Here is a 115,343-nt window from a genome sequence, read left to right as displayed (position 1 = left end):
GGGTACCTCGGTGGTGAGCACCGGGTACGGTACGGGACGCGATGTGGTCGCCGGATTGGGCGTCCTCGGACCGACCCGCATGGACTATCCCACGACGATGGCCTGTGTCCGGAGCGTGGCGACCTATGTCAGCAAGATCCTCGCGTCCTGAGCGGACGTCACCCATGAACGACATCTTCGATATCGGTGGTCGGCCCGGCCCCTTGCCCGGTCCGTCGCCACAAGCCTTCAGGAAGGCCCTTTCGTGAACGACTACTACGCCGATCTGGGCGTCGGGCGGGACGCCAGCCCGGAGGAGATCAAGCGCGCCTACCGTCGCCTGGCTCGCAAGCTCCACCCCGACGTCAATCCCGGAGCCGAGGCAGAGGCGCAGTTCAAGAAGATCAGCCAGGCCTACGACGTCCTGGGCGACGCGGAGAAGAAGCGTGCCTACGACATGGGCTCCGATCCTTACGGCGGGGCCGCCGGGGGTTTCGGCCAGGGGTTCAGCTTCAGCGACATCATGGACGCCTTCTTCGGCGGGGCCGCCACTGCCCAGCGTGGACCCCGGCCACGTCGTCAACGTGGGCAGGACGCCCTGGTCCCTCTCGAGGTCGATCTGCGGACGGCGGTCTTCGGCGGGGAGAAAGACCTCACCGTGGACACCGCCGTCGAATGCACCACCTGCCACGGCGAAGGCACACAGACCGGCACCTCGGTACGCCAGTGCGACGTCTGCCAGGGCCGTGGAGAGGTCCAGCAGGTGCAGCGGAGCTTCCTCGGCCAGGTCATGACCAGCCGACCCTGCACCGCCTGCCAGGGGTATGGCACGGTCATCCCCAGCCCCTGTTTCGAGTGCTCGGGTCACGGCCGGGTCCGCACCCGCCGTACGTTGACCCTGCGGGTTCCGGCCGGGGTCGACTCCGGGACCCGGATCCAGCTGTCCGGAGAGGGCGAGGTCGGCCCAGGAGCCGGTCCTTCCGGTGACCTCTACGTCGAGGTGAGAGTCGCGGCACATGACGTCTTCACCCGACGGGGCGACGACCTGCACTGCACGGCCGAGCTGCCGATGACGGCGGCGGCGCTGGGCACCACGGTCACCCTGGAGACCTTCGACGGTCCCCAGGACATCAGCATCCAGGCAGGCGCTCAACCGGCCGAGGTGCTGACCCTCAAGGGCAAGGGCGTCACCCACCTGCGAGGCACCGGACGCGGGGACCTGCTCATCCACCTGGACGTGCGCACCCCCACCCGGCTGAACAGCGAGCAGGAGGAGCTCCTGCGCCAGCTGGCCCGCCTGCGAGGAGAAGAGAAGCCCGAGGGACGCCTGGGCGTGGTCAACAAGGACGACGGCGGATTCTTCGGGCGGGTCAGGGACGCCTTCCTGGGCAAATGACCGCCGCACTGTTCCGGTTGTCCGAGGGAAGCCTGGACGGATGCTCCGCGGGCGCCGTCCTGGAGCTGGACGGCGCCGAAGCCCATCATGCCGTGGTCCGTCGTATCCGGATCGACGAGCAGATCCTGCTTGCCGACGGTTCCGGTCTGGTCGCCGAGTCCACGGTGATCGAGATCGGGCAGGGACGGCTCAGCGCTCGGGTGGACCTGATCCGCGACGCAGGGCCGCAGCCGCCTCGTCTGGTCCTGGCGCAGGCCCTGGCGAAGAACGACCGGGATGAGGCGGCGATCGAGGCGGCGACCGAGCTGGGGGTCGACGAGGTCCTGGCCTGGCAGGCCGGGCGCAGCGTCGTCGTCTGGCGGGGAGAACGCGGTCAACGGTCACTACGTAAATGGGGATCCGTGGTCGCCGCCGCGGCGAAACAGGCCCGCAGATCGACCGTCCCTCAGGTCGAGGGTCCGGTCACCACGGCTCGACTGGTCGAACGGATCTCCGCGGCCGATGCCGCTTTCGTCCTGCACGAACGCGCCGAGCAGCCGCTCGCTGCCACTGAGATCCCCGCGCAGGGCGAGGTGTTGCTCGTGGTCGGCCCCGAAGGGGGCATCAGCGACGAGGAGCTGGGGGCTTTTGTCGAGGCCGGTGCGTGTCCGGTGGTGCTCGGGGACACGGTGCTCAGATCTTCCAGCGCAGGCCCTGCGGGGTTGGCCGTCGTCCTGGCGGCGACCCGGTGGCGTCGCACGTAGACTGGACATCCTCATGAGTGATCAGTCCCGTGCACCCGGCCAGGCCGGGGAGTCCTCTCTCGATCCGTCATCCTCTGTCGGCGCAGGGCGGGTGATCGCCGTCCCGCCGGGCATCTCCATGGTCTCCCTGCTCGGCCCGCACGATCAGTTGCTGACCACGATGGAGCGGCAACTCCCCGCACTGGAGATTTTCGTCCGTGGCAACGAGATCCACTTGCAGGGGCCTGAAGAGGAGCTGGACCTGGCGCAGAATCTCGTCGACGAACTGTTGGTGATCGCAGGTACCGGGCAGCCGCTCAACCGGGATGCCGTCGAACGTTCCCTGCGGATGCTCCGGGACCAGGTCCGTGAACGTCCGGCCGACGTCCTGACCGCGAATATCGTCTCCAGCCGGGGACGCACCATCCGACCCAAGACCTTGAACCAGAAGAGGTACGTCGACGCCATCGACGAACACACCGTCGTCTTCGGGATCGGCCCGGCCGGTACCGGTAAGACCTATCTGGCGATGGCCAAGGCGGTGGCTGCGCTCCAGTCCAAAGAGGTCACCCGGATCATCCTGACCAGGCCCGCGGTCGAGGCCGGAGAACGTCTGGGTTTCCTGCCCGGCACGCTCAACGACAAGATCGACCCTTATCTGCGACCGCTCTACGACGCCCTGCACGACATGATCGACCCCGAGTCGATCCCGCGGCTGATGGCGGCAGGCACCATCGAGGTCGCGCCGCTGGCCTATATGCGAGGTCGGACTCTCAACGACGCCTTCATCATTCTCGACGAGGCACAGAACACCTCGCCGGAACAGATGAAGATGTTCCTGACCCGGCTGGGTTTCGGGTCGAAGATCGTGGTCACCGGGGATGTCACCCAGGTCGACCTGCCCGGCGGGACCCAGTCGGGTCTTCGGGTGGTGCGGGAGATCCTCGCCGGGGTCGAGGACATCCATTTCTCCGAGCTGACCCCGCTGGATGTGGTCCGGCACCGACTCGTCGGGGACATCGTCGACGCCTACGGGCGTTGGGACGACAGCCGACGTGCGCCGAGATCCCGCAGACCGGTCACCCGGAACCGTCGCCCGTCGACCGCAGGGCGGGCGAAGCCCGTCGAAGAATCCCCCGCGGAGTCCACCCGCGCAGAAGATCCCGCCCGCAACGCATCGACACCGGGAGCCGAACGATGAGCATCGAGGTCCTCAACGAGACCGAACACCAGGTCGACGTCGACGAACTCGTGGAACTGGCCAAGTACGTCCTCGAGCAGATGCATGTACACCCCCGGGCTGAACTGTGTATCACCTGCGTGGACGTCGAGGCGATGACGAATCTGCACGTCCAGTGGATGGATCTGCCCGGGCCCACCGATGTCATGAGTTTCCCGATGGACGAACTGCGTCCCGGGCGGGACGGGGAGACCAGCCCGGAGGGTGTGCTCGGAGACATCGTCATCTGCCCGGAGGTCGCCGAGAAACAGGCCGCCGAAGCCGGCCACACCCCGGCCGAGGAGGAGCTCCTGTTGGTGACCCACGGCATCCTGCATCTGCTCGGTTACGATCACGCCGAGCCGGAGGAGGAGAAGGAGATGTTCGAGTTGCAGCGCACTCTGCTGCTCACCTACCTGGCAGGACGCGGGAAGCGGTAGGCCCCGACCGTCATGACGGCCCAGCTGTTGGCCGCCTGTCTCGGCTGTCTCGTACTGACCTTCGTGTTGGTCGCGGCGGAGGCGGCCTTGCAACGGGTGAGTCGTCACCGTGCGGACGAACTCGTCACCGCCGGTCGGAGAGGCGCGCAGTCCTTGGCCGCCGTGCTCTCAGACAGCGCGGGTTACCTGTCGACCTTGGCCTTCGTGCGGATCCTCACCGAGACGACCGCAGCCGTGCTGGCGACTTTGGCGATGAGTGAGCTGCTGGACGAGGTCTGGTCGATCATGCTCACCTCGATCCTGGTGATGAGCGTGGCATCCTTCGTGATCGTCGGAGTGAGCCCGCGCACCTTGGGCCGACAGCACGCGGACACGGTCTCGCTCGTGGCGGCCCCGCTGGTGGTCTGGCTCCGGCGGTTGTTGGGTCCGCTCTCCCGGTTGCTGATCACTGTAGGTAATGCGGTGACTCCGGGCCGTGGCTACCGGGACGGACCTTTCGAGAACGAGGCCGAATTCCGTGACCTGGTGGACCTCGCAGGGGATACCCAGTTGATCGAGGCCGAGGAGCGGCAGATGATCCACTCGGTCTTCGAGCTGGGGGACACGCTGGTGCGCGAGGTGATGGTGCCGCGGACGGACATGATCGTCATCGAGTCGTCGAAGAATCTGCGTCAGGCGACGTCGCTCTTCCTGCGCTCGGGATTCAGCAGGGTCCCCGTGATCGGTGAGGACGCCGACGACCCGGTCGGTCTGCTCTATTTCAAGGATGTGTCCCGGCGCACCTACGATGTGGCGGGGTCGACGACGCAGTCGGTCACCGAGGTGATGCGTCCGGCCGTCTTCGTCCCGGAGAGCAAGGCGGTGGACGTCCTGCTTCGGGAGATGCAACGCGATCAGATTCACATGGCGATCGTGGTCGACGAATACGGTGGTACCGCCGGCCTGGTCACCATCGAGGACATCCTCGAGGAGATCGTGGGGGAGATCGCCGACGAATACGACCGGGAGGGGCCATCCGTCGAACGGATCGAGGACGGGGTGATGCGGGTGCCTGCGACCATGCACATCGACGACATGGCTGCGCTCTTCGACGTCGAGCTCGACGACGATGACGTGGACACTGTCGCAGGCCTGTTGGCGAAGGTGATCGGCCGGGTGCCGATCTTGGGCTCGACCGGGCAGATCGCCGGGCTGGAACTGGTGGCGGACCGGATGTCGGGGCGGCGGCATCGGATCGCCACCGTGGTGGTTCGCAAGTTGGCGGCCACCGAGTTGGAGGAGGAGACATGAACGAGGACGCGACGGGCTACCGGGCCGGTTTCGCCTGCCTGATCGGACGGCCCAATGCCGGGAAGTCGACGCTGACCAATGCCCTGGTGGGGCAGAAGGTCGCGATCACCTCGAGTAAGCCGCAGACGACGAGGCACACGATCCGAGGCATCTCCACCACGGAGGAGAGCCAGCTCGTCCTGGTCGACACGCCGGGGCTCCACCGGCCGCGCACCTTGCTGGGCGAGCGGTTGAACGATTTGGTCCGGGAGACTTTGTTGGATGTCGACGTGGTCGGCTTCTGTCTGCCGGCCGATTCACGTCCGGGGCCGGGTGATCAGTACATCGCCCGTGAGCTGGCGGAGTTGCAGCGGGCTCGACGCACTCCGGTGGTGGCCATCGTCACCAAGGTCGACCTGGTCGATCGGGAACGTCTGGCGACCCATCTGATAGCCGTGGATCAGCTCGGCTCGTGGGATGCGATCGTTCCCTGCTCTGCCGTGCAGAGTACCCAGGTCGACGTGGTGCGCGCCGAGCTGGTGGCTCGGCTTCCGCTGAGTCCTCAGTTGTATCCGGAGGACGTCCTGACCGACGAACCCCATGTGGTGATGATCGCCGAACTGGTGCGTGAGGCTGCACTGGAGGGCGTCCGTGACGAATTGCCGCACAGCCTGGCCGTGGTCGTCGAGGAGGTGCTGCCTCGGGAAGGGCGTTCACCGAACGACCCGTTGACGGACGTGCGGGTCAATGTCTTCGTGGAGCGGTCCAGTCAGAAGGCGATCATCATCGGACGGGGCGGTTCGCGGCTGAAACAGGTCGGCACCGAGGCCCGGGCCGGTATCGAGGAGCTCCTGGGACATCGGGTGCACCTGGACCTGCACGTGAAGATCGCCAAGGACTGGCAGCGCGATCCTCGGCAACTGCGTAGGCTCGGTTTCTGACCGAGCCGGTGGGCCCTGCCCCGGGGTGAGGGAATCTGTTCTGGTCGGGGCAGGGCGGTCTCGGGTCAGACCGGGATGGCCAGGACCTGTCCGACGTAGATCATGTCGGGATTCGCGATCTGATTGCTCTCGGCGATGCGCAGGTACTGGCTGCCGTCGCCGTAGTAACGCTCGGCGATATCCCACAGGGTGTCGCCTTCGCTGACGACGTACTGCTCTGCGGAGATGGCGTCACCGATGTCTTCGCCTGGCTGTTCCATGTTGTCCTCTTCGTCGGAGTCTTCGATGGGGATTTCGTCGACCGGTGAGAAGTAGTCCGTGGAGGAGTCTGTCCTCGCTGCCGGGACATCGTCGGTCGCCGATCCCCAGATGGAGCCGTCGCGCTCGTTCATCACGCGATGTCCTTCTCGTGGAGCCGCACATCCTCGTATCCGGTTCGGGTCTGCTCGCGTCCGTCGAGACGCGCTTCCTCGCCACCACCCCATGCGTACATCTGGGTCTCCCTGGAGATTCAAGGGCCGGAATTCGCCGCCGAGAGAGAAGAATCGACAAGAGCACCGCTGCGCGGCACATGGCCCGCACGGAACTTAACACCCGTCCAGCTACCTTGACGAGTTTTCAGCGCCCTTTCGGACGGGGTCGGGCCGGAATCGGGACAGACGCCGAGGTTGCCTCCGAAGTCGCGTGTGACACAGACCTTCTCCTCATCGGCCGGATGGCGAGACGGGTGATCGAACCGTGGACGTACGGCCTCCTCTCTGGTTACCCTGGCGGACATGACCTCCCCCGACACGCCGGGTATCGCACCCGGTCGGCGTCTTCTTCCTCGCCGCGACGAGGCCTGACCGGCCAGGCCGTCCTCGTCGCGGAGATGCCGCTGCCCGCCAGCAGGCCTGGACACCTTCGACGAGGAAGAGAACGCCATGCGCCACCCACAACGTCCTTCGGGGATGCCGATCACGAAGTACCGACCGTTCGACGACGTCATCGCGACGAAACTCCCAGATCGAACCTGGCCCACCCGCACCATCACCCGAGCGCCACGCTGGTGCGCCGTCGACCTGCGTGACGGAAACCAGGCACTCATCGACCCGATGAACGCCGAACGCAAGCTGCGGATGTTCCAACTCCTGGTGCGGATGGGATACAAGGAGATCGAGATCGGTTTCCCCAGCGCCAGCCAGACCGACTTCGACTTCGCCCGCCTGCTCATCGACGAGGGACATATCCCCGAGGACGTCACCATCCAAGTCCTCACCCAGGCACGGGACCATCTCGTCGAACGCACCTACGACGCCATCGCCGGAGCACACTCCGCCGTCGTGCACTTCTACAACTCGACCTCCATCCTCCAACGGCAGGTCGTCTTCCACACCGATGTCGACGGAGTGACCGACATCGCGGTCCAAGCGGCGCGGCTGTGCCGCAAGCTCGAACAGCAGATCCCCGAGACGACGATCACCTACGAGTACAGCCCGGAATCCTTCACCGGCACCGAACTCGACACCGCGGTCCGTGTCTGCAATGCCGTCATCGAGGAGATCGACCCCGGGCCCGACCGCCCGATGATCATCAACCTGCCGGCCACCGTCGAAATGGCCACCCCGAATGTGTACGCCGACTCGATCGAATACATGCACCGTCACCTGACCCGCAGGGACAGCATCATCCTCTCGCTGCACCCGCACAACGACCGGGGCACCGGGGTCGCCGCCGCTGAACTCGGCTACCTGGCCGGAGCCGACCGCATCGAGGGCTGTCTCTTCGGCAACGGTGAACGCACCGGGAACGTCTGCCTGGTCACTCTCGGTCTGAACCTGTTCAGCCAGGGCATCGACCCCCAGATCGACTTCTCCGATATCGATGAGATCCGACGTACCGTCGAACATTGCAACCAGCTTCCCGTCCACGAACGGCACCCCTACGGAGGCGACCTGGTCTACACGGCGTTCTCCGGCTCCCACCAGGACGCCATCAAGAAGGGCTTCGAGGAGATGGCCCGGCAGGCCAAGGCCGAGGGCAAGAGCATCGACGAACTTGTCTGGGCTGTGCCCTATCTGCCGATCGATCCGCATGACGTCGGCCGTTCCTACGAAGCGGTCGTCCGGGTCAACAGCCAGTCGGGGAAGGGCGGGGTCGCCTACCTGCTCAAATCCGAGTACGGCCTGGACCTGCCTCGACGGCTGCAGATCGAGATGAGCGCCGTCGTACAACGCAAGACCGACGTCGAGGGCGGCGAGGTCGGCGCCGCTCAGCTGTGGGAGATCTTCTCCGACGAATATCTGCCCGGGACAGGGGAAGGGGAACGCGCATGGGGACGATTCGCCCCGGTCTCCTCCCGGACCACCTCCGAGGAGGACGGCCGCGACCACGTCAAGGCCGTGGTCGCCGACCGGGGGCGCAAGGTCACCCTGGACGGGCATGGCAACGGGCCGATCGCCGCCTTCATCGACGGTCTGCGTGGTTACGGGATCGACGTCCGTGTCCTGGATTACTCCGAGCATGCCCTGAGCTCAGGTGGGGACGCCCGCGCGGCATCCTATGTCGAATGTGCCGTCGGCGACCGGGTGCTCTGGGGGGTGGGGTTGCACAACTCCATCGTCAATGCTTCTTTCATGGCGATCCTGTCCGCGGTGAACCGGGCGCAGCGGGAGATGAACGGCACCGGGCGAGGAGCCGCCGGCGTCGGGCAGGAAGGGACGGCGATCAGTCGCCCGGGTGGCGGGCCCTGAGGACGAGATCCGTCGGAGAAGGCGACCGGCTGGGTCACAGAGGCGTCGGAGTCCGTGACCCAGCGGTCTGCCTGGTCGTCGTCGAAGAGCGGATCTTCCGGGGAAGAGGCCGCATCCGCCGGCCATCGACCGTGTAGCGACCGACGAAGAGGGCCACGATCAAGGTGACATCGACCAGGTCACCCCCGTAGTACATCAGCTGCGCGCCCACGTGGCCGTCGTGGACGCCGACCCCGGCCGGTGGATGGGCGTAGAGCCATTTGGCCAGGATCGAATGTGCGGCGACGAAGACGACCAAGGTGGTCGCGCACAGACGGAAAGACGGCCGATGGGGCATCGGATCCACGCCGACGAGGGAGGCGGTGAAGACATATCCGGCGACGAGGACATGACCGTGGACCACGGCGTGGACGACTATCGAGGTGTGCATCACCAGGTACAGGTCGGTGACGTACAGGATCCACAGGCCTCCGCCGTTGAGCACCGCCGCTGTCACGGGGTGAGTGAGAACGCGGACAGGAGGTGACCGGAGGAAGTGGGTGAACAGCCGTGCGCCGGATGCCGGTAACGAACGCAGTAGGAGAGTGACCGGAGCACCCCACACCAGGAACACCGGCCCGATCATGCCCAACAGCAGGTGGGTGAGCATATGGGCGGTGAACCCGCCGTGAGCGGCCGTCGCGAGCGGCCCCGTCGTGGACGCAGTGACGCAGAACAGCCCCAGGTACCAGCAGCAGATGCGCCGGACTGGCCATGGCAGACGACGACGGGACGCCCTCACCGCCACCGCGTAGCCGACGCCGATCTCGATCACGACGAAAAGAACGAGGTAGCCGAAGAAGTCCCAGGGTGCAGAACCCCCGCCGTCGCCGAGGGCGTGCAGGGCGAATCGAGTACTCACCCGACAGCTGTCACCGGGCGGCTGCGCCAGAGCATCGTGACGCCGCCCAATAGCAACAGCAGTGCCGAACCAATCCAGACGATGTCGTACGGCAACAGTTCCACGTCATAGCGGATCTGATGGATCCGCAGCAGTTTGTGGTCGACCACCCCGTCGAACAGCTGGAAGAAACCGACTCCGCAGATCACCGCACCGACCCAGCGGAACCAGGGGAATGAGCCACGACGGCGGGCGTCGAACAGCAGGAAGGCTCCCCAGACGGTGATGAACCATCCGAAGGCATGGAAGAAACCGTCGGCCGTCAGTGCGACCTCGGTGGTGGACAGATCGTAGAAGTGATGCCATTGCAGGCCGAGATGGAAGACGAACAGGTCGATCAGCGACGCGGCGATACCGCATCCGAAGAGGAAACCGGACAGGAGGACGCGCCGGTCCGGGACGTGCGTCGCTGTGTCGTCGAGATTCTGGATGGGACGAGTTCCGGGGGCAGGCATCCGCTTTCTCCTTGAGGGGCGGCGTCCTGGGATCGTCACGTGCTGGGATCTGGCAGGCGGACAGACGGGGGTGGAAGATCCCTGCTTCTTCTTGTGATACACACTGCCACAACATTTTTCGTTGGTCGAGGTGCTTTCCTGGGCGAGTTGGCAGAGGCGGGCCGGTACGGTCGGAGACACCGGGTCGACCACCCGCGCGGTTCCTCCGCACCCGTCTGAAGGACGTTGGAGAACAGCATGGCCGAGAAAGAACACGCCACCACCGAAGCCCACGACATCCCCACATCGCAGCTGACGAGCAACGGCCCTACCGGCGGCGACCTCCTCGTCTCGATGATGCGGGACGCGGGCGTCGACGTCGCCTTCGGTGTCATCAGCATCCACAACATCCCTCTCGTCGAGGCCGTAGACCGGGAACTACGTTTCGTCCCCGTCCGGCACGAAGCGGCAGCGGTCAACGCCGCAGACGGTTACGCACGGGCCACCGGTCGCATCGGAGTCGCCCTGACCTCGACCGGAACCGGGGCAGGCAATGCCGCCGGTGCCATGTTGGAAGCCCTGACCGCGCAGAGCCGGGTGCTGCACATCACCGGGAACGTCGACTCCGCCGTCCTGGGCGACGACCGTGGCGTCTACCACGAGGTCCCCCGTCAACTGGACATGCTCAAAGCCGTCTCAGGATCGGCGCTGCGGATCGAACAGGCCGGACACGCCCGGCGGGTACTCGCCGAAGCCGTCCGACGTCTGTCCACCCCACCCCACCTCCCGGTCAGCATCGACTGGCCCATCGACCTGCAGTACACCGCCGATCCTGCCGAACAGGAACCGATCCAGGAGAGGACCGCTCGCCCTGCAACACCCGTGGCGCAAGAGATCACCGAAGCCGCGGCACTGCTCCGGACAGCCAGCCGCCCACTGATCTGGGCCGGAGGCGGCGCCCGACGGGTAGGCCCCGCACTGGCCGAACTGGCCCGCGTCTGGAACGCAGGCATCCTCACCGGCGCCAACGGTCGAGGATCGGTCCCGGAGGATCACCCCCTGTGCATCGGGAACTTCGCCACCACCGAAGAGGTGCGCACCCTGATCGAACAGGCCGACTGCCTGCTCACCGTCGGCAGCCACCTGCGCGGCCACGAGACCAACAACTTCGAGCTCCCCCTGCCGTCCACCCACGTCCAGATCGACCTCGACCCCGACGCGATCGGCCGGAACTACCCGACCACGCTGGGCATCACCGCTGACGCGACAGGTGTCGTCCCCGCTCTGCTGAGCGAGCTGGGCGCCCCGAACACCCAAAACCACTGGGCCGAACAGGTCCGTGCCGCAGCCGTATCGGCACGGAACAGCCACCGCGCGGATATCGGCGCCTATGCCGCCGTCTGCGACGCGATGCACTCCCGGCTACCCCGCGAATCGCCTCGGGTGCGTGATGTCACGATCCCGGGCAGCACCTGGGGAAACCGACTGCTGCCCGTCTACGACCCCACCACCAACATCTTCGCCGCCGGAGGCGGGATCGGACAGGGCCTGGCCATGGCGATCGGTGCCGCAGTGGCCTGCCCCGACCTCCCGGTCCTGGCGATGGTCGGCGACGGCGGGCTCGCCGTCCACCTGGGAGAACTGTGCACCCTGGCCGGGGAAAGGCCCCATGTCGTCCTCGTCCTGTTCAACGACTCCGGATACGGCGTACTGCGCCATATGCAGACCGAACAGGGAGCCCCGCCCCGAGGCGTGGACCTGTGCACCCCCGACTTCGCCACACTGTCCGACTCGCTCGACCTGCCGCACACCAAGGTCGGAGACCCACAGGCCTTCGACGCAGCTCTCGCCGTCGCCCTGGCCCACCCCGGACCGTCGGTCATCGAGATCGAGGTCCCGGCGCTGCGTCCGCAACCGAAACCGTTCGTCCCACCGGTCGACGTGCCCTGAACCGGGGAGGATCAAGGCTTCAGCGTGAAGAGCATGCTCCGGCCTGCCCGACCGGACACATCCACCGTCAGGACGGTCTGACCACCGTCCCTGCGCAACCGGATCCGATCCGCATCGGGCCCTGCCACCGAGGCCGTCGTCGTGTCGGCCACCGTCAAGGTCACGCTGCGGGCCTTCTGCGTCGGATCGCTCACCGACAGGTCGACCGAGCGGTCCGACCTGCGGGATACCAGACACAGCGGAGCCGACGCGGAGTAACCAGCCACGGTGCCCGCCTTCCAGAAGTTCACGGCCAGGAGACCACCACGAATCTTGAGCGCCTGGGCCGTCCCGGAATTGGCCAGGATCTCGACACCCGGGTCCTCGCGCCGTGCTCGGGTCGTCGCCTCGTCCGCTCCCGGGAGCAGGACGTAGGCATAACTCGCACCTGAGATCGGACCGGAGCCGTGGACGAAAGCCAGGGTCGCGAACCTACGGGAGCGGGGACCCTCCGACCCCGGCATCCGCCCGGTGTTGTTCCGCTGCCACTCCCCGGTGCGCGCAGCGACCTCGGCGGACAATGCCGGCACCGCGCCGAGGAAGAGATAACCGCCTACTTTCTCCAGATGGGCCCACCTGGCACCGGACAGACTGCGTCTCTGGGTCACCGCGGTCCCGTCGACCTGGAGCCTGCCGGCAGCATCACCCAGGTTGCGATGTTCGACGACGGTGCGCACCTCGTGCCCGGCCGAGGAGGAGATGTCACTGCCCAGCGCCACCACCTGGCCGGGGAGCATCAGCCAGGTCTTGCGGGCGGTCAGGCCGGTTCCTCCGGGAGCGAGGAGGTGCATCCCTGCCAGGGCGACATCGCCGAGGACCGTGCCGCCGGTCCATTCGTTCTGTGGAGTCCGACTGCCCCATTCCCCTTCGGGATTACGGCCCAAGGGTGCCAGGTCGACGGTCGTTCCCGGTGGCGCATCCAGATCGAAGGTGGCCCAGTAGTCGTCGTCGAAATGCCGGTCGTCCGAGGGCAGGTAGAGATAGGTCATGCCCTGGCTGGTCCGCGCGCCGGCGAAATTCTCCGCAGGGCTGCCCTCGTGCCAGGCGATCCGTCGGGAACACATGGCCAGGCACAACGCCCAGTTGTTGTCCGTGCCTCGGTAGACCATCCGGTCCATCGCCGGGAAGAAGACCGGTCCAGTCCGGTCCCTGACCTGCGCGACATCGGAGGCCATCAGCTCGGTGACCAACGCGAGCCGTTCCACGTCGGTCGAAGAGCGGATCTTCGACGCCGAACCCTCGATCCACTGCCGACACAGTCCCCGCCACCGTGCGGCAGTGGCCGGATCGGCGGACCTGGCCAGACGGAGCACCGTCTCGACGAGTTGGTCCCCGTTGTCGATGCTCCGCTCCTGCGCCCGGGAGACGGCTCGGCCCCGGACGGCGTCCATCATCTGCCCGCGGTACATCAGCGGCGCGAACGAATGATCCACCGCTGCCCAGACATTCTTCCGGGACGGGTCGGTGACCTCGTACGGTGTCCCGGCCAGGAGCGCGAACAACCTCGACAGCCCGCCGAGGAGCACCAACCCGTAGGTGCCGGTGTAGCCGATCGTCGAATGCTGGACGAACGAACCGTCCTCGAAGAAACCGTTCCCCGAGGAGACGTACTGCCAGGTCGGGGAGAGCGCCGCCACGCAGGCCCGGAGCAGATCCACGTCTCCTCCGACGGCGGCGCGCACGATGAGGGCCTGACAGATGTCGACCCGGTTGGCGCCCTCCGAACGTTGCGGGCCGTTCGGGTGGATCTGCATCGTCGGATCGCGGCGGGGCACGAAATGATCGATGGCGGTGCAGTAGCGGGTGATCTGCGCAGACGTCAGCTCGCTGCGCAGGATCGCCATGATGTCGCTCAACGGCCGCGCAGCCCCGATGGCCCAGGACCACCAGTTCCCGGTCCACTGTGCCTGCGCGTGGTAGACGTTTTTGTCCATGTGCTCCAGGCCGGCGAGTACGGCGGCCAGTGTCGCTCCGGACCCGGAATACTTCGACCCCGGAGTTGCCCAGGCCCGGGCCATCAAGGCCAGGTCGACATAGGTCGCCCGCATCGACTCGGAGTTCTCGGACGGGTTCTTCCCCACGGACCAGTCGTGGTGGGAGAAGTAGCGGGTGCCTGTCGGGGCGATCTTCGAGGATCGGTCCGAGACGGCTTTGTCCAGTTTGCCGATCGCAGCGGCGAAGGCCCCAGGTGCCGCCCGGATCATGGCGCGACCGGTCAGCGAGTCCACCCACCGTTCTCGTAGAAGACGCAGTTCAGGAGGATCCGCGGCCGGAGCTGCCCCCGGTGCCGAGGCCGAACCTGCGGAGGGGAGCATCCCCATCGCGGTCAGACCCGACAGCCCTTTCAAGACCGAACGCCGGGGGATCTTCGTCATCACAGCTCCTGACCTCGGCGGAGAAGCGCCGGTGCGCGCTGCGATGGTATGCCCGTACCGGTGGGTTCCCGGCGCCGGCCCCGGACTCGTGGGTACGTCCGGAAGGTCTGTCGGACGTGTCGCGCCGGACGAGGTGGGTGTCTTCCCGAAGAGGGGCGGTCCGTCCGAGCGGGCAGAATGGCCATGTGCCCTTGTACCGTGACGCCGCGATTGTCCTGCGGACCCACAAGTTGGGGGAGGCTGATCGGATCGTCACCCTCCTCGCTCGTGAGCGTGGGCAGATCCGTGTCGTGGCGAAGGGGGTTCGGAAGACGAAGTCCCGGTTCGGTGCGCGTCTGGAGCCGGGGATGGTCGTCGACGTGCAATGTCATGAGGGCCGAAGCCTGGACACGGTGACCCAGGTCGAGATGGTCGCTTCCTACGGTGAGGTGATCTCCCGGGACTATGCGGCGTGGACGGCGGCGGCGGCGATGCTGGAGACGGCGCAGCGAATCACCGATGATCACGAGCCCAGCCCGCAGCAGTTCCGTTTGTTGGCGGGTGCCTTGGCAAGTCTGGCGGGTCGTGAGCACGAACCGGGGTTGATCTTGGACGCCTATCTGTTGCGGGCGGTGGCGGTGGCCGGTTGGGCGCCGAGTTTCCGGGACTGTGCCCGTTGCGGGGCGCACGGGCCGCATCGGGCTTTCCATCTGGCTTCCGGGGGATGTCTGTGTCCGAGTTGTCGTCTGCCGGGGTCCAGCGCTCCGGCGGTGGAGACCTTGGCCTTGCTGGGTGCTTTGTTGGAGGGTGACTGGGGGCGGGCCGACGCGAGTTCGCCGGTGCACCGTCGGGAGGGCAGCGGTCTGGTGTCTGCTTTCCTGCAGTGGCACCTGGAACGAGGTGTGCGTTCGCTGCGCCTCGTGGAAAGATCCTGACGTCCGTTCGAGGGAGAGGCCTTGCGATGCCTGTAGTACCGCCGTTTCCGCATCCGTCCGGGGTACGTCCGCCGGAGATTCCCCGGGAGTTGGTGCCGAACCATGTGGCGATCGTCATGGATGGCAACGGGCGGTGGGCCAATCAGCGGGGTCTGCCGCGGACCGAGGGGCACAAGGCGGGTGAGGCCGCGTTGATGGACGTCCTGGCGGGGTGCATCGAGATCGGGGTGAAACATATCTCGGCGTATGCCTTCTCCACGGAGAACTGGAACCGTTCGGCGGACGAGGTCCGTTTCTTGATGGGTTTCAATCGTGAGGTCATCCGGCGCCGACGGGACGAGATGGCGGCGATGGGTGTGCGGGTCAAGTGGGTGGGGCGGCGTCCGCGTCTGTGGCAGTCGGTGATCGACGAGCTGACGGCGGCGGAGAAGCTGAGTCACCACAACACCACGTTGACCTTGCATTTCTGTGTGAACTACGGCGGTCGCGCGGAGATCGTCGATGCGGTGCGTCGGATCGTCGAGGAGTCGCGGAAGGGCAGGTTGAAGAGACGCAAGGTCGACGAGGCCGAGCTGGTGCGGCATCTGTACGACCCGGAGATGCCTGATGTGGATCTGTTCGTGCGGAGTTCAGGGGAGCAGCGGACGAGCAACTTCCTGTTGTGGCAGAGCGCTTATGCGGAGATGGTCTTCCTGGACACGCTCTGGCCGGATTTCGATCGGCGTCATCTGTGGGAGGCGATCGAGATCTATGCCAGACGTGACCGTCGTTACGGGGGCGCGGTCGACAAGGTCACGGAGGCCGACGACGGTGGGGGGCGGAGCTGATGCGTCGGGTGGGACGGATGGTGGTGGGATTCCTTGCGGTGGTCGGGGCATTGTCGTTGGTGACGGTGGTCGGTGGGGTCATCTGGTTGCAGACGGTGGGGGTTCCGGTCCGGGCAGGGGAGCCGCGGAAGCCTGCGTCGGGGTCGACGAAGATGGAGAAGGTGTCGGTGGACGCCTTGTTGTCCTTCGCGTCCTTGGAGGCTCGTGCAGGTCGGGAGTTGAAGTTGTCCCATGCGGGGGAGGGGCGTATCGCGGTGTCGACGCCGGTGGCGGTGTTGGGACGCAAGGTGGATGTGCGCGTGGTGGGGGAGTTGGCGCCGGGTGGGTCGTCGGTGTCGGTGAAGCCGTCGTCGGTGGAGGTTCCGGGTTCGTCGATCGCGAGTGGGCTGGTGTCGGCGGCGGCGCGTTCGGCGGCGTCGGTCCGTATTCCGTTGGAGGGGCTTCCGCAGGGGTTGTCGTTGACCGGGGTTCGGGTGACCGATGAGGGCGTTCAGGCTCACCTGGAGGGGAGCGGGGTCGCGGTGCCGCGGTGACTCCCCGGGGGGGAGGGTCTGATTGGGCGACAACCTGGGTTGCATATTCATGCAAGCGCCTGAATAATCATTAGCATGTCCAAGGTCCTCACCGCGCTCCCCGTCGGCGACAAAGTCGGCATCGCCTTCTCCGGCGGACTCGACACCTCGGTGGCCGTCGCCTGGATGCGGGAGAAGGGCGCCATCCCCTTCACCTACACCGCCGACATCGGTCAGTACGACGAGCCCGACATCGCCTCCGTCCCCGGCCGGGCCCTCACCTACGGAGCCGAGGCCAGCCGCCTCGTCGACTGCAGACACGCCCTCGTCGAAGAAGGGCTCGTCGCTCTCTCCTGCGGGGCCTTCCACATCCGATCCGGCGGTCGGAGCTACTTCAACACCACACCCCTGGGCCGAGCCGTCACCGGCACCCTGCTCATCCGCGCCATGATGGAGGACGACGTCCAGATCTGGGGTGACGGCTCCACCTTCAAAGGCAACGACATCGAACGGTTCTACCGTTACGGACTGCTCGCCAACCCACACCTGCGCATCTACAAACCCTGGCTCGACACGGATTTCGTTCACGAACTCGGCGGCCGCCACGAGATGAGCCAATGGCTCTCCCAACGCGAACTGCCCTACCGCGACAGCCAGGAGAAGGCCTATTCCACCGACGCCAACATCTGGGGCGCCACCCACGAGGCCAAACGCCTCGAACACCTCGACATCAGCCTCGAAGACGTCGTCGAACCGATCATGGGCGTGGCCTTCTGGCGGGAAGACGTCGACATCGCCACCGAAGAAGTCACCCTCGGTTTCGAACAAGGACGCCCGACCACCATCAACGGCGCGCGATACGACGACCCCGTCGCCCTCGTCACCGAAGCCAATGCGATCGGTGGAAGGCACGGCCTGGGGATGTCCGACCAGATCGAGAACCGCATCATCGAGGCGAAATCCCGCGGCATCTACGAAGCACCCGGGATGGCACTGCTCTTCATCGCCTACGAACGGCTCGTCAACGCGATCCACAACGAGGACACCATCGCCACCTACCACGCCGAAGGGCGCCGACTCGGCCGCCTCATGTACGAAGGACGTTGGCTCGACCCTCAATCCCTCATGCTGCGGGAATCACTGCAGCGATGGGTCGGATCAGCGGTCACCGGCACCGTGACCCTCCGGCTGCGCCGCGGAGAGGACTACTCCATCGTCGACACCAGCGGACCGGCCTTCAGCTACCACCCTGACAAACTGTCCATGGAACGGACCGAAGGCGCAGCCTTCGGCCCCACCGACCGCATCGGACAACTCACCATGCGCAACCTGGACATCGCCGACAGCCGGTCCCGCTTGGAGCAGTACGTCGGCCTCGGCCTGCTCGGCGTGTCCGGCGTCGGCACGAAAGCCCTCGGCCTGGCCACCACCGACCTCGTCGGACAACTGGAACCCGGCGGTGGGGACGCAATCGCCTCACCGGCAGTCGACGGATCCCAGGAGGACGAAGCACTCGACGACGCCGCCATGGAATTCGGCGCGGACTGACCCACTGCCGCGGCGGGTCAACGAGGGACGGCCCGCACCACGGCCAAGGCCGTCAACAGGACGATCACCGCGATGCGGATCAACTTGTTGTTCAGCCCGAGCCACCGCCACGAATGCACCAGGTGGAGGACGATCCCGGCGACGAACAGCCCCACGACCACCGCACCGGGCCAACCACCCACCACCAGGCCCAGCAGCACCACCACCAGACCCGACGCGCCCGCCAGCGCCACCAGACGCTGCGTCCGGGCGCGTCGCCGGTCGCTCTCCGAAGGGTCGCTGCAACAGGAAACCTGCTCGGCAGGGGACGAATCAGTCATGGTGACCTCAGCGTAGGCGCTCCCCGACACCGGCGGCGCCCCTGCGCGTCGACGAACTTGCCCCGCCCCGGAACGGGACCGACCCGTCCTGTCACGTCTGCCAGACTTGGGACACCATGACTCTGCCCACACCCATGCCTGCCCTCCGGATCGGCCCGCTGACCATCCCCACCCCGGTCGTCCTCGCCCCCATGGCCGGAATCACCAACCGGGCCTTCCGAAGGCTGTGCCGGGAAGCCGTGTCCGCCGTGCCCGGGCTGGACGCGGCAGGCTGCCTGTACGTCAGCGAGATGATCACCTCGCGCGCGCTGGTGGAGCGGACTCCGATGTCCTTGCGGATGATCACCCACGACCCGGACGAATCGCCACGGTCGGTGCAGCTCTACGGGGTCGACCCGGCGACCGTGCGAGCCGCGGTACGGATGTTGGTCGAGGAGGACCGCGCCGATCACGTCGACCTGAACTTCGGTTGCCCGGTCCCGAAAGTGACCCGTAAGGGCGGAGGGTCGGCCCTGCCGTGGAAGACGAACCTGTTCCGTCAGATCGTGTCGGCGGCGGTCGAGGAGGCCACTCAGGGTGGGATCCCGGTGACGGTGAAGATGCGCAAAGGCATCGACGCCGACCATCTGACCTATCTGGAGGCCGCCCGGGTCGCCGAGGACGAGGGGGTCGCCGCGATCGCTCTGCACGGTCGCACGGCTGCGGAGCTCTATTCGGGGCGGGCCGACTGGTCGGCGATCGCCAGGTTGAAGGAGACGGTGAAGAGCATCCCGGTGCTCGGCAACGGTGACATCTGGTCGGCGGAGGACGCCGTGGAGATGATCGCCAGCACCGGATGCGACGGTGTGGTCGTGGGGCGTGGTTGCCTGGGAAGGCCTTGGCTCTTCGCCGATCTGGCCGCGGCGTTGTCCGGCTCGGCGGTGCGGACCCGGCCCTCCCTGGGCCAGGTGGGGCAGACCCTCCGGCGGCACGCCCACTACCTGGTCGACTTCCATGAGGGCGACGAACGCCGTGCCTGTAGGGATATCCGTAAGCACATCGCGTGGTATCTGAAGGGTTTCCCCGCCGGCCATGACGTCCGGCACCGGTTGGCCTTGGTGGAGGACCTCATGGCACTGGATGATCTGATCGCGATCCTGGATGCCGATCAGCCGTGGCCGGGGGCAGATGCGGAGGGTCAACGGGGTCGGGCCGGTTCGGCGAAACAGGTGGCTCTGCCGGATGGTTGGCTGGTCAGCCAGGAGCTCTCCGAGGAACATCGGAGTACCTTGGCGCAGGCCGAGTTGTCGATCTCAGGAGGGTGATTCGTCCACGGCGAGTTCGGATCGTCCTTCTCGATCCGTACGACAGCAGTCCTGGATGAAGTCCTCCTCTCGATTTTCCCGCGGCGGTGTGGACCGCACCGCTTCTCGTCGGTGCGGCCTTCGTGACGACATCGTGTGCTGTGTGAGAGGGGGAGATGAGTGAGATCGGGTAGGAGGAGTGTCGGCTCAATCGCCGGTGGCGACCGGTCTGTCCCGGTCGCTGATCCAGTCGGACCAACTGCCGATGTAGAGCGCAGGCTCGTCGTCGACCCCTGCGACGGCCAGGGCCAGGGCCACCAGACCGCTGGAGATCCCTGAGCCGCAGTAGACCGCTACCGGGCAGGAGCCGTCGACTCCGGCTTCGGTGAAGACCTGGCGCAGGTCATCGGCAGGTAGCAGCATGCCTTCACCGGTGATCAAGGAACGCCCCGGCACGTTCACCGCACCCGGAATATGTCCCAGAACGGCGTCCATCGGGTCGCTCTCTCCCCGGAAACGTTCGGGAGAACGAGCGTCGATCAGGACGCCTTCGGAGGCGTAGAGCGCGGCCTGGTCCGCCTCCAGGACCAGACCCATGCCTCGACCCAGGGAGAGGTCTCCCTCCTCGATGTCTCTTTCCCCGGATTCCACCGGGAGACGATGCGCTCGCCAGGCCTGAAATCCCCCGTCGAGGACACAGACGTCTGTCTTCCCGAAATGTCTCAGCAGCCACCAGCAGCGGGCAGCGGCCAGCCCGGACTGGTCGTCGTAGACGACAACTCGACGGCCGTCGTCCACTCCGCATCCGGCCAGGTCGAGTTCGAAGTCGTCCGGGGCAGGCATCGGATGTCGGCCGCCTCGGCCGCTCTCATCCGGGACACCGGCGAGGTCGTGTTCGAGGTCGACGTAGATGGCTCCGGGCAGATGTCCTTGCAGATAGTCCTCCCAGCCGCTGTCGGAATCGGCCGACCAGCGGACGTCGAGGATCAGCGGGGCTGATCCTGGTCCGCCGTGCATCAGTTCGGCGAGCTCACCGGGCGAGATGAGCGGGCTTTGGTCCATACGGCCACAGTAGACGCAGGCTCTCTCCCGCTGGCGTAGCCAGGGGAGGGAATCGGAGTGTCGTGGGGTGCATCGGCACTGGTTATCCGTTCATGACGGGCGTTCACTCCCCGGGGGGCGAGCGCATGGAGGGGGTGCCTCAGATCGTCCAGAAAAGGATGATCCGGGCAGGAGTCAGCCTGCTCCGGAGACCTTTCTGGAAGTGCGGTCAGAGCTGGGCGTAAGCGCTGCGCGAGGGGCCTTAGCTCTTGTTTCCCGGGCCCTTCCCGTCGGGAGAGCCTGTGTCCTTGGGCGTGTGGGGCGGTGGAGGCAGGCTCCGAGGAGGATCAGGCTCGGCGGCAACAGCGCATGTATCGATTCGGTGAAGTGCGCAGGGCTCTGCCATTCCCAGGAGACAGCAAAGAGAAGAGAAAGGGCTAAGGCAAAAATATTGAAGCAGGATCCGATCTTGTCTGGCCATCCTTCGACACTGAAAGCCATGCCTGCTGAAAACCACATGACGAGGCTGAAGGATCCCAGAAGGATCCACTCTTGCTGTAGGCCGTCCATGCCTGATATGAAGTCGGCGAGCCCGATGAGGAAGGCGGCTATCGGAATCAGCTTCATTCGTCTTCCACGAGGGAAGTTCTGGCGTGAAGTTCTGAGCTTTGTCAGCGATTTTCTCGCGCGCCTGCCGGTCTCGTCCTTCAGGGAGAGCATGCTCCTACTCTAGGGAGACCCGCTGTTGTCGGGTGCATTTCTGGTTCGGTGTTTTCCTGCCGATCGTGGCTTGTTCAACGGGGGGTCAGGGCCGTGAGGGGCCGTGCTGGAATCGTAATTTCGCGTAGCGATGGATCAGATGGCAGTGACCTCGTTGGCGGCCGGTGGTGTGACGGGTCGAGCGTTGTTCCAGTCCGAGAAGTTCAGGGTTCTTCCGTCCCTTTCGAGGGCGAGGAGCTGATCCTTGCCGTCCGCCGAGATGATGGCAGCTACCTTTTCGACTGCGGTCGGCCGGGTGATTTTCCATGCCTTCTTCTCTTTGTGGGTGACTGTCTCGACGGCCAGTCTGTTTCTCTGGGTTTCCTGGGCAGGAAAGGATGAGACCGCTGCACTGAGGATGGTCTTCGTACTGAAATGAAGCGATTTTTCCGCCCAACTGTTCGGGCTTTTAATCCACTTGCCGACGTTCTCTTGAGGTATATCTAAGGTTAAAATCGCGCTGAAATCTACGGGTTTTACCCAGGTTGAACCCGAGATGCTGATGACATGGAATTCACCTTGTCTTGCGGATTCGAGTTTGGTGTCGAACTGATTGTTGTCGAGCGTTCCTCGACTATCGACCAAGCTGCTGGAGGCCGTCATGGATTGATCGCCGACGATATGGACATACTTTGCCGCCTGCGCCTTGGAGAAGGCGGAGGCGAGCAGGTCGACTGCTTTGGGTGTCGGAGTCGCGGTGGGGCTGCTCGAGGCGATATCAGGTGGTGGCGTAATAATGCTGGCCGGAATGCAGCCGGCGAGGCTGAGGCTCGCCGTGATTATCGCGACGGCGGAAACTATTGAACGACGCACGGTCGTCTCCTTGTCTGAAATCATCGAAAGGCTTTTGTCAGGTCAGAAGCAGGATTCTATCCACGCCAGTTTTCCGATTGCGTATTCTGCTGCAGTCGAGCCGAATTCGCTGAATCGGCGGGTGGGCCGATTCGCGCCCCTCCTGGTCGGTGAATTTTCGATCGTTGATCGAATGGGTATGGGGTGGCAGGCATCGCTTGCTCATGACCTCTTCGCTGGCCTGCTTCCAGGCAGGTATTGGCTCAAAATCGATGCGCCCCCCATTCCGGTGGCCCCTTTTTCTTTCTCGGCACCGGTTTCGGGTTTCGAATGCTGTTTGATTCCCAGCCGGGAGCGAGCCGACGGATCGGTCGTCTCGGGTGACGAAACGGGCGCCGCTCTCCTTGACTCGGGGAGTAGGGAGACAAGAGGAGGTGCTGCCGGAACTGATCTCGATGACGTGGACCTCGTCCCTCTGTTACCTGTCGATACAGAGGGTGTGGTCCTTATTCGCCACCATGACATCGAATCACCTTTTTCGGGCGCCCCGAACAGGCTGTATGGCTGCCGAAGCAGGAATGGCGACGTCAAGCTTCCCCGAGAGGTCATCGTCGTGAGCTGCCTTATCTCCGTTGCATTCCCAGATTTTGGAAGTGAAGTCCACCGACGTCCCTCATGTGACGAGCCGGGCAGTCCCGTGAGGAACCTCGCAGGGCCACGGAGGGGGTGTCGGACAGAGGCGGAGGCGGCTCACTCCCCTACGATAAACGCCGTTTGGACACCCGTCTTACTTCGTGAGCGACCTAGCAATCAGATCGTGATCGACCTGCACCGCATCACGCAGATCGGCTGCGCCGACAGCATCTCCCACCGAAGACACCTAGAGTGCATGAGGTGACCTTCCACGACACCTACGACACCGCAGACCGCGAACGTTGGGTGGCTGAGGACCCTGCGCAGAAACGTTCAGACCGTGATGATTTCGCACGGGATCGGGCTCGTCTGGTGCACTCGGCGGCATTGCGCAGACTCGGCGCGAAAACCCAGGTCATGCGGCCTGACTCCGATGACTTCATCCGTAACCGGTTGACCCACTCCCTGGAAGTCGCGCAGATCGGCAGAGAATTCGGCGCCGTACTGGGGTGTTCCGCCGATGTCGTCGACACCGCCTGCCTCGCCCACGACCTGGGACACCCGCCCTTCGGCCATCACGGTGAACAGATCCTCGACGGCCTGTGCGCGGACATCGGGGGTTTCGAAGGAAACGCCCAGACCCTTCGCCTGCTCACCCGTCTCGAGGCCAAACGTTTTCACGCCGACGGAACATCAGCCGGCCTCAACCTCACCCGGGCCAGCCTGGACGCCGCCACCAAATACCCCTGGTCGCGAGGGCACCATCCCACGGGGGGACGCAAGTACGGCGTCTACCAGGACGACGAGCCCGTCTTCACCTGGCTGCGACGAGACGCGCCCCGTGGTGTGGACGGCGTACCTCGAAGCTGCCTGGAAGCCCAGGTGATGGACTGGTCGGACGATGTGGCCTACTCGGTCCACGACGTCGAGGACGGCGTCGCCGCCGGGTTGATCGACCTGAGAGTGCTCACCTCGGTCGACGAGATGCAGCCGGTCTACCAGGCAGCCCGCTCCTGGTACGCCGCTGATCTCGACGAGGACACCCTGGCCGCAGCCACCGCCCGCCTTCGCGACTCCGAAGCGGTCCCGGCACAGGCCTACGACGGCTCACGACGTGCGCTGTCCGCGCTGAAAGACATGACCAGTCGGTTCATCGGGCATTTCGTCGCCGAGGTCGAACAGGCCACGCTCGAGGTGCACGGCCCCGGCCCACACGTCCGTTATGACGCCGATCTCGTCATCCCCCGGGAGATCCGCGCCGAGTGCATCGTCCTCAAAGCGTTGGCCGTGCACTTCGTCATGCTCACGCCGGAAAGACACCGGATCATGGATGAACAACGCACGATCATCGAAGAACTCCATGCCGCGTACACCTCCGCACCGGAAGAACGTCTGGACCCGGATTTCCGGGACGACTTCCACGCAGCCCCGGACGAGGCCGCACGCCGACGGGTCGTGATCGACCAGATCGCGTCGTTGACCGACATGCGGGCAACCGCCCTGGCCGAGGCCTGGCGACCTGCACAGGCCTAGACTCGGCGCACATCGGCACGGGAGGTGGGAGAGAGATGGCTGGGCTCATCAAGGACGAGGACGTCCAAGCCGTCAAGGAACGCGCGAACCTCGAGGAGGTCGTCGGGGAGTACGTCACCCTGCGGCGCGCAGGGATCGGCTCCCTGAAGGGGCTGTGCCCTTTCCACGACGAGAAGACGCCCTCGTTCACCGTGCGCCCCTCCGTCGGCTCCTGGCACTGCTTCGGATGCGGAGAAGGCGGCGATGTCATCACTTTCGTGCAGAAGATCGACCACCTGTCCTTCGTGGAAGCGGTGGAACGGCTCGCCGAGAAGAGCGGGATCGTCCTGCGCTACGAGGACGGCGAACGCCCCCGGGAGGAAGCACCCGGTCGGCGTACCCGACTGGTGGAAGCCCACCGGGTGGCCGAGGAGTTCTACGCGGCGGCCCTGCTGAACAGCAAGGAGGCCCGGACCGGACGAGATTTCCTCCGTGGCCGCGATTTCGACTCCCAAGCAGCCACCCGCTTCGGAGTCGGCTACGCCCCCAGACAGGGTGAGGCCCTGGTCGCGCACCTGCGGGGAAAAGGTTTCACCGAGGAGGAGCTGGTCCTCTCCGGCCTGGTCGGGCGTGGCTCCCGAGGACTGTACGACCGCTTCCGCGGACGACTGGTGTGGCCCATCCGGGAGATCACCGGTGACACGGTCGGCTTCGGAGCCCGCAGACTCTTCGACGACGACCGTATCCAGGCGAAATACCTGAACACCTCGGAGACGCCGATCTACAAGAAGACCTCTGTGTTGTACGGCCTGGACCTGGCGAAGAAGGCCATCTCCCGGGAGCGCACGGCTGTCATCGTCGAGGGCTACACCGATGTGATGGCCTGCCACCTCGCCGGCGTGGAGACCGCGGTGGCGACCTGCGGCACCTCCTTCGGCGTCGATCACATCAAGATGCTGCGGCGGATCATGCGCGACGAAGCCGGGGGAGTCCCCGCCCGGGCCGTGTTCACCTTCGACGGTGACGAGGCCGGGCAGAAAGCCGCGATGCGGGCTTTCGACGAAGACCAACGGTGGACCAGCCAGTGCTATGTGGCCGTCGCCGACGCAGGCCAGGACCCGTGCGAGTTACGCCTGAGCGGTGGTGAACTGGCAGTACGAGGGCTGATCGAGGATGCCGTGCCGATGTTCGAGTTCGCCATCCGTACCGTGCTGGCCCGTCACGACCTGAGCACTGTCGAAGGCCGGGTCGCAGGGATGAGAGCGGTCGCGCCGGTGATCGCCGGAATCCGTGACCGCTCTCTGCATCACGAGTACGTCCGCACGGTCTCCGGCCGGATCGGTGTCGACATCGAGCAGCTCGCGAGGGAAGTCGCCCGGGCCGACCGGCAACGCTCCGCCGGGACACGGGAACGCATCCCTCCCGGCGCGGCCCCTCTCACACCGCAGCCCCCTTCCGGACCTACCGGGCCTGACGCCGCAGCAGAGGTCGCCATCCCCCCGCCGGACATGAGCCTGCCCGCAGTCTTCCTTGCCGCGCAGTTCCTGCAGCTGCTCCTGCAGTATCCGAGACTGTTGCCCGCCGACGAGGTCGCCAGGATCGAAGAGAGCTCCTTCGCGGCTCCCGCCCACCGGGTGATCTTCGAATCGGCCTCCCGGGCAGGGCTGGCCACGGCGGAGAGGGAATCGGCGGCAGCCTGGGTGGACCGTCTCGCAGCTGGCTGCCCCCCGGAGGCGCGCCAACTCGTCGTCACTCTCTCGGTGGCGGAGATCCACGCCCGACGGGATCCAGGCTCGGGCGAACCGGACCAGAGATATGTCGACGAAATCGTCTTCCGCATGCGTGAACTGGGGCTACGGCGAGCGATCGACGATGCCACGGTGGCCCTGCGCCGCCAGGAGAGCACCGACCCCGAGGGCGCTCGCGCCCAGGCGATCGAGTTGACTCGTCGACAGCAGGAATTGGCTCGACTACGGGAGAGATATTCATGAGGTGGCCGGGGCGAGGGCGTGCGGATCGGCTGCCGGAGTGCGTGGCCGGGCAGGTGGAACTGCCCGCCGGGGACCGGGTGTTGGCCTGGTCGCGTGACGGGGCGTCCGGCGCTTATCTGGTGGCATCGCTGTATGCGCTGCATCATGTTCCGACAGCGGCAGGAGACGATCCGGTGGCCGCGGCGCGACGAGGGCAGCCGTGGAGGCGGCCTTGGCGCGATGTCGCCGCCGGGGCCTGGGACCCGGGCACGAAGACGTTGACGGTGACCTGGTCGGACGGCAGTCGCCCTGTCATGTGGACCTTGGCGGACGACGGAGTGCAGCTTCCTGCCGTACTGCACGACCGGGTCCGCTCGAGCGTCTACGTGATGGCTCCGGTGCGGATGGGGGAGGCAGATCTGGGGAGGGTCGCCCTGCGGCGGGATTTCGAGACCGGGGCCTTGGTCGAGCAGGTGACCTTGAAAAGGGGGAGGGCTTCTCATGATCCCGAGGTTGCCGAGTATGCCCAACTTCTCCTGTGTGACCTGCGGGAACAAGCCGGCTTGTGAGTTCTGGCAGGGCAGGCTCGAGGCGGGTGTCGACGTCCGGTTTCGCTCTGGAGGCATTCTTTTGCTAGAGTCCTGATCGCTGCGATCCCCCATAGCTCAACTGGCAGAGCATTCGACTGTTAATCGAAGGGTTATTGGTTCGAGTCCAATTGGGGGAGCCACGCTTACCAGGCCCGTTATGCATGTCATGCATAACGGGCCTGGTTTTTATTCAGTTACTGACTCAGTTACTCGACTGGGACGGGCTGCAAATCCCACGCCCTCCAGCTCCCACGCCCTCCAGCGGGGGAAAGGGTTGTAAGCCCCCAAGGCTCAGCCTGACGGCTCCTGTGGATCAGTCCCCGGGCCAGTCGGACCCTAGAGGGCAGTTCTTCACATCCATGACGGACACGGGGATGAGGAACATGTCGAAATATGTCGTCGGAGTCGAACTCGATCGAGCGTTTCCCGACCCGGACGAGTCCGACATCTTCATGGACGAGCTGTCCGACTTCGATGCCGACGTGGGGATCATGCCTGGCACCGGACCGATCGTGACCCTGTTCATCCCGGCAGAGCTGCCGGGGCAGGCGATCACCTCGGCGTTGTCGATGGTCAGCGAATATAGCCCTGTCATGGGAGTAACGGCCTTGGAGCTGAGCCCCTGGGAGGCGCGCCTCGATCTCGAAGTCGCGCCCTCACACAAGTTGACTTGCTCATCGTAAAGAAACATGTTCCTATTTTCTTGTCACTAGGAAGCTGGGCAGGGTGGTGGTCCGTGCGGACGGCCGGGTCGTGGCGAACTTCGGCGGCACCTCCAGCGTGGCGCAACTCCATCTCTGCGGTGCGGAAACACGGCTTCGTGTGGCCACCCAAGAGATAGGCGAAAGCCCTGACCGGATGCCCCGGTCAGGGCTCTCCTTCACAGTCTCACGGACAGGGGAACGGAAATGAACGTCTACGTCATCGACGTCGAGCTCGCCGGGGAGTGGCCCGCAGAGGAGCACGCCGACAGGATCATGGACGAGCTTGTCGACTACGGGGTCGCGATGAGCACTCGTCCCGGGACCGGGCCCATCGTGATCGTGAACATCCCGGCCGGGTCCTTGCGCCAGGCTCTCACGACCGCGCTGTCCGTGGTGGCGCCCTATGGCGACCCGATCGGGGTGACGGCGCTGGAAGAGAACATCTGGTGCCGCCGTGAGGGGTGGGATGAGATCCCGCCGTTGCTGTCTGCGGCAGAAGCGGCAGAACTGCTCGGGGTGTCCCGGCAGCGTGTCGTGCAGATGATCGGAGAGAAGAAGGTCCCGGCCAGTCGGGTTGGCACCGTCTGGGCTATCCCGGAAAGCGCCGTCCTTGCGATGGTCGAGCCTGCCGCAGACAAGCCGAAGTGATCGCGAGGAAATGACCAACGCTTGAAAGGATGGATGAAATGAACCAGTCAACCCTCTCCGTCATCGCAAAGCGGTGGAGGAGGGGCTGGGAACTTCATATCGACGGATATGGAGTCACCCAGTCCCGCACTCTCGATCAAGAGTCGGTAGTGCGCGAGGTGCGCGACTATGTGACCTTGGAGACCGGCGTGCCATGCACGGCAGACATGAATCTGGCGATCGACCTCGGCGGATATGAGGCCCAGGTCAAGGCCGCACAAGAAGCAACCGAGCTTGCCGCACTGGCTACCCAGCGCGCAGCCACGCAGGCGCGGGAGGTGGCTGTCGAGCTGCGCAGCATGGGGTTGTCGGTCACCGATTCAGCCGCCGTCATGGGCGTCTCTCGCGGACGAATCTCCCAGCTCGTCCGCTAGGCGCGCCGACAGCGAAGGGCCCCGAGAGATCGGGGGCTTTTTCGTGTCCTCTCGACTTTTACTATGCATCTGTAGAGATGTATTATTAAGGTGCGAACTGAAGAGAGGAGGCGCCGGATGGCCCCCTCGAGTTGATCGGTCTGATCGGCGGTGTCATCGCCATTGGCGAGGCGGCCTTGAAGATCGGTCGAATGCTCTTAGAGCTTCGTCGCTACAAGGGTCGACATCGCCGATCTGAGTGGGTAAGTGGCTCCGGGAAAGATGTAGTTTCCCGGAGCCACCAACTCGGAATCCTACCGGCCTTCTCCTCGTGAGATGAAGGGAAAGCAGATGGTCAAAGAGCTGATCCACGACGCGGTATCGGTCGCTTTCTTCACGGCGCTGCACGTGTTCGTGACCCCACTGTCGATCTGGCTGTGGGCGATCTTCGGGGTAGTGATGGCGGTCAGCGTGGGACTGACGCTGGTCAACGCATGGTATTGCCGTAGCGAGCGACTGGAGGTAGCGGCCCGGTGACTCTCCTCACCACGGCGCAGGCTGCGGAGCTGGTGGGCGTGAAACCCACCAGCCTCCGCGGGCTGGTCAGCCGCTTACGAAAAGCCGGGATCGAGCTTCAGGCGCCCAAGAGCGCGTGGCCTGACTTGCGCACCCCCATGTACGACGAGGGCGCACTTCGTGAATGGATGGACTCCCGACCTGGCCGAGGGAACTGGACTAGCGGAGAGGACCGGAAGGGCGGACGCGCCTAGGGGAAGACAGTAGAAGGGCCCCGGTGGATGCCGGGCCTTTCTGCTATGCCCCGAAGGGACGGGGCTAGCTTCGACAGGCCCGGTGCGGGGCAGGTTCACGAGCTGTCGACAAGCAGGATCCGTGTCGGGGTCAGCCTCGCTGGGTCCGCGGCACTTCACCACGGTCCGGTCACACTCAACTCGAGCCTCTGAGCATGGAGAGCGAGTCGAGGTCTTCTAGATAAACGGCGTGGGGACTTCGCAACTTACGAAGATCCCTTCTTACTCCATGAGTCTAAGTGTAACATCAACAATGCCGGCTGCAACCAAAAGTATTCCATTCATGATTGCAATCATGGCTGCATAAACATAACCTCTCGATAGTGAGAAGCGAAGCTTGAGGAGCGCCCCGAGTGACCCACAGGAAAATACCACCGCCACTACTCCGGAGAGATCTCTTAAATAAAAGAGCTCAAGCCAATGAAAAAAATATACGATTCCAACAAATATAATGCAGAAGAAGCTATTTGATAGGCATTTGATCTCGGGGTCTATCCGTGTTTCGTCTTCCTCCATAACCATTCTCCTCGATGGTAGATCAAGAGGTGATGGCTGGCTAGTATAGCTTCACATAGATAGCTATTTAGCAGAAGGGGTCATAATGTGTTAAAAACAGAATAGACCTACTTCTGCTACTAGGCAGTGATTTAGGGTGATTTGGAGAGTTGGAATACCCCGCGGGCTCGTAGCGACTCGACCAGAAAGCTCCCCGGCTTTTACCCCGCTCGGTCGAACTCCCCACCATCCTGGAGCTTCTTGAAAATTTTCCAGTTCAAGAGCTTCCACTGCGAGAATCTTCTCAGTGGGCTTTGTTGAAAGGATTGGGAAATTTTTTGAATACGATATCGCCTCGTAGGTGCTAAAATCCTTACCTCACCCGCTGGCTGATAGCTGTTCTCCGAGGCGTGAGCAGATCCTCCAGTCAGTCCGAAAGTGAGGGTGACTGCAATAACGCTAGCGATGGAAAATTTTATGGCGAATTCTCCTTGGCTGTAGCACTTATAGCGAGCGACCACTCTTGCAATAGGTTGCATTCTCTAATCCTTGCACGCGCGAGAGCAATATGTAATATTGCTTGGATGGCTGCATGGTTTGTGCTCCTTTTGGCGCCAACGGTGAAAAGCTCTGACCGTCCTCAGTATTGAGGGGGAGGGGTCCTTTGTTGTTCGCATCTCCGTGCACGTGCTTATCGGCTGGCATGGAGCCGCTCAGGGGCGAGGACGAGGCGTCCGGTGCCGAGGTTGCGCCATCCGGCCGGGGGGAAGGCGCTGATCAGGCGTCGCACCTACCGGGGTCGGCATCGTCGATCTGAGTAGGTAAGTGGCTCCGGGAAAGAGTTGGTTTCCCGGAGCCACCAACTCGAAAGTTTACCGGGCCTTCATCTTCACGACAGAAGGGAGAGCGCATGTACAAGGAACTGGCGCGCAGCCTCGGCCTTGTCGGCATCATGTCCACGCTGCATTTCGTGGTACGTCCGCTGCCGTGGTGGATCTGGGCGATCTTCGGCGTGATCATCGTGCCGACCCTCGTCCTGAACTGCCTGAACATCAGGGACGGGCTCGAAGAGCGCAGGAGCGCACAGAGTCACTGACCCAACCAGTCCGGGCCGCCCTGGCGTGGCCATCCATGGCAGGGCGGCCGGGGGCACCATCAGGAAACGAGTCGCCCGTAGCGGCGGAGGAAGTGAGGGCAGCAATCATGGAGACACGGCGAGCCGGGGCCCAGCCCGAGGACGGCCGGAGCGATCAGGGCGAAACGGCACAGGAGGACAGCGCGGCAGTGAAGGGCACCCCAGATCCGAATGCCCCGATGTGGACCATCCCGGATGTCGCCGCCTACGCCGGGATCACTACCGGAACGATAGGGGCCTACCTGAATCGCGGGCAGATGCCCGCCCCGGACGGCCGAATCGGACGTACGCCGTGGTGGCATCCCTCGACGATTCGAGCGTGGCGCTGAGCGGCCACCCAGTCAGAGCGGACGCACCTAGAGGAAGACGCCAGAAGGGCACGGTATCTACCGGGCCCTTCTGCCATGCCCCGAAGAGACGGGGCGAGCTTCGACAGGCCCGGTGGTGACACACCGTTATCGGGCAGGAGTTTCATCAAGGTCGGCGGCAGATATCCCTACAATCCGGCAGCAGTCCATAAAATCCGGTGCCCATTGAAAACGGGGCAGTGATTCGGTCTCGCCCCATTCCGTATACCCAGAATTTCTTAATCGCATGCAGCACCGCTCTTGCGGCCACCTCTGCAAATTTTAACCGCATTGGACGATGCCTGCATAACCAGATCATCCAAGAAGGATGCGCGATCCCGGTGAACCGCGTGAGCTTCGACCGCGCACCCCAGCGTGCCTGGAATCGGTATGCACAGATCGGCTCTTCGGAGTCTCGACGCCGTATCAGTAGAAAAAGAGATAGTTCATTAGATGGCTGAGATGGTATTCGAATCGTAGATCTGGATACCATCTGCAGTCTATCTTCACATCTCTCTTCTCCCCATATTCCTATGAACCATAATCTGTGCAAGTATTGCAACGGATAACGTTGACATTGCTAAAATATTGGAAATAAATCCACGCCCATCCGTGCCCGTAGTGGCCGTTCCTGCCAACAGGACGGTCGGCAAGAAACCAAAAAGATTCACGACGTCTCCTTGACTAGTCAGGAAGAGCCGTTTTGTCGCTGGTAAGGATTGCGGGGTGAATCGGGTTGCCTGGCTGCACGGCAGCCAGGCCTCACGGCTGGAAGGTCGGGATGCATCTACGAGAACATCGCCATCATGTCTACACCGCATTTCGTAGCGCATTCACCGCCATAGCGGACCTGGGCGATGATCTGTGCGGCCGTCATGCCGGCGACGGAGTCGCCTTTAATTTCAGGACCCATTTCTTTCCCTCCTGGATCGAGCCCCTTTCTGCGTAAAAAAGTGTCCCGGAAGTAAAGTCGATATTTTTCCCAGATGAGCAGAAATCCACCTCGCTCCGATTTATCGATACTGGGGGAGTGGGGCCTGACCTGTGTGTGACCCATTGCTTCGACTCGTTGGAGGTGTCGATGTCCGAGCCTTCAGCTTTGATGCGGATCGGATCGTCCAGCTCATCCAGGTTGGAGTAGGGGCATATGATTGACCCGCTTTTCTCGCCATGTGCGGCAGGGATGGCTACTGATGAGGGGTTTTTCGTCGCCTCAGATACAATCTGCTGGGTGAGGATCTGGCTATCGCTTGATGCGCAAGAAGACATGCTGAAAGCAAAGATGCCTACGAGGGAAAACCGCGTCCTCCCCATTCTATCAATCCTCATTCTTGTGATTCTGTCTGAAGGGTGCGGTGGGCCTCCTGTGCCTAGATAGAATTCTGGGGCAGACGCACCTGGTGACCGGTCTGGATCTGAGGTCTCTCGCCACTCACCGGACAGGAGATAGGTTTTAGGGCTGTGCATATTTCCTCCTTTTTGCTCGCCAAGCGCTGCAGCAGCTGCGCCATCCCCGTATCCCGCCTCCAAATCCACCTTGCCACCAAGCCAATTGACGAAGGCCCGGTAGCGAACTCCTACTGTTCTCTGGCGCTCGTGCAGCAGCCTTGCCTCTCGGCCGCCGAGAGCTTCATGAACTGCCGTAGGCAGCAGACGGAGCCAGCGCGGCCTCTGTCATAGTCGAGGGCGTGAAGGACTACACGGTGAGGGTGAAACGGATAGCGACCGGATGGATGGCCCAGTGCGTCGAGGTTCCGGGTGCGATCAGCGAGATGCAATCCCTTGAGGAGGTCGAAGACCACCAGCGTGAGGCAATCGCCTTCGTCGAGGACATCAGCCCATCGCAGATCGGAACCCTGACTATCAACGGTGAGCCAGTCACCGAGGAGATGATCGCCGCGTGGGCCGAAGAAGCCGAACGCGGATATGACGTCGAGATGCTGAGAGCCCGTAGGCGCTGTAGATGACTGGTCGGCGCTGGTGCATACCAACGCGAATCAGCCGTCAAACGTTGGAAAGCAGCTGGCGTGCGCGCTGGTAGGACACCCCGAGGATCGGGCCGACACCCTCGACCCGTACGATCCACACATTGTCGATCAGACGGGCTTTCCCTGTGTAGCGATTCATCCCTCTGCCATCCTTTTTCGAACTCCTCGGCAGCTTCGCAGAAGGCCGGAGAACAAGCCACCCGCCGCCGCACTCCTTCAGGCCAGGCACGCCAGGTTCCTCACGCTGAGAGCGCGCTTCAGGAACCTGGCGCGTTCGTCAGTGACCAGGCTGGGACACCCCGGAGGGCCTCGTGCCGGAAGAGGCAGCCAGAGCCACGTTGATATCGCTCTTCAAAGCATCTGCCTGGACACCGAAGACCGCCTGGACATTGTTGCCGACCTCGATCACCCCGGCCGCACCCAACGAACGCAGTCGGTCCTTGTCGACCTGAGACTTGTCGACCACCTCCACCCGTAGCCGAGTGATGCAGGCATCCACGTCGATCAAGTTCTTCCGTCCACCGAAAGCCTCGATCAACTGCTCGGCCAAATCCTTTTCCTGACCTTCGTCGGTGGACAGATCCTCTGAGTTCGACCGAATCTCCGGGGTTGTGACCTGTTCAACCGTGAGCTGTTCATCAGGTTCGCGCCCCGGCGAACGCAGATTCCACCAACGGATCGCCAGCCGGAACATGACGTAGTAGAGACAGAAGAAGACGACACCCATGCAGATCAGGATCGGAATGTTCTTCGCCGCAGGAGCCGTGGAATAGAGCAGCAGATCGATGAGCCCGGCGGAGAACGAGAACCCCAGATGGACATCGAAGGCATAGGCCACTGCCAAGGACAGGCCGGTGAGCAGTGCATGGATGAGGTAGAGCGGGAATGCGACGAACATGAACGCGAACTCCAAGGGTTCGGTCACCCCGGTCAGGAAAGCCGTCAAACCGGCAGCCGAAAGGATACCGACAGCGACCTTCTTCTGGCTCGGCTTTGCCGCCTGCATCATCGCCAGAGCCGCGCCCGGCAGACCGAACATCAGAATCGGGTAGAAACCTGCGGTGAGTCGCCCGGCCGACGGGTCCTGGGCGGTGAACCGAGTCAGCTCCCCGGTGACCACGCCGGTCGCCGTGGCATATTCCCCGTAGATGAACCAGACATAGGTGTTCAGGATGTGGTGCAGACCCAACGGGATGAGCAGACGGTTCGCCACCCCGTAGACGAAAGCCCCGAAGACGCCCGCGCCACCGATGAACCTGCCGAGGCCGGTGAGCCCGGAATTGAACACCGGGTAGCAGTAGCTCATGGCGAAACCGACGAACAGGACCGACAAGGAGACCACGATCGGCACGAACCTGCGCCCCCCGAAGAAACCGAGATAGGAAGGCAGCTGCACGGTGTGATAGCGGTCGAAGAGCCAGGCCGTGATCAGACCGACGATGATGCCGCCCAGGACGTGATAGTTGATCATCAACGGTTTGCCGGCCGAGTCGACCTGCCCGGCCAGGACAATCGGTGACATCGCCTTGAAGACGGCGTCGATCACCAGATAACCCGCGGCTGCGGACAAGGCCGTCGAACCGTCGGCCTTGCGCGCGAAACCGATCGCCACGCCGATGGCGAACAACAGCGGCAGCTGGGAGAAGATCGCGCCCCCGGCCGCGCTCATCGCGGCGAAGAACGCCTTGACGACCGGGACGTCAACCTGCCCCAGCAGATCCGGCTGCCCCAGGCGCAGCAAGATGCCGGCAGCCGGTAACAGAGCGATCGGCAGCATCAAACTCTTACCGAGACGCTGTAACTGGGCGAACCCGGGCAGACCCGAGCGGGAACGGGGAACGGTGGTAGCAGCCATTGGAATCTTCCTGGCGTAGTCCTGAACGAACGACATTGTTCGACCGGCCACCGAAGGCCGATCAGCACGCGTGACGTCCTTGACAGTACAACCGGTCAGAAAAACAAGAGACCCCAGGCAGGCGCCATACCAGCGCGATGAAGCACCCCTACCCGGAAAAGAACTCATCGGACGGATCGGACCAGGGCGAAGCGCGGGCCGATCCGTCGGGCGTCAGGAAGGGCAAGGCCCCGCGGGCGAGCTCCGCTGCGATCCGTGGATGGCGTGATCCGTCCTGCTCAACGGCAGACCGCTGCCGCCCCGATGAGTAGCCACGATCTCCGCAGCGATCGACACCGCGGTCTCCTCGGGAGTCACCCCGCGCAGATCCAATCCGATAGGAGAACGCAGACGGGCGAGTTCCTCCTCGAGGATCCCCTCCTCCCGCAGTCGACGCGCACGATCCTCGTGGGTGCGACGACTGCCCAACGCACCGATATAACGCGCAGGCCGACGCAGCGCACGCACCAGCAACGGGACGTCGAACTTCGGATCGTGGGTGAGCACGCAGATCACGGTGTGGTCGTCGGTCTCCACCCGGTCGAGGAAACGGTGCGGCCAGTCGACGACGATCTCGTCCGCATCCGGAAAGCGAGCCGCCGTCGCGAAGGGCGCCCGGGCGTCGCAGACGGTGACGTGATAGCCGAGGAAGGAACCGACCCGGGTCAAGGCCACCGCGAAGTCGACAGCGCCGAAGACCAGCATCCGGGCCGGTCCACCGTGGACCTCCACCAGGAAAGAGCCGCCGACGGCGAGCTGCTCGGAGGCCCCGCCGATGGTGTCGGAGATCGTGACCGTTTCGGTGCGTCCGGAACTGATCAGCTCCAGTGCGCGCGCCCGTAGCGCCTCGTCGACGGCGGGATCACCGGTGGACCCGTGTAGGCCCGGTTCCCCGGGGTCGACGAGGAGATGCTGCGCGCGCGCTGTGCTCTCCTCGCCGGATGTATTTCCCCCGGGGATCCGGGTCACCAGGGCGAGCGGACGGTGGCTCCGTTCGGCAGCTCGGAGGGCCTGGATGTGGCGGCGTAGGTCGTCGTCGGCCTTGCGGACCACCACATGGAGGCTGCCCCCGCAGGTGAGGCCGACGGTGAAGGCGGTGTCCTCGACGCCGTAGCGGGCGGTGCGGGTGCGGCCGTCGGCGAGCACTTCCTGTCCGAGTTCGACCAGTGCACCTTCGACGCAGCCGCCGGAGACGCTCCCGACGATCTCCCCGTCGCTGTTGAGGGCCATGCTCGAACCGGCGGGGCGGGGTGAGGAATTCCAGGTGTGGGTGACGGTGGCGACGACGAATTCGACGCCGGTGGAGCTCCAGGTGTGGAGTTCTTCGAGGATGTCGCGCACAGTGTCTCCTCCATGAGGTCGGGCGTCGATGCCCGTCGTGGGAAAGTCGTGAGAGATATTTCCCGGCCTTCCCGACCGACCCGGGAAACTTTCGCCAAAGTATAAACAACAGTCTGGGCGCGGAGGCGATCGAATGGGAGGACGACAGGGGCCGGCGACCGGTCGACCGGTGCCGGGACCCGTGGTCGGCGTGCTCCTGGCCGCTGGGGCGGGACGCCGGTTCGGGATGCCCAAGGTCATGGCCTGCGACGGGGAATGGTTGCGCAGTGCGGTCGACGCACTCGCCCGCGGTGGGTGCGACCGGGTGGTCGTGGTGCTGGGTGCCGCAGTGGTGGAGGTGCCCGATCCGGCGGTGGCGGTGATCAACGAGGACTGGGCGGACGGGCTCTCCTCATCGGTACGCCACGGCCTCCTCGCCGCTCGGGCCCAGGGTGCCTCCCGGGTGGTGATCCATCTCGTCGACCTGCCTGGAGTGGGTCCGCAGGTGATACGGCGTGTTCTGTCCGCGACGGATGAGGTCCGGGTGGCACGCGCGAGCTACGGGGGTCGTCCTGGGCATCCAGTCGCTTTCCGCGAGGACTGCCTGTCCGAGTTGTTGGCTTCGCTCGCAGGAGATCGGGGCGCGGGGCGGTGGCTCTCCGGGCCGGGGGGCGCATTGCCGGTGCCCTGTGCGGATCTGGCCGACGGAATGGATCGGGACACTCCTGGCGCAGTGGGCGTACCCGACGGTGAAGGCATATGAGCTGAGTCACATCCGGTGATCTGTACGGCTGTCCGACATGACTTCGGCGCAGAATGACTATGAGCAATGTCTAGCGTTCATTGGCGAATGTTAGGTAGTCCTTAGTTTTAGTTTGGGCAGTCTCCGCGAAGGAATGTTCATGTCGATCAAGGCCACCGAAAGCCCCGACGAAATCGCCGCCCGCCCACCCGCGGACCGCCCCGAAGACGAAACCATGGGATGGGGAGGGCTCCTCGGCTACGGCATGCAACACATCATGTCGATGTTCGGCGGCATCATCAGCGTCCCCATACTCATCGGCGGCGCAGCCGGCCTCGACTCCGCCGGAAAAGCCTTCCTCCTCTCCTGCGCCCTCTTCGTCAGCGGCATCGCCACCATCCTCCAGTCCTACGGACTGCCCTACCTCGGATCCCGTCTCCCCCTCGTCCAAGGGATCTCCTTCGCCTCCGTCTCCACCCTGCTCACCATCATCAGCTCCCACACGGACAAGACCGACGGCCTCCGATCCGCCTTCGGCGCCTGCATCGTCGCCGGCCTCATCTCCTTCCTCGCCGTCCCCCTCTTCGCCCAGATCATCAGGTTCTTCCCACCCGTGGTCACCGGATCGATCATCACCGTCATCGGGATATCCCTCATGCCCGTCGGCGCCAAATGGATCACCGGACAACCTGTGCTCAACGGCGCACCCAACCCCCGCTTCGCGAACACCGCCGACCTCGCACTCGGCCTGAGCGCACTGGCCATCGTCCTCGTCCTCAGCCGGATCAAACGCGTCGCCCGGCTCTCCGTCCTCCTCGGACTCCTCCTGGGCACCCTCCTGGCCATCCCCTTCGGGAAAGTGACCACCCCCGACCTGACCGCAGCGAAACCCCTCGCCATCCCCACCCCCATGCACTTCGGGATGCCGCTCTTCGAGAGCGCCGCCATCATCAGCATGCTCATCGTGTTCATCGTCGTCATGGTCGAGACCACCGCCGACATCGTCGCCGTCGCCGAAGTCGTCGGCACCGAATGCCCCAGCAAACGCGTCGCCGACGGACTCCGCGCCGACATGCTCAGCTCCACCCTCGCCCCCGTCTTCAACACCTTCCCCGCCACCGCCTTCGCCCAGAACGTCGGACTGGTCGCCCTCACCGGGGTCAAGAGTCGATATGTCGTCACCGCCGGCGGTGCCATCCTCGCCTTCCTCGGACTCTCCCCCTGGCTCGCCGCCGTCATCGGAATGATCCCGCTACCGGTGCTCGGCGGAGCCGGACTCGCGCTCTTCGGCTCCGTCGCCGCATCCGGCATCCGCACCCTGTCCAAAGTCGACTTCGACGGCAACAACAACCTGCTCATCGTCGCCGTGTCCATCGCCTTCGGCGTCATCCCCAGCGTCGTCCCCGGATTCTGGAACCAGCTCCCCTCCGGGGTACACCTCGTCCTCGAATCCGGGATCAGCGCCTGCGCGCTCGTCGCCTTCCTCCTGAACATCTTCTTCAACATGCTCGGCCAAGGCGCCGACTCGCCGGTCGCGCACCTCCGCGCACACGCCCCCGCCCGTGCCGTCGACCACCGCAGCCTCGCCGGGCTGACGCCCTCAGAGAACAACCACCGCCCGACCCGGAAAACTCCGGCCAAGAAGACCGAACACACATCCTGACCGTCACAGCACCACCGCCAACGCCGTACGACCCCGGAGGATCCCGACATGGGTGACCTGATGCGACCGCTCTCCTTCGACCACCTGATGAGGTGGGCCCAGGAAGAACTCCGAACCGACCAGTCGATCTTCGGAGTACGCCGCGACCACTTCTGGACGACCCCCCGGCCACGGCTGATCATCAACGCCTTCGGAGACCGGCTCGCCCTCCCGCTGGGCCCCGCCGCCGGACCGAACACCCAGATGGCCCACAACATCCTGGCCTCCTATCTCGCCGGCGCCCGATTCATGGAACTCAAGACCGTCCAGCGCATGGACGGCGAGGAGATCCGCCACGCCGTCCCCAAACCCTGCATCGACGCCCAGGACGAGGGCTACAACTGCGAATGGTCCACCGAACTGACCGTCCCCCAAGCCTTCGAAGAATACGTGCGCGCCTACTTCGCCATCGCCGTGCTCGCCCGTGAATGCCAGCTCGGCAGCCTCGAGGACATCGCCTTCAACATCAGCGTCGGCTACGACCTCGACGGCATCCGCAGCGAGAAGATCGATACCTATCTGAACGACATCGCCGACGCCTCCGGCACCCGGGCCTGGCAGGAATGCCACCAGTGGGTCGAAGAACACCTGCCCGAATTCACCTACTTCACCCGCGACGACCTCGACCGCATCGACCCCCGACTCAGCCGATCCGTCACCCTGTCCACCCTGCACGGATGCCCCGCCGACGAGATCGAACGCATCGCCATGCACCTGCTGACGGAAAAAGGGTTCAACACCTTCGTCAAATGCAATCCGACGATGCTCGGCTACGACTACGCGCGCACCTCCCTCGACCGGCTCGGCTACGAATACCTCACCTTCGACGACCACCACTTCGTCGCCGACCTCCAGTTCGAGGACGCCGTCCCGATGTTCCACCGACTCACCGCCGTCGCCGAGGAACGAGGCCTGCGCTTCGGAGTGAAACTCACCAACACCTTCCCGGTCCAGGTCGCCGCAGGCGAACTGCCCGCCGAAGAGATGTACATGTCCGGGCGCAGCCTGTACGTCCTGTCCCTCTCCCTGGCGCAGAAACTCTCCCACGCTTTCGACGGGAAACTCCCGATCTCCTTCTCCGGAGGCATCGACGCCTTCAACATCGCCCAGGTCCTGCGCACCGGCATCCAACCGGTCACCGTCGCCACCACCATCCTCAAACCGGGCGGAGTCACCCGGTTCAATCAACTCGCCGACGAAACCGCCCAGGCCATGTCGGACTACTCCGGCATCGACGTCCAAGCCCTCGACCGGGCCGTGGAAGACCTCTTCGCCGGCGAGCGCTACCACAAGCGGTGGCGGGAGAAGATCCGTTCCCGGAAGACCTCGACCGCGCTGCCACTCACCGACTGCTTCAAAGCACCCTGCGAACACGGCGGATGCCCCGTCGAACAACAGATCCCCGAATATCTGGCGCTGACCGCAGCCGGACAGTACACCGAGGCCTTCTCCGTGATCGCCCTCGACAACACCTCCCCGACGATCACCGGCGTGCTCTGCTCCGAACAATGTCGAGAACACTGCACCCGGCTCGACTACGACATCTCCATCGACATGCGAGGTGTCAAACTGGCCGCCGCGGACGGCGCCCAGGAGGAATACATCCGACGCACCCTCGGCCCCGAACTGCGCACCCCGGTCAGGACAGCCGTCATCGGCGCCGGCCCCGGCGGCATCGCAGCAGCGATCTTCCTGCGCCGCAACGGGATGGACGTCGACGTCTTCGAAAAACTCAGCCACCCGTACGGCATCGTCAGCCACATCATCCCCGGCTTCCGCATCGACCGGGAACAGATCGACCGTGACTACCGGTTGGCGACCTCCCTCGGCGTGCACTTCCACTTCGACACCGACCCCGCCTTCGACGTCACCGAGCTGAAGAAGAACTACGGACACGTCGTCGTGGCCATCGGAGCCTGGGGACGAGGACAGAGCCCCGTCCGAGAAGGACAGGAACACATCCTGGACGCCCTCGACTTCCTCTGGCAGACCCAGAACGAGAACGGACACGAATACGGCCGACGGATCGCCGTCATCGGTGCCGGCGACGTAGCCATGGACTGCGTCCGCACCGCCACACGCCTACCCGGCGTAGAAACGGCCGAACTGATCTACCGACGGACCGAACCCTTCATGCCGGCCACCCAACACGAGGTCAACACGGTACGAGCCGAAGGCCTCCCCATGCACGAACTCCTCGCCCCCGTCTCCTACGACGGCACCACCCTGCGTGTCGAACGGATGACACTCGGACCGGTCGACGCCAGCGGCCGGCGCTCCGTCACCGGCACCGGCGAATACCAGGACATGCCCTTCGACACCGTCATCGGAGCCACCGGTGCCACCGTCCTCGGCGACGACTACACCCGCAACGGCATCGAACTCGACGCGCGCCGACACCCCGTCGTCGACGAACACCTCGAATGCACGGTGCCCGGCGTCCACGTCATCGGCGACGGACGCCGCGGGCCGGCCACGATCGTGCAAGCCATCGCCGACGCCAAGATCGCCTGCCGGGCCATCCTCGAATCCGAAGGCATCGTGCCGGACTACGCCCGGCCACACCCGACCGTGCACCGGCCCCCCACCGACGTCCACGCCCGCCGCGGCCTGATGATCGCCGAGATCAACGGACGCAAAGAAGGCGAACGCTGCCTGACCTGCCAGGACATCTGCGAGATCTGCACCGAGGTCTGCCCCAACCGGGCCAATGTGGCCCTGGCCGTCCCCGGCTTCGCGGACTCCCGACAGATCGTCCACATCGACGGCCTGTGCAACGAATGCAACACCTGCGGAACCTTCTGCCCGCACGCCGGACTGCCCTACAAGGACAAACTCACCGTCTTCTGGGAACAGACCGACTTCGAGGACTCCACCAACCCCGGCTTCCTGCACACCGGTGGCCGCACCTACCTGGTCCGCCTGCCCGGCGGTGACATCATCCGCCACGACCGGGAACAGGACACCGGCGCGGCGGACCCGCTCACCGCCGAGATGGCTGCGGTCCTCGATCAACTCGAAGGACGCTACTCCTACCTGCTCACCCCTACCGCGAAGGCGTGACGACATGATCATCGGAAACGGACCGGTCATCACCCACGACCCGGACAACCCGTACCTCGAGAACGGCGCGATCCGCATCGAAGGCGACACCATCGTCGACGTCGCCCCCGACGTCGACCTGCGCGCCGCGCATCCCGGAGAGGACTACGTCGACGTCTCCGGGCGCGTCATCATGCCCGGCCTGATCAACGCCCACACCCACGCCTACAGCCATTACGCACGAGGCATGGCCGCCACCGAACAAGGCACGACCTTCACCGGTGTACTCGAGAAACTGTGGTGGAAACTCGACCGTCTCCTGGAACCGGAGGACGTCGAACTCAACACGTCCACGACCTTCGTCGAGTCGATCCGCAACGGCGTGACCACCGTCATCGACCACCACTCCAGCCCCTACGCCGTCACCGGTTCCCTGACGACCCAGGCCGACGCCGCCCGCGCCCTGGGCATCCGCGCCAGCCTCTGCTACGAGACCTCCGACCGGGACGGACCGGAGATCCTCACCCGGCAGATCGAGGAGAACATCTCCTTCATGAAGGAGACCGCGGCTTCCCCGGACGACCTGATCACAGGGCTCTTCGGGATGCACGCCTCGTTCACCGTCTCCCAGGAGACCCTGGAACGGTGCGTGACAGCCGTCCGCGACGCCGGGGTCACCGGTTTCCACGTCCACACCGCCGAAGGACCCGAGGACGAACCGGCCTGCGAAGGACTCACCGGGAAACGTATCGTCCGACGCTTCCACGACGCGGGAATGCTCGGCCCCGAGACGATCCTCGTGCACTGCGTCCACGTCGACGAGTCCGAGATGGAACTCATCAAGGAGACCGACACCTCCGTCGTCACCAACCCCCACTCCAACATGGGCAATGCCGTCGGCGTGACCAAGGTCGTCGAAATGCTCCGCAGAGGTATCCGATGCGGCCTGGGCACCGACGCCTACCTGGCCGACATGCTGGCCTCGGCCTCGGTGGCGAAGATCGCCCAGAGCCACCGGCTCGCCGACCCGACCGCGGGCTTCATGGAAGCAGCGACACTGCTCTTCCGGAACAACCCGGCCATCGCCGCCCGCTACTGGCGGAAACCGCTCGGTGTTCTCGTCCCCGGCGCCTATGCGGACGTGATCACCCAGGACTACCTCCCACAGACCCCGATGAACGGTGACAACACCCTGGGACATCTACTTTTCGGCATGACCGGAGCACTCACCCACGACACGATGGTCGCCGGCCGGTGGGTCATGCGTGACCGACGGATCCTCACCGTCGACGAGGCGGAGATCTTCGCCCGGTCCCGTGAGCGAGCCCCCCGGATCTGGGCTCGGATGTGACCGAGGCCGGGGCGCCACCGAAACTTTTCCCTGCCAGGCGCCCCGACCTCGGCCGTCGTGTTTGGATGGGTGCTATGTCCTATGCCCTGGAACTCACCGGATTACGGAAGTCCTTCGGTGGCAAGGTCGCTGTCGACCAACTCCACCTGGCTGTCCCTACCGGGGTGCTCTTCGGGCTGGTCGGGCCGAACGGGGCGGGCAAGACCACCACTCTGGCCATGGCGACCGGGCTGCTACGACCGGACGCCGGCAGCGCCTACGTCCTCGGGAACGACGTCTGGGAGAACCCGGCCCGGGCCAAGGCCGGGATGGGGGTGATGGCCGACGGGATGCGGCTCTTCGACCGCCTCTCCGGGCGTGAACTCCTGCGCTACATGGGCCTGCTCCGGAAAATGGAACCCGCCGAGATCGACCGGCGCAGCAGGGAGCTGCTCGACACCTTGGGGCTCTCCGGTGACGCCGATCTCGTCGTCGCCGACTACTCCGCCGGGATGAAGAAGAAGATCTCCCTGGCCTGCGCGCTCCTGCACGCCCCGGGCCTGCTCGTCCTGGACGAACCCTTCGAATCGGTGGATCCGGTCTCCGGGGAGGTGATCCGGACGATCCTGCGCAACTATGTCCGCGCAGGCGGCACCGTGGTCCTCTCCAGCCACGTCATGGAACTGGTCGAACATCTCTGTGACGGTGTCGGGGTCATCGCCGACGGGCGGGTCCTGGCCGTCGGCGCCACCCAGGACGTCTGCAACGGTCTGTCCTTGCAGGAGCGTTTCCTGGCCTTGGTAGGAATCTCGTCCGGCAGCGGAGAAGGTGGCCTGACATGGTTGCAGTCCTCGTCCGACTCAAACTGACCTTGCTGGGCCGGTCCTTCCGGCGCAGCGGCTGGTCGTCCTTCGGGCTGGTACTGGCCTACCTGTGGACCGCGGCGATGGTGCTTCCGCTCGGTCTGCTTCTCGTCTTCGCCAGAGGTGCGGGTGGTGCAGAGCTGGGGGCCGTGGTCGTCCCGGCGTTCTCCCTGCTCACCCTGGGTTGGCTTGTCCTTCCGTTGCTCTTCTTCGGAGTCGACGAGACCCTCGACCCCGGGCGATTCGCACTTCTGCCGCTCCCGGCTCGACATCTACTGCCGGGGCTGGTCGCCGCGTCCTTCATCGGTGCACCCGGAGGAGCTCTCCTGGCGCTCTCGTTGTGCCTGGTCATCGCCTGGAGTGCGAACCCGGCCACTACGGCGGCCGCAGTGGTCGCGGTACCACTCGGCGCGGTGACCTGCATTCTGATGAGCCGGATGTTGACCACTGCGCTCTCCGGTTCGTTGAGTTCCCGTCGTACCAAGGAGAAAGCGGCAGCCATCGTGGCTTTCGGCGCGGCCTTCCTCGGCATAGGGATGCAGCTCGCGGTCAAGGTGTTGTCCTTGTCCTTCGAGAAGGGAGGGCAGCCGGGATCGGTCAGTTCGATCGTGGGTTTCACGTCGTGGTCGCCCTTCGGGTGGGCGTGGTCGGTGCCTTACGACCTGGCGACGGGCCGACCCGTTTCCGCGCTGGTGCATCTGGTGCTGGCCTGCGCCTTGATCGTCCTGTTGGCCCGATGGTGGGAACACTCCTTGGACCGTACGCTGGTGGCCCCGGGAGGCGGTGAAGGCTCGGGTGAATTCGTCCGGGACAAGGGGAAACTGGAGCGGTTGTTCGGGTTGACGCCACGGGGTGCAGTCGCAGCCCGGGTAGTGCGTACTTTTCTGCGGGACAGCAGGCTGAAGGTTCAGTTGGTGACTATCGCCGCACTGCCGCTGATCATGACGGCTCCCGCCTGGGTAGGAGGGGCCTCTTCCCAGGGGGAGACCTTCCTCACCGCGATGTCCTCGGCCCCCTTCCTCGCGATGATGGCCGGGTTGTTGCAGCTCAACAGCTTGGCGATGGACGGCACCGCTGTCCACGCCCATGTCCTGGCCGGCCTGCCTGGAAGGGACGACCGGTGGGGGAGGGTCTGGGCGCATCTGTTGTTGGTCGGCCCGTTGGTCCTTCTCCTGGTGTCGGTCACGGTTTTCTTCGCGTCGGATGTGGAGCAGTTTCTCGTGGTGACCGGGCTGACGGCCTGCCTGTTGTTCACCGGATTAGGGGTGTCGTCCTGGGCGAGTGCGTTCGTCCAGTGGGCGGTTCCTCCTTCGGACGGTAACCCGTTCCAGTCGGGTGGCGGGGAGAAGGCCGGTTCGTTGGTGGTCAGCCTGATGTGTCTCTTCGGAGTTCTTGTGTGTTCGCTGCCGGTGGTGATCCTGGTCTTCGTCGTCCTGCGTGGTTCGTCCTGGGCGGCAGCGACGTCCTTGGTCATCGGCCCGCTGTGGGGGTGGGGCGTGATCTGGGTCGGGTGTCGTTGGGGAGGCGCGGTGCTGGACGGGCGATGGCCCGAGGCCTTGGCGTCGATGCAGCTCAGGTGAGCGGACGTCCTCGCAGGGGAGCTCTGCCGACCCGCGCTGACGAGTGCGGGGGGATCACTCTGGGGAGCCGGGGTCCTCGGCAGGTGCGGGCAGCGTGGTCCCGGGCAGATCGGGGTCTTCGGGTTCTTCCTGGGCGAGGCGTTCCTCGATCGTCTCGTGCGCGTGTTCCTCGGCCGGTGACTTGTCCAGGCCGTGGTGACGGGGTCGCTCGTCCGGCGGACGGTATCCGGTGTCGAGGATGTCGTCGGTGGGTTGTTCGACGAGGGTCTCCTCGGGTTGGAGCTGCTCGTGGTCATATATGTCGGACATGGGTCCGCCCTTCCGGTCCGGGGATTCACCGTACGGAAGGGGCGCTACCCATCTGTGCGCGGACGAAACGACGGTGCACCCTTCCTCTTCGGCGGGTCCCTGTCAGTGGCGGACACACCCCGAGAAGACGATCGCGATACGTTCGCCGGGGGTGACACCGGTTCCTGTTCCCTTTCCGGGCAGGAGCGCCGCCAGCCCCGCAGTCCCGGTGGGGGAGACCTGCGGACCCAAGGCTCGGACCAGGGCGTCGGCCTCTCGGACCTGTTCTTCGGCGATCACGATCGGTCGGCCGCCCGAGGCGCGCATGACCTCGATGTCGGCCTGCCAGTCGTAGGTCTCGTCGTCGAGGATCCCGTCGGCCAGTGAGACCGGGCCGTCCCAGGGGGTCATGAGATCTGCCCAGCGGTCGCCGAGCCGGTCGACGGGCGTCTGATCGGCCAGTCGCCAGGCGCGTTCCAAGGGCGCTCCTCCTTCGGTCTGGGCACAGTCGACGCGGTACTGCGGTCCCAGGCCCCAAGCGGTGCAGGCCGCGAAGGCGCCACCGCCGACCTGGATCACCACGCGGGCCGGTGCGGGCAGGGCCGCTCTCATCTCCCAGCCGATGGTCCGGCCGCCGTCCAGGCACAGTCCGTTCTCCGGGCCCTGCACGCTGAACGGGACGGCGCCGTCTGTGACGGCTATGCGGAAGGCCGCCACCGCAGGGTCACCGGGTGTCCCCGGCCGACGTGTGCACGGGGTGACGGACGCGCCCAGATCGGAGAGCGTCCGCATGACCGCGGACGAGGCGGTCTCCGGCACGTAGACCTGGATCGGCCATCTGGCTGCCTTCGCCAGCGTGGAGGCGGCTATCGCGGCATTCCCGCAGGAGGCGATCGCCAGCGGTCGAGGGGGGCCGTCGGCCAGGCCCAGCTCTTCGGCGGCCCGCAGGTGCAGCAGGATCCCGACGAGGTGACGCGCCTTGTGCGAGCCGCCCACGTTGCCGGTCTCGTCCTTGACCCAGATGTCGGCACCGAGCTGTTCGGACAGGGCCGGGTGCGGGCCGAAAGGTGTCACGCGGAAGCCTGCGGCCACGTCCCGGGTCAGGGCGATGCATCGTTCCTCGGTCATGCCGTGGGCGCGTGCGAAAGCCCACCAGGCCAAGGAACGTCCGTACCGGACGAAAGGATTCGGGTGGTCGATCTCCTCGGGGTCCGGTCCGTCGGTCACGGGGTGCAGGACGTGGTGGTTGTCCTCGACGGGCGCGGACGGGCACCGCCAGGGGTGGGTCTGGTCGACGGCGACCGATGTGCCGCACGTGGCGCACCGGTATCCGGTGACCACACCGCGACGTACGGTGGTGCCGGTCGCCGTCGTGGACATCAGGCCACGACCCAGGTGCCGGTCTCGCCGCGCAGACCCTCGACCAGTTTGTCGAGGGAGGTGATGAGGCATCTGCGCCCTGGTCCGGATTTCGCGAAGTCGATCGCGGACTGGATCTTGGGTCCCATCGATCCGGCGGGGAACTGTCCTTCGGCCAGGTATTTCTCGGCGTCGGCGACGGTCAGTTCGGACAGGTCGCGTTGGGTCGGTTTGCCGAAGTCCACGGCGACCTTCTCGACGCCGGTCAGGATGGCGAGGCTGTCGCACTCGGTGTCGGAGGCGAGCAGGATCGAGGTGCGGTCCTTGTCGATGACCGCGTCGATCGCTTTCGTCCATCCGTCCTGGCGGATCACGGGGATGCCTCCTCCGCCGCCGGCGATCACCACGTGGCCTGCGGTGACCAGTTCGTGCACGGAGTCCTTCTCCAGGATCGTCAACGGGACGGGGGAGGCGACGACCTCCCGCCAGCCCCGGCCGGAGTCCTCGACGAAGGTCTTGCCCCGGGCGATGTGCTCGGCGGCCTGTTCTTCGGTGAAGAAGGCGCCGATGGGTTTGGTCGGGTCGGCGAAACCGGGGTCCGACGGGTCGACGAGACAGCGTGACACGACGGTGGTGACGGATCTGCCGGTCACACCTTGGACCTGCATCTGGTTCTCGATGGCGTTCTGCAGGTGGTAGCCGATGTAGGACTGGCTCATCGCGACGCATTCCGAGAGGGGCATGACGCGGTTCTCGTGCAGCCCGGCCTTGCCCAGGTCGATGTCGGTCTTGATCATGCCGACCTGTGGGCCGTTGCCATGGCAGATCACGACCTCGTGCCCATCCTTCAGCAGCCCGACGACAGGTTCGGCGATGACACCGACGGTGTCGACGAGTTCGTCGAAGTCGGTGCCGAGGGCGTTACCGCCCAGGGAGACGAGGATGCGGGACATGGCGGGCGGATTCCTTCCGAGTGCGGTGGCAGGGGGGAGGCCGGACGAGGGGTGGTTCCCGGTGCCGGGAACCACCCCCGATCGGGTTCGTTCAGAGCTGGGAGACGACTGTCTTCTCCTCGCCGGCCTGCTCGCAGTAGATCGTCGGCAGGACGCTGTACAGTGCGGCGCAGCGCACCAGGTCGTCCTTCCACTGCAGTTCGTTGGGGGCGTGGGCCTGGGCCTCCTTGCCGGGGCCGAAACCGATGGTGGGGATCTGGTGGCGGCCTGCGGTGGCCACACCGTTGGTGGAGAAGGTCCACTTGTCGACGCGGGGCTCGCCGAACAGTCCGCGGTGGGCTTCGACGGCCGACTGGATCTCCGGGGAGTTCTCGGGGATGACCCAGGTCGGGAAGTAGCACTGCTGGCCGTATTCCTTACCGGTCCATGCGGTGCTCTTGTAGTCGTAGCAGAAGACGCGGGCCTGCCATTTCTGCACGCTGGGCAGTGCTTTGATCTCTTCGATGGCGCCTTCCCAGGTTTCGCCGTCGGTGAGTCGTCGGTCCAGGGAGATGGCGCAGGAGTCGGCCACTGCGCAGCGTGAGGGGCTGGTGAAGAAGATCTCCGAGGTGGTGACGGTGCCCTTGCCGAGGAAGTCGTCGACGTGGAGCTTGTCGTTCAGGTCGCGGACTTCCAGCAGGATCTCGGCCATCTTGTAGATGGCGTTGTCGCCGCGTTCGGGTGCGGAGCCGTGGCAGGAGACGCCGTCGACCTCGACGCGGATCTCCATGCGGCCGCGGTGGCCGCGGTAGATGCCGTGGTCGGTGGGTTCGGTGGAGACGACCAGGTCGGGGCGCTCGTTCTCTTCCTCGATGAGGTACAGCCAGCACATGCCGTCGCAGTCCTCTTCCTGCACGGTGCCGGTGACCATGTAGGTGTACTTGTCGGAGAGCAGTCCGAGGTCCTTGGCGATCTTGCCGCCGTAGACGGAGGCGACGACGCCGCCGAGCTGGTCGGTGCCGCCTCGTCCGCCGACGAGTTCGTCGTCCTCGAAGCCTTCGAAGGGGTCGAAGTCCCAGTTGTCGATATTGCCGACGCCGACGGTGTCGATGTGTCCGTCGAAGCAGACCACCTTCGGTCCGTCGCCGAGGTAGCCGATGGCGCTGCCCAGGCCGTCGATGCGGGTGCGGTCGTAGCCGAGTTTCTCCATCTCGGCGACGATGAGGCGGGCTTTGGCTTCTTCTTCGCAGCTGACGCCTTTGTTCTTGATCAGGGCGCGCAGGAAGGCCACCATGTCAGTGCGGTAGGACTCCGCGACCTCGTTGACCTTGTCGTAGTCGATCTGGGCCATGTCTTTCTCTCCTCGTCGGGTGGATGCGCCCGGTGTGTGCCCGGCGGTGGGCGTGGGACATGCCGGGTCGTGGTCGATGCGGGTGGGTGTCGTCCGTCGGTCGGTCCCGGTGCGGACGCGGTGGTGTCGGGGCGGGCGCTGGGCGGCGTCGGGGATCCTGCGCCCGCCCCGGGTCTCAGTGCTGCCAGCGTGGGGCGGCCTTGCCTGCGGCGAGGTCGTGGAGCTTGGCGATCGGGTCCTGGACTTTCTGCAGGAAGATCATGGCCGCGATGGCATACGGTTTGTTGCTGGCCTGCTGGTACATGGGGACGCGGTAGCGGTCGAAGACGGAGGCGTCGACTTCGCCTTCCTGGCAGGAGATGTCGGTGATGTCGGCGGGCAGCGGGTGCATGTAGAGGCCCTTGCCGTCCTTGGTGCTCTTCATGAGTTCCTCGGTGGTCGTCCAGTCCTTGTGTTCGGCGTTCTGGGCGAGCAGGCGCTTCTCGAGGGCCTTGATGCCCTCGGTGTCGCCGTTGCCGTAGAGGTCGGTGCGCTCCTGCATGGCCGCGAACGGGGCCCACGACTTGGGGCAGACGATGTCGGCGCCGTCGAAGGCGTCGGTCATGTCGTGGGTGATGCGGAACGAGCCGCCCGTCTCGCCGGCGTACTTGGTGGCGACGTCCATCGGTTCCTGCATGACGTCGTAGCCCTCGGGGTGGGCTAGCACGATGTCCATGCCGAAGCGGGACATGAGGCCGATCATGCCCTGGGGTACGGACAGCGGCTTGCCGTAGCTGGGGGAGTAGGCCCAGGTCATGGCGAGTTTCTTGCCCTTGAGGTTCTCCAGGCTGCCGAAGGTGTGGATGAGGTGGAGCAGGTCGGCGGTCGACTGGGTGGGGTGGTCGATATCGCATTGGAGGGAGACCAGGGTCGGTCGTTGTTCGAGCACTCCCTGCTCGTAACCCATCTGGACGTATTCGGAAAAGTCCTTCATGTAGGTGTGACCTTTGCCGATGTACATGTCGTCGCGGATCCCGATGACATCGGCCATGAAGGAGATCATGTTGGCGGTTTCCATGACCGTCTCGCCGTGGGCGACCTGCGACTTGCCCTCGTCGAAGACCTGCTCCTCGAGGCCGAGGAAGTTGCAGGCCGAGGCGTAGGAGAAGCGTGTCCGGGTGGAGTTGTCCCGGAAGAGGGAGATACCCAGGCCGGAGTCGAAGATCCGGCAGCTGGTGTTCTGTTCGCGCAGGGCACGCAGGGCGTCGGCCACGGCCAGGACGGCGCGGATCTCGTCTTCGGTCTTGTCCCAGGTCAGGAGGAAGTCGTCCTGGTGGAGGCCTGAGAAGTCGAGGCCGGAGAGCTTGGCGATCTGCTCGTGTGCGTCCATGGGTGTCTGGTCAACTCCTTCGTGGCTGGCGCGGGGCAGGTGGCCAGCAGGTGGCGCCGGGTCCGACGTACAGACGAGTTCGACTGCCAGGTTTCCCATACATGATCGGAGAATTGGCCAACTCAGTAAGTTGTCGGTATGACTATGGCAAGAGTCTAGTCTTCTTCTGGTGGCCCGGCAAGGATGTGGCTAACATCGGCTCTATGGATTCCCCCCTCTCCCAGGCTCGTGAGGACGCAGCTGCGATCCTGGCCAGCGCACCATCGGTCCTGGCGAAAGCAGCCGCCTTCGTGACGGGAGAAGGCTCCGTCCGTCACATCGACTGGGCGAAGATCGCCTACCTCTCCGGCCAGAACGTCCTCTCCAGCGGAGACCGGGCTTTCCTCGGCATCTGCGCAGAGATCGCTGGACACACCCCCGACGGCAAACACCCCGAACAGACCTTCGGCGCCCGATGGGACTCCCTCGACGGGCAACACCAGTCGGTGATCGCCAGCGTCCTCACCCAGTCCTCCCAGTCCAAACAGGCCCGTGAACGCGAGGTCCTCGAACAACTCGGGGTCCCCTCGGCCTACCCCTCCGTCCCCCGCCCCCAGCTCGTCCGCGTCCGGCTCGGCCCCGACCAGCCCGCCGTCACCAATGACGCCCTCGGCCGCGAACGCGTCGGCTACCGCGAAGGGTCATCCCCTCACGAGACCTGGTTGCGCGGCCGTGGCGTCTGGCGCATGCAGGCCGACCGCGTCATCGCCTCCCAATGGCTGATCGTCGCGCACGCCGGCATCGTGCAAATGGTCGGCACCATCGACGGGCTCACCATCCACGGCGACCGGATCGCGATCATCGGGCAGCCGCTGCCGGAGCACCCCTTCATCGGCAAGCCCGACCCCCTGGACAACAACAGCCAGAACCCGGTGGCCTACGGCGACATGAGCGACGTCGACCTCTGAGCTCACCCCCCAGATGCGAGGCCGCCCCGGCCGACGGTTCTGCCGTCGGCCGGGGCGGCCTTCTTTTCCGTACGACGTCCTGCAGGCCGCGGCTCGTCGTACCGTCGGTCGGCGTGCTCAGGCGAGGGGGACGCAGACCTGGGTGCGCAGCTCCTCCGGTGCCGCCTGACTGGGGTCGTTCAGGTAGACGTTGAACACCCGCTGCTCGACGGGCGCCTCGCCGTCACGGGCGGCGACGGACAGGCCCTCCTCTCGCAGGAAGTCCTCGATGCGGGCGTGCGCCTCGGTGATGAGGGTGTACGGCCCCGTCACGTCGGCCATCGCGACCTCCATGGCTGGCAGGTCGAGCAGGAGGAGGGGAGACCGGACCGTCGTACCGGGCGCCACCGGCAGCCACACCGTCTCGTCGACGTCGGCCTCGCGGTAGTCGGGGTCGTTCTCGATGACGCCGCCAGGCCCGACGGGGGTGAGGCCCTGGGCGGCGAGTTCCGGCATGAATCGCGCCCACAGCTCGCCCTCGCGGTCGTAGGCGGGGACGGTGCCGCGCAGCCCCACGAGGGTGCGCGCGGGGACCGTGTGGCGGGTGACGGTGATGGACATGGGGATGTCTCCGTGGTCGATGAGTGCGTCGAGGAGCGCGGGCACCAGGACGCCGTGGGCGTCGTAGTGGCGCAGCATGCGGACGGACAGTCGGCTCCGGGAGGAGAACTCACCGATCGACAACAGGTGGGGGATGTCGGTCATGGCTTCACCCTGCGCCCTGACACGGTGGCAGAGTCAACACCCCCTCACGAGCGGTCGCCCGAACGCCGCGACGCCGGCGCGGAAGATCCGCGCCGGCGTCGGCGACGAGAGCGCTGGGCTCAGCGGTCGGGGGTCCAGGTGGTGATCGCCTGGACGTACTGCGCCCGCTCGAACTCGCCGGGATCGTCCACCGACGACGAGCTCATGCTGCCGCGTAGCTCGTCCACCCCGGTGTACTCGTGAGCGGCCAACCAGGCGCGCAATCCCTCGAGCAGGTCGGTGATCACCTTCGGCCCATGGGCCAAGACCGACGAGGCGAGACAGGCCACGTCGGCGCCCACCGACAACGACTTGACGACGTCCTCGGACGAGTGCACTCCGCCGGTCGCGGCCAGTCCCAGACCAGGCATCTGACTGCGCAGGATCGCGATCCATCGCAGACGCAGGCGCAGTTCGGCTGGGGTGGACAAGGCCACCCGGGGAACGACCCGCAGTTTCTCCAGGTCGATGTCCGGTCCGAGGAAGCGGTTGAAGAGGACCAGTGCGTCGGCCCCGGCCGATTCTGCGCGCACCGCGAAATTCGACAGGGACTGGTAGTTCTGGCTCAGTTTCACCGCCAGTGGGATGTCGATGGCCTGCTTGACCTCGTCGATGATCGCCAGATACCGCTCCTCGACCTGGGCTGCCGAGATCGTCGGGTCGGTGTTGACGCCGTAGAGGTTGAGTTCCAGGGCATCGGCTCCGGCCTCGGCCAACATCTTGCCGTAGCGGGCCCAATCGCCAGGACGGGCGCCGTTCACGCTGGCGACGACCGGGATGGACAGCGCCTCCTTCGCCGCCGTCACGAGGTGCAGGTGCCGTTCGGTGCCCAATCCGGAGGCGTCGACATCGGCCAGGGGCGCCGAACCGAACTCGGCGAAGCTGTCACCGACCTCGGCCAGCTGCATCGCGGCCAGTTCTTCGGCTTCGACTTCTTCCTGGAAGAGGCTGGGCAGGACCACCGCGCCGGCACCGGCCTGCTCCAGGTCGAGCAGGGAGTCCACGGTGCGAGTGGTCGGGTTGGAGGAGATCACCAGCGGAGAGCGCAGATCCATCCCCAGGTAGGTGGTGTTCAGGTTCGGTGTGGATCGCTGTTCGGCGGTCATGACTCATCCTTGGCGGTGCGTACTGGGCCCGTGACGGCGGGGACATTCGGTGCGGCAGGTTCTGCGTGACCGTTCCCCTCCGCGTGTTCGGAGGGCAGCGCCCGTTCGACGCCGGCGAGTTGGCTGTAGTACCGCCAGCGTTCGTCGACATCCTGCTGGGCGAGGGCGAAGAGTTCGTCGGCACGTTCAGGGTGGCTGCGGCGCAGCATCGCGAACCTGGCTTCTTGGCCCATGAAGTTCGACACCGGTGTGCTGGGCGCCTTCGAGTCCAGGCGCAGGGGTTGTGCGTGGTCGTCCTCACTGGGCCGGAAACGGTAGAGCGGCCAATACCCGCTGGACACCGCCTCGGCCTGGTGACTCATCGAGGTCTCCATGTCGATGCCGTGGGCGATGCACGTGGAGTAGGCGATGACCAGACTGGGGCCGTTCCAGGCCTGGGCCTCCCGCAGCGCACGGATCGTCTGCGGTTGGTTGGCACCCAGGCTCACCTGGGCTACGTAGACGTCGCCGTAGGCCTGGGCGATCATGCCCAGGTCCTTCTTGGCGGTGCCCTTGCCGGAGGCTGCGAACTTGGCTGCGGCGCCGCGCGGTGTCGCCTTGGAGGCCTGGCCGCCGGTGTTGGAGTAGACCTGGGTGTCCAGGACGAGGACGTTGACATTGCGTCCGGAGGCCAGTACGTGGTCGAGGCCGCCGTAGCCGATGTCGTAGGCCCATCCGTCGCCGCCGATGATCCAGACGGACTTCTCCACGAGTTCGTCGGCCAAGGTCGTCAAGGTCCGGGCGGTGGGTCCTTCGAGAGCGGCCAAGGCTTCCTTGAGTGCTGCGACCCGTTCGCGTTGGGCCTGGACACCGGCCTCCTCGCTCTGGTCGGCGTCCAGCAGTGCGTCGACCAGGTCGGTGGGAAGCTGGTCGCGCAGCTCCTCGACGTGGCGTCGTGCCTCGGAGTGTTGGTGTTCCCAGGCCAGTCTCATCCCGAGGCCGAATTCGGCGTTGTCCTCGAAGAGGCTGTTGCTCCACGCGGGTCCGCGTCCGGCGGCATCGGTGGTGTACGGCGCGGTCGGCAGGTTGCCGCCGTAGATCGAGGAGCAACCGGTGGCATTGGCCACGACCATGCGGTCGCCGAAGAGCTGGGTCAGTGTCCGGATGTAACCGGTCTCGCCGCATCCGGAGCAGGCCAGGGAGTACTCGAAGAGCGGTTGGAGTTGGGCGACGCCTTTGACCTGGTCGTGGCGCACTGCGGTTCGGTCGATCTCGGGGATGCCGAGGAAGAAGTCGTAATTGGCGCGTTCGGCGTCGAGGTGTTCGCGCCGGGGTTCCATGTTGATCGACTTGTGTTTGACCTCGGTCTTGCTGCGGGCCGGGCAGATGTCCACGCAGACTCCGCATCCGGTGCAGTCGTCCGGGGCGACCTGGACGACTAGCTTGTGGTCCTTCAGTGTGCGGTCGCGGTAGTTCTTGGACTGCAGGCTGTCAGGGGCTGCGGCGAATTCCTGCTCGGGGGCGATCTTGATCCGGATGGCGGCGTGCGGGCAGACGATCGCGCATTTCCCGCAGTCGGTGCACAGGCTGGGGTCCCAGACGGGGATCTCCTCGGCGATGCCGCGCTTCTCGTACTTGCTGGTGCCGGTGGGCCAGGTGCCGTCGACCGGGAGCGCGCTGACGGGGAGCAGGTCTCCTTCGCCACGCAACATGGTGGCGGTGACCGTCTTGACGAAGTCGGGGGTCGTCTCGGGCATCGGGGGCATCCGGTGGACGTCCCCGATGGTGGTGGTCGGTACCGGCAGTTCTTCGAGTGCGTCGATGGCGGCGTCGATGGCGGCCCAGTTGCGTTCGACGATCGTCCGGCCGCGTTTGCCGTAGGTCTTCTCGACGGAGGCCTTGATGCGCGGTACCGCGTCCTCTTGGGCGACGACGCCGGAGAGGTAGAAGAAGCACGGTTGCATGACCGTGTTGATGCGCTTGCCGAGTCCGGCCTTCTGGGCGACCTCGAGGGCGTTGATCACGTAGGGCTTGAGCTGTTTGTCGATGATGACCTGTTGGACTTCGACGGGGAGCTGTTCCCATGTGCCCGTTGCGCCGAAGGGGGAGTTGATCAGGACCGGTGCGCCGGGCTTGGCGATGTCCAGGGTTTTCATCTGGTTCATCAGGTCGAACTGGTGCACGGCGACGAAGTCGGCCTCGTCGACCAGGTACGCCGAGTCGATGGGGGCGTCGCCGAAGCGCAGATGGGAGACCGTGGTGGCTCCGGACTTGCGGGAGTCGTACACGAAGTACCCCTGGGCGTAGCGCCCGTCGTCCTCGCCGATGATCTTCACAGAGTTCTTGGACGCGCCCACGGTGCCATCGGACCCGAGTCCGTAGAACACGGCGGACAGGGAGTCGGTGCAGGGGCGGAAGGTGGTGTCGACGGTGAGGGAGAGCTGGGTGACGTCGTCGTTGATGCCGACGGTGAAGCGGGCGCGGGGGGTGTCTGCGGCGAGTTCGTCGAAGACGGCCTTGGCCATCGCGGGGGTGTATTCCTTGCTGGACAGCCCGTAGCGTCCGCCGATGATCGTCGGCATCCCTGCGGTGAAATGGCCGGCGTTCTCCGCTGCGGCGACGAGGACGTCCTGGAAGAGGGGTTCGCCGGTCGCTCCTGGCTCCTTGGTGCGGTCCAGGACGGCGATGCGGCGGGTGGTCGGGGGGAGTGCGGCGACGAGTTCTGCGGTGGGGAAGGGGCGGTAGAGCCGGACGACGAGTACCCCGACCTTCTCGCCGGAGGCGAGGAGGGTGTCCACGCACTGTGTGGTGGTGCCGTGTCCGGAGCCCATGATGACGACGACCTTTTCGGCGTCGGGTGCTCCGTGGTAGTCCACGAGGTGGTAGCGGCGTCCGGTGCGTTCGGCCAGTTCGTCGAAGCATTCGGCGACGATCTGGGGGGCGGCGTCGTAGAAGGGGTTGCAGGCTTCGCGGGCCTGGAAGAAGACGTCGGGGTTCTGCGCGGTGCCGCGCAGGACCGGCGCGTCGGGGGTGAGCCCGCGGGCGCGGTGGTGGTGGACGTCGTCCTCGCGGATGAGGGCGCGCAGGTCGTCGTCGTCGAGCAGTTGGATCTTGTTCACTTCGTGGCTGGTGCGGAAGCCGTCGAAGAAGTGCACGGCGGGGACGCGTGAGCGCAGGGTGGCTGCGTGGGCGACCAGGGCCATGTCCTGGGCTTCTTGTACGGAGGCGGAGCAGAGCATGAGCCAGCCGGTCATCCGGGCGCTCATGACGTCCTGGTGGTCGCCGAAGATGCTCAGGGCGTGGGTGGCGAGGGTGCGGGCGGCGACGTGGATCACGGCGGGGGTGAGTTCGCCGGCGATCTTGTACATATTGGGCAGCATGAGGAGTAGGCCCTGGGAGGCGGTGAAGGTCGTGGCCAGGACGCCTTTGGTGACGGCTCCGTGCAGGGCGCCGGCGGCACCGCCCTCGGACTGCATCTCGACGACGTCGGGGACCGCGCCCCAGAGGTTGGTGCGTCCGGCGGCGCTCCAGGCGTCGGCGGACTCGCCCATGGCCGAGCTGGGGGTGATGGGGTAGACCGCGATGACTTCGCTGAGTGCGTGGGCGATGCGGGCGGCGGCGTCGTTGCCGTCCATGGTTGCCCATCGCTGGGGTGATGTCTGCATGGGACCGTCTCCTCCTGTGAGCTGACGGCAGTATCCCATTGGCATTGTCTGCCTGTCACTCGTTTGTGTATATGTATCTTTCGCTAAAGTATCGGTGTCATGTCGTGGCTGCTCCCGGCCCCGGAGACGCCCCTGCATCCGCTCGGTAAGACCCCACGACCACATCGCAAGTCACCGCTGTGACCTGCGGCAGAGCAGCTACCCTGGCCGCCATCTCCTCGGCCGGGACATGGAAGGCCGAAGGGCCCATCAACGCCAGATGCTCCACATCCGCCCGCCCCAGCGACATCTCGTAGGACACGGTGACCCGGTCGATCATCGACAGACCCGACAAAGTGGAAGCCAACCGAGATTCCTTGTCCGGGGCGACGTCCAACAAACCGAGGACACCCCTCACCTGAGACAGATGCCCGGGCTGCGGGGTCACCGTCAACAGGACACCGCCCGGAGCCAGCACGCGCCGGATCTGCTCACCCCGTCTCGGCGCGAAGACGGACAAGGCCACCGCCGCCGAGCCGTCGAGAACCGGGAAGACCGACCATCCGTCGGCCACCACCGAGGCCAGCCGGGGATGGGCCCGCGCCGCCCGACGCGCCGCAGCACTGGACGCGTCGAAGGTGACCCCGGAACGACCGGGAAGCTCCTCCAACAACCGGGCCGAGTACCATCCTGGCCCGCCACCGATGTCCAACACGATGCCCGGGACATCCACCTCGGCGGCCATCCGGACCAGATGCTCCACGATCGGCAGATAGTGCCCCGCACCGAGGAAGGCCGACCGGTGCTCCACCATGGCCGCACTGTCACCGGTGTGCCGATGCACCCCGTGCAACAAGGTGAGATGACCCTGCCGAGCCAAGTCGAACCGGTGACCGGACGGGCAACGGACCGTACGACCCGGAGCACCCTCCACGTCCTCGCACAGGCGTGCGGAACACACCGGGCAGATCAGGACGGAGGCAAGACCGGCAAGCACAGCGTCACTGTAGTGCCCGCCCTCCGGACGGATTCTGTAAGCCGAACCTTCCCTAGACGCCGCCCCGCACCCAACATCGACCGACCGTCGGCACCGGCCGGAACCATCACCACACATTCCTACCGCCGCAGGCGAAAGCCGTTCGGATACCGGCCCGGGGCACAGCTACTCTTGAGCGGTACGCCCAGCCGGGCGCCGCATCCCCACCTGACCGAGGAGACCGTCGTGTCTAGCCAGATCACCGTGAGAATCGCCGGAACCGAGCGAGCGGTGGACCAAGGCACGACGTACGGCGACCTGTTCCCCGGCGTCAAAGGAGTCGTGGCCGCGAAGGTCGACGGCGAGATCCGCGACCTCTTCCGCGAGGTCCAGGACGGATCCGACGTGGAAGAAGTCCTCCTGGACTCCCCCGAGGGCATCGACGTCCTGCGACACTCCGCAGCGCACGTGCTCGCCCAGGCCGTCCAGGAGGTCAACCCGAAGGCACGTCTCGGCATCGGCCCCCCCGTCCGGGACGGCTTCTACTACGACTTCGAGGTCACCGAGCCCTTCACCCCCGAGGACCTCAAGAAGCTGGAAAAGGTGATGCAACGCATCATCAACTCCGGGCAGACCTTCCGCCGCCGCGTCGTCTCCGAGGAAGAGGCCCGCGAACTGCTCAAGGACGAGCCGTACAAGCTGGAACTCGTCGGGCTCAAGGGCGGCACCAAGGACGCCGACGGCAAAGTGGACGTCAGCGCAGTCGCCGAAGGAGCCGAGGTCGAGATCGGCGGGGCCGAACTGACCGTCTACGAGAGCGTGGACCGCAAGGGCGAGGTCGTCTGGTTCGACCTGTGCCGCGGACCCCACGTCCCCACCACCAAAGTGCTCGGCAACGGCTTCAAGGTGATGCGCAGCGCCGCCGCCTACTGGCGCGGCGACCAGAAGAACGCCCAACTGCAGCGCATCTACGGCACCGCCTGGCCGAGCAAGGACGAACTGCGGGCCTACCTGACCCGCCTCGAAGAAGCCGAGAAACGCGACCACCGCAAACTCGGCGTCGAACTCGACCTCTTCTCCTTCCCCGACGAGATCGGCTCCGGGCTGCCGGTCTTCCACCCCAACGGCGGCATCATCCGCATGGAGATGGAGGAGTACTCCCGCCGTCGCCACGTCGAGGAGGGCTACCAATTCGTCAACACCCCCCACTTGACCAAGGGGCAGCTCTTCCAGACGTCAGGGCACCTCGACTGGTACGCCGACGGCATGTACCCCCCCATGCACATGGACGAGGAACGCGACGCCGAGGGCAACGTCCGCAAACAGGGCCAGGACTACTACCTCAAGCCCATGAACTGCCCGATGCACAACCTGATCTTCGGCTCGCGTGGCCGCAGCTACCGGGAACTGCCGCTGCGGCTCTTCGAATTCGGCACCGTCTACCGCAACGAGAAGTCCGGCGTCGTGCACGGCCTGACCCGCGCGCGCGGCTTCACCCAGGACGACGCGCACATCTACTGCACCCGCGAACAGATGAAGGACGAGCTCACCTCGCTGCTCACCTTCGTGCTCGGGCTGCTCAAGGACTACGGCCTCGACGACTTCTACCTGGAACTGTCCACCAAGAACCCGGAGAAGTTCGTCGGTGACGACGCCATCTGGGACGAGGCCACGGAGACGCTGCGCCAGGTTGCGGCGGACTCCGGTCTCGAGCTCGTGCCCGACCCGGGCGGCGCGGCCTTCTACGGCCCGAAGATCTCCGTACAGGCCAAGGACGCCATCGGCCGCACCTGGCAGATGTCGACGATCCAGCTCGACTTCAACCTGCCCGAGCGCTTCGAGCTGGAGTACCAGGCCTCCGACGGAACCCGTCAGCGTCCTGTGATGATCCACCGTGCGCTCTTCGGCTCGATCGAGCGCTTCTTCGGCGTGCTGGTCGAGCACTACGCGGGCGCCTTCCCGGTCTGGCTGTCGCCGGTACAGGTCACGGCGATCCCGGTCGCGGAGGAATACCGTCCCTATCTGGAGGAGATCGCGACGAAGCTGCGCGCTCAGGGGGTCCGGGTCGAGATCGACTCCAGTGACGACCGCTTCCCCAAGAAGATCCGCAATGCCTCCAAGTCGAAGGTGCCCTATGTGTTGATCGCCGGTGAGGAGGACCGCGCTGCCGGCGCGGTGTCCTTCCGTTACCGCGACGGTTCACAGGAGAACGGGGTGCCGGTGTACGCCGCGATCGCAAAGATCCTGGAAGCGATCCGGACCCGCGCCCAGGTGTGATCCGGTGGGCGTCCGCTCGGTGCCGACAGATTTTCCTGTCACCAGGTGCCGGGCGGACGCGTGAACGCTGCTGTTTCTTTGACCAGCTGAGATGCCGATCTCTCCGGCGGGCACTTCTCCTGCCGGACACCCGTACGGCCACGAGCGACAATGCCGTGACGTGCACTTTTGTGCTTTCATGCAGGGATGAAGGCTGATCAGGCGCATTCGACGCATGTGGCGCAGGTGAGGCGAGCAGAGCCGTCCGATGCATTCGTGCTGGCCGCTCTGGAACTTCAGTCGAACCGAGAACAAGGACGTGAGGGCGAACCAGGTTTCCTCGACCGCTTCGCCGATGCATGGCTGGCCGAACGGCATCGTCGTCCGGCCTGGGTGAGCAAAGACGGTGACGGACGACCACTCGGGGCGATCACCCTGTACGTGGTGGACGATCTGCCCCGCCCGGGGCGGGTCTCCCGCCCGTGGATGCACGTCTCCAGTCTGTACGTCGCCCAGTGGGCGCGCCGGACCGGAGTAGGGGAGCGGTTGTTGTCCGCAGGGGTGGAATGGTGTCGTCAGAACGGCGCGGCGTGGGTGCAGCTGTCCACCGATCCAGCCCGGACCAGTCTGTTCCGCCGGGCCGGTTTCGCGGCCGCGGACCCCGACCTGTTCCGGCTCCACCTGAAGTGACCGCGTGCCGGATCGCGTGCCTCTGGAAGTCCTCGGCGTCGAGAACCGTCCGCTGTTCTAGGATCGCTCCATGACCTCGGCACGTGATCTCCAGCCCGGACCTCCGTGCGAGCCGGAGGAGTCCTTCCCGCGGGTGGGCGACGGTTTCGAACGGTTGTGGACCCCGCATCGGATGGCCTACATCAAAGGAGAACGTCCGGCCTCGGAGGACACACAGGACTGCCCGTTCTGTGCGGCGCCCAGCAAGGACGACGCGCAAGGGCTGCTCGTCCACCGCGGGGAGCTGTGCTTCGTGGTGATGAACCTGTTCCCCTACAACCCGGGGCATGTGCTGATCTGTCCCTACCGCCACGTGGCGTCCTATGTCGAACTGACGGCTGCGGAGGTCGCAGAGTTCACCGACCTCACCCAGCGGGCCATCCGTACCCTCAAGGCGGTCTCCCGACCCCAGGGTTTCAACATCGGCATGAACCAGGGCGCAGTCGCCGGAGCGGGGGTAGCCGCGCACCTGCACCAGCATGTGGTGCCACGCTGGGGCGGAGACGCCAATTTCCTACCGATCATCGCCCAGACGAAAGCATTGCCGACCCTCCTCGAGGACGCCCGCTTAGCCCTGGCCGACGGGTGGGTCTGACCGCCTTCGACGGAACGCATCGTCGTCCATGACGAGCGTGGGATGACGAACGTCGGTGGGCGGACGTGCCCAGCCGGGCCTCGACCACCCACCGACGGTTCGACGTGCGCTCAGGACGTGCTGACCCGTTCCTTCACCAGATTGCCCGGCATCTGTTCGTAGCCGACCATCTGACGGGTGAAGGTGCCGGCCCCGTGGGCCAACGAACGCAGATCGATCGCATAACGGGAGAGCTCGACCTGGGGCACCTCCGCCTTGATCACCGACGTTCCTTCCTGGGTGCCGGGTTCGCTGCCTTGGAGACGCCCCCGACGTCCCTGCAGATCGGTCATGACGGCCCCGACGTAGTCGTCGGCAACGGTCACCGTCAGCAGGTCGATCGGTTCCAACAGGGTCGTGGCACCCGACTGAGCGGCGGCTTCCTTCAACGCCAGGGCCCCGGCCATCTGGAAAGCGGCGTCGGAGGAGTCGACCGAGTGCGCCTTGCCGTCGAAGAGGGTCACCTTCACGTCCACCATCGGGTACCCGGCGACGCAGCCTTTCTCCAACTGGGCGCGCACCCCTTTCTCCACCGACGGGATGAACTGCCGGGGCACCGCGCCACCGACGACCTTGTCGATGAACTCGAAACCGGCGCCGCGCTCGTTGGGCTCGACCTTGATGTCGCACACAGCGAACTGCCCGTGTCCGCCGGACTGTTTCACATGTCGTCCATGCCCGCTCGACCCCGTGAGGAAGGTCTCGCGCAGCGCGATCCGCAGCGGCTCGACGGTGACATCCACATTGAGCTTGTCCTTCAAACGGTCCATCACCATGTCGGCGTGGGTCTGGCCCATCGTCCACAGCACCACCTGGGACGTCTCGGCGTTGTGCTCCACCCGCAGGGAGGGATCCCCTGCCGAGAGCCGCTGCAATGCCGCCGGGAGCTTGTCCTCGTCGGCGCGTGTGGCAGCGCGGACGGCGATGGGCAGCAGCGCGTCGGGCATGTCCCAGGGCTCCATCACCAAGGGCATGTCCTTGTCGGAGATCGTGTCGGAGGTCTGCGCCGTCGGCAGCTTCGCCACGATCGCCAGGTCCCCGGCGATGGCTGATTCCTTGGGACGCAGGGTCTCGCCCAGCGGGGAGCTCAACGGACCGACCTTCACGTCCTCGTCGTGGTCGTGATGCCCTTCGATCGCCCGGCCGGACAAGGACTCCAGATGGCCGGAGACGTGGACCGAGGAATCGGGGTGCAAGGTCCCGCTGAACACGCGGACGAGGGCGACTGCGCCGACATAGGCATCGGAGGTGGTCTTCACGACCTCGGCGACCAGCGGGCCGTCCGGGTCGGCGGTCAGCAGAGGTCCATCGGCGCCCTGGGTGGTGAACACGCGGGGCAGAGGATGCAGGGACGGCGGCGGGAAAGCATGTTCGATCAGATGGAGGAGAACGTCGATCCCGGCCCCGGTGGCCACCGACAGTGGGAGCACCGGGAAGAAGGTCGCATGGGCGACCGCTTTCAACAGGGCCGCCTCGACGACCTCGAAACCGATCTGCTCACCTTCCAGGTAGCGGTCCAGGAGGGTGTCGTCCTCCGCTTCCTGGATGATGCCCTCCATCAGAGGTCCCTGGTAGGTGTCGAACAGGTCGGCGTGCTCGGGGCCGGTGGGCCGCACGACCCGGTCATGACCGGTGTAGTCGTGCACTTCACCGAGCACCAGGTCGATGGTGGCGTCCAGGGATCCGCCGGATCCCAGCTGGGGGATGCCCAGGGGGAGAACACCGTCCCCGAAGGCCTCCTGGCATTCGGTCAATACCGATTCGAAGTCCCCTCGACCGGCGTCCAGTTTGGTGATGGCGACGGCGCGTGGCATATCGACGTTCGCGCATTCGTGCCACAGCCGGCGGGTGCCGGCGTCCACGCCGTCGGCCGCGGAGACGACGAAGAGTGCCGCGTCCGCCGCTCGTAGCCCGGCCCGTAGGTCTCCGACGAAATCGCTGTACCCGGGGGTGTCGATCAGATTGATGATCACGTCTCCGGAGTCGACCGCGGCCACCGACAGCTGCGTCGACCGTTCGTCACCACGTGCCGGAGGACGATACCCGGGGGTGGTGGTGGCGAGCAGATGGTCGAAGAGTCGTGTCTTCCCCGAACCGCTGGGGCCGACGAGGACGACATTGCGCAGCGCGTCCGAGGACGAGGCGACGGGGGACGACGTGATGGTGGATTGTCTGCCGCTCATGCAGACACCCTGCTATGTGTCTCCAATCGGGACAAGCACTTTCGGCGGAAATTCGATGATTGGTGAGCCAGCGCACGAAAGAACGACTTTTTCGGCGGGTCTCTTTGCCGCACAGGGGAACTTATGTTCTTTTCAAGAAGTCGCTGCAGAATCCTTCTCGAACAACCTGCGTGGGTGTACATGACGAACGGCCTCACGTCAGTACTCTGGGGGCACCATGTTGAACCGATTCGCACGTGCCTTCATCACCCGTCTGCTCACCCCTGTGGCGCGGGTAGCGCTACGGCTGGGGTTGTCCCCGGACATGGTCACCGTCATCGGCACCATCGGGGTGTGCGTCGGCGCGCTGGGCTTCTATCCCCGTCACGAATTCCTGGTGGGAACCCTCGTCATCGTGGCCTTCGTCTTCTCCGACACCTTGGACGGCACGATGGCCCGCATCTCCGGGCGTACGAGCACCTGGGGTGCCTTCCTGGACTCGACGCTGGACCGCATCGGCGACGGCGCCGTCTTCGGCGGGTTGCTGCTGTGTTTCGCGAGCCGGCCCGGCGGGCAGCTCACCGCCTGGTTCGCGCTCGCCTGCCTGGTGTTCGGTTTCGTGACCAGTTATGCCCGTGCCCGGGCGGAGAGCCTGGGGGTGGAGGCCGCGAACGTCGGGATCGCCGAGCGGGCGGACCGTCTCGTGGTGGCACTCCTGGCCACCGGTCTGACCGGGCTCTTCTCCTGGCCGGACATGGTCCTGACGGTGACCTTGGGTCTGTTGTCGGTGGCGAGCGCCATCACGGTGCTCCAGCGGATGATGGCTGTACGACGCCATATCCTCGCCGGTTCGTCGTGAGTTGGGCGGACCAGGCCGCTCCGACGCTCTTCCGTGCCGGTTGGTCGGGGGTGCGTCGGCTTCCTGTCCGATCCGCCTACGCATTCTTCGACCGGGTCGCAGACGCCGTATACCGTCGGGACACCGTCGATGTGCGCCGGTTGCGTGCCAATTACGTCCGGGTCCGTCCCGAGCTGTCTGCGGGCGGGCTCGAAGCTCTGGTGCAGGCGGGGATGCGCTCCTATCTGCGGTATTGGTGCGAGGCTTTCCGGTTGCCGGAGTTGTCCGTTGTCGAGCTGGCGGCGTCGGTGCGTCCGGTCGGCGCGGAGGCTTTGCGTACCGAGCTGGCTCAGGGACGTTCTGTGGCGGCTTTTCTCGCGCACATGGGGAACTGGGATCTGGCGGGTGCGTGGTCCTCTTCTTCCTTGGCTCCGGTGGTGACGGTCGCCGAGCGGCTGCGTCCGGAGGCGCTCTTCGAGGAGTTCGTGTCCTTCCGGACGGGTCTGGGGATGTCGATCCTGCCGTTGACCGGGGGCGCCCCGTCGTTTCCTGAGCTGGTTCGTGCGGTCGAGGGGGGTGGCCGTCTCGTGCCTCTGTTGGCCGATCGGGATCTGACTTCGCACGGGGTGGAGGTCGTCTTCTGCGGTCGACGGGCCAGGATGGCGGCTGGTCCCGCCGCTTTGGCGGTGTCGACCGGTTGTTCGCTGTATCCGATATCGATGCGTCATGAGTCGGTTCCCCGGCGAGTGGCCCCGGGCGGATGGCGGACGGTCATCACCTTCCATGACCGGGTGGTCGATGACGGGGGTGGGTCGTCGGAGGAGCGGGTTGCCCGGCTGACCCAGCGGTGCGCGGAGGTGATGTCGGTCCAGGTCCGGCGGTACACCCAGGACTGGCACATGATGCAACAGGTCTTCGTGGGGGACGGGTTCGGTCCGGAGGGATTGCGCCGGGGCGAGGGGAGGCCTTGATGCGGGTCGGGATCGTCTGTCCGTACAGTTTCGATGTTCCGGGCGGGGTGCAGTTCCATATCCGGGACCTGGCCGAGCATCTGCTCGCCGACGGGCATGATGTGCGGGTCTTGGCTCCGGCCGACGAGGACACGGTGCTTCCCTGGTACGTGGAGGGTACGGGCCGGGCGGTGCCCATCTCGTACAACGGGTCGGTGGCTCGTCTGGCTTTCGGGCCGATGACGGTGGCACGGGTGGTCCGCTGGTTGGAGCAAGGGCATTTCGACGTGGTGCACATCCACGAGCCGATCGCGCCGAGTCTGTCGTTGTTGGCCTTGTGGGCGGTGGAGGGCCCGACGGTGGCGACCTTCCATACGAGTTTCGTGCGGAGTCGGGCGATGCAGGCGGCGTATCCGATGGTCCGGGGTAGTTTCGAGAAGATCCACGGTCGGATCGCGGTGTCCGAGGCGGCTCGGGAGACGGTGATCACCCATCTCGGCGGTGACGCCGTGGTGATTCCGAACGGGGTTTTCGTGGATCGGTTCGGCGGGGCTGCGCCTGATCCACGTTGGCAGGGCACCGGGTCGAGTCCGACGCTGGCCTTCTTGGGGCGTCTGGATGAGCCGAGGAAGGGTTTCCCGGTGTTGGCGGCAGCTCTTCCTGCACTGTTGGCGGCTTGGCCGCAGGCTCGGGTCCTGGTCGCCGGTTACGGGGATGTGGCGGCGGCTCGTCGTCGTCTGCCGGAGGGGACTGGACATGCGGTGCATTTCCTCGGGGGGATCTCGGACGAGGAGAAGGCTGCTTTGTTGGCCTCGGTGGACGTCTATGTGGCTCCGCACACCGGCGGGGAGAGTTTCGGGATCGTGTTGGTGGAGGCGATGGCGGCGGGGGCTCCGGTGGTCGCCAGCGATCTGGGGGCTTTCGTCCGGGTGTTGGATGCGGGTCAGGCCGGTCGGATCTTTCCGACGGGGGACAGCGGTGCTCTGGCGCAGGCTTTGATCGAGTTGGTGGGGGACGGGTCTGCCCGCGCGTCGTTGTCGGGGGCTGGCCGCTGTCATGCGCGACGCTATGACTGGTCGATGGTGGCGGAGAAGGTCGTGGCGGTGTACGAGACGGTCATCGACGGCACCTCGGCGGTGGCGGGGCGGGGGCCTCGTCGTCATTTCCTGCGCTGGACGGACTAGAGGGGGCATGGGTGAGCGTCGTCGAGATCCTCACTCTGGTCGTGTTGGCGGTCTGTGCTTTCGGTTGGTATCTGACCTTCGTCGCGGCTCGCTTGGATCGTCTTCACATCCGGGTCGAGGGCACCTATGCCGCCTTGGACGCCCAGTTGGTGCGGCGGGCGGAGGCGGCCTTGGAGGTGGCGAACTCCGGTGCGCTCGATCCGGCCGAGGCCCTGATCCTGGCGGGGGCGGCCACGGATTCCCTGGAGGGTGCCGAGTCGGGTCAGGAAGAGCGCGAGGGGGTGGAGAGCGACCTGACGAGGGTGATCAGGTTGGTGGTGGCCGACCGGGGGGATGTTGTCGCGCCGGTGGAGCTTGCGGCGGGCCTGCATGCGGATGTGGCTCTGGCCGCGTGGGGTCGGCTGGAGTCGTCGGGGCAGCGGGTGATGATGGCTCGTCGTTTCCACAATGACGCGGTGGTGGATGTGCAGCGGTTGCGTCGGCGGGTCTTGGTGCGTCTGTTCCGGTTGCCGGGGCGGGCTGTGCTCCCTCGCACGGTGGAATTCGATGACGATCCGGCCGGTGGAAGGTGAGTTTCCCTCTCCTGCTAGCTGTTCCGCGTGGATCCGGACGTAGGCCCCCGGCCGGACTAGGCTAAGCAACTGCCACACCTACTTGAACACCCGTTATGCTCGCGCACGATACCGACGAGACATGCCCATCCACGGGACGACGGGTGAGGCTCCCGCACAGCTGAGAAAGGCGACTCGACGTGAGCGACGCAACTATTTCCACCACCGGTACCTCGCGGGTGAAGCGCGGTATGGCCGAAATGCTCAAGGGTGGCGTGATCATGGACGTGGTCACCCCGGAGCAGGCCAAGATCGCCGAGGACGCCGGAGCGGTCGCCGTGATGGCACTCGAGCGGGTGCCGGCCGACATCCGTGCCCAGGGCGGGGTCTCCCGGATGTCCGACCCGGACATGATCGTCGGCATCATCGAAGCCGTCTCCATCCCGGTGATGGCCAAAGCGCGCATCGGCCACTTCGTGGAGGCCCAGGTGCTGCAGAGCCTCGGTGTCGACTACATCGACGAATCCGAGGTGCTGACCCCTGCCGACTACGAGAACCACATCGACAAGTGGTCGTTCACCGTGCCTTTCGTCTGCGGCGCCACCAACCTCGGCGAGGCCCTGCGCCGGATCACCGAGGGCGCGGCGATGATCCGTTCCAAGGGTGAGGCCGGCACTGGTGACGTCTCCAATGCGACGACGCACATGCGTGCGATGCGCAAGGAGATCCGCCGGTTGCAGAACATGGCCGAGGACGAACTGTACGTCGCGGCGAAGGAACTCCAGGCGCCGTACGAACTGGTCAAGGAGGTCGCCCAGACCGGCAAGCTCCCGGTGGTCCTCTTCACCGCAGGAGGCATCGCCACCCCCGCCGACGCCGCGATGATGATGCAGCTGGGCGCGGAGGGGGTCTTCGTGGGCTCGGGCATCTTCAAGTCGGGCAACCCGGCGCAACGGGCCGCCGCCATCGTCAAGGCGACGACCTTCTACGACGACCCGTCGACGATCGCGGAGGTCTCGCGTGGTCTCGGCGAGGCCATGGTCGGCATCAACGTCGACGACATCCCCGTCCCGCATCGTCTTGCGGAACGGGGATGGTGAACGTCCGAGCCGGGCGGACGACCCATCGTGGTGTCGTCGATGCCCTCGGGGCGATGTCCCCGAGGGCAGGCAAGCCCGCTCACGAGCAGGAGGGAAGCTCCTCACGATGAGCAGTCAAGAGAAACCGTCCGGGGTGAAAGACCCCGGTCGTTCGGAGTCGACCACCCCTGAGGGTGCCACGACTGCGGGGGCTGCGGCACCCGTCCACGACGCAGGCGACGTCGGTTACCACAAGACGCTGACCAGCCGTCAGATACAGATGATCGCCATCGGCGGCGCGATCGGGGTAGGGCTCTTCCTCGGGGCGGGAGGTCGGCTGGCGAAAGCCGGCCCCTCGTTGATCCTCTCCTACACGCTCTGCGGAATCGTCGCCTTCCTGCTGATGCGTGCGCTGGGTGAACTGGTCATGTACCGGCGCTCCAGCGGCTCCTTCGTCTCCTACAGCCGTGAGTTCTTCGGCGACCGCTGGGCCTATGCGGCCGGGTGGATGTACATGCTGAACTGGATGACCTCCGGCATCGCCGAGATCACCGCAGTGGCGACCTACTTCGCCAAGTGGACCACCATGCCGCAGTGGATCGTCGCGTTGCTGTCCCTCATCATCGTGCTCACCATCAACCTGTTGAGCGCGAAGGCCTTCGCCGAACTGGAGTTCTGGGCCGCGCTGCTGAAGGTCGCCGCCCTGGTGACCTTCCTCATCGTCGGGGCCTTCCTGGTGATCACCCAGGCCCAGGTCGGAGGACACACGGCAGGGCTGCACAATCTCAGCAGCCCGGACGGTTTCTTCCCCGACGGGAAGACGACCGCCTTCGTCCTGGTCATGCAGGGCGTCATCTTCGCGTACGCCACCATCGAGTTGATCGGCACCGCGGCCGGGGAGACCCAGGACGCGGAGAAGGTCATCCCCAAAGCGGTCAAGGCGGTCATCTACCGGATCGCGCTCTTCTACGTGGGTTCTATTTTCCTGCTGGCCTGCCTGCTGCCGTACACCTCGTACAAAGCCGGGGAGAGCCCCTTCGTGACCGCCTTCGGATCCATGGGGTACTCCTGGATGGGTGACCTGATGAACGTCATCGTCATCACCGCCGCGCTGTCCTCCTGCAACTCCGGGCTGTACTCCACGGGGCGGATCCTCCGTTCGTTGTCCGCGGCCGGTGAGGCTCCGAAGTTCACCAGCTACATGAGCAAACGAGGGGTACCCTCCGGTGGGATCCTGTTCACCGCTTCGGTGTACCTGCTGGGTGTCGTCCTGAACTACCTGCGGCCGTCCGAGGCCTTCGAGATCGCCCTGGAGACGGCGGCGGTCGGCGTGGTCTGGACGTGGATCACCATCTTCGCCTGCCAGATCAGGCTGCGGAAGAAGATCAACGCGGGGGAGATCCCCGCGACGAGCTTCCCGATGCCAGGGGCGCCGTACACCTCCTGGATCGGCATCGTCGCCCTCATCGGCATCATCGGCATCATGCTGGTCGACCCGGGCAAGGACTTCTACCAGTACAAGGTGCTCAGCGCTGCGGTGATCTTCATCATCGTCATGTTCGCAGCCTGGCCCATGGTCCGGCGGAACAAAGAACGCAAACTCGCCGGGAAGTCGGAGGAGGAACTCAGCTTCAGCTGACCCCTGCGTGGAGGACGGGGCCCGGTCGTGACACGGCCGGGCCCCGGCCGTGTCACGACCGGGCCGTTCCCGGCGTCGGTCCGTCGGGAACCTGAAGACGCGGCTCGGTCGGACACAGTAGTCTCACCGGTCGTGACCCTTCCTACGATCGGTGTCCTGGCGGTCCAGGGCGATGTACGGGAACATGCCGCGGCTCTGGCCCGGTGCGGAAGCCACTCCGTGCTGGTACGACGTCCCACGGAGTTGGGCGCTCTGGACGGTCTGGTGATCCCGGGCGGAGAGTCCACGGTGATGGACAAACTGGTGCGAGCTTTCGGGCTGCAGGAGTCCTTGAGGGAGGTGATCTCCCGGGGGACGCCGGTCTACGGGTCCTGTGCGGGCATGATCATGTTGGCCGAGGAGGTGTTGGACGGTCGGCCGGACCAGGAGACCCTCGGCGGGCTGGACGTGGTCGTACGACGCAATGCGTTCGGTCGGCAGGTGGACAGTTTCGAGGCCGACCTGACGGTGGCCGGGATCGACAGGCCCGAGGATCCCTTGTCGGCGGTGTTCATCCGGGCGCCCTGGGTGGAATCGGTGGGACCGCAGGTCGAGATCCTGGCCGAGGTCGATACCGGGCCGGGCGAGCGGCGCGCTGTGGCTGTCCGGCAGGGGAATCTGCTGGCCACCTCGTTCCATCCGGAGATCGGTGGGGACGACCGTGTCCACGCCGCATTCGTCGCGATGGTGCGTGACCGGTAAGATCGTCCAGGCCTTGTCGGACGTATTTTTCCCAGACGGGCCGAGACCGGACCTGGTCCGCCGGCGGACCAGCGAGCCATGGCGTTGACAGGCACGGGTCAGCCTGCAGGTCAGCGTGACGTCCAGCCGGCGCCAGCGATGAGAAAGAGCAGCAGCGATGAGTGGTCACTCCAAGTGGGCGACGACCAAGCACAAGAAGGCCGCGATCGACGCCAAGCGGGGCAAGCTCTTCGCGAAGCTGATCAAGAACATCGAGGTGGCCGCCCGCACCGGCGGAGGGGACCCAGCCGGTAACCCCACCCTGTACGACGCCGTCCAGAAGGCCAAGAAGGCTTCCGTCCCGAATGACAACATCGACCGGGCGGTCAAACGCGGATCGGGTGCCGAGGCCGGTGGCGCCGACTACCAGAACATCACCTACGAAGGCTATGCGCCCGGCGGAGTGGCCGTCCTCATCGAGTGCCTTACCGACAACCGCAACCGAGCGGCCTCCGAGGTGCGCGTCGCGTTGACCCGTAACGGAGGCTCGCTGGCCGACCCCGGGTCGGTGTCCTACCTGTTCACCCGCAAGGGTGTCGTCATGGTGCCCAAGGCACAGAAGGACGGGGAGACCACCGAGGACGCCTTGCTCGAGGTCGTGCTCGACGCCGGTGCGGAAGAGGTCGAAGACTACGGCGACAGCTTCCGGATCCTCTCCGAGGCCACCGACTTCGTCGGGGTGCGCACTGCCCTGCAGCAGGCCGGTATCGACTACGACTCCGCCGAGGCCGAGTTCGTGCCCAGTGTCGAGGTCCCGCTGGACGTCGACGGAGCACGCCGGATGATGCGCCTGGTCGATGCTCTGGAAGACAGCGACGACGTACAGAACGTCTGGGTGAACGGCGACGTGTCCGACGAGGTCGCCGCACAACTCGACGAAGAATGATCGACCCGGCTGGACGCGCCGCGCCGAAGGATTTCGGTGCGGCGCGCCCGGTTCTGGGGAGTCGGTGTCCTGGGTAGGCTCCGATCAGGACGGATGTACGATCTGTACCTCGTGACTACGGCGTCAGCGACCGGAGGAAAGGGTGATCCATGCGGGTGCTCGGCGTCGATCCCGGTCTGACTCGTTGTGGGCTGGGCGTCGTCGAGGGCGGCGTAGGCCAGCCCTTGCGGATGATCGACGTCGGGGTGGTCCGGACACCCAGCACTGATGCGGTCCCGCAGCGACTGCTCGCGGTGCAGATCGAGATCGACCGTTGGATCGCTGTGCACCGCCCTGACGCCATCGCCGTCGAACGGGTCTTCGCCCGGAACGACGTATCGACGATCATGGGCACCGCCCAGGCCAGCGCGATCCCCATGCTGGCCGCTGCGCGCCTGCGGATACCGTTGGCCCTGCACACCCCGAGCGAGGTCAAAGCCGCGGTTACCGGCAACGGGCGGGCGGACAAGGCCCAGGTGACATCGATGATCACCCGTATCCTCCGGCTGAAGGAAGCACCGCGTCCTGCGGATGCTGCCGATGCCCTGGCCCTGGCGGTCTGTCATATCTGGCGAGGTGGAGCGCACGACCGCATCGTCGAGGCCGTGGCGAGACAGCGCACCACGACCAATCGGGCGCCTTCGCATACGCGTCGGACAAGAAAGGTGACTTGATGATCGCATCGGTGCGAGGAACGGTGTCCCAGGTGGGGCTCGACCACGTGGTGGTCCAGGTCGGCGGGTTCGGGATGCTGGCGCAGCTCACTCCGCGCACCGCGATGCAGCTCCGGCAGGACGAGGAAGTCCTCCTGCACACATCGATGATCGTGCGCGAGGACTCGATGACCCTCTACGGCTTCGGGAGCGTCGGGGAGAAAAGTCTCTTCGACCTGGTGCAGACAGTGTCCGGGGTCGGCCCGCGGCTCGCTCTGGCCATGTTGGCGGTACATTCCCCGGACGATCTGCGCCGAGCGATCTCCGGCGGGGACATTGCCGCGCTGACGAAGGTGCCTGGCATCGGACGCAAAGGAGCCGAACGCCTCCTGCTGGAGCTCCGGGACAAGATTGCGCCCCTTCCGCCCGGCGCCGAGGAAGAACCGGCTCGCCCCGTTCAGGACGACTCCTGGCGGGAACAGGTCAGAGATGCACTGACCGGGCTGGGCTGGTCGACCAAACAGGCTGATGCCGTGCTGGAGAAGGTGGCTGCCGATCTGACCGGGCCGCCTCGGGTTCCTGAGGTCCTGCGGGCCGCATTGCGGGAGCTGGGCCGGTGACCGGCCCCGACGACAGTCGCCTCCGCGAGGTCCTGGGCGTCGATGGTTCGCCTGACACCGCCGGACGGGTCATCGACCCTGCACTTCGTCCGGAAGAGGACGAAGAAGTGGTCGAGGCGGCGCTACGTCCCCGGAGACTGGCCGATTTCCCGGGCCAGACCAGGGTGTGCGATCAGTTGGGCCTGGTTCTGGAGGCCGCTCGCAGGCGGGGGAGCCCCCCGGACCATGTCCTGCTCTCCGGCCCGCCGGGACTGGGCAAGACCACCCTGGCCATGATCATCGCGGCCGAAATGGGCGCACAACTCAGAGTGACCAGCGGGCCAGCGATCCAGCATGCCGGGGATCTCGCGGCCATCCTCTCCGGTCTGGAAGAGGGCGAGGTGCTCTTCCTGGACGAGATCCACCGGATGTCCAGGCCCGCCGAAGAGATGCTCTACATGGCGATGGAGGACTTCCGGGTCGACATCGTGGTCGGGAAGGGCGCCGGAGCCACAGCCATCCCCTTGGAGCTGCCGACTTTCACCGTGGTGGGCGCGACGACCAGGGCGGGGCTGCTCCCCGCACCCCTGCGTGACCGTTTCGGTTTCACCGCTCATCTCGACTACTACGAGGAAGCGGACCTGCTCAAGATCGTCCGCAGATCGGCGCGGCTGCTCGGCGTCGATTCGGACGACGCCGGGGTGGCCGAGATCGCCCGGCGTTCGAGGGGCACACCCCGGATCGCGAACCGTCTGCTCCGCAGGGTGCGGGACTGGGCCCAGGTCCACGGAGGCCACGTGGTGGACCACGAGGCCGCCACATCGGCCCTGTCGCTGTTCGACGTGGACCCCCGGGGGCTCGATCGCCTGGACCGGGCAGTCCTGTCCGCGCTGTGTCTTCGTTTCGGCGGGGGACCGGTGGGATTGACCACGCTCGCGGTCGCGGTCGGAGAGGAACCGGACACGGTGGAGACGGTCGCGGAGCCCTACCTGGTCCGCGAGGGGTTCATGATCCGGACCCCACGAGGTCGGGCCGCGTCGGAACTCGCCTGGGCTCATCTGGGGCTCAGCGCACCGCCCGAGACCTCGGGGCGACGACCGGGGGAGGGCACAGGGCAGCCGATGCCCGAGAAGCCAGGGGAGACCGGGGGACGTCTCGGCAGTGGACAGGAGGTTTCGTGACCGGATAGGTGGCGCGGCGTGTTGGCTTACTTGACAAGAACTCACCTAGACTCGCTCGGGTGCCGGCGGAGGCTTGACGAGCATGATGCCCGTCACCAAGCGCGGGCCCTGGCGTAATCGAGGACTCACACTGATGGCGAAGAATCCACATCGGCGCACGCCGATACGCACGCTTCTGGCGATGCTGTTGATCACGGTCGGGCTGGCCGGTTTCCTCGGCGCGGCACACATATGGGGAGGTGCGCAGCTCACCCCCAAGCTAGGCCTCGACCTCGAGGGCGGAACCCAGATGATCCTGAAACCACAGGTTCGTCAGGGCGAGGACGTGAACACCGAGCAGCTCTCGCGCGCCGTGGACATCATCCGTAAGCGTGTCGACGGCCAAGGTGTGGCCGAAGCCGAGGTCAGCACGCTGGGTACCAATATCGTGGTGACCGTCCCGGGCAAGATCTCCCAGGAACAGCAACGGGCCCTGGAGCAGTCCAGCCAGATGCGTTTCCGTCCGGTGCTGGGTGTGCTCCCTATCGGGAACCAAGGTCAGGAGCCGGGTGGTAACCCGACGAGCCTGCCGGGCGCCCCGCCGACCCTGCCCGGAGGGCCTTCGAGCAGCGCGCCTGCACCGTCGGGCAGTGCTCCTGCGGCCTCTAGTGGGGCACCGAAGCCCTCGACCTCCGCGGCCCCCGGCGCATCACCGGCAGGGAAGGCCACCACGAGTGCTGCACGCGGCGGTGTGCCCCAGGTGCTGCAGCGCCCCGATCAGGCACAGCACGAGGCACCGGTGGCCAAGGCCAGCACCACCCCGCCGCCTTCCGGCAGCGCCACGACCCCGCCCAAGACCCCGGCCGCGACACCGCCTCCTTCGGCTCCGAAGACCGGTGGGAATCCCTTCACCAGCGCACCGCCTGCGGCTCCCGGCACCGGAACTCCCCCGAAGTGGTCCGAGGCCGTGAAGGACGACCCGAAGCGGTTGACCGAATACGCGACCCACGTCGGGTGGCTCACTCAGGAGCTCCAACAGCAGGCCATGGCCTTGCAGTGCCCGCAGAAGGATCACGATCCGACCAAGGAGGACCTGACCAAACCTCTCGTGGTCTGCGGCAGCCCGAACGAGCGTGCCGGCGGACAGATCACCGAGAAGTACGTGCTCGGCCCGTCCGTGCTGACCGGCGACAGCCTGGCCGACGCGGCCAGCGGCATGCAGACCACTCAGCAGGGCGCGACGACCGGCCAGTGGATGGTCACCCTGCGTATGCAGAGCGGATATGCGACCGATGTGTACGCCGCTGTCAGCCAGGCGATGGTCCCGCTGCAGCAGCCCCGCAACCAGCTGGCCGTCGTCCTGGACAACAAGGTCATCTCCGCGCCTTACTTCCAGAACGCGATCAACAACGGCGAAGCCCAGATCTCCGGTAATTTCACCTCGGAGTCGGCCAAATTGTTGGCGGACCAGCTGAAGTTCGGTGCACTCCCGATCTCTTTCCAGGCGCAGGAACTTCAGGACATCAGCCCGACGATCGGTGGCGACCAGCTCAGCAAGGGGTTGATCGCCGGCGGCGTCGGCCTGCTCCTCGTGGTCATCTACTCCCTGTTCCAGTACCGGGCGTTGGGCCTGGTCACCGTGGCCTCGATCATCGTCGTCGCGATCCTGACCTATCTGACCATCACCTTGTTCGGGTGGAGCCAGAACCTGCGTCTGACCATGGCCGGTGTCACCGGCGCCATCGTGGCCATCGGCACGACGGCGGACAGCTTCATCGTCTACTTCGAACGTGTCCGTGACGAGATCCGTGAGGGCCGCGCGTTGCAGGCGGCGGTCCAGACCGGATGGGCCCGTGCCAAGCGGACCATCCTGGTTTCGGACGGCGTGAACTTCCTGGCGGCGGCAGTGCTCTACCTGCTCGCAGCCAGCAATGTCCGAGGCTTCGCATTCATGTTGATGTGGACGACGATCCTGGACGTCCTGGTGACCTTCCTGTTCACCCACCCGCTGCTCGCCTGGTTGTCGACGACCCGCTTCTTCGGCGGAGGACACCCGTGGTCGGGCCTGTCACCTGAGCGGCTGGGCGCGGTTCCTCGCTACCGTGGTCGTGGACGGGTGCGTACCACGCCGAACAGCGGTCGGCGGACTACTGGAACCGAAGAGGTGACGGCGTGAACATCGCAACTTTCGGTAACGACCTCTATACCGGGAAGCGTTCGATCGATTTCATCGGTCGCCGCCGGACCTGGTACATGGTCTCCGTCGTCCTCTTCGTGATCGCGATGCTGGGTCTGGGTGTCCGTCAACTCAACCTGGGCATCGAGTTCACCGGCGGCTCCGACTTCCGGGTCACCAAGGTCAACAATTTCGACGGTTTCGAGCAGCGGGCCCGTTCGGTGATCTCGTCGTCGGCTCAGGTCGAAGGCGCCAAGGTCACCAAGGTCGGTGGTTCCGACGTCCGCGTCGAGACCGAACGTTTCGACTCCGACAAGGCGAAGACCGTCTCGGATGCCTTGGCGAAAGAATTCGGGGTTCCCTCGGAGAATGTGACGACCAGCGTGATCGGCCCGTCCTGGGGCGCCTCGGTCAGCAAGCAGGCTCTCCAAGCCCTGGCCTGGTTCCTGCTGTTGGTCTCCGTGGTCCTCGCGATCTACTTCCGGACCTGGAAGATGTCCGTCGCGGCACTGGTCGCGCTCTTCCACGACATCTTCATCACCGTCGGTATCTACGCCCTGGCCGGTTTCGAGGTCACTCCGGCTTCCATGATCGGCTTCCTGACGATCCTCGGGTATTCGCTCTACGACACCGTGGTCGTCTTCGACAAGGTGCGTGAGAACACCGACGAAGCGATCAGCAACGGTCGGAAGAGCTTCGCCGAGGCCGCGAACCTGGCCATCAACCAGACCTTGGTGCGTTCGATCAACACGACGGTGGTGGCACTGCTCCCGGTGGCGGCCATCCTCCTGATGGGGCTGGCCGTGATCGGCCCGGGCACGTTGACGGACCTGTCGTTGGCACTCTTCGTGGGTATCGCCGTGGGCGCTTACTCCTCGATCTTCATCGCCACCCCGCTCTACGCGCACTTGCGGGACGGCGAACCTGAGATGCAGAAATTGGCACGTCAGGCGGAACGGCACCAGGAGAAAGAAGCTGCACGCGCGCGCAAGGCCGGCGTCTCCGACCTCCACGAGGACGGCGAACTCGCGCAGGCAGAACGTGCCGGACTGCGTACCCAAGAGGTCCGGACCTCGAGTTTCGCGGCTGCTGACGAGGAGTCCGACGGAGAGCGGACGGCTACCGGACGGATCATCCATCCGTCCTTGCAGAACGGGCCTCGCAATCAGCCGCGGCGGCTGCCGAGGTCGAAGCGATGACCACGGCTGCGCTCTCGGTCGAGGAGACCGTGCTCGCTCGGTTGCGGGAGATCCCCGATTTCCCGCAACCGGGTGTGCTCTTCCGGGATTTCACGCCTCTGTTGCGTGACGGAGCTGCTCTGCGCACGGTCGTCGACGATGTGGCTGAGCGTTATCGCGGTCGGGTGGATGCGGTCATCGGCCTGGAATCCCGTGGTTTCATCATCGGGTCGGCGGTGGCTTACACCTTGGGTGTGGGTTTCGTCCCGGTCCGTAAGCAGGGCAAGCTCCCGGCCGCGCGGGTGAGTGCTGAATACGACCTGGAGTACGGCCGGGCGACTGCTGAGATGCACGTCGACGCCCTCGTCGGCGCGCATCGGGTGGTGATCGTCGACGACGTCCTGGCCACCGGTGGCACGGCTGCCGCGGCCTGTTCCCTGGTGGAACAGGTGGGTGGCGAAGTGGTTGCCGTCGATGTGCTGATGGAGATCTCGGCACTCGGGGGTCGGCGGAGCTTGGAGAACTACGAGGTCCACACGATCGTCTCCCTCTGAGGGCGACTATCATCTGTGCATGGATGCAGCCGACGGCTCTCAGGCACGTACAGGCGCTTCGGTGGCTGACGCGACGGTCGAACCCGCTCGCGAACAGCCACCGAAGCCCGGTGCCGCGGCGCCAGCTGCTTCCCAGCCGGAGGCTCCCGGCCCGGTAGGTGTCCTTCCCCCTCCGGTGCAGGTGGCCCCTTCTTCTTCCTCGCGGGTCCGGGCCCGTCTCGCCCGGTTCGGTGGTCCTCGCCATCACACCCATCCCGCTTTGGAGCCGATTCTCCGGGTGGTGAAACAGACCCACCCGAAAGCCGATACGGCTGTCATCGAGCGTGCCTACGAGGTCGCCGAGCGTGCCCATGAAGGGCAGGTCCGTAAGAGCGGGGACCCGTACATCACTCATCCGCTCGCGGTGACCTTGATCCTTGCCGAGTTGGGGATGACTCCTCCGACCTTGGCCGCGGCTCTTCTGCACGACACCGTCGAGGACACCTCCTACTCGTTGGAGGAGCTCCGCCGAGATTTCGGCGACGAGATCGCCATGCTGGTGGACGGGGTCACCAAGCTCGACAAGGTCCGGTACGGCGAGGCGGCGCAGGCCGAGACCGTACGGAAGATGGTCGTGGCGATGGCCCGGGACATCCGGGTCCTCATGATCAAGTTGTCCGACCGGTTGCACAATGCGCGCACCTGGAAGTACGTTCCTCCGCGATCGGCGGAGAAGAAGGCCAAGGAGACCCTGGAGATCTACGCCCCGCTGGCTCACCGGCTGGGGATGAATACGATCAAGTGGGAGCTCGAGGACCTGTCGTTCGCGACGCTCTATCCGCGGGTCTACGAGGAGATCGTGCGGATGGTCGCTGAGCGTGCGCCGGCACGTGACGAATATCTGACCCAGGTCAAACAGCAGGTGGCCGAGGACCTGAAGACGTCCCGGATCACTGCGGTGGTCTCCGGGCGCCCGAAGCACTACTACTCCGTGTACCAGAAGATGATCGTGCGGGGGCGAGACTTCGAGGACATCTACGATCTGGTCGCCGTGCGGGTGCTGGTGGACTCGGTGCGGGACTGTTACGCGGCGCTCGGAGCGATGCACGCCCGGTGGAAGCCCATGCCGGGGCGTTTCAAGGATTACATCGCGATGCCGAAGTTCAACATGTACCAGTCGTTGCATACGACGGTGCTGGGGCCGGAGGGGAAACCGGTCGAGATCCAGATCCGTACGCACACCATGCACCGCCGCGCCGAGTACGGTATCGCCGCGCACTGGAAGTACAAGGAGACCGGGGCGAAGGCTGCCGAAGCGCCCCAGGACGACACGACGGACATGGCGTGGCTGCGCCAGCTGCTGGACTGGCAGCGTGAGACGGCCGACCCGGGGGAATTCCTGGAATCGCTGCGGTTCGAGATCAACACCCGCGAGGTGTACGTCTTCACACCCAAGGGTGGAGTGGTGGCCCTGCCCGCTGGGGCGACCCCGGTGGACTTCGCCTATTCGGTGCACACCGAGGTCGGTCATCATTGCATCGGTGCCCGGGTGAACGGTCGCCTGGTGCCCTTGGAGAGCACTCTCGACAATGGCGACATCATCGAGGTCCTCACGAGCAAGGCCGACGGGGCCGGTCCTTCTCGTGACTGGTTGACCTTCGTGAAGAGCCCTCGGGCGCGGAACAAGATCCGGCAGTGGTTCAGCAAGGAACGCCGGGAAGAGGCCATCGAATCGGGTCGGGACGCCATCGCCAAGGCGATGCGCAAGCAGAATCTGCCGATGCAGCGGCTCATGGGCGGGGAGACCATGTCCGCAGTGGTGCAGCAGCTGCGTTATGTGGACATCGACAGCTTGTATGCAGCGGTGGGCGAGGGGCATGTCTCGGCGCACAGCATCGTGGAGAAGGTCGTCTCGGCTCATGGGGGCGCAGAAGGCGCTACGGAGGACGTGGCTGAGGCCACGGTGCCCGGGCGAGGCCGGAGTCGTAAACCTACCGACCCCGGGGTCGTGGTGGTCGGGGCCTCGGACGTGTGGGTCAAATTGGCCAAATGTTGCATGCCGGTCCCGGGCGACCAGATCATCGGTTTCGTCACACGAGGTCACGGGGTGTCGGTGCACCGGAAGGACTGCACGAATGCTTCCACGTTGAACGATCAGCCGGATCGGTTGATCGACGTCGAGTGGGCGCCTTCCTCGGGGAGCATGTTCCTGGTGGCCATCCAGGTGGAGACCTTGGACCGGAGCGGGCTGTTGGCCGATGTGACCCGGGTTCTGGCCGACCACCATGTCAACATCCTGTCGGCGACGGCCCAGACGGCGCGTGACCGGGTGGCGAGCCTGCGGCTGACCTTTGAGATGGGAGATCCGAGCCATCTCGACCATGTGATCCGGGCGGTGCGTCGGATCGATGGGGTCTTCGATGTCTTCCGGATCAAGGGCGGTCGGCCGGAACGCCGAGGATGATCTGATCCGTCGTTTCCGGAACGAGGGCGGGGCCGGTGGGGATTTCTTCTCCCACCGGCCCCGCCCTCGTGGTCACGACGTGACGTCGGGTGCCTCGTCAGCCACCGAATTCGGCCAGGCCGCTACGGGCTTGTTCGAGCCATGCCTCGCGTGCTTCGAGGGCTTCCTTCGCCTTGCCGATCTTGCGGGAGTCACCGCTGGCTTCGGCCTTGGCCAGGTCGGCGCGCAACCCGTCGCAGGCTGCTTCGAGCTGGGTGACCAGGCTCTGGGCGCGCGCGGCGACTTCAGGGTTGGTGCGCTGCCATTTGCGGTCCTCGGCTTCGCGGACTGCCGCCTCGACGCGGCGCATGCCTTTCTCGATGCGATCGAGGTCGGCCCGGGGTACCTTCCCGGCCGCGTCCCACTTCTCCTGCAGCTGACGCAAGGAAGCTTTCGTCGAGTCGAGGTCCTTGACCGGTAGCAGCGCCTGGGCTTGCTTGAGCAGCTCTTCCTTGACCTTGAGATTGGCCGTGAACTCTTCGTTCTCGGCGGCCACGACCTGGTCCTTGGCGGCGAAGAAGCTGTCCTGGGCGGCTTTGAAACGTGCCCAGAGCGCGTCGTCGTCGGTACGAGAGGCGCGTCCGGCTTGGCGCCAACGGTCCATCAGGCGTTTGAAGGCTCCCGCGGTAGAGCCCCAGTCGGTGCTCTCTGCGAGTTTCTCCGCCTCGGCGACGAGCTCTTCCTTGGCTGCTTTGGCTGCGGCCTGGGCGTTGCCGAGCTGGGCGAAGTGGACGCGGCGGACCTTGTCGAAGCTGTTGCGGGCTCCGGAGAGCCGGTGCCACAGCGCCTGTTCGGTCTCCCGGTCGAGTTTGGGTCCTTCCCGTTGGGCGGTCTTCCAGTCGTCGAGCAGCTGGCGCATCTGTGCGCTGCTGGCTTTCCACTGGATACGTTCTTCGGGTTGGGCCGCGATCTTCTCGGCTGCTTCGACGATCTCGATTCGCCGGGCGGTGGCGGCTTCGCGGGCCTGGGCCCGTTCAGCGGCTTCCACCTGCCTGCGGGCTTCGACCGCGGTGGCGACATGTTCGATCTTGGCGGCGAGGGCGACGAGGTCGCCGACGGCGCGCAGGTCTTGCACGGTCTCGCGCAGTTTGGTCAGGCCGTCGCTGGCTTCCTTGGTGGACAGCTCGGTCTGGGTGACCCGTTGGAGGAGCAGGTCTGCCTGGGCGTTGACCTCGTCGTACTTCCGGGTGAAGTAGGCCAGCGCCTCTTCGGGGGTGGCCCCGGGGTAGGAGCCCACGTCTTTCTCCCCGTCGGGGGTGATGACGTAGACGGTGCCATCGTCGGCCACGCGGCCGAACTGGGAGGCGCGTACCCCCGGGGTGGCGGGGTGCAGACGTCCGGCCACCTGTGCGGGGCTCGGAGGGGGAGTCTTCGCCAGGGCTGCGGGCGAAGGGTTGGGGATTTCGGCTGCGGGCGAAGTTTCGCCAGTGGCCGCGGGCTCCACCGTGGGGGTGGAGTCGGGTGAGGCGTTCGGCGCGGTCGGCTCGGACACGGCAGGGGCCTTCCTGAGTGGACACCGACAGGCGCAGGCAGGCGTCCGTCGGTTCGAAAAAGTAACGTGTCTGACACGATAGCCGCATGTGGAGGCCGGGGGGAGTGCCGAGTCCATCAGTCGGTGACCTCGCGTCGCTCTGCGCCGGTAGGCTGGGTGGGTGCTGGTCATCGGTTTTCCTGCTGCGGCTTTCGGGACGAACTGTTTTGTCGTGGCTCAGGCTGCGCGCGAGGAGTGTCTCGTCATCGACCCTGGTATCGGGGTCGTCGACCGCCTGGAGGCGGTGCTGAGCGAGCATTCCCTGAAGCCGGCAGCGGTCCTGTTGACCCATGGGCATATCGACCACATCTATTCGGTGCCCCCGGTGTGCGATGCCCACGCCGTGGCGGCGCATGTCCACGCGGCAGATCGATATCGCCTGAAGGACGCTTTGTCCCAGCTGGATCCGCAGCTGACGGCGATGTTGGGGCCCCAGTTCAGCAGCGTGGCGACCTGGCACGACCCGGATGAGCTCGTCGAATTCGTCGACGGCGCGGAGCTCTCACTGGCCGGGTTGACGGTGCGGGTGGTGCATGCGCCGGGCCATACGGAGGGATCGGTCCTGTTCGGGATCGACGGTGTCCCCGAGGGGGTGGGCGAGGACTCCGGTCTGAGTCGCACCTTGTTCTCCGGGGACGTGCTCTTCGCCGGGAGCGTCGGGCGAACCGATCTGCCTGGCGGGTCGGACGAGGTGATGCGTCGGACTCTGCGGGAGGTCGTCCTTGCGCAACCGGACGACACCCTGGTCCTGCCCGGGCACGGGCCTGCCACCACGATCGGTCACGAGCGGTCGGGCAATCCCTTCCTGCAGTCCTTGTGAGATGCGGTGGCCGTGGAAGGCCACCATGATTTGAGGATCCCCAATACATATGAACTCACAGAAGATCACGCCGTTGTCGGGTTTCCCTGAGTGGTTGCCGGAACAGCGGATCGTGGAGCAGCACTTCCTCGACGTCATCCGGGCCACCTTCGAGAGTCATGGATTCGTGGGGATCGAGACGCGCGCGGTGGAGCCGGTGTCCCGCCTGTTGGGAAAAGGTGGTGACGCCGACAAGGAGATCTACGGGGTGAACCGGTTGGCGGCGAAGGAGGCCGACCAGTCGAGGGAGGACTCTTTGGGTCTGCACTTCGACCTGACGGTGCCCTTCGCCCGGTACGTGCTGGAGAACTCCGGAAGGTTGGTCTTCCCGTTCCGCCGTTATCAGATCCAGAAGGTGTGGCGGGGGGAGCGTCCTCAGGATGGGCGTTTTCGGGAGTTCACCCAGGCCGATATCGACATCGTCGATGCTGGTGAACTGCCGTTCCACTACGAGGTGGAGCTCCCGTTGGTCATCGCGGACGCCTTCTCCAAGTTGCCGATCGGGCCTTTCCGTATCCAGGTGAACAACCGGCGTGTCCCGGAGGGGTTCTACCTGGGTCTGGGGATTCCCCAGGGCGAGATCGTGACGGTGCTGCGGATCGTCGACAAGTTGGACAAGGTGGGTCCGGAGGTGTGTTCCACCATGTTGGTGGAAGCCGGGCGGACTCCCGAGCAGGCGGCACACTGCCTGGCGTTGGCGGCGATCTCTTCCTCGGATTCCTCGTTCGTGGACCGGGTCCGTGCTCTGGGGGTCGTCCATCCGGTGCTGGAGGAGGGGCTCTCCCAGTTGAGCGCGGTGATGGATGCCGCGGCCGAGCACGCGCCGGGGTTGTTGGTGGCCGATCTGAAGGTTGCCCGTGGTCTGGACTATTACACCGGGACGGTCTACGAGACCCAGTTGATCGGGCAGGAGGCCTATGGGTCGGTATGTTCCGGGGGTCGTTACGACGCCTTGGCGGCCGACGGTCGGACGACGTATCCGGGGGTCGGGATCTCGATCGGGGTTTCCCGGTTGGTGGCGAAATTGATGCCGACCTTGGTGGCTACTCGGCGGACTCCGTCGGTGGTGCTGATTTCCTTGGCGGCCGAGGACGGGCGTGCCGATGCCATGCGGATCGCGTCGTCCTTGCGGGCTCGGGGGATCGCGTGCGAGGTCGCTCCGAGCGCGGCGAAGTTCGGTAAGCAGATCAAGTTCGCCGACCGCCGGGGGATCCCGTTCGTCTGGTTCCCGGAGTGGACGGATGCCGACGGCGGCCTCCATCCCGCTTCGGTCAAGGACATCCGTAGCGGGGAACAGGTCGAGGCCGACCCGGAGATCTGGGAGCCGCCGGTGGAGGATCTTTTCCCCCAGGTGGTCTCGGTGCTCTGAGGCGTTCCTGTGCGCCGCTTCCGCGGGTGTGCTGGGCTTCCGTGATGGGTGGGGAGTCTCAGTGCACCCGTGGAAGATGAGGTGGGGCATGCCTCGACCACTCTTGTGATGGAGATCACATATCCTGTGGCTCAGACTGGCGGCGACGAGCCCTGCGCCCTTCCCATGCCGCAGAAAGTCACGGAATCCCCTGTTAATACAGCGTTTTCGAATTTACTGAGGCTCTCCTCATCTTCGTCTGTGAGCAGTTGCTGCGGGGCGACTCGTCCTGAAAGGGACGGATCTGGACAAGGCGGTGTCACTCTCCGGGAACTGACATGACATATTCAGGCGTGAGTAGGACGATCGACTCAGTAGCCGGGGGGCTGAACAACACAAGGGGGACTCGACCGTGACCACAGACCGAGCCACGGCCCTCGAGGCAAGCATGCGTACTTGGCTCGACCACCTGCGCGTGGAAAAGGGCGTCGCGCGGAACACCATGCTCTCCTACGGTCGCGACCTCCGCCGATATCAGGAGTTCCTGACCCGTAGGGAGATCACCCGGATCGACCAGGTCACCCGGCGCGATGTCACCGACTTCCTGGTCGATCTCCGCGAAGGAGGGCCAGGCCGGGTCCCTCTCTCCGCTTCCTCCGCAGCCCGCTCCCTGGTCGCTGTCCGAGGACTGCACCGCTTCCTTTACCTGGAAGGGGTCACCCCGACCAATCCGGGGGCCGACGTCGCGCCCCCGCGGCCCGCTCAACGACTCCCCAAGTCGATGTCCACGACGGACATCGAACGACTCCTCGCCGCGGCCAGTCTCGGCGACACGCCGGTCGCCCTAAGGGATCGGGCACTTTTGGAACTGCTCTACGGATCCGGTGCCCGCATCAGCGAAGCCATCGGGCTCGACATCGACGACATCGACATCGACGCCGGTACGGTCCGCCTGCGTGGCAAAGGTGGGAAAGAGCGGGTTCTGCCCGTCGGTCAGTACGCGCGCGAAGCAGTCGGGGCCTATCTCGTCCGGGGCAGGCCCCAGCTCGTGAAGGGCAGGCTCCCTGGTCCGGCCGTCTTCCTCAACCAGCGAGGAGGGCGACTCTCCCGGCAGAGTGCGTGGGCCCTCCTCCAGGGGGCCGCGGAACGCGCAGGACTGAAGAATGCGGTCAGCCCACACACTCTCCGGCATTCATTTGCGACCCATATGCTCGAAGGAGGAGCTGATGTGCGAGTGGTCCAGGAGCTACTCGGACATGCCTCGGTAGCCACTACCCAGATCTATACCTTGGTCACGGTGCAACATCTGCGTGAGGTTTATGCGCAGACGCATCCACGTGCTAGGTGATGGCGTTGATAGAGTCGTCAGACGATTGGCGTGACGCCGAGCGCAAGCACGACTGGAGGGCATTCATGAGCTCGAAGGTGGGCAGCCGCACTACTGGTCATGAATCCGTGATCCTGCATGACCATTTACCGGGTAGCGATGCTGAAGACCTCGGACTCCTCGGCCCTACCGGTCGTCCGATGCCGAGTTTCCCTGAGCCGCAACCGTTGTCTGCGCACGGCCCGGCGAGGGTCATTGCCATGTGCAATCAAAAAGGCGGCGTCGGCAAAACCACGACGACCATCAATCTCGGAGCAGCACTCGCCGAGCTCGGTCGTAAGGTCCTCCTCGTCGATTTCGACCCCCAAGGCGCTTTGTCGGTGGGTCTGGGAATTCGTGCCAATGAATTGGACCTGACCATTTACAACCTGTTGGTCGAACGATCCCACGACATTCACGACGTGATCGTCAGCACCCGGACTCCCGGGCTAGATGTCGTCCCGGCGAATATCGATCTTTCCGCAGCGGAAGTGCAACTCGTCGGGGAAGTCGCCCGTGAAATGGTGCTGGCCCGGGCCATCAGACCGATCCTCGACGAATACGACGTCGTCCTGATCGACTGCCAGCCCTCGCTCGGGCTGCTCACGGTCAACGCCCTCACCGCCGCACACGGGGTGATGATCCCTCTGGAGTGCGAATTCTTCGCCATGCGCGGCGTCGCGCTGCTGGTGGAAACCATCGAAAAGGTCTGCGACCGGTTGAACCCCCGCCTCGAGATCGACGGCATCCTCGCCACCATGTACGACGGACGCACCCTGCACAGCCGGGAAGTGGTCCGCAGCGTGGTCGACCACTTCCAGGAACAGGTCTTTCACACGGTGATCACCCGGACGGTGAAATTCCCCGACGCCACCCTCGCCGCAGAACCCATCACCAGCTACGCCCCGGGCACCAGCGCTGCCGAGTCCTACCGGCAGCTCGCCTGGGAACTCATCGCCCGAGGGGGTGCAGCCTGAGCCCTCAGGCCGCAGCACCACCGCACCTCTCCCACTCGGAGGACACCGAGCAAAACGGTCCTCAGACCCGGGAAGAACTCGTCCCCGGCGGCGTGCTGACCAGACGTGGGACGAGCGCGCCCTTCGAAGTGCACCTGGACCAGTTCGACGGTCCCTTCGACCTGCTCCTCGGGCTCATCGGCAAGAGACGATTGGATGTCACGGAGATCGCACTGGCCGCCGTGACCGACGACTTCGTCGCGCATCTGAGAGCGCAACAGCAAAGCGGTGACGACTGGGATCTGTCCGAGACCACGGAGTTCCTCCTGGTGGCCTCGACCCTGCTGGATCTGAAAGCAGCCCGGCTGCTACCGAACCTGGACGAGGAGGAAGAGGACCTGGAACTCATCGAAGCCAGGGATCTCCTCTTCGCGCGACTGCTCCAGTACCGGGCCTTCAAGGAGGTCTCGGCGATCTTCGCCGACCGGATGGACACCGTGGGACGCGCCCTTCGTCGCCAGGCAGGGCTCGAAGCACGCTTCGCGAAACTCCTGCCTGAACTGAGACTGGGCTGCGATCCGGACCGATTGGCCCGGATCGCAGCCGGGGCATTCATCCCCAGGGAACCACCGACGGTCGAGGTGGAACATCTGCACGCCACGAAGGTGAACATCCACGAACAGGCGTTGCTGGTCGCCCAGAGGCTCCGACGGCACGGCACGCTGTCCTTCGCGGAACTCGTGGCCGACGCAGAGATAGTCCTGGTGGTCGTCGCGCGTTTCCTGGTGTTGTTGGAACTCTTCCGCGACGCCGCGGTGACCTTCGACCAGAGCGACCCGCTCGGCCCGTTGACCGTGCACTGGGCCGGCTCGGAAGAGCTCGAGGGGGAGCCGACCAGCCGATGGAGCCAGTACGGGCCGGAACATCCGCAGGAGTAACCGGGATGAGAACGAGGAGATGACCCACGGTGGGACGGGAACGCAAGGACGGCCCGGGCAGGCACGACGGGTATCCCACCGAGGGATGCACCGACGAGATCGACGTGCACCGCCTCCCGGGCGGGGCCCCCAGCGCACTCGAGGCCGTGCTGATGGTGGTGGAGGAACCGGTTCCCGAGGAGGACCTGGCGCGGGCGCTCCGGCTCCCCGTCTCGGAGGTGCACACGCTGGTCACCGGGTTGGCCCGGGAATACGACGACGAAGGACGAGGGTTCGCGCTCCGTTATGTCAATGGGGGGTGGCGCTATTACGCTCGTCACGAGCACGCTTCGGTCGTGGAACGTTTCGTCCTGGACGGTCAACGAGCCCGGCTGTCCCAGGCGGCCCTGGAAACACTGGCGGTGATCGCCTACCGGCAACCGGTCTCCCGCGCCAGGGTGAGCGCGGTCAGAGGGGTCAATGTCGACGGGGTCGTCCGCACACTGCAAACTCGAGGGCTGATCCATGAAGTCGGCACGGACCCCGAACGCGGGGCCGTGCTCTACGGGACGACCGAGTACTTCCTCGACAGGTTGGGCATCTCCTCCCTGGACGAGCTGCCCGCACTCGCACCGTATCTGCCTGAGGCCGACATGGTCGAGGAAATCGCATTGGAAGGTGGCGCATGAACACGCAAGGAAACAGGGGAGACCGTCGGCGACGTGAGTCCGGCAGCGGCCAAGGCGGGCGCAGCGCATCGGGGAAGCCCGCGCGCAGCTCAGCCGGTCGATCCGGGCAGCCCGGTAAGAACGGGCAGAACACAGGAGGCGCATCGAAGGGCCGTGGGACCCGCGCCGGAGGCTTCCCCAGCGGCGGCAAAGGGCGTCCGGCGGCCGGCAAACGTCGCCACACGCCGAAGACCGCACCCCGCCAACAGACTCCGGCCGTCGACGTGCACGACCCGGACGGCGTGCGCCTGCAGAAGCTGCTGGCCGGAGCCGGCGTGGGCAGCCGACGCACCTGCGAGCTGCTCATCGCGGCAGGACGGGTCGACGTCGACGGTCAGACCGTCACCGAACTGGGTGTGCGCGTCGACCCGTTGCGACAGGTGGTGCGCGTCGACGGCGAGCGGATCCAGCTCGACCCGTCCCGGGTCTATCTGGCGCTGAACAAACCTCTCGGGGTGGTCTCCACGATGAACGACGAGCTCGGGCGCCCCTGCATCGGCGATCTCGTCCAGGGACGCAACGAGCGGCTGTTCCACGTGGGCCGGCTCGACTCGGACACCGACGGCCTGCTGTTGCTCACCAACGACGGTGAACTGGCCAACCGTCTCCAGCATCCGTCCTACGGAGTGCCCAAGACCTATATCGCGACCGTCCCCGGACCGGTCGGTCGCGACGTGGGCCGTACGCTCCGAGCCGGTGTCGAACTGGAGGACGGCGTGGTCGCCGTCGACAGCTTCCGACTCATCGACTCCCTGCCGGGCAAGGCCATCGTCGAGGTCGTCCTCCACGAAGGTAAGAAGCACATCGTGCGTCGTCTCCTGGAAGCCGTCGGACATCCCGTGCTCACCCTGACCCGCACCAATGTCGGCCCGGTCCGGATCGGTGACCTGAAGACGGGACGGATGCGCCCCCTGAACGGCAAGGAGATCGCCGCGTTGTACACGGCGGCGGGGCTGTGAACCACGAAGGAATCCGACACATCCGGGTGGTGGGCACCGGACTGATCGGCGCCAGCGTCGGCCTGGCCCTGAGCCGGGCCGGCGCACAGGTCACCTTGGACGACCCGTCGCCCACCGCGGCAGCGCTGGCCCGCGACCTGGGTGCGGGTCGGCTTCCGGCCCCGGACGACCCGCTACCAGACCTCGTCGTCGTCGCGGCTCCTCCCGATGTCGTCGCCACCGTGATCGTCCACGCCTTACGGCAGTGGCCGCACGCGGTGGTCACCGACGTGGCCTCGGTGAAAGCCACGGTCCTGCAGACAGCCGCGAGCCTGTTGCGCGCCCAGGACGCCGACCCCGGAACCCTGTCCCGTTATGTCGGCGGGCACCCCATGGCCGGGCGGGAGCGCAGCGGTGCCGTCGCCGCACGAGAAGACCTCTTCGAAGGTCGTCCCTGGGTCGTCTGCGCCCACCCCGGAGCGGATCCGGACGCTGTCGATGCCGTCGTCTGGCTGGCCGGCCGAGCCGGAGGATCCGTGATCCACATGACCGCGGAAGACCATGACGCCGCCGTCGCCGCCGTCTCCCACACCCCGCAACTGGCAGCCAGTCTCGTCGCAGCCCGGCTGCGAGACCTGTCCTCGGAGGCCGTGGCACTCTCCGGTCAGGGCGTCCGCGATGTCACCCGCATCGCCGAGAGCGATCCCGCGCTGTGGACCCAGATCCTCGCCGGCAACGCACGACCGGTGGCCGACGTGGTCACCGCCCTGCGCGACGACCTGAACACCGTGCTGGACGCTCTGAACGCTCTCGCCGCGGATCCTGAGGAAGCGCCCGGTGCGCGCGCTGCCCTGGCCCGGGCCGTGGCCAACGGACAGTCCGGTCGGGCCCGTATCCCGGGTAAACACGGTGCGGCCCCTGCGCGGTACGGCGTGGTCACCGTCGTCGTTCCTGACACCCCGGGCACGATCGGTCGGCTTCTCACCGAGGTCGGTGACGCCGGAGTCAACCTGGAGGACCTGCGGATCGAGCACGGCGTGGGGCGGCCTGTGGGCACCGTCGAGTTGATCGTCCTGCCTGCGGCCGTCGAGCCTCTCGCCCGTGAGCTGACCGCCCTGGGTTGGTCCGTTCACGTCTGACCGGGTCCTGCCGGATAGGCTCGGGCCGTGAACGACCTTTCCACAGCAGATCACTCTCCGGCCTCGGCTTCCGGAAGGGCACTCGTCATCGCGATCGACGGGCCTTCCGGCAGCGGCAAATCCAGCGTCTCCCGCGAGGTGGCGGACCGTCTGGGTCTGGCCTATCTGGACACCGGTGCGATGTACCGGGCCCTGGCCTGGTGGTGTCTGGACCGCAAGGTCGATATCGCCGATCAGGGCGCGGTCTGGTCCGCGGCCCGCACCCTGCCTCTCGTCATGGGCACCGATCCGTTGGCTCCGTCCGTGCTGGTCGACGGCCGTGACATCGGCGAAGACATTCGGGAGAGCGTCATCTCCACGGTGGTCTCCCGGGTGGCGACCAACCTGGAGGTGCGTTCCCAGATGGTGGCGTTGCAGCGGCAGCACGTGGCACGGGCGCGTCAGGGGCGGGGGATCGTCGCCGAAGGCCGGGACATCACCACGGTGGTGGCTCCGGACGCCGACGTCAGGGTGTTGTTGACGGCCAGTGAGGAGGCTCGGCTGCGTCGGCGGGCCCGTCAGCTGCACGGTGACGCCGGGGCCGAGGCCGTGGAGTCGACCCGTGACCAGGTGGTCCGTCGGGATCGGGACGACTCCGCAGTGGCCCGGTTCATGGAGGCTGCGCCGGGGGTCACGTTGGTGGACACCTCCGAGTTGACTTTCGAGGAGTCGGTCGCGGCAGTTCTGGCCTTGGTGCCCGGCCGGGCACAATAGGGGATGTCGCCCGACCGTTCGGACCCGGGCGTGCCCCGATGAGTGAGGACTTAGCGTGACCAGCGACACCACCCCAGCCCCTGACGACGCGACGGTGACTGCCGCACTACTGGCCGGTCTGGAGGAATTCGAACTCGAGGAGGAGGATCGCGCGCTGCTCGCCGGCGGCGAGACCTCCGCCGGTGCCGACGGCGAGGACGATTCCGTGCCGGTGGTGGCGATCATCGGGCGCCCCAATGTCGGCAAGTCCACCTTGGTGAACCGGATCATCGGCCGCCGGGAGGCTGTCGTGGAGGATGTCCCGGGCGTCACCCGGGACAGGGTGGCCTATGACGCGGAGTGGACGGGGCGGAAGTTCACCCTGGTCGACACCGGTGGTTGGGAGGTCGACGCGAGTGGGATCCACCTGCGGGTCGCCGAGCAGGCCGAGGTGGCCATCGATCTGGCCGACGCGGTGCTCTTCGTGGTGGATGCCACGGTCGGTGCGACCGACACCGACGAGGCCGTGGTGCGTCTGTTGCGTATGTCCGGCAAGCCGGTGGTCCTCCTGGCGAACAAGGTCGACGACCAGCGTGGCGAGGCCGATGCGGCGATGCTGTGGAATCTGGGTCTGGGGGAGCCGTGGCCGGTCTCTGCTCTGCACGGCCGGGGCACCGGTGACGCCTTGGACGCGCTCCTGGAGGTGCTCCCGGAGAAGTCTGCGGTCGGTGGCGCTTACCAGCGGGGCGGGCCCCGCAGGGTCGCTCTGGTGGGTCGGCCCAATGTCGGGAAGTCGAGCTTGTTGAACAAACTGGCCGGTGAGGAACGGGTCGTCGTGGACGATCTGGCCGGCACCACCCGGGACCCGGTCGACGAGTACATCGAACTGGGTGGGAAGACCTGGCGTTTCGTGGACACGGCCGGTATCCGCAGGCGGGTGCACCAGACCCGCGGGGCCGATTTCTACGCTTCGCTGCGCACGCAGACGGCTCTGGAGAAGGCCGAGGTGGCGGTAGTCCTCATCGATGCGGGGGAGTCCATCGCCGAGCAGGACGTCCGTGTCGTCCAGCAGGTCATCGACGCCGGGCGTTCTCTGGTCATCGCGTACAACAAGTGGGACAACCTCGACGAGGAGCGCCGCTACTACCTGGAGCGGGAGATCGAGCGGGATTTCGTGCAGGTGCCGTGGGCGCCCCGGGTGAACATCTCGGCACGTACCGGCAGGCACACCGACAAGCTCGTCCCGGCCTTGGAGACGGCTTTGGAGTCCTGGGACACCCGGATCCCCACCGGGCGGCTGAACGCTTTCCTGGGGGAGATCGTGGCCGGGCATCCGCATCCGGTGCGCGGTGGTAAACAGCCGCGCATCCTGTTCGCCACGCAGGCGTCGACCCGCCCTCCGCGTTTCGTGATCTTCGCGAGCGGTTTCATCGAGGCCGGTTACCGGCGCTTCCTGGAGCGGCGTCTCCGGGAGGAGTTCGGTTTCGAGGGCACCCCGATCGAGATCTCTGTGCGGGTGCGGGAGAAGCGCCGCCGCAAGTAGGTGCGGCACCACGCTCAGGCTGGTCAGGTCGCCTACGGCGGGGGGATTCGTCTCCACGTGCTGTTGTGCGGTAGGCTCTCTCTCGCTCAAGCCTGAGCAGACCGGGACGTGGCGCAGCTTGGTAGCGCACTTGACTGGGGGTCAAGGGGTCGCAGGTTCAAATCCTGTCGTCCCGACGGTCTGAAGCCCTGGCGAGGATTTCCTCGCCAGGGCTTTATTCTTTTCCGCGACATCCCCGAATCATGTATCGAATTTTGTTATCGCAGACTGGGCCGCAAGTCGACGGGGTGGGCGTCGAGTGGGTTTTCTCTACCGTTTTTATTGTACTCATAATGGGCCTCTGGAGTTTTGGATTTATCATGACGGGGGCAGTTTTGGCTCTACTTTCTTCTCCTCCTAAAAATAGAGATGGGTTTGAAGTTGAATCCACCGCGGCAATGAAGGAGGCGCCATGTTGGTGGTCATAATTACTATGACTTTATCTATGGCCGTGTATATTGGAACGTGCATTTTGGTGAGTCCACGCCAGATTACGCGTCGTGGAATGAATGCCTGGGTCGGTATTAGGACGCCAGCGCTGCTGGCCAGCAGTGAATCCTGGGAGCGTGGCCACCGCATCGCCTGGCCGTGGATAGTTGCCGGAACTGTATGTGGGGTTCTCTGCGCTGTCACCGGAGTTGCCATGTCGTTCGCTGGGTTCAGCAAAGACTCTGCCATGGGGGTCGGCCTCGGCATCGGTACCGCGCTATGGGGCATCCTTCATGTGGTAGCAGCTGTTCAAGCAGAACGTGGGGTCCGCTAGCGTCATGAGTCGGTAATGTGTGAGCTGTTTGGCGGAATTGTTGTCCCGGCGACCTGAAACCCTGGCGAGGATTTCCTCACCAGGGCTTCGTGATGTTAGGGGTCTGCTGTCGGGCTTGTCATCGGATGGGCTGGGGCGGGGAATCGGGTAGGGGGAGACGGTGGATGCGCCGCGGAGAAACTGCTCTGCTCCAGAGCTGCGCTCCGGGCGCGCGAAATCAGTGCAGACAGCGCCCGTGACCAGCCTCACTGCGCCTCGATGGACGGCTCTGTCGGGTTGGGACCTCATCAACGTCGGCGTCTTCACCGCCATTTACTTCGTCGTCATGTTCACCTTCGGCAAGATCGGCTTCACCGGCCCCGCCGAGTGTCCTGCGATCTAGGCCCCGCCTCGAACGGCCGCACCGTCATGGATGACCAGCGTTCGTGGTCACTGTCATCAGAACCGACCCGAGAGCGTTGCCGGCCGACGAAATCCCCTCGCTGACCGAGTTGGCAGCGTTGGAAGTCACGTCCGCGCCTGGTCTAGGTGAGAAGGCGAGGCTGGGTCGTTAACGTAGCTGCTGGGCCCGTTATCGCAGCCTCTGCTGGCTGCGTCAGCAGGATGAGTTCCGGCCAGAGCGTGCTCATAGTGGTGGGGATGATCTCTAGCCCGGTGTCGCGTGGCTCGAATCGGGCCAGTCCGACTGGGGTGTCGAGGAGCACGATAGCCTCGGCTCTGGGGGGCTGATCGGGTGTGAGGTGCGGTGACCAATGGGTCGTCATGGTCACGCAGCGCCACTGCCCGGCTGCAACGGCATCGCGCACAGGCGAGGGAGACAGGAGCCGTGTTAGCTCCTCGGTGGCGCTCTGACCGCCTTGCCGCCGGACGATGTCGATCACTTCTTCGGGGAGCGGCTGAACACCGTGCAAGCCGTGTCGTGGTCTCGGCCCGAGGCGAGCTAGCCGGATCAGCACGGCGGGGAGCGACGAGGGGTGCAGCCCGCCGAGACGATAGTGGCCCTCACCTGCATCCGCGACCCCGGCGCCGCCCTCGGGTCGAAGCCAGATACGGTGTCCCACCGGCTCGTCTAACCCGGTGAGCTCAATGTCCACGACCAGCCACGGGTCGGCCATGATTGCGAAACGGTGCGCGAGTTCGGGCACCGGGGTCTGGCCGACGTATGCTCCCGCACGTTCAGCCTCCGCCAGGTCAAAGAGGTTGGGCTCCTCTTGCGCGGCGTCCCCGGTGGTGGAGTCATCGCTCGTGGTGAGGCGGGCGAGTAGCCCCTGCAGCGTCCGGCCATCCAGGGCTAAGGTGCCTGAGCCTGCGTCGTAGGTGATCATGCCTGGTCCACCCAGTGGAAAGAGTCACCAATCTGGTCCAGGAGATCGGTGTTGGCGGGTACGTCGCTCGTGGCCATCGTCACGGTGAGGGTTACCCCGCGCCCGGCGCGGGCGCGGCTCCACTGCGCCATCGTGACGTTGATGCCTTCCGGGGAGACGTAGTCGGCCAGGCGCCGATCTGTGACGACGCCGTTGGTGAACTCTTCGAAGCGGTCCAGCGGCGTGTAGGCAGTCAGCCTCTCGGCGAGGATCTGTTCGTTGTTCTCCTGCCACTGTGTGAGGGACAGATGTCCGATGTCGGAGCGGGTGAGGACGGCGTTGGGGCGGAACTCAAGTTCCGGAGAACATGGTGCGACGACGGCGAGTGTGATTCCGACACTGAGGGTGTCGTCGTCGAGCGTTTCCCAGTCGGCTGGGACGGCGAGGGTGAGGTCCCCTGTGGTGTCAGTGTGGGTGTGAGCAGGAGTCGATCTCATGAGTGGGCCTTGGAGTGGGTTGGGGCGGTGGTGTCATGGTGGAGTTCGAGATAGTGGCCGTCCGGATCGTGACGGCCGGAGGCGGTCACGGGAGTGCTCATGACCATCAAGGTGGCAGTGCCACCAGCGGGGACGTCGACTTCACAACAAGGAGAGCAAGTCCAGTCAAGGAGGACCCGGACGGAGTGGTAACCAGCCGTGACGGCGATATCCGCGGTGCCACCGAGACGGATGGCAGCGGCGTCATCGCCATCGACCTGAATGACGCACTTGCGCAGCATGGCGTTGCCAAAGCGTCGAGGCCGGGTGATGCGGATCGTCGCCGAGCGGGGTCCGGTACGGCGGGGTGCTGCCCGGCGGTCTTGTTGTTCGACCTTGCGGGGAGACCGGCGCGTCTTACTCACGGACCGAGGCGGTGGAATGTCTCGGATGGCCGGCGGTGGTGGTGCTGGGCGGTCCGTCAGACGTGCCCAGAGTTTGGCCAGACGGTAACGACGTTCCGCGCGGACACGGGCGAGGCGGTCCTTCTCGAGAGGGCGTGCCCAGCGTGGCATCAGCCACTGGCCCCTGTACCCGAGCAGGATAGCGGTCACCAGGAAGAGCGACAGGACGATGATGATTTTGAAAGGGGTGTGCACCACGGGCAAGTTCTTTACTTTGAACTGGAAGACGTTTTCCAGCAGCATCGTGAACGCCCCTAAGAAAAACATCCCTCCCAGTGGTGGGCCCAGGTAGCCCCATGTGAACAGCGAATTATACGGGTCATTCTCGTCGTACCATCTGTTCCGATCGGGGCTGGATCGCTCCCAGTACGCATTCCCCAAGAGGGCCAGAGCGAACAACAACGAGAAGACAGACATCCCCCAAGAGTTCTGGTGACTGACGAAGTCCATGATCATTCTCCTCGTTCGCCAACGCAGGGCCAGATCCGCCGGGCCACCCTAGGCGTTGTCAACGGCCAAAGGGATTCTTGGTGGACAGTCATTTAAGTAGGCCAGTAGCGAACTTGCCAATGCCCTCGCCGACCGCAGACCCGGCCACCCCGCCGATGATGCCCCCTCCGATGGCGCCGATGGCCGCGCCGGGTGGCCCGCCCAGCACTAGCCCGATCGCCGCGCCGCCCTTGGCCCCGCCGGAGGCACCCAAGTAGGCGCCCCCACCGGTGAGTGCACCTAAGGCCGTCGCCCGGCGGACCTTCTTTCCTGTCGACATTCCCGGGTCGTCAGAGTCCTTCGTCCACTGGTCGTAGGCACCTGCCGCGCCGTTGAGGACACCCCCGGTGATTCCGGTCGCTGTGCCGACCTTGGTCCACTTGGCGGCCGGTTTGGTGAAGTTCTTGTCACTGCACGCGGATCGGATCTTCTCCCAGGAGCTCATCTCTCCGATCTTGCGGAAGGCCCCCGGCGAGCCCATCGAGCTGCCTTTGGGCCACCGTGGACGGAAACGCCTTAGGACCTCTTTCTTCCAACCTGATATCCATGACGGCATGTTGTTGAAGGCCTGACCGGCGTACAGGCTTTTTTTGATGGGGTCGTCGCTGTCGGGCGGGATGATGCTCGCTTTGTCGAAGAACCAGACGAGCCCGGTGCGATCGGTCAGCGGACTGATGATGTCTTGAAGCTGATTGTGTGCGTTGCTTTCCCTTTCCCGCAGTTCAATGGCCTTGTCCTCCAGCATTTGATAGGCGATTTTCGTGGAATCTGTCGGCGGGGCGGGTAGCTTGATTTCGTTGGTGCCGACGGCGAGTCCGTAAGAGATGGCCTTCTTGCGCAGGTCCTCGAAGCCCAACTGCACGTCGCGCAGGGTGGTCGCGAAGGCGTTGAGGGCATCGCACGTTGTACGTAGGTCTTTAGTCAGTTGGTCGAGGTTTTCGATGTGTTCCTTCGCCCTCTTGGAGAAGCCGTCTGCTGCCATGCCTGTCCATGACCCGGCGAGCGTGACTCGCACCTTCGACACGTCGTCGGCTGCATTGGCCACCCGTTTACGGTGATCCTCGATCGAGCGGCACGCGGCAAAGCACGCGGACGGGTCGCCGAAGACCCGGGTGTCGATGCCAGCCATCACTTCCCTCCTGCGCTGTGGCGCACGGTGTTCGCTGCGGTCCTGTCGCTCTGCTCGTAGTGCTTGACGGTCGACGTCATCTCATCGGCCAATTTCCGGGTGGACGTGGCCGCTTTGGCGCATGTGGTGCGCAGTGCCTCCAACGTTGACCCGAGTTCTTGCGTACTGGACCCGGCGTCGACGCTCGACGGCATACTCCCCGCCTCGAGTGTTTTGGCCACGGTGCTGAGCGTATTTGCAGTGGCGCGCAAACGGTCGAGATCGACCTCGAATTTTCCCCTGGACATGGCTTTTAGCCTATGACACTCAGATAAGTGCAGCGGCGAGTTACCCGTGGGGTGAGGTCTCGCACCGTGGATGCCGAACAATATAATTGTGCTGGAAAGAAATTCATCGCAGGGACGCAGCGGCGGACCATGAACTCACCGGTCGTCTGTCGTTTGAGGAAACGAGCGCCTTCGAGGGATCCCAACCGGTCATCGACGATTGTGGCATAGGTATGGGGCGTCCCGAAGTGGAAGACGGGGTTGATGACCAGTCCTTCAAACTCGGCCGTGAGCGGGAGCAGCTCGTGGAGCACCTCATCGGCTGGACGCTCGGACTCGCCCAAGTGTTCGACCAGTTCTAGGAGTTGTTGGTCGATGGTGTCGAGTCGAACGCTGAGCTGTCTGCTGAACTGGTGGCCGAGCATCGCCAGCGAGCGGTATGTCTCCAGGTCGGAGATGCATTGGACGGCATATGGAGTTCAGCTAGGCGGACCTGTCGTGTCGGATGATCGAGCGCGCGAGGGGTGGCGGCGTCAGCAGGTCTTTCGCTCAGCTTTGCACGGGTGAGCTGTTCGGTGGATTCGACGGCAGGCAAGCTGTATTGGTGCAACTATTAGGGTGCGATGGTCGGGGGAGATGAAGATATAGCAGTGGTGATCGGTGCGGTCAAGGGTCCGCTGCGCGACGATGCGCATCGGAGATCACTGGCGCATTGTGAAAATTGTTCGCAACCCCAGATTTTCCTGCGTGTAAATCTTTGCTTGCCAAGAAGTTCGAGACTCAGTCATGCAGTTTAATGGATGGATGGAGTGGCGTCCGCTTTGTGTTATCCGTATAAAGTTAAGGGATTCTGTGAGATCGCCTGCTTCGGGGCTGCGATCATTTCCGCGTTGATGGTGAGCATTTTCGATGCGCATCCCTTGTGGATAGGTTGCGCATTCCTTTCGGCCGTCGCCTACAGCGCAGTGGTGCATGCGCCGTTAAGAGATAAAACGGATGAGGTGCAGGAGAGGAATCATGTCTACTTCAACAACCGGGCCCGCTTGATTGTCGCGGCTGTCTTGTGCTTTTTTACTCCCTGGTACCGCCCTATGGGAGTCGTCATAGCTGCGGTCGAATTCAGCTTCTTGATCTCGATGATCTACAGGGTCTTCAAGAATGACAACGGAGAACCGCTGAACGGTCGAGGTCTGCGCCTATTCGGCGATGCCTGAACAGTGATCGACGGCCAGATTTTCTCTGCTCATGGGGGTCCTCCAGGCATGATCCGCGAGTTTCTGTGACCCCACGAGTCAGTGGTGGCCAGGGCCGTCAGCTGCCCTGGCCACCACTGACTGAACTCTGGCTCAATTCCCTGAGATTCTCCCGGGGTAGCCGCTCGGATAGGGCACCTCGCCATTTTTCAAAATATGACGAGGCGCGCCTTCATGCCCGGTCGGTCAGATACCCACCCATGGACGTGAAGTACTCCGTCGCCGGCAATTCCCGTCCGTCCTCGGTGCGGACCCGGGTGACAGCCAAGCCGTGGTTGCGTCCGGTGCGGGCGTCGGCCCCGGCGACGATCACCACACCGTCACCCTCGCGGTAGAAGATGCGCCCGGGAGTGCCGCCGTACCGTCCTTTGGAGACGACAGCCGAGACGATCTCCAGACGGGCGCCCCGGTGGAAGGTGAAAGCCGACGGGTACGGGGCACACTGCGCCCGGACCAGACGCTCCAGGACGTCAGCGGGCCAGGACCAGTCGATACGGATGTCCTCCTCGGCCCGTTTGTGGAAGAAAGTGGCCTGGGAACGGTCCTGCGGGGTGAACTCGGTCTTCCCCGAGGCGATCAGATCGAGGGCGTCGATGGTCACCGGGGCAATCAGATCGACCGTCTTGTGGAAGAGATCGGTCGTGGTGTCGCCCGACTCGACAGCAACGGCGTGCTGACTGACGATGTCCCCGGCATCGAGTGTCTCGTTCATCATGTGCGCGGTCACTCCGACCTCGGACTCGCCGTTGATGAGCGCCCAGATCAGTGGGGAGAACCCGGCGTACTTGGGCAACAGGGAATCATGGATGTTCAAGGTGCCGTGGCGGGGGAGGGTGTAGATGCGCGGCGGTATCCAGGTGCGCCAGTTGTTGGCGACGATGATGTCGGGGGAGACCTCGGTGAGCTGCCGGAACAGTTCGTCGTCGTCAGGCCGCTGCCGGATGACGACCGGCACGCCGTGCTCGGTGGCGAGATCGGCGACCGAATCGTTCCAGATCCGTTCGTAGGCATGATCACTCTTCGGATGAGTCACGACCATGACGACGTCGTGCTCCGACTCCAGAAGAGCCCTCAAGGTGCGATGACCCCAGGTTTGATAACCGAACATGACGACCCGCATGGGGTTCCTCCTCGGAAGGGCAGAAAAGCCAGCCGTTAGTAAAGCAAGCCTTGCCTAACTTGCGCAATGGTCCGGATGCCTCCGCAACGACAGCGGCGGGATAGTCTGCCTCCCCATGGGCGCAACTCAACTCGACCGCCCGACGCGTCCACCGGCTCGTACGGCCCGACGACGTCGGATCACCGGACTGGGCCTCCTCGCCGCCACCCTCCTCCTCGCCGCCGCCCTCTCCCTCTTCGTCGGCGCACGAGCCCTGACCTTCGACGAAGTCCGACAAGGCCTGACCGCCGCACCGGACCCCGACCAGCGGGCCACCGAGATCAGGCTCATCGTGCAGAACGTCCGGGTCCCCAGGACGGTCCTCGCGATCATCGCCGGCCTCGCCCTCGGCGTCGGCGGCGCACTCATCCAGGGCTACACCCGCAATCCCATCGCCGACACCGGACTACTGGGCCTGAACAGCGGAGCCTCCTTCGCCGTCGTGTCCGCCATCTCCTTCCTCGGCTTCGCCAACCCCTTCCAGTACGTCTGGTTCGCCCTCCTCGGAGCAGCCCTCACCGGCGCACTCGTCTTCGGCCTGTCCAGCATCGGCCGAGGAACAGGCGACCCGTTGACCCTCGCTCTCACCGGTCAAGGCGTCGCCGTCTTCTTCGCCGCGATGACGACACTCATCGCCCTGTCCGACCGTGAAGCCCTCAACGCCCTCCGGTTCTGGAACGCCGGATCCGTCGCCGGGGTCCCCTTCGAGGTCATCTGGCCGTTGACGCTTTTCATCCTCGCCGGCCTGACACTGGCCCTGATCACCCTGCCCGCAGTCAACCTGCTCACCATGGGCGACGACGTGGCCCGTGGACTGGGTGTCAATCTGCCCCTCGTCCGTTCCGTCGGCATCCTCGCCATCACCTTGCTCGCCGGCGCGGCCACCGCGGCCTGCGGACCCATCGCCTTCCTCGGTCTGATGGTCGCCCATCTCGCCCGCAACCTGGCCGGACCCGACTACCGGTGGCTGGTGCCCTACGCCGGGCTGCTCGGCGGGATCGTCCTCCTCCTGTGCGACATCGTCGGCCGCCTGGTGGTACAGCCCGGCGAACTCGAAGCAGGTGTCCTCGTGGCCCTGCTCGGCGCACCCTTCTTCGCACTGCTCGTCCGACGAGGAAAGTTCACGAACGCATGAACCGAACGACCTCGACACCATCCGTGACCCCCGGAGTGCGGCTCGGGACGCTCTCCTTCGTCTGGCGCCCCAGAGCCGTCCTGGTCACCTTCCTCCTGACCGCGGCGACCTTCCCGGCGTTCTGCCTGTCCATCGGAGTGGGCGACTTCTCGTTGTCCTTCTCCCAAGTGGTCTCCGTGCTCCTCGGGCAGGGTGAGCGGGTCGACCGTTTCGTCGTCATGGACCTGCGCATGCCCCGCGCGCTGGCCGGGCTCGTCGTCGGTGCCGCACTCGGCCTCTCCGGGGCACTCACCCAGTCCCTCGCCCGCAACCCCCTGGCCAGCCCGGACATCCTGGGAGTCACCGGCGGTGCCAGCATGGTCGCGGTCTTCCTCGTCACCGTCTCCGGGGGAGCTTCCACCGTGATCGCCGGGGCGTTCGGACTGTCCGTCGCCGCACTCGTCGGTGGTCTGGGCACCGGACTGTTGGTGTACCTCCTGGCCTGGCGACAGGGCATCGACGGATTCCGACTCGTCCTCATCGGGATCGCGGTGAGCGCGGTGACCCAAGCGGTCACCACCTGGCTGCTGACCACCGCCGACATCCGGGATGTGGCCCGCGCCCAGGCATGGCTGGTCGGATCGCTGGACAACCGCTCATGGGACGAGGTCGGGACGGCGACCTGGGGCGCTCTCGCCCTTGCCCTGGCCGTCACCGCACTGTCCTTCCCGCTCAAGGCGATGCAGCTGGGGGACGACGTGGCCACCGGTCTGGGGGTCCGTCCCGGACCGGTGCGGGCAGCCCTCCTGTTGTGCGCCGTGCTCCTGGCCGGGGTCGCGGTGAGCGCTGCCGGGCCGGTTCCGTTCGTGGCCCTGGTCGCCCCGCACGTGGCGATGCGATTGGTGAAAGCGCCGGTTCCGCCGCTCGTGGCCTCCGGCGCGGTCGGCGCGCTGTTGTTGATCGGGGCTGATCTGGCGGCCCGGACGGCTCTGCCGATCGTCCCCCCGGTGGGAGTGGTCACCGCGGCGGTCGGCGGGCCTTTCCTCGTATATCTGCTGGTACAGGCGAACCGACGGTCGGTGCTAAATTTTAGGTAAGCCTAAACAAATGCCGTCGTCGCCGAGGGGTGCACGTGCTCGTCCCGTCCTCCACTGAGATGCCACCCCGGACCGGTGGCGATGCACGACTGGCGGCCAGAGGGGTCACCGTCGGCTACGGCGAGCGTCCGGTCATCGACGACCTGGAGGTCGTCATTCCCTCAGGGGTGGTGACCACCATCATCGGACCCAACGGCTGCGGGAAGTCCACTCTGCTGCGAACCTTGGCCCGACTGTTGAAGCCGACGAGCGGATCGGTCGTGCTGGACGGGGAGGACATCGGGCGGCTCAGGACCAGGGAGGTGGCGAAGAAGCTCGGGCTGCTTCCCCAGTCGCCGACCGCCCCGGAGGGGCTGACCGTGGCCGATCTGGTGGCCCGGGGGAGGCATCCGCACCAGAGTTGGTTGCGGCAGTGGTCGGCCGATGACGCCTCCGTCGTGGAGAACGCCTTGGAGATGACGGGGATCTCCGATCTGGGTGACCGGCCCGTCGACACCCTTTCCGGGGGGCAGCGGCAGCGGGCGTGGATCTCGATGACCCTCGCCCAGGGGACGGATCTGTTGTTGCTCGACGAGCCGACCACCTATCTGGATTTGGCGCATGCCGTTGATGTCCTCGATCTGGTCGATGACCTGCGCGTGTCGGGCAGGACCGTCGTGATGGTGCTGCACGACCTGAATCTGGCTGTCCGCTATAGCGACAATCTGATCGTGATGAAATCCGGATCGATTGTGGCGCAAGGATCTCCGTCTGATGTGGTGACGGCTGACCTGTTGTATGAAGCTTTCGGCCTTCGGGCCGAGGTGATCGTCGACCCGGTAGGTGGTCGGCCGCTCGTCGTGCCGATCGGTCGGGCTCATGCGCCGAGGCCCCGGGAGATCACCCTGGCTTAGGTGAGGCTTCCCTTACTTTTGCAGGGTAGGGTTGCCCTGCTCCACCGAGGGCACCACTGGCCGGCATGAAAGCAAGGTACTTCCGATGCGTCACTACACCACGACATCCCACAAACCATGGCGACGACTGGCGACCACCGCCTCCGTCATGGTCCTGGGAATGGGCCTCCTCGCCGGATGCGGCCCCGCCGCCAAGGACAAGAAGGACGAAGGCGCCAAATCCTCAGCGGCAGGCACATTCCCCGTCACCGTGGAACACACCTTCGGCTCCACCACGGTCCCCAAGGCACCCCAGCGCGTCGTCACCGTCGGCTACACCGACGACCAGGCCGTCCTCGCCCTGGGCCACAAACCGGTCGGCATGGTCGACCAGTACAAGAACCCGGCAGGAAAAAGCCCCGACATCAACACCCAATGGCCCTGGGTGAAGGACAAATGGGGGGACAACAAACCCGAGGTCGTCATGACCAACGGCGACCCCGGACCCAACTTCGAGAAGATCGCCTCCCTGCGACCCGACCTGATCATCGCGGTCTACTCCGAGATCGACGACGCCGCCTACAACAAACTCTCCCAGATCGCTCCCACCGTCGGCCGCACCAAAGCCGAGAAGAAACCGTTCAGCGCACCCTGGCAGGACAACGCCGTCCATATCGCCAAAGCGCTCGGCCAGGAAGCCGAAGGCAAGAAACTGGTCCAAGGAATCCAGGACAAACTCGCCACCGTCAAGAAGAACCATCCCGAATTCGCCAACCAGACCGCCGTCGCCCTGTCCTGGTACAAAGGGGCAGCAGCACCCTTCACCACCACCGACGTACGCGGACAACTCCTCACCGGCATGGGCTTCAAAGGCCAGACCGAGATCGACAAGATCGCCGGCGAAAAATTCTTCACCTCACTCTCCCCGGAGCGGATGGACCTCGTCGACGTCGACCGCGTCTTCGTCATCAACGACAAAGAAGACGCCGAGGCCTTGAAGAAATACGACCTCTTCACCAACCTCAAGGTCGCCAAGAACGACAAGGTGTCCTACCTCCTCGACAGCGAAGGACCCGCGGTCGGAGCAGCGATGTCACAGGCCACCCTGCTCTCCCTGCCCTACGCCATCGACCAGGTCGCCGCATCTGCGGCCAAGTGAGAGGCGAGTACCACAGGACATGAGCGTCGCCCCGGACGTCCTGCGCACGACCACCGGCCGGGAGGCGACCCGTTGGGTCCTCGACCACTGCCGCAGCAGGCCGTGGCTCAGCATCGCGACCGTGCTCACCACGGTGACCGGAGCGGCCCTCCAGATCCTTCCGGTACTGCTGCTCAGCAGAGTGATCGACATCGTGACCAGGGGCGAGCCGCACTCGGCCCTGGTCACGGTCGGCGCTGTGATGATGGCCGCCGTACTGCTCGGCGCGGCGACCACCGCCGTCTCGACCTACCTGATCGGAAAACTCGGCGCCGACCTGCTCGCCGACCTGCGCGAAGGAGCAGTCCGCGCCGTCCTGGAACTGCCCAGCTCCCGGATCGAACAGGCCGGCCACGGAGACGTGCTCTCCAGGGTCGGTGACGACGTCGCCATCCTCTCCAAAGGCATCCGCACCGCCGTCCCCACCGTGCTCTCCGCAGGAGTGCTGGTCACCGTCGCCACCATCGGCATGTTCGGACTGGACTGGCGACTCGGCCTGGCCGGATCCTGCGCCCTGATCGCCTACGCCTCGGCCCTGCGCTGGTACCTCCCCCGGTCCGCACCCCTCTACCGGGAACAGCGGATCGCCCAGGCGAACCGGGCGCAGACACTGATCAGCGCACTCAACGGCATCCACACCGTGCGGGCCTACCGGCTGGAGAAAACCTTCCAGGACAAGGTCGCCCACGACTCCGCCCGGGTGAAGGACCTCGGGATCGAGGTCTTCCACTTCTTCGGCCGGTTCGTCGGACGGGAGAACCGCGCAGAGTTCATCGGCCTGACCGCGATCCTCACCGTGGGACACCTCCTCGTCGGTGCCGGAGCCACCACCGTCGGTGCCGTCGCCGCGGCGCTGCTGGCCTTCCACCGGCTCTTCACCCCGCTGGGCTCGATCATGTTCACCTTCGACGAAGCACAGAAATCAGGGGCGAGCCTGACCCGCCTCGTCGGAGTACTGGCGGAATCACCCGGCGAACGACTGGTGGGAACCCCGAGCCCCGGCACCGGAAGGACCACGGCCTGCCCGGTGGTCGTGGAGAGCGTGACCTTCACCTACCCGGGAACCGACCATCCGGTACTGCACGAGGTCACCCTGACGATCCCCGCCGGAGGATCACTGGCCTTGGTAGGTGCCACCGGAGCCGGCAAGACGACACTGGCCGCACTCGTCGCCGGGATCGGGACCCCCGGATCCGGGACGGTGCGCATCGGCTCGACCGATCTGTCCCAGGTCGACGAAGCCGCAGCGAGATCCCTGGTGAGCGTCCTGACACAGGAATCCCACCTCTTCTCCGGGACACTGGCCGACGACCTGCGACTGGCAGCCCCCGACGCCGACGACGCGGCCCTGCGCGCAGCCCTGCGCCTCGTGGGCGCCGAAGACTGGGTCGACGCCCTCCCCGAGGGATTGCACACCCCGGTCGGTGAAGGCGGCGAGCCCCTGGACGGCACCAAGGCCGCCCACATCGCCCTGGCCCGGTTGGTCCTGACCCGCACCCCCGTGGTGGTGCTCGACGAATCCACTGCCGAGGCCGGCAGCGAAGGTGCCTCCGCGCTGGAACGAGCTGCTCAGGCCGCCTGCTCCGGTCGAACCTCCCTGTTCGTGGCCCACCGGCTGACCCAGGCAGCTGCGGCTGACCGGATCGCCGTCCTGGACGCAGGACGCATCGTCGAAGAGGGGACCCACGAGGAACTGGTGGCCAAGGACGGTCACTACGCGCAGCTTTGGCGAGCCTGGCAAGGTCTAACTTAGGTGACCCTAAGTTAGGGTGGCTCTGTCTTCACGCCGTGGAAGGATGTTGAGCCGTTCATGATGGAACCGAGTACTCGTCCCCTCGAGATCTCCCCCCACCACCTCAGCGACGTCCGCCGCCGCACAGGTGACTACTCCGATCGCACCATCGCCGAAGCCTGTCGAATCAGCCTGTCGTACTGGGCGGACGGGAGCAGCCCCCAAGGTCTCCACCTGACCGACAACACCCCGTTCACCGACGTCCTCGACTGGGTCGACACCAACCCCGCCCCGGAGAGCACCCCCCACGACGACACCCCGGACAACATCCGGATCACCCTCCCCGACAGCCTCCGACAAGGCGACGCCCAACTCGCCCTGGACGATCTCACCGACTTCCCCGACCGCACCCTCGGCACCATCACCCCCACCACCACCGCCGAACGGCTCGCCACCCTGGCCGCGTGGAATGACACCGCAGCAGACCGCGAACGACCCACCATCGTGGACATGTTCCGCGCCCAAGCAGAACGACGCCCCGACGCCATCGCCGTCATCGACGAGGAGCGCTCACTGACCTACCGCGAAACCGCGGAACTGTCAGCACAACTCGCCCACCACCTCATCGGCCGCGGGCTCACCACCGAACACATCGTCGCCATCTCGCTGCCCCGCTCCGCCGACATGGTCATCGGACTGCTCGCCATCCTCCAAGCAGGCTGCGCCTTCGTCCCCCTCGACCCGCACTGGCCCACCACCCGCCGCGCCACCGTCATCGACGACGCAGACATCACCCTGCAACTCAACGACACCGGCGAACACCACCCCGACGAACCCGACGCGCTCGCCGTCGACCTCGACAACTGGCAGTACGGACACCACCCCGCAGCCGCCCCCGACACCGCCATCCACGGCAACTCCCTCGCCTACGTGATCTTCACCTCCGGATCCACCGGACGACCCAAAGGCGCGATGATCCGCCACGAAGCGATCAGCGAACGACTGCTCTGGCAGGTCGACGAGATCCTGGGCTTCGGCGACGACGACGCCTCCCTGTTCAAAGCACCGCTCTCCTTCGACATCTCCATCAACGAGATCTTCCTGCCCCTGGTGTGCGGCGGCCGACTCGTCGTCCTCCGCCCCGGCGGCGAACGCGACCCCCACCACCTGCTCGACATCATCGCCGAACACCGGGTCACCTTCGCCTACCTCGTCTCCTCCATGCTGGACGTACTGCTGGAGATCTCCGGCGAAACGACAAAACTCGACAGCCTCAGGCATGTATGGTGCGGCGGCGAAGTGCTCACCCCGGAGCTCTACGAACGCTTCCGCACCCGACTCGACATCCCCATGTACCACGGCTACGGCCCCGCCGAAGCGACCATCGGTGTCTCCCACGTCGTCTACCGAGGAGAAGCCGAACGCCGCTCGACCTCCATCGGCCGGGCCAACCCCAACACCCAGCTGTACGTCCTCGACGACGAACTGCGCCCGGTGCCCACCGGCGTCTGCGGCGAACTGTACGCCGGAGGACTCCTCCTGGGACGCGGATACGTCGGTGCGCCCTCACTCACCGCAGCCCGCTTCGTCGCCAACCCCTTCGCAGCCGACGGAACCCGCCTCTACCGCACCGGAGACCTCGCCCGCTACCGCCCCGACGGCACCCTGGACTTCCTCGGCCGAGCCGACAACCAGATCAAGATCCGCGGCATGCGGCTCGAACTCGAAGACGTCGAAGCAGGACTCGCCGCGCACCCCGGCCTGCGCCACACCTGCGTCGTCGCCCGGCAGAACAACGCCGGCGGAACCTACCTCGTCGGATACGTGATCCCCGGCGCCGGACACGAGAAGACGACCCCGGACGAGATCCGAGACTGGGCCAGCGAACACATGGTGGAGTACATGGTGCCCGCCCACATCGTCGTCCTCCCGGAATTCCCCCTCACCGCCAACGGCAAACTCGACCGGAACGCCCTCCCCGACCCCGAACCCACGACACACACCTACGCCCGGCCCGCCACCGACGACGAACGCGCCGTCTGTGCCGCTGCCGCATCTGTCCTACGCCTCGACGACATCGGCATCGACCAGGACTTCTTCCGGCTCGGCGGAGACAGCATCCTCGCCATCTCCCTGCTGAGCGCACTCCGGGCAGCCGGACTCCACACCACCGTCGGCCAGATCTTCGCCAGCACGACCCTGCGCGAACTGGCCGCCACCGTCAGCCGTGACAAAGACACCCGGACGGACCCCGACGACATCGCCACCGGCACGACCACCGAATCACCCGTCCTGCGCTGGCTCGGCCGAACCACCGACGCGATCGACGGTTTCGTGCAATCGGTCGTCCTCAACACACCAGCTGAACTCACCGACGACGACCTCGACGCCGTCCTCACCGCCGTGCTCACCCGACACGACATGCTGCGCGCCACACTCGTCCGCGGCGACCACTGGGGATTCGAGATCCCCGAAGCAGGACGGCCCGTCGCACACTGGGAGAAGAGCGACCGGCCCCTCGACGAATGCCTGGCCCTGGCCGCCGAAGGACTCGACCCGGACCGCGGCGTGATGCTCCGCGCCGTCTGGCGTCCGAACGCACACCAGCTGGTCGTCGTCATCCACCACGTCGTGGTCGACGGAGTGTCCTGGCACATCCTGACCGACGACCTCGCCACCGCCTGGCGTCAACAGCGCAGCGGAACGAAGATCGACCTACCGTCCAGCGGGACCTCCTTCCGGAGATGGACGCAACTTCTGGCGAATACCGACTTCGACGACGACCGCACCTACTACGAACGACCCCTGCCCCACCCCGACCAGCTGCTGGGCCGGCGCCCCCTGGCCGAGAACGACACCGTCGCCCGTGAAAGACAGCGCACCCTCACCCTCGGACCCGAGAGCACGGCAGCCCTGCTCAGCCGCACCCCCGCCCTCTTCCACGCCGGGGTCAACGACGTCCTGCTGACCGGACTCGCCGTGGCCCTCGCCCGGTGGCGACACGACCACGGCCAGGACCAGACCTTCGCCCACATCGAGCTGGAAGGCCACGGCCGGGAAGAACGCCATGTCACCGGCGTCGACGGAGTCGAAACCGACCTGTCACGCACCATCGGCTGGTTCACCACGCTCTTCCCGGTGGTCGTGGACCCGGGCCGGACGGCCGACTTCACCGCCGCCGCATATCTGGCCTCCGCACTCACCTCGGTGAAGGAAGACCTCGCCGACGTACCGAGCAAAGGTCTGTCCTACGGCGCCCTCCGCCAGCTCGCCGAGCTCGAGCTCACCCCGACCGCGCCTCAAGTCCTGTTCAACTACCTGGGGCGCTTCGACGCCGGGACATCCGACGAATGGCGGCCCGCACAAGCCACCGAACAGCTCGGCGAACGACGCGACCAGCGCATGCGTCTGCCCCGCGCACTCGAGTTCAATGCCATCGTCGAACCCTCCGCGACGGGTGAATACGAGCTGGTCACCACCGTCTCCTGGCCCGAGGGAGTGTTCACCGACGCAGACGTGGACAGGCTCGGGGAGTACTACCGGGAGGCCCTCCTCGGGCTGTCCGCACTCGAGGAAGGGCGCCATTCACCCAGCGACTTCCCGCTGGTCCGGCTCGACCAGGACGACATCGACGTCCTCGACAGCCCCGCGCTGCGCGACATCCTGCCGTTGACCCCTCTCCAGGAAGGGCTGTACTTCCACTCGGTCTTCGACGACGACTCCGCCGACAGCTACGTCGAGCAGCAGGTCCTCAGCCTGTCCGGCGAGATCGACGTCGAACGGCTGGCGGCAGCGGCGAACCGCCTGTTCGTCCTGTACCCGAACCTGGCCGCCCGCTTCGTCGCCCTGAAGGACGGCCGGGTCGTCTCCGTCCTCGAGGAGGGTCTCGACGCGCCGTTCGTCACGATCTCCCGGCCGGGACTCACCGACGAGGAGATCCACGACTACGCCACCCAGGACCGGAAAACCGGTTTCGATCTGGCCGTAGACCCGCCGATGCGTTTCGGTCTGCTCCTCGACCCGGACTCCGACCGCAAGGCCCTCGTGCAGACCGTTCACCACATCGTTGCCGACGGCTGGTCGGTTCCTCCGATGCTGCGCACACTGCTCGCCGAATATCACGAGCCGGGAAGTGCTTCCGTACGTGGAGGATTCTCCGATTACATCGGCTGGCTCACCCGCCGCGACAATGTCGAGGCCGACCGGGTGTGGGAAGCCGAACTCGACGGACTGCCCGGGCCGTCCCTGGTGGCCGAAGGACACACACCCTCCACTGCCTTCTCCGACGTCTGCGTCGAACCGACGACCGACCTCGACGCCGCGGCACAGACCGCGGGCGTGCCACTCAGCGTCGCCGTGCACACCGCCTGGGCGTTGACCCTCGGTGGCATCCTGCACTCCCAGGACGTGGTCTTCGGGTCGACCGTCTCCGGACGCGACGCAGATGTCCCCGGCATCGAGGACATGGTCGGGCTGTTCATCAACACCGTTCCGCTGCGGGCCAGCTGGACGGCCGAGAACACTGCGGGTGAACTACTGGCCGCGGTCCGCGACCACCAGAGCCGGACGCTGCCACACCAGCACGTCTCACTCGCCCGGATCGGCCGCCGCACCGGAGTCGGATCACTGTTCGACACCCTCGTGGTCTTCGACATGGCGACCGATGTGAACATGCTCCGCCGCCTCGGCGACACACTCGTCGTCACCGATATCGTCAACGAGGGCGCGCCGCACTACCCGCTGACCCTGGTCGTCGGACGGACACCGTCCGGCGGGCCGCTCCTCAGCCTCATCTACGACAGTGCGCTCCTTCGCGAAGCCGGAGCCCGGTCGATCCTGCAGCGGTTCGTCCAGCTGATCACCGCGCTCCTGGAGCGTCCCGATGAACAGGTCGGCCAGCTGCCGGCCGCACCGGACCGGCTGGTCCACCCCGTCGCAACGGCCACGCTCAGCGGACTGTTCGACGCCGCGGCGACCCGTGACCCGGCAGCGCCCGCCGTCACCCAGTGCTCTCTCGACGGGCAGACCCGGTCCGTGACCTACGGTGAACTGGCCGAGACCAAGGACGACCTGGCCGATCTTCTGCGTGCCGCCGGGGTCCGGCCCGGACGACGGGTCGCCGTCGCCCTGCCACGGACCGTTGAGCAGGTGGTGGCCCTTCTGGCCGTCGTCAGCGCAGGCGGCGCCTATGTTCCCCTGGACACGGCTTACCCGGACGAGCGGCTGGCCTATGTCCTCAGCGACTCCGCACCCCAGGTGGTCCTGGTGGCCCCGGAGCACGAGGAACGTTTCGCGGCCCTCCTGGCGCAGAACGGGTCCGAGGCCCGGATCCTCGTGCCGGGGAGGGACCCGGACACGGAGGTGACGCCCACACGAGACAGGCGCGAACCCGGCTGGCACGATCCCGCCTACGTGATCTACACCTCGGGGTCGACCGGCCGTCCCAAGGGGGTCGTCGTCACCCACTCCAGCGTGGTGACCCTGCTCGCCAACACCCAACCGGACATGGGCTTCGGACCCGACGACGTATGGGTCCAGTTCCATTCGTACTCGTTCGACTTCGCGGTCTGGGAGTTGTGGGGTGCGCTCGTGTACGGCGGTGAACTGATCGTGCCGGACTACGGGTTGACCCGTTCCCCGACGGACTTCCACCGTCTCGTCCGGGAACACCGGGTGACCGTTCTCAACCAGACGCCGTCGGCTTTCTACCGCTTCATCGAAGCCGACCGACACGCCGGGGAACCGTTGCCCGCGCTGCGTCGGATCATCTTCGGTGGCGAAGCCTTGGACCTGGAGCGTCTGCGGGGCTGGATCGACCGACACGGCGTCGACTCACCCGAACTGGTCAACATGTACGGCATCACCGAGACCACCGTGCACGTGACCCACCGGGTATTGACCGGCGAAGACTTCACCTCCCAGGAGACGGTCAGCCCCATCGGCGGCCCGATCCCCGGACTGCGCGTACACCTGTTGGACGACCGACTGAATCCGGTTCCCCCCGGCCGGACCGGGGCGATCTACGTCGCCGGCGACCAGGTGTCAGCGGGATACCTGGGACGGCAGGCTCTGACCGCTGGACGTTTCGTGGCGGACCCCTTCGCTGCCGACGGCTCCCGGATGTACCACACCGGCGATCTCGCTCATCGCACCATCGACGGCGAACTGGTGTTCGCCGGTCGCGCCGACGACCAGGTCCAACTCAAGGGATTCCGGGTCGAACTCGGCGAGGTCGAATCCGTGATCCGGACCTTCGAAGGCGTGGTGGACGTGGCCGTCACCGTCGCGGACAGCGGCGACCACCTGGTGGCGCACGTAGTGGGCCGAGCCCCGCAAGACCTGGCAGAACGACTGGCCACGACACTGCCCGCACACATGGTCCCGGGACGGATCCGGACCGTCGACACCCTGCCGCTGACCGTCAACGGGAAGTTGGACCGGGACGCCCTGACCCGGAATGCGACACCAGAGTCCGCCGCACCGACCACCACCGGCTCTGCGCTCCCCGCACTGGTCGAGATCTTCTCGCAGACCCTGGACCACCCCGGCACAGGTCCGGACACCGATTTCTTCGCGGCAGGAGGCGACAGCATCGTCGCGATCACCGTGGTCAACCGGGCCAGAGCAGCCGGACTGTCGGTCACGCCTCGCGACCTCTTCCTGTTCAAGACGCCCGCAGCCCTGGCCGGTCATCTCGCAGAATGCAGCCCGTCGACGGCCACCCCGTCGCCGACCGCGCGACCGAGCCGCCGTGAGGACGGCCCGGTCGCGCCCACCCCGATCATCCTCAGACAGCGTGAACTGGGCGGCGGACTACGTGCTTTCGCCCAGGCCAGAGCCGTGCCGCTAGCGGAGGGAATCGGATACGACGACGTGGAGCGAGCCGCGAGAACCGTCGTCGCCGCTCACCCGGCTCTGCGGATACGGCTGGACGTCGACCACGGGGTGTGGAACCTGCGGACCGATCCCACCGGAAAACCCGCCGTGATCCGTTCCTCCACCGATGACATCGCCGTCGCCGCGCAAGAAGCCTCCACCCTGCTCGACCCCGAATCCGGTGAGACCATCGTCTTCAGCTGGTCGGAAACCACCAGGACGCTGGTGATCGCCGTCCACCATCTCGCCGTCGACGCCGTGTCCTGGCTGATCCTCCTGGAGGACACCGCCGCAGCACTCCGAGGGGAAGAACTCGCCCCGGCGACCACTCCCTACGCCGAATACGCCGAAGCGCTCACCGTCGGGGCCGTCACCACCGTCGACAGCCTGGGGCGTTGGCGGGAGATCCTCCACGCGCCTGCGCTGGTCACCGAACTCGGCCCCCGACGGGAGATCACGGTGGCACTCGACCCGGTGACCAGCGAACGAGTGCGCTGTCTCGCGCCCACCTCGTACGGCATTCCCGTGACCGAGCTGCTGTGCGGCGCACTGCGGGTCGCGCTGACCCAGGTGCAGGACACACCGGCCGACCTGGCGATCGACCTGGAAAGGCACGGCCGGGTGCCCGCCGCCGAAGGACACGATTACACCCGGACGATCGGTTGGTTCACCGCCATCGCCCCGGTGCGGCTCACCGCGCACACCGATCCGGTGGCAGCGGCCCGCGAACTCATCGGACGGCAGCCCGACGAGACCGGTCACATCGCCTACGGGCAGTTGCGCTACCTGAACCCGCAGACCGCCCCGCTGCTGACCGCGCACCCGCAGGTGCTCTTCAACTATCTCGGCCGAAGCAGCGACGAACAGGCGCTGCCCACCGGTGAGGAAACCGCTGCCAGTCCGTACGCCGTGGAGGTCAACGCCTGGACCGAGGCGTCCACCGGCATCCTGTACGCGACCTTCACCCTGGTCGAGGGCATCTCCGACGAGATCACCGAGCACTGGTTGCAGGCACTGGGGTCCGTCGCGGAGGGCGCGGCGTCCGTCGAACGCAGCGCCCCGGTCGGTCCGCTCCAGCGAGGGCTGTACTTCCAGGACCAGCTGGCCGATACCACCGGAGGCTATGTGGCACAGAACTACTTCGGTTTCACACGCCGGTTGGACCCTTCGGCCCTGTCGGTGGCGATGTCCGCAGTGATCGCCCGGCATCCTGTCGTCGGGGCCGGTTTCGACACCGACGCGGACGGTAACCCGGTCCAGGTCCTCAGCCCGGACCGCCGGGTCGAGGTCCGCACGGTCGAGGTCGCCGACGACGCCGAACTCGACCTCCTGCGTACCGCGGACCGTCGGACTTCCTTCGACCTGACCGCTCCGCCGCTGATCCGACTGACCGTGGTACGTCGACCCGACGGGCGGGACGGGCTGCTCCTGAGCTACCACCTGTTGCTCTGGGACGGGTGGTCCCGCGAGATCGTGCTGCGGGACCTGTTCACCGCCTACGAAAGCGCACTGGCCGGGAAGCAGCCTGACCTCGGTCCGGCCGCGCCCTCCTTCGAGGACCATGCCCGGGCCGTCGCCTCTGCCGATCGCGCTTCGTCGGAACAGTTCTGGGCTGAGCACCTCGCCGACCTGTCAGGACCTACACTGCTCGCCGGCCCGGAACC

At 65.6% G+C, this 115,343-nt stretch carries 101 protein-coding genes and 2 tRNA genes (2 of these 103 cut by a window edge); 71 read left to right on the top strand and 32 right to left on the bottom strand.

Annotation, left to right across the window (positions count from 1 at the left end):
• The 7 genes from hrcA to era all read left to right on the top strand — a co-directional run.
• Nucleotides 1-151, top strand: the final stretch of a protein-coding gene (gene hrcA, locus AUCHE_RS05680) for a heat-inducible transcriptional repressor HrcA (protein WP_006502321.1). 887 nt of this gene lie to the left of the window's left edge; only the last 151 of its 1,038 coding nucleotides appear in the window; its start codon lies off the left edge, out of view; it ends in the stop codon at nt 149-151.
• Between the two features lie 93 nt (nt 152-244).
• Nucleotides 245-1,375: a molecular chaperone DnaJ gene (dnaJ, locus tag AUCHE_RS05675; protein WP_006502320.1), complete on the top strand. Its 1,131-nt coding sequence runs from the start codon at nt 245-247 to the stop codon at nt 1,373-1,375.
• Nucleotides 1,372-2,118: a 16S rRNA (uracil(1498)-N(3))-methyltransferase gene (locus AUCHE_RS05670; protein WP_006502319.1), complete on the top strand. Its 747-nt coding sequence runs from the start codon at nt 1,372-1,374 to the stop codon at nt 2,116-2,118. The genes dnaJ and AUCHE_RS05670 overlap by 4 nt, the downstream gene beginning before the upstream one ends.
• A gap of 13 nt (nt 2,119-2,131) precedes the next feature.
• Complete coding sequence (locus tag AUCHE_RS05665; RefSeq protein WP_006502318.1) at nt 2,132-3,298, top strand: PhoH family protein; 1,167 nt, start codon at nt 2,132-2,134, stop codon at nt 3,296-3,298.
• Nucleotides 3,295-3,756, top strand: coding sequence for an rRNA maturation RNase YbeY (gene ybeY / locus AUCHE_RS05660; protein WP_006502317.1), 462 nt, complete (start codon nt 3,295-3,297; stop codon nt 3,754-3,756). The genes AUCHE_RS05665 and ybeY overlap by 4 nt, the downstream gene beginning before the upstream one ends.
• Nucleotides 3,757-3,768: 12 nt before the next feature.
• A complete protein-coding gene (locus AUCHE_RS05655) occupies nt 3,769-5,046 on the top strand; it encodes a hemolysin family protein (RefSeq protein WP_006502316.1) in 1,278 nt (425 codons plus the stop codon).
• Nucleotides 5,043-5,966: a GTPase Era gene (gene era, locus AUCHE_RS05650; protein WP_006502315.1), complete on the top strand. Its 924-nt coding sequence runs from the start codon at nt 5,043-5,045 to the stop codon at nt 5,964-5,966. Before AUCHE_RS05655 ends, era begins: the two co-directional genes overlap by 4 nt.
• A 65-nt stretch (nt 5,967-6,031) precedes the next feature.
• Here era and AUCHE_RS05645 read toward each other — a convergent pair whose 3' ends face one another.
• Nucleotides 6,032-6,358, bottom strand: a complete 327-nt coding sequence (locus AUCHE_RS05645) for a LysM peptidoglycan-binding domain-containing protein (protein ID WP_006502314.1) — start codon at nt 6,356-6,358, stop codon at nt 6,032-6,034.
• A gap of 531 nt (nt 6,359-6,889) precedes the next feature.
• On the opposite strand from AUCHE_RS05645, the gene leuA reads away from it, so the two are divergent.
• The gene (leuA, locus tag AUCHE_RS05640) at nt 6,890-8,698 is read left to right on the top strand and encodes a 2-isopropylmalate synthase (protein WP_006502313.1); all 1,809 of its coding nucleotides are present in this window, start codon (nt 6,890-6,892) and stop codon (nt 8,696-8,698) included.
• 34 nt (nt 8,699-8,732) lie between these two features.
• Here leuA and AUCHE_RS05635 read toward each other — a convergent pair whose 3' ends face one another.
• The gene (locus AUCHE_RS05635; protein ID WP_006502312.1) at nt 8,733-9,599 is read right to left on the bottom strand and encodes a cytochrome c oxidase assembly protein; all 867 of its coding nucleotides are present in this window, start codon (nt 9,597-9,599) and stop codon (nt 8,733-8,735) included.
• The gene (locus AUCHE_RS05630; RefSeq protein ID WP_006502311.1) at nt 9,596-10,093 is read right to left on the bottom strand and encodes a DUF2243 domain-containing protein; all 498 of its coding nucleotides are present in this window, start codon (nt 10,091-10,093) and stop codon (nt 9,596-9,598) included. Before AUCHE_RS05630 ends, AUCHE_RS05635 begins: the two co-directional genes overlap by 4 nt.
• Nucleotides 10,094-10,330: 237 nt before the next feature.
• Between AUCHE_RS05630 and AUCHE_RS05625 the strand changes: the two genes are divergently transcribed.
• A complete protein-coding gene (locus tag AUCHE_RS05625) occupies nt 10,331-12,022 on the top strand; it encodes a thiamine pyrophosphate-binding protein (protein WP_006502310.1) in 1,692 nt (563 codons plus the stop codon).
• Nucleotides 12,023-12,033: 11 nt separating this feature from the next.
• On the opposite strand, the gene AUCHE_RS05620 is transcribed toward AUCHE_RS05625, so the two are convergent.
• The gene (locus AUCHE_RS05620; RefSeq protein WP_006502309.1) at nt 12,034-14,436 is read right to left on the bottom strand and encodes a polysaccharide lyase 8 family protein; all 2,403 of its coding nucleotides are present in this window, start codon (nt 14,434-14,436) and stop codon (nt 12,034-12,036) included.
• 185 nt (nt 14,437-14,621) lie between these two features.
• On the opposite strand from AUCHE_RS05620, the gene recO reads away from it, so the two are divergent.
• The 4 genes from recO (at nt 14,622) to argG (ending at nt 18,237) form a co-directional block, all read left to right on the top strand.
• A complete protein-coding gene (gene recO, locus AUCHE_RS05615; RefSeq protein ID WP_006502308.1) occupies nt 14,622-15,350 on the top strand; it encodes a DNA repair protein RecO in 729 nt (242 codons plus the stop codon).
• Nucleotides 15,351-15,376: 26 nt separating this feature from the next.
• The gene (locus tag AUCHE_RS05610) at nt 15,377-16,177 is read left to right on the top strand and encodes an isoprenyl transferase (RefSeq protein WP_006502307.1); all 801 of its coding nucleotides are present in this window, start codon (nt 15,377-15,379) and stop codon (nt 16,175-16,177) included.
• Entirely contained in the window at nt 16,177-16,710 is a 534-nt protein-coding gene (locus tag AUCHE_RS05605) for an LmeA family phospholipid-binding protein (RefSeq protein WP_006502306.1), read from the top strand. The genes AUCHE_RS05610 and AUCHE_RS05605 overlap by 1 nt, the downstream gene beginning before the upstream one ends.
• A gap of 75 nt (nt 16,711-16,785) precedes the next feature.
• On the top strand, nt 16,786-18,237 hold the full coding sequence (gene argG, locus AUCHE_RS05600; protein WP_006502305.1) for an argininosuccinate synthase: 1,452 nt from the start codon (nt 16,786-16,788) through the stop codon (nt 18,235-18,237).
• 17 nt (nt 18,238-18,254) lie between these two features.
• On the opposite strand, the gene AUCHE_RS16550 is transcribed toward argG, so the two are convergent.
• A complete protein-coding gene (locus tag AUCHE_RS16550) occupies nt 18,255-18,557 on the bottom strand; it encodes a hypothetical protein (protein ID WP_074788444.1) in 303 nt (100 codons plus the stop codon).
• 116 nt (nt 18,558-18,673) lie between these two features.
• Between AUCHE_RS16550 and dusB the strand changes: the two genes are divergently transcribed.
• The gene (gene dusB / locus AUCHE_RS05590; RefSeq protein ID WP_006502303.1) at nt 18,674-19,861 is read left to right on the top strand and encodes a tRNA dihydrouridine synthase DusB; all 1,188 of its coding nucleotides are present in this window, start codon (nt 18,674-18,676) and stop codon (nt 19,859-19,861) included.
• Nucleotides 19,862-20,047: 186 nt separating this feature from the next.
• On the opposite strand, the gene AUCHE_RS05585 is transcribed toward dusB, so the two are convergent.
• From AUCHE_RS05585 to AUCHE_RS05580, 3 genes are all read right to left on the bottom strand, one after another.
• The gene (locus AUCHE_RS05585) at nt 20,048-20,902 is read right to left on the bottom strand and encodes a sulfurtransferase (protein WP_006502302.1); all 855 of its coding nucleotides are present in this window, start codon (nt 20,900-20,902) and stop codon (nt 20,048-20,050) included.
• 174 nt (nt 20,903-21,076) lie between these two features.
• A complete protein-coding gene (locus tag AUCHE_RS16545) occupies nt 21,077-21,601 on the bottom strand; it encodes a hypothetical protein (RefSeq protein ID WP_006502301.1) in 525 nt (174 codons plus the stop codon).
• A 135-nt stretch (nt 21,602-21,736) separates the two neighbouring features.
• Nucleotides 21,737-22,477 (bottom strand): hypothetical protein, encoded by a 741-nt coding sequence (locus AUCHE_RS05580; protein ID WP_040321472.1) that lies wholly within the window; start codon nt 22,475-22,477, stop codon nt 21,737-21,739.
• Nucleotides 22,478-23,317: 840 nt separating this feature from the next.
• Between AUCHE_RS05580 and AUCHE_RS05575 the strand changes: the two genes are divergently transcribed.
• The 9 genes from AUCHE_RS05575 to AUCHE_RS05530 all read left to right on the top strand — a co-directional run bounded on the left by AUCHE_RS05575 (nt 23,318) and on the right by AUCHE_RS05530 (nt 29,651).
• Nucleotides 23,318-24,598 carry a deoxyguanosinetriphosphate triphosphohydrolase gene (locus tag AUCHE_RS05575; protein ID WP_006502298.1) on the top strand — a complete coding sequence of 427 codons (1,281 nt, stop codon included), beginning with the start codon at nt 23,318-23,320 and terminating at the stop codon, nt 24,596-24,598.
• A 35-nt stretch (nt 24,599-24,633) separates the two neighbouring features.
• Nucleotides 24,634-26,568 (top strand): DNA primase, encoded by a 1,935-nt coding sequence (dnaG, locus tag AUCHE_RS05570; RefSeq protein ID WP_006502297.1) that lies wholly within the window; start codon nt 24,634-24,636, stop codon nt 26,566-26,568.
• Between the two features lie 41 nt (nt 26,569-26,609).
• On the top strand, nt 26,610-27,116 hold the full coding sequence (locus AUCHE_RS15540; RefSeq protein ID WP_052024809.1) for a hypothetical protein: 507 nt from the start codon (nt 26,610-26,612) through the stop codon (nt 27,114-27,116).
• An 85-nt stretch (nt 27,117-27,201) separates the two neighbouring features.
• Nucleotides 27,202-27,277: transfer RNA gene (locus tag AUCHE_RS05560), tRNA-Asn, on the top strand.
• Between the two features lie 234 nt (nt 27,278-27,511).
• Complete coding sequence (locus AUCHE_RS05555) at nt 27,512-27,820, top strand: hypothetical protein (RefSeq protein ID WP_155889039.1); 309 nt, start codon at nt 27,512-27,514, stop codon at nt 27,818-27,820.
• Between the two features lie 225 nt (nt 27,821-28,045).
• Nucleotides 28,046-28,489, top strand: coding sequence for a helix-turn-helix domain-containing protein (locus AUCHE_RS05545; RefSeq protein ID WP_006502294.1), 444 nt, complete (start codon nt 28,046-28,048; stop codon nt 28,487-28,489).
• A 38-nt stretch (nt 28,490-28,527) separates the two neighbouring features.
• Entirely contained in the window at nt 28,528-28,902 is a 375-nt protein-coding gene (locus AUCHE_RS05540) for a hypothetical protein (protein WP_006502293.1), read from the top strand.
• Between the two features lie 315 nt (nt 28,903-29,217).
• A complete protein-coding gene (locus AUCHE_RS05535; RefSeq protein WP_040321466.1) occupies nt 29,218-29,418 on the top strand; it encodes a hypothetical protein in 201 nt (66 codons plus the stop codon).
• Nucleotides 29,415-29,651: a hypothetical protein gene (locus AUCHE_RS05530; RefSeq protein WP_006502291.1), complete on the top strand. Its 237-nt coding sequence runs from the start codon at nt 29,415-29,417 to the stop codon at nt 29,649-29,651. The genes AUCHE_RS05535 and AUCHE_RS05530 overlap by 4 nt, the downstream gene beginning before the upstream one ends.
• Nucleotides 29,652-29,912: 261 nt before the next feature.
• Here AUCHE_RS05530 and AUCHE_RS05525 read toward each other — a convergent pair whose 3' ends face one another.
• The gene (locus AUCHE_RS05525; protein ID WP_006502290.1) at nt 29,913-30,206 is read right to left on the bottom strand and encodes a hypothetical protein; all 294 of its coding nucleotides are present in this window, start codon (nt 30,204-30,206) and stop codon (nt 29,913-29,915) included.
• A gap of 889 nt (nt 30,207-31,095) precedes the next feature.
• Here AUCHE_RS05525 and AUCHE_RS05520 point away from each other — a divergent pair.
• Nucleotides 31,096-31,281 (top strand): hypothetical protein, encoded by a 186-nt coding sequence (locus tag AUCHE_RS05520; protein WP_006502288.1) that lies wholly within the window; start codon nt 31,096-31,098, stop codon nt 31,279-31,281.
• Between the two features lie 107 nt (nt 31,282-31,388).
• Nucleotides 31,389-31,649, top strand: coding sequence for a helix-turn-helix transcriptional regulator (locus tag AUCHE_RS05515; RefSeq protein ID WP_006502287.1), 261 nt, complete (start codon nt 31,389-31,391; stop codon nt 31,647-31,649).
• Nucleotides 31,650-32,173: 524 nt separating this feature from the next.
• On the opposite strand, the gene AUCHE_RS16540 is transcribed toward AUCHE_RS05515, so the two are convergent.
• Complete coding sequence (locus AUCHE_RS16540; protein WP_155889038.1) at nt 32,174-32,338, bottom strand: hypothetical protein; 165 nt, start codon at nt 32,336-32,338, stop codon at nt 32,174-32,176.
• A 202-nt stretch (nt 32,339-32,540) separates the two neighbouring features.
• On the bottom strand, nt 32,541-32,996 hold the full coding sequence (locus tag AUCHE_RS16920) for a hypothetical protein (protein WP_162137221.1): 456 nt from the start codon (nt 32,994-32,996) through the stop codon (nt 32,541-32,543).
• Nucleotides 32,997-33,355: 359 nt separating this feature from the next.
• Here AUCHE_RS16920 and AUCHE_RS17145 point away from each other — a divergent pair, with 359 nt between their 5' ends.
• Nucleotides 33,356-33,634, top strand: a complete 279-nt coding sequence (locus tag AUCHE_RS17145; protein ID WP_006502285.1) for a hypothetical protein — start codon at nt 33,356-33,358, stop codon at nt 33,632-33,634.
• A 37-nt stretch (nt 33,635-33,671) separates the two neighbouring features.
• On the opposite strand, the gene AUCHE_RS17705 is transcribed toward AUCHE_RS17145, so the two are convergent.
• The 3 genes from AUCHE_RS17705 to AUCHE_RS05495 form a co-directional block, all read right to left on the bottom strand.
• Nucleotides 33,672-33,794 (bottom strand): hypothetical protein, encoded by a 123-nt coding sequence (locus tag AUCHE_RS17705; RefSeq protein ID WP_281242633.1) that lies wholly within the window; start codon nt 33,792-33,794, stop codon nt 33,672-33,674.
• Nucleotides 33,795-33,932: 138 nt separating this feature from the next.
• Complete coding sequence (locus AUCHE_RS05500) at nt 33,933-35,510, bottom strand: PTS transporter subunit EIIC (RefSeq protein ID WP_006502283.1); 1,578 nt, start codon at nt 35,508-35,510, stop codon at nt 33,933-33,935.
• 213 nt (nt 35,511-35,723) lie between these two features.
• Nucleotides 35,724-36,890, bottom strand: coding sequence for an XdhC family protein (locus AUCHE_RS05495; RefSeq protein WP_006502282.1), 1,167 nt, complete (start codon nt 36,888-36,890; stop codon nt 35,724-35,726).
• Nucleotides 36,891-37,023: 133 nt separating this feature from the next.
• Here AUCHE_RS05495 and AUCHE_RS05490 point away from each other — a divergent pair, with 133 nt between their 5' ends.
• The 6 genes from AUCHE_RS05490 to AUCHE_RS05465 all read left to right on the top strand — a co-directional run bounded on the left by AUCHE_RS05490 (nt 37,024) and on the right by AUCHE_RS05465 (nt 46,128).
• Complete coding sequence (locus tag AUCHE_RS05490) at nt 37,024-37,632, top strand: nucleotidyltransferase family protein (RefSeq protein ID WP_006502281.1); 609 nt, start codon at nt 37,024-37,026, stop codon at nt 37,630-37,632.
• Between the two features lie 139 nt (nt 37,633-37,771).
• On the top strand, nt 37,772-39,274 hold the full coding sequence (locus AUCHE_RS05485; protein ID WP_006502280.1) for a nucleobase:cation symporter-2 family protein: 1,503 nt from the start codon (nt 37,772-37,774) through the stop codon (nt 39,272-39,274).
• Nucleotides 39,275-39,322: 48 nt separating this feature from the next.
• Entirely contained in the window at nt 39,323-42,376 is a 3,054-nt protein-coding gene (ygfK, locus tag AUCHE_RS05480) for a putative selenate reductase subunit YgfK (protein WP_006502279.1), read from the top strand.
• A gap of 4 nt (nt 42,377-42,380) precedes the next feature.
• Nucleotides 42,381-43,706 carry a putative aminohydrolase SsnA gene (gene ssnA / locus AUCHE_RS05475; protein ID WP_006502278.1) on the top strand — a complete coding sequence of 442 codons (1,326 nt, stop codon included), beginning with the start codon at nt 42,381-42,383 and terminating at the stop codon, nt 43,704-43,706.
• A 74-nt stretch (nt 43,707-43,780) separates the two neighbouring features.
• A complete protein-coding gene (locus AUCHE_RS05470; protein ID WP_006502277.1) occupies nt 43,781-44,554 on the top strand; it encodes an ABC transporter ATP-binding protein in 774 nt (257 codons plus the stop codon).
• Nucleotides 44,524-46,128: a hypothetical protein gene (locus AUCHE_RS05465; RefSeq protein WP_006502276.1), complete on the top strand. Its 1,605-nt coding sequence runs from the start codon at nt 44,524-44,526 to the stop codon at nt 46,126-46,128. Before AUCHE_RS05470 ends, AUCHE_RS05465 begins: the two co-directional genes overlap by 31 nt.
• Before the next feature lie 54 nt (nt 46,129-46,182).
• On the opposite strand, the gene AUCHE_RS05460 is transcribed toward AUCHE_RS05465, so the two are convergent.
• The 5 genes from AUCHE_RS05460 to ygeW all read right to left on the bottom strand — a co-directional run bounded on the left by AUCHE_RS05460 (nt 46,183) and on the right by ygeW (nt 51,427).
• Nucleotides 46,183-46,437, bottom strand: coding sequence for a hypothetical protein (locus AUCHE_RS05460; RefSeq protein ID WP_006502275.1), 255 nt, complete (start codon nt 46,435-46,437; stop codon nt 46,183-46,185).
• A gap of 102 nt (nt 46,438-46,539) precedes the next feature.
• Nucleotides 46,540-47,796 (bottom strand): PLP-dependent lyase/thiolase, encoded by a 1,257-nt coding sequence (locus tag AUCHE_RS05455; RefSeq protein ID WP_006502274.1) that lies wholly within the window; start codon nt 47,794-47,796, stop codon nt 46,540-46,542.
• Nucleotides 47,796-48,728: a carbamate kinase gene (gene arcC / locus AUCHE_RS05450; protein WP_006502273.1), complete on the bottom strand. Its 933-nt coding sequence runs from the start codon at nt 48,726-48,728 to the stop codon at nt 47,796-47,798. Before arcC ends, AUCHE_RS05455 begins: the two co-directional genes overlap by 1 nt.
• 91 nt (nt 48,729-48,819) lie before the next feature.
• A complete protein-coding gene (locus AUCHE_RS05445) occupies nt 48,820-50,058 on the bottom strand; it encodes a YgeY family selenium metabolism-linked hydrolase (RefSeq protein ID WP_006502272.1) in 1,239 nt (412 codons plus the stop codon).
• Between the two features lie 175 nt (nt 50,059-50,233).
• The gene (gene ygeW / locus AUCHE_RS05440) at nt 50,234-51,427 is read right to left on the bottom strand and encodes a knotted carbamoyltransferase YgeW (RefSeq protein WP_006502271.1); all 1,194 of its coding nucleotides are present in this window, start codon (nt 51,425-51,427) and stop codon (nt 50,234-50,236) included.
• A 203-nt stretch (nt 51,428-51,630) separates the two neighbouring features.
• On the opposite strand from ygeW, the gene AUCHE_RS15535 reads away from it, so the two are divergent.
• Complete coding sequence (locus AUCHE_RS15535; RefSeq protein WP_052024808.1) at nt 51,631-52,374, top strand: hypothetical protein; 744 nt, start codon at nt 51,631-51,633, stop codon at nt 52,372-52,374.
• Between the two features lie 117 nt (nt 52,375-52,491).
• Here AUCHE_RS15535 and AUCHE_RS05430 read toward each other — a convergent pair whose 3' ends face one another.
• From AUCHE_RS05430 to AUCHE_RS05415, 4 genes are all read right to left on the bottom strand, one after another.
• Nucleotides 52,492-53,118, bottom strand: a complete 627-nt coding sequence (locus AUCHE_RS05430; protein ID WP_006502269.1) for a MerR family transcriptional regulator — start codon at nt 53,116-53,118, stop codon at nt 52,492-52,494.
• A gap of 119 nt (nt 53,119-53,237) precedes the next feature.
• Nucleotides 53,238-54,263, bottom strand: coding sequence for a dihydroorotate dehydrogenase-like protein (locus tag AUCHE_RS05425; RefSeq protein ID WP_006502268.1), 1,026 nt, complete (start codon nt 54,261-54,263; stop codon nt 53,238-53,240).
• A complete protein-coding gene (gene nifJ / locus AUCHE_RS05420) occupies nt 54,260-57,907 on the bottom strand; it encodes a pyruvate:ferredoxin (flavodoxin) oxidoreductase (protein WP_006502267.1) in 3,648 nt (1,215 codons plus the stop codon). Before nifJ ends, AUCHE_RS05425 begins: the two co-directional genes overlap by 4 nt.
• A 97-nt stretch (nt 57,908-58,004) precedes the next feature.
• Nucleotides 58,005-58,883, bottom strand: a complete 879-nt coding sequence (locus AUCHE_RS05415) for a putative RNA methyltransferase (protein ID WP_006502266.1) — start codon at nt 58,881-58,883, stop codon at nt 58,005-58,007.
• Nucleotides 58,884-59,108: 225 nt separating this feature from the next.
• Here AUCHE_RS05415 and thrS point away from each other — a divergent pair, with 225 nt between their 5' ends.
• The 3 genes from thrS to AUCHE_RS05400 all read left to right on the top strand — a co-directional run bounded on the left by thrS (nt 59,109) and on the right by AUCHE_RS05400 (nt 62,442).
• Nucleotides 59,109-61,139: a threonine--tRNA ligase gene (thrS, locus tag AUCHE_RS05410; protein ID WP_006502265.1), complete on the top strand. Its 2,031-nt coding sequence runs from the start codon at nt 59,109-59,111 to the stop codon at nt 61,137-61,139.
• A 186-nt stretch (nt 61,140-61,325) separates the two neighbouring features.
• The gene (locus AUCHE_RS05405; RefSeq protein ID WP_081578134.1) at nt 61,326-61,808 is read left to right on the top strand and encodes a GNAT family N-acetyltransferase; all 483 of its coding nucleotides are present in this window, start codon (nt 61,326-61,328) and stop codon (nt 61,806-61,808) included.
• Nucleotides 61,809-61,878: 70 nt separating this feature from the next.
• On the top strand, nt 61,879-62,442 hold the full coding sequence (locus AUCHE_RS05400; RefSeq protein ID WP_006502263.1) for an HIT family protein: 564 nt from the start codon (nt 61,879-61,881) through the stop codon (nt 62,440-62,442).
• 110 nt (nt 62,443-62,552) lie between these two features.
• Here AUCHE_RS05400 and AUCHE_RS05395 read toward each other — a convergent pair whose 3' ends face one another.
• On the bottom strand, nt 62,553-64,664 hold the full coding sequence (locus AUCHE_RS05395; protein WP_006502262.1) for an elongation factor G-like protein EF-G2: 2,112 nt from the start codon (nt 64,662-64,664) through the stop codon (nt 62,553-62,555).
• 217 nt (nt 64,665-64,881) lie between these two features.
• Here AUCHE_RS05395 and pgsA point away from each other — a divergent pair, with 217 nt between their 5' ends.
• The 15 genes from pgsA to AUCHE_RS05320 all read left to right on the top strand — a co-directional run bounded on the left by pgsA (nt 64,882) and on the right by AUCHE_RS05320 (nt 81,352).
• The gene (gene pgsA / locus AUCHE_RS17445) at nt 64,882-65,502 is read left to right on the top strand and encodes a phosphatidylinositol phosphate synthase (protein WP_006502261.1); all 621 of its coding nucleotides are present in this window, start codon (nt 64,882-64,884) and stop codon (nt 65,500-65,502) included.
• On the top strand, nt 65,499-66,452 hold the full coding sequence (locus tag AUCHE_RS17440) for a phosphatidylinositol mannoside acyltransferase (protein WP_006502260.1): 954 nt from the start codon (nt 65,499-65,501) through the stop codon (nt 66,450-66,452). Before pgsA ends, AUCHE_RS17440 begins: the two co-directional genes overlap by 4 nt.
• A complete protein-coding gene (locus AUCHE_RS05380) occupies nt 66,452-67,615 on the top strand; it encodes a glycosyltransferase family 4 protein (RefSeq protein WP_006502259.1) in 1,164 nt (387 codons plus the stop codon). The genes AUCHE_RS17440 and AUCHE_RS05380 overlap by 1 nt, the downstream gene beginning before the upstream one ends.
• A gap of 11 nt (nt 67,616-67,626) precedes the next feature.
• Nucleotides 67,627-68,187: a hypothetical protein gene (locus AUCHE_RS05375; RefSeq protein ID WP_006502258.1), complete on the top strand. Its 561-nt coding sequence runs from the start codon at nt 67,627-67,629 to the stop codon at nt 68,185-68,187.
• Between the two features lie 179 nt (nt 68,188-68,366).
• Nucleotides 68,367-69,266, top strand: coding sequence for a pyridoxal 5'-phosphate synthase lyase subunit PdxS (gene pdxS / locus AUCHE_RS05370; RefSeq protein ID WP_006502257.1), 900 nt, complete (start codon nt 68,367-68,369; stop codon nt 69,264-69,266).
• A gap of 106 nt (nt 69,267-69,372) precedes the next feature.
• Complete coding sequence (locus AUCHE_RS05365; protein ID WP_006502256.1) at nt 69,373-70,884, top strand: amino acid permease; 1,512 nt, start codon at nt 69,373-69,375, stop codon at nt 70,882-70,884.
• Nucleotides 70,885-71,016: 132 nt separating this feature from the next.
• The gene (pdxT, locus tag AUCHE_RS05360; protein WP_006502255.1) at nt 71,017-71,625 is read left to right on the top strand and encodes a pyridoxal 5'-phosphate synthase glutaminase subunit PdxT; all 609 of its coding nucleotides are present in this window, start codon (nt 71,017-71,019) and stop codon (nt 71,623-71,625) included.
• Nucleotides 71,626-71,782: 157 nt separating this feature from the next.
• Complete coding sequence (locus tag AUCHE_RS05355; RefSeq protein ID WP_006502254.1) at nt 71,783-72,550, top strand: YebC/PmpR family DNA-binding transcriptional regulator; 768 nt, start codon at nt 71,783-71,785, stop codon at nt 72,548-72,550.
• 149 nt (nt 72,551-72,699) lie between these two features.
• Nucleotides 72,700-73,263: a crossover junction endodeoxyribonuclease RuvC gene (gene ruvC / locus AUCHE_RS05350; protein ID WP_006502253.1), complete on the top strand. Its 564-nt coding sequence runs from the start codon at nt 72,700-72,702 to the stop codon at nt 73,261-73,263.
• Nucleotides 73,263-73,862, top strand: coding sequence for a Holliday junction branch migration protein RuvA (gene ruvA / locus AUCHE_RS05345; protein WP_006502252.1), 600 nt, complete (start codon nt 73,263-73,265; stop codon nt 73,860-73,862). The genes ruvC and ruvA overlap by 1 nt, the downstream gene beginning before the upstream one ends.
• Nucleotides 73,859-75,022 (top strand): Holliday junction branch migration DNA helicase RuvB, encoded by a 1,164-nt coding sequence (gene ruvB, locus AUCHE_RS05340; RefSeq protein WP_006502251.1) that lies wholly within the window; start codon nt 73,859-73,861, stop codon nt 75,020-75,022. The genes ruvA and ruvB overlap by 4 nt, the downstream gene beginning before the upstream one ends.
• A gap of 181 nt (nt 75,023-75,203) precedes the next feature.
• Nucleotides 75,204-77,177, top strand: coding sequence for a protein translocase subunit SecD (gene secD / locus AUCHE_RS05335; RefSeq protein WP_006502250.1), 1,974 nt, complete (start codon nt 75,204-75,206; stop codon nt 77,175-77,177).
• Nucleotides 77,174-78,376 (top strand): protein translocase subunit SecF, encoded by a 1,203-nt coding sequence (gene secF, locus AUCHE_RS05330; protein WP_006502249.1) that lies wholly within the window; start codon nt 77,174-77,176, stop codon nt 78,374-78,376. Before secD ends, secF begins: the two co-directional genes overlap by 4 nt.
• Entirely contained in the window at nt 78,373-78,909 is a 537-nt protein-coding gene (locus AUCHE_RS05325) for an adenine phosphoribosyltransferase (protein WP_006502248.1), read from the top strand. Before secF ends, AUCHE_RS05325 begins: the two co-directional genes overlap by 4 nt.
• A gap of 19 nt (nt 78,910-78,928) precedes the next feature.
• Nucleotides 78,929-81,352, top strand: a complete 2,424-nt coding sequence (locus tag AUCHE_RS05320; RefSeq protein ID WP_081578133.1) for a RelA/SpoT family protein — start codon at nt 78,929-78,931, stop codon at nt 81,350-81,352.
• A gap of 97 nt (nt 81,353-81,449) precedes the next feature.
• Here AUCHE_RS05320 and AUCHE_RS05315 read toward each other — a convergent pair whose 3' ends face one another.
• Complete coding sequence (locus AUCHE_RS05315; protein ID WP_006502246.1) at nt 81,450-82,883, bottom strand: DUF349 domain-containing protein; 1,434 nt, start codon at nt 82,881-82,883, stop codon at nt 81,450-81,452.
• 160 nt (nt 82,884-83,043) lie between these two features.
• Here AUCHE_RS05315 and AUCHE_RS05310 point away from each other — a divergent pair, with 160 nt between their 5' ends.
• From AUCHE_RS05310 to AUCHE_RS16525, 13 genes are all read left to right on the top strand, one after another.
• Entirely contained in the window at nt 83,044-83,742 is a 699-nt protein-coding gene (locus AUCHE_RS05310; RefSeq protein WP_006502245.1) for an MBL fold metallo-hydrolase, read from the top strand.
• A gap of 49 nt (nt 83,743-83,791) precedes the next feature.
• Nucleotides 83,792-85,150 carry a histidine--tRNA ligase gene (hisS, locus tag AUCHE_RS05305; protein WP_006502244.1) on the top strand — a complete coding sequence of 453 codons (1,359 nt, stop codon included), beginning with the start codon at nt 83,792-83,794 and terminating at the stop codon, nt 85,148-85,150.
• 391 nt (nt 85,151-85,541) lie between these two features.
• Nucleotides 85,542-86,477: a site-specific tyrosine recombinase XerD gene (xerD, locus tag AUCHE_RS05300; protein ID WP_006502243.1), complete on the top strand. Its 936-nt coding sequence runs from the start codon at nt 85,542-85,544 to the stop codon at nt 86,475-86,477.
• Between the two features lie 65 nt (nt 86,478-86,542).
• Nucleotides 86,543-87,472, top strand: coding sequence for a ParA family protein (locus tag AUCHE_RS05295; protein ID WP_052024805.1), 930 nt, complete (start codon nt 86,543-86,545; stop codon nt 87,470-87,472).
• Nucleotides 87,473-87,564: 92 nt separating this feature from the next.
• Nucleotides 87,565-88,389 (top strand): segregation and condensation protein A, encoded by an 825-nt coding sequence (locus tag AUCHE_RS05290; protein ID WP_006502241.1) that lies wholly within the window; start codon nt 87,565-87,567, stop codon nt 88,387-88,389.
• A 29-nt stretch (nt 88,390-88,418) separates the two neighbouring features.
• The gene (gene scpB / locus AUCHE_RS05285; RefSeq protein WP_006502240.1) at nt 88,419-89,057 is read left to right on the top strand and encodes an SMC-Scp complex subunit ScpB; all 639 of its coding nucleotides are present in this window, start codon (nt 88,419-88,421) and stop codon (nt 89,055-89,057) included.
• A complete protein-coding gene (locus AUCHE_RS05280) occupies nt 89,054-90,055 on the top strand; it encodes a pseudouridine synthase (RefSeq protein ID WP_006502239.1) in 1,002 nt (333 codons plus the stop codon). Before scpB ends, AUCHE_RS05280 begins: the two co-directional genes overlap by 4 nt.
• On the top strand, nt 90,052-91,173 hold the full coding sequence (locus AUCHE_RS05275; RefSeq protein WP_006502238.1) for a prephenate dehydrogenase: 1,122 nt from the start codon (nt 90,052-90,054) through the stop codon (nt 91,171-91,173). Before AUCHE_RS05280 ends, AUCHE_RS05275 begins: the two co-directional genes overlap by 4 nt.
• Before the next feature lie 27 nt (nt 91,174-91,200).
• Entirely contained in the window at nt 91,201-91,926 is a 726-nt protein-coding gene (gene cmk, locus AUCHE_RS05270) for a (d)CMP kinase (RefSeq protein WP_006502237.1), read from the top strand.
• A 55-nt stretch (nt 91,927-91,981) separates the two neighbouring features.
• A complete protein-coding gene (gene der, locus AUCHE_RS05265; protein WP_006502236.1) occupies nt 91,982-93,448 on the top strand; it encodes a ribosome biogenesis GTPase Der in 1,467 nt (488 codons plus the stop codon).
• 102 nt (nt 93,449-93,550) lie between these two features.
• A tRNA-Pro gene (locus AUCHE_RS05260) sits at nt 93,551-93,624 on the top strand.
• Nucleotides 93,625-93,899: 275 nt separating this feature from the next.
• The gene (locus AUCHE_RS17890; RefSeq protein ID WP_006502235.1) at nt 93,900-94,250 is read left to right on the top strand and encodes an SdpI family protein; all 351 of its coding nucleotides are present in this window, start codon (nt 93,900-93,902) and stop codon (nt 94,248-94,250) included.
• 235 nt (nt 94,251-94,485) lie between these two features.
• On the top strand, nt 94,486-94,632 hold the full coding sequence (locus AUCHE_RS16525; RefSeq protein WP_143114899.1) for an MptD family putative ECF transporter S component: 147 nt from the start codon (nt 94,486-94,488) through the stop codon (nt 94,630-94,632).
• A 142-nt stretch (nt 94,633-94,774) separates the two neighbouring features.
• Here the strand turns inward: AUCHE_RS16525 and AUCHE_RS05255 are convergent, their stop codons facing one another.
• From AUCHE_RS05255 to AUCHE_RS17885, 6 genes are all read right to left on the bottom strand, one after another.
• A complete protein-coding gene (locus AUCHE_RS05255; protein WP_006502233.1) occupies nt 94,775-95,575 on the bottom strand; it encodes a hypothetical protein in 801 nt (266 codons plus the stop codon).
• A complete protein-coding gene (locus tag AUCHE_RS05250; protein WP_006502232.1) occupies nt 95,572-96,051 on the bottom strand; it encodes a hypothetical protein in 480 nt (159 codons plus the stop codon). The genes AUCHE_RS05255 and AUCHE_RS05250 overlap by 4 nt, the downstream gene beginning before the upstream one ends.
• Nucleotides 96,048-96,944 carry a hypothetical protein gene (locus AUCHE_RS05245; protein ID WP_006502231.1) on the bottom strand — a complete coding sequence of 299 codons (897 nt, stop codon included), beginning with the start codon at nt 96,942-96,944 and terminating at the stop codon, nt 96,048-96,050. The genes AUCHE_RS05250 and AUCHE_RS05245 overlap by 4 nt, the downstream gene beginning before the upstream one ends.
• A gap of 88 nt (nt 96,945-97,032) precedes the next feature.
• On the bottom strand, nt 97,033-98,112 hold the full coding sequence (locus AUCHE_RS17190; protein WP_006502230.1) for a WXG100 family type VII secretion target: 1,080 nt from the start codon (nt 98,110-98,112) through the stop codon (nt 97,033-97,035).
• Nucleotides 98,112-98,399, bottom strand: coding sequence for a hypothetical protein (locus tag AUCHE_RS05235; RefSeq protein ID WP_040321455.1), 288 nt, complete (start codon nt 98,397-98,399; stop codon nt 98,112-98,114). Before AUCHE_RS05235 ends, AUCHE_RS17190 begins: the two co-directional genes overlap by 1 nt.
• Before the next feature lie 5 nt (nt 98,400-98,404).
• Nucleotides 98,405-98,803: a DUF3422 family protein gene (locus AUCHE_RS17885; protein ID WP_040321453.1), complete on the bottom strand. Its 399-nt coding sequence runs from the start codon at nt 98,801-98,803 to the stop codon at nt 98,405-98,407.
• 384 nt (nt 98,804-99,187) lie between these two features.
• Here AUCHE_RS17885 and AUCHE_RS05225 point away from each other — a divergent pair, with 384 nt between their 5' ends.
• Nucleotides 99,188-99,592 carry a hypothetical protein gene (locus AUCHE_RS05225; protein WP_040321452.1) on the top strand — a complete coding sequence of 135 codons (405 nt, stop codon included), beginning with the start codon at nt 99,188-99,190 and terminating at the stop codon, nt 99,590-99,592.
• 211 nt (nt 99,593-99,803) lie between these two features.
• Here AUCHE_RS05225 and AUCHE_RS05220 read toward each other — a convergent pair whose 3' ends face one another.
• Nucleotides 99,804-100,751 carry a methionyl-tRNA formyltransferase gene (locus AUCHE_RS05220; RefSeq protein ID WP_006502226.1) on the bottom strand — a complete coding sequence of 316 codons (948 nt, stop codon included), beginning with the start codon at nt 100,749-100,751 and terminating at the stop codon, nt 99,804-99,806.
• Between the two features lie 115 nt (nt 100,752-100,866).
• Between AUCHE_RS05220 and AUCHE_RS05215 the strand changes: the two genes are divergently transcribed.
• The 6 genes from AUCHE_RS05215 to AUCHE_RS05190 all read left to right on the top strand — a co-directional run.
• Entirely contained in the window at nt 100,867-101,925 is a 1,059-nt protein-coding gene (locus AUCHE_RS05215; RefSeq protein ID WP_006502225.1) for a FecCD family ABC transporter permease, read from the top strand.
• Nucleotides 101,922-103,001: a FecCD family ABC transporter permease gene (locus AUCHE_RS05210; RefSeq protein WP_006502224.1), complete on the top strand. Its 1,080-nt coding sequence runs from the start codon at nt 101,922-101,924 to the stop codon at nt 102,999-103,001. The genes AUCHE_RS05215 and AUCHE_RS05210 overlap by 4 nt, the downstream gene beginning before the upstream one ends.
• A 59-nt stretch (nt 103,002-103,060) precedes the next feature.
• Nucleotides 103,061-103,894, top strand: a complete 834-nt coding sequence (locus AUCHE_RS05205) for an ABC transporter ATP-binding protein (RefSeq protein WP_040321629.1) — start codon at nt 103,061-103,063, stop codon at nt 103,892-103,894.
• Nucleotides 103,895-103,979: 85 nt separating this feature from the next.
• Nucleotides 103,980-105,032: an iron-siderophore ABC transporter substrate-binding protein gene (locus AUCHE_RS05200; RefSeq protein WP_006502222.1), complete on the top strand. Its 1,053-nt coding sequence runs from the start codon at nt 103,980-103,982 to the stop codon at nt 105,030-105,032.
• 19 nt (nt 105,033-105,051) lie between these two features.
• Entirely contained in the window at nt 105,052-106,824 is a 1,773-nt protein-coding gene (locus tag AUCHE_RS05195) for an ABC transporter ATP-binding protein (RefSeq protein ID WP_006502221.1), read from the top strand.
• Nucleotides 106,825-106,881: 57 nt separating this feature from the next.
• Nucleotides 106,882-115,343: the 5' portion of a non-ribosomal peptide synthetase gene (locus AUCHE_RS05190; protein ID WP_006502220.1), read on the top strand. Its footprint extends 2,449 nt past the window's final position; only the first 8,462 of its 10,911 coding nucleotides appear in the window; the start codon lies at nt 106,882-106,884; its stop codon lies beyond the right edge, outside the window.

Origin of the sequence: Austwickia chelonae NBRC 105200 (genome assembly GCF_000298175.1) — a bacterium.
Taxonomy (GTDB): Bacteria; Actinomycetota; Actinomycetes; order Actinomycetales; family Dermatophilaceae; genus Austwickia; species Austwickia chelonae.
This window is presented reverse-complemented; position numbering and strand designations above follow the sequence as displayed.

What these genes read in the sequence shown, in the direction of transcription:
- AUCHE_RS05670 (WP_006502319.1), top strand. Translation starts at nt 1,372, where the DNA reads ATGACCGCCGCACTGTTCCGGTTGTCCGAGGGAAGCCTGGACGGATGC.
- AUCHE_RS05665 (WP_006502318.1), top strand. Translation starts at nt 2,132, where the DNA reads ATGAGTGATCAGTCCCGTGCACCCGGCCAGGCCGGGGAGTCCTCTCTC.
- ybeY (WP_006502317.1), top strand. Translation starts at nt 3,295, where the DNA reads ATGAGCATCGAGGTCCTCAACGAGACCGAACACCAGGTCGACGTCGAC.
- AUCHE_RS05655 (WP_006502316.1), top strand. Translation starts at nt 3,769, where the DNA reads ATGACGGCCCAGCTGTTGGCCGCCTGTCTCGGCTGTCTCGTACTGACC.
- era (WP_006502315.1), top strand. Translation starts at nt 5,043, where the DNA reads ATGAACGAGGACGCGACGGGCTACCGGGCCGGTTTCGCCTGCCTGATC.
- AUCHE_RS05645 (WP_006502314.1), bottom strand. Translation starts at nt 6,358, where the DNA reads ATGAACGAGCGCGACGGCTCCATCTGGGGATCGGCGACCGACGATGTC.
- leuA (WP_006502313.1), top strand. Translation starts at nt 6,890, where the DNA reads ATGCGCCACCCACAACGTCCTTCGGGGATGCCGATCACGAAGTACCGA.
- AUCHE_RS05630 (WP_006502311.1), bottom strand. Translation starts at nt 10,093, where the DNA reads ATGCCTGCCCCCGGAACTCGTCCCATCCAGAATCTCGACGACACAGCG.
- AUCHE_RS05625 (WP_006502310.1), top strand. Translation starts at nt 10,331, where the DNA reads ATGGCCGAGAAAGAACACGCCACCACCGAAGCCCACGACATCCCCACA.
- AUCHE_RS05620 (WP_006502309.1), bottom strand. Translation starts at nt 14,436, where the DNA reads ATGACGAAGATCCCCCGGCGTTCGGTCTTGAAAGGGCTGTCGGGTCTG.
- AUCHE_RS05610 (WP_006502307.1), top strand. Translation starts at nt 15,377, where the DNA reads ATGCCTGTAGTACCGCCGTTTCCGCATCCGTCCGGGGTACGTCCGCCG.
- AUCHE_RS05605 (WP_006502306.1), top strand. Translation starts at nt 16,177, where the DNA reads ATGCGTCGGGTGGGACGGATGGTGGTGGGATTCCTTGCGGTGGTCGGG.
- argG (WP_006502305.1), top strand. Translation starts at nt 16,786, where the DNA reads ATGTCCAAGGTCCTCACCGCGCTCCCCGTCGGCGACAAAGTCGGCATC.
- AUCHE_RS16550 (WP_074788444.1), bottom strand. Translation starts at nt 18,557, where the DNA reads ATGACTGATTCGTCCCCTGCCGAGCAGGTTTCCTGTTGCAGCGACCCT.
- dusB (WP_006502303.1), top strand. Translation starts at nt 18,674, where the DNA reads ATGACTCTGCCCACACCCATGCCTGCCCTCCGGATCGGCCCGCTGACC.
- AUCHE_RS05585 (WP_006502302.1), bottom strand. Translation starts at nt 20,902, where the DNA reads ATGGACCAAAGCCCGCTCATCTCGCCCGGTGAGCTCGCCGAACTGATG.
- AUCHE_RS16545 (WP_006502301.1), bottom strand. Translation starts at nt 21,601, where the DNA reads ATGCTCTCCCTGAAGGACGAGACCGGCAGGCGCGCGAGAAAATCGCTG.
- AUCHE_RS05580 (WP_040321472.1), bottom strand. Translation starts at nt 22,477, where the DNA reads ATGATTTCAGACAAGGAGACGACCGTGCGTCGTTCAATAGTTTCCGCC.
- dnaG (WP_006502297.1), top strand. Translation starts at nt 24,634, where the DNA reads ATGGCTGGGCTCATCAAGGACGAGGACGTCCAAGCCGTCAAGGAACGC.
- AUCHE_RS05555 (WP_155889039.1), top strand. Translation starts at nt 27,512, where the DNA reads ATGAGGAACATGTCGAAATATGTCGTCGGAGTCGAACTCGATCGAGCG.
- AUCHE_RS05545 (WP_006502294.1), top strand. Translation starts at nt 28,046, where the DNA reads ATGAACGTCTACGTCATCGACGTCGAGCTCGCCGGGGAGTGGCCCGCA.
- AUCHE_RS05540 (WP_006502293.1), top strand. Translation starts at nt 28,528, where the DNA reads ATGAACCAGTCAACCCTCTCCGTCATCGCAAAGCGGTGGAGGAGGGGC.
- AUCHE_RS05535 (WP_040321466.1), top strand. Translation starts at nt 29,218, where the DNA reads ATGAAGGGAAAGCAGATGGTCAAAGAGCTGATCCACGACGCGGTATCG.
- AUCHE_RS05525 (WP_006502290.1), bottom strand. Translation starts at nt 30,206, where the DNA reads ATGGAGGAAGACGAAACACGGATAGACCCCGAGATCAAATGCCTATCA.
- AUCHE_RS05520 (WP_006502288.1), top strand. Translation starts at nt 31,096, where the DNA reads ATGTACAAGGAACTGGCGCGCAGCCTCGGCCTTGTCGGCATCATGTCC.
- AUCHE_RS05515 (WP_006502287.1), top strand. Translation starts at nt 31,389, where the DNA reads ATGGAGACACGGCGAGCCGGGGCCCAGCCCGAGGACGGCCGGAGCGAT.
- AUCHE_RS16920 (WP_162137221.1), bottom strand. Translation starts at nt 32,996, where the DNA reads ATGAGGATTGATAGAATGGGGAGGACGCGGTTTTCCCTCGTAGGCATC.
- AUCHE_RS17705 (WP_281242633.1), bottom strand. Translation starts at nt 33,794, where the DNA reads ATGAATCGCTACACAGGGAAAGCCCGTCTGATCGACAATGTGTGGATC.
- AUCHE_RS05500 (WP_006502283.1), bottom strand. Translation starts at nt 35,510, where the DNA reads ATGGCTGCTACCACCGTTCCCCGTTCCCGCTCGGGTCTGCCCGGGTTC.
- AUCHE_RS05490 (WP_006502281.1), top strand. Translation starts at nt 37,024, where the DNA reads ATGGGAGGACGACAGGGGCCGGCGACCGGTCGACCGGTGCCGGGACCC.
- AUCHE_RS05485 (WP_006502280.1), top strand. Translation starts at nt 37,772, where the DNA reads ATGTCGATCAAGGCCACCGAAAGCCCCGACGAAATCGCCGCCCGCCCA.
- ygfK (WP_006502279.1), top strand. Translation starts at nt 39,323, where the DNA reads ATGGGTGACCTGATGCGACCGCTCTCCTTCGACCACCTGATGAGGTGG.
- ssnA (WP_006502278.1), top strand. Translation starts at nt 42,381, where the DNA reads ATGATCATCGGAAACGGACCGGTCATCACCCACGACCCGGACAACCCG.
- AUCHE_RS05470 (WP_006502277.1), top strand. Translation starts at nt 43,781, where the DNA reads ATGTCCTATGCCCTGGAACTCACCGGATTACGGAAGTCCTTCGGTGGC.
- AUCHE_RS05465 (WP_006502276.1), top strand. Translation starts at nt 44,524, where the DNA reads ATGGTTGCAGTCCTCGTCCGACTCAAACTGACCTTGCTGGGCCGGTCC.
- AUCHE_RS05460 (WP_006502275.1), bottom strand. Translation starts at nt 46,437, where the DNA reads ATGTCCGACATATATGACCACGAGCAGCTCCAACCCGAGGAGACCCTC.
- AUCHE_RS05455 (WP_006502274.1), bottom strand. Translation starts at nt 47,796, where the DNA reads ATGTCCACGACGGCGACCGGCACCACCGTACGTCGCGGTGTGGTCACC.
- arcC (WP_006502273.1), bottom strand. Translation starts at nt 48,728, where the DNA reads ATGTCCCGCATCCTCGTCTCCCTGGGCGGTAACGCCCTCGGCACCGAC.
- AUCHE_RS05445 (WP_006502272.1), bottom strand. Translation starts at nt 50,058, where the DNA reads ATGGCCCAGATCGACTACGACAAGGTCAACGAGGTCGCGGAGTCCTAC.
- ygeW (WP_006502271.1), bottom strand. Translation starts at nt 51,427, where the DNA reads ATGGACGCACACGAGCAGATCGCCAAGCTCTCCGGCCTCGACTTCTCA.
- AUCHE_RS15535 (WP_052024808.1), top strand. Translation starts at nt 51,631, where the DNA reads ATGGATTCCCCCCTCTCCCAGGCTCGTGAGGACGCAGCTGCGATCCTG.
- AUCHE_RS05430 (WP_006502269.1), bottom strand. Translation starts at nt 53,118, where the DNA reads ATGACCGACATCCCCCACCTGTTGTCGATCGGTGAGTTCTCCTCCCGG.
- AUCHE_RS05425 (WP_006502268.1), bottom strand. Translation starts at nt 54,263, where the DNA reads ATGACCGCCGAACAGCGATCCACACCGAACCTGAACACCACCTACCTG.
- nifJ (WP_006502267.1), bottom strand. Translation starts at nt 57,907, where the DNA reads ATGCAGACATCACCCCAGCGATGGGCAACCATGGACGGCAACGACGCC.
- AUCHE_RS05405 (WP_081578134.1), top strand. Translation starts at nt 61,326, where the DNA reads ATGAAGGCTGATCAGGCGCATTCGACGCATGTGGCGCAGGTGAGGCGA.
- AUCHE_RS05400 (WP_006502263.1), top strand. Translation starts at nt 61,879, where the DNA reads ATGACCTCGGCACGTGATCTCCAGCCCGGACCTCCGTGCGAGCCGGAG.
- AUCHE_RS05395 (WP_006502262.1), bottom strand. Translation starts at nt 64,664, where the DNA reads ATGAGCGGCAGACAATCCACCATCACGTCGTCCCCCGTCGCCTCGTCC.
- pgsA (WP_006502261.1), top strand. Translation starts at nt 64,882, where the DNA reads ATGTTGAACCGATTCGCACGTGCCTTCATCACCCGTCTGCTCACCCCT.
- AUCHE_RS05380 (WP_006502259.1), top strand. Translation starts at nt 66,452, where the DNA reads ATGCGGGTCGGGATCGTCTGTCCGTACAGTTTCGATGTTCCGGGCGGG.
- AUCHE_RS05365 (WP_006502256.1), top strand. Translation starts at nt 69,373, where the DNA reads ATGAGCAGTCAAGAGAAACCGTCCGGGGTGAAAGACCCCGGTCGTTCG.
- AUCHE_RS05355 (WP_006502254.1), top strand. Translation starts at nt 71,783, where the DNA reads ATGAGTGGTCACTCCAAGTGGGCGACGACCAAGCACAAGAAGGCCGCG.
- ruvC (WP_006502253.1), top strand. Translation starts at nt 72,700, where the DNA reads ATGCGGGTGCTCGGCGTCGATCCCGGTCTGACTCGTTGTGGGCTGGGC.
- ruvA (WP_006502252.1), top strand. Translation starts at nt 73,263, where the DNA reads ATGATCGCATCGGTGCGAGGAACGGTGTCCCAGGTGGGGCTCGACCAC.
- secD (WP_006502250.1), top strand. Translation starts at nt 75,204, where the DNA reads ATGCTGTTGATCACGGTCGGGCTGGCCGGTTTCCTCGGCGCGGCACAC.
- AUCHE_RS05325 (WP_006502248.1), top strand. Translation starts at nt 78,373, where the DNA reads ATGACCACGGCTGCGCTCTCGGTCGAGGAGACCGTGCTCGCTCGGTTG.
- AUCHE_RS05320 (WP_081578133.1), top strand. Translation starts at nt 78,929, where the DNA reads ATGGATGCAGCCGACGGCTCTCAGGCACGTACAGGCGCTTCGGTGGCT.
- hisS (WP_006502244.1), top strand. Translation starts at nt 83,792, where the DNA reads ATGAACTCACAGAAGATCACGCCGTTGTCGGGTTTCCCTGAGTGGTTG.
- AUCHE_RS05295 (WP_052024805.1), top strand. Translation starts at nt 86,543, where the DNA reads ATGAGCTCGAAGGTGGGCAGCCGCACTACTGGTCATGAATCCGTGATC.
- AUCHE_RS05280 (WP_006502239.1), top strand. Translation starts at nt 89,054, where the DNA reads ATGAACACGCAAGGAAACAGGGGAGACCGTCGGCGACGTGAGTCCGGC.
- AUCHE_RS17890 (WP_006502235.1), top strand. Translation starts at nt 93,900, where the DNA reads ATGTTGGTGGTCATAATTACTATGACTTTATCTATGGCCGTGTATATT.
- AUCHE_RS05255 (WP_006502233.1), bottom strand. Translation starts at nt 95,575, where the DNA reads ATGATCACCTACGACGCAGGCTCAGGCACCTTAGCCCTGGATGGCCGG.
- AUCHE_RS05250 (WP_006502232.1), bottom strand. Translation starts at nt 96,051, where the DNA reads ATGAGATCGACTCCTGCTCACACCCACACTGACACCACAGGGGACCTC.
- AUCHE_RS05245 (WP_006502231.1), bottom strand. Translation starts at nt 96,944, where the DNA reads ATGGACTTCGTCAGTCACCAGAACTCTTGGGGGATGTCTGTCTTCTCG.
- AUCHE_RS17190 (WP_006502230.1), bottom strand. Translation starts at nt 98,112, where the DNA reads ATGGCTGGCATCGACACCCGGGTCTTCGGCGACCCGTCCGCGTGCTTT.
- AUCHE_RS05235 (WP_040321455.1), bottom strand. Translation starts at nt 98,399, where the DNA reads ATGTCCAGGGGAAAATTCGAGGTCGATCTCGACCGTTTGCGCGCCACT.
- AUCHE_RS17885 (WP_040321453.1), bottom strand. Translation starts at nt 98,803, where the DNA reads ATGCTCGGCCACCAGTTCAGCAGACAGCTCAGCGTTCGACTCGACACC.
- AUCHE_RS05220 (WP_006502226.1), bottom strand. Translation starts at nt 100,751, where the DNA reads ATGCGGGTCGTCATGTTCGGTTATCAAACCTGGGGTCATCGCACCTTG.
- AUCHE_RS05215 (WP_006502225.1), top strand. Translation starts at nt 100,867, where the DNA reads ATGGGCGCAACTCAACTCGACCGCCCGACGCGTCCACCGGCTCGTACG.
- AUCHE_RS05210 (WP_006502224.1), top strand. Translation starts at nt 101,922, where the DNA reads ATGAACCGAACGACCTCGACACCATCCGTGACCCCCGGAGTGCGGCTC.
- AUCHE_RS05205 (WP_040321629.1), top strand. Translation starts at nt 103,061, where the DNA reads ATGCCACCCCGGACCGGTGGCGATGCACGACTGGCGGCCAGAGGGGTC.
- AUCHE_RS05200 (WP_006502222.1), top strand. Translation starts at nt 103,980, where the DNA reads ATGCGTCACTACACCACGACATCCCACAAACCATGGCGACGACTGGCG.
- AUCHE_RS05195 (WP_006502221.1), top strand. Translation starts at nt 105,052, where the DNA reads ATGAGCGTCGCCCCGGACGTCCTGCGCACGACCACCGGCCGGGAGGCG.